The organism is Streptomyces sp. SAI-170, from assembly GCF_049739565.1.
Lineage (GTDB): Bacteria > Actinomycetota > Actinomycetes > Streptomycetales > Streptomycetaceae > Streptomyces.
On record NZ_JBMGQD010000001.1, the window covers coordinates 8,504,419 to 8,619,761 of the forward strand.

The window sequence follows — 115,343 nt, forward strand, 5'->3', positions numbered from 1 at the left end:
GCGGGTCCGTGTCGGCTACGCTCCGACCGTGTCCAGCTCACCTGTGGTGACGAACTGTCCGGTCCGGCGCCGGAGACCCGGATGCGGCCGGGAGAGCGGGTTGACCGACAGCCTGCGTGGTGGCCCGGCTTGTCCAAGTCGTCGGCTGGGCCTGCCAGTCGGTGACTGTGATCCCCTCGTGCTGGAAGTGCACCCGGCGATCCGGTTACCCGGCACCGATCCGGCGGCCCTGCTGCCCGCGTAACCGATGCCGACAGGCTGCGACGCTTCGGTCTGGTCGAGACCCGCCCGACCGACACCAGCGGACCGGGTAACACCTGGATCGCCGCGCCCTTGGATTTCGCGTCGTACGGAGGACGAGTCGCCGACGCCTACTTCGAGGGCGTGCGGGTTCGTTCTGCCATTGCTCTCCAGAACCGCCGCAGTTCGCGGTTGCTCATGCCTTGCCAGCCTGCCCTCTTGCGCCGAAGCGCTCCCCGTGCCACAAGTGCCAGCTGCTGCCTGCAGAAGGGCTCACGCAGCTCACCAGCTGGTTGTTCTCCCTTTGCAGGGTAGGGACACAGTTCGAACTTACAGCCGCGCAGACAGCACGTGCCGGGCTCGGCCGTACGCGGCATGCCGACCGTTCGCTCGGGATGGAGAACTGTCCGATCCGACTTGAGGCAGGGCGGCAGTTCGGTCCGGTTGGTCCGCTGCAGCCGCTCATCGATCAGAAGTCCGTCCCGTTCTGTCAGGTTGAGCAGGAGCAGAACGTCTGCGAGGAGCTGCTGGGCCCGCGGGTGCAGCGTGCTCCACCCCACTGACGGTGGGATCCAGAGGTTGTGTTTGCGATAGACCGTCGGATCTGCGGGACTCGAGCCGATTTTCAGAGTGGCCCCCGTCTCGTCGATCCAGATGAATCGCTCGGGATGCCCGGTCTGCAGCGCCAGCGCCGCGAGGTCCCCGGCCTCGGCGACGAAGGGGTGCAGGCGTTTTCCTCCCCTCACCGTCAGTTCGTCCGCAGGCCGATCACCGGAAGCCTGCTCACTGCCGGCCATACTCAGCCAGCGCTCCACCGCCTGAAGCGGCTCGATGCCGACTCGGCCTCCGCCTTCCGCGCCATCCGGTTCGTCGCCGCTGTCCGGCAGTTCCCACAGACACAACGCGTGGATCAGCGTGAGCTGCGAGTACCAGTAGCGCGCGTGCGCGAGCATGCGTTCCGCCTGCTCGATCAGAAACTCGCGGGTCTCGTTGGAGGTTGCAGGGTGCCGCCTTCGGCGGTTCGCAGCGCCCTTGAATCCCTGGGCGAGCGCAATCTCCAGAGATATGGGGAGGTCGGCACTTCCTGTCCCGGCATTGGGGGCCAAATGCTGCAGCCAGAGGTCCAATCGTTCCCTGGCCACACTCCTCCGGTCGGCGTCCACCGAACCCACCACCATGGGAACCAGCCATCCCCTTGAGACGAACTGGCGCCAGATCTCGACTCTGTCGGTCGGCTTCTCCGTCTGCTGCGGTGCTGGAGGGCTGAGCTTCTTCTCGCGTTCCAAGCCCTCCTCGTACTTCTGGTCGGCCATGGCCTTCTTGTACTGCTCCCACGGATCGTAATTGTCAGAGTCCGAGTCCTCCTTCTTGGCCGGCCACGGAAACAGCTGACGCAGCGCGTCGAACGCGTTGTCCCCTCCAGCACCAATTTCCTGGGCGATGGCGAGCCTGACGGGGTAGCCGGCCTCTTTCCAGCTGATTCTCATCAAATCGGCATAAGCCGGTTTCTCCCACGTTTCGGCATCCGGCCGCTTGCTTGCTTCGTCCAGTCGGCGGGCGGCCTCGCCGAAGCGCTGCACGAGCCTCAGTTTCGCTTCGTTGAGCGTCTTCGTGTCGCCATCCTTGAGTTCGGGCCAGCGTTCCCGAAGCCTTCTGGCGATGTCTCTGTGCCGCGAGTCGTTTTTCTTACCGGTATCTATCTCCAATGCTGCGGCATAGAGATCGAATGCCTTGTCGTCTTGGCGAGTTTCAGCAGCATTGACGAGCAGGTCGACCGTGGATCGCTGAGGAGGTATTTCCCCATTGCGCTGCGAGCCCCCATTGCGCCGCGAGCGCATGATCAAGGAGATGAGGAGTTCACGTCCCGGGTCGGTCAGAGAATCTTTGAGGGCGGATTCAGAATCTTGCTGGACGATGTCGAGGAAACTGGAGCCGAGGTAAGCCTGGAGAATGCTGTGCGGAAACCTGACCTTATAGCTGTACGCCTCGACCAGGCCAAGTTGCTCCCCTTCCGCCGCAAACCGCGACAGGGTAGTTCGCCAGCAGGACTCTGAAGCCTCACGCTCCGGCAGTTGACTGACTCGTCTTCTCAATTCCTCGAGAATCCATGGATAGCGGACCTCTGGGTACCATGCCCCCTTCTTCTTGCCGCTCCAGTTGATCACTTCATCGAAGTCGACTTCCTGCCGATCCTTGAGCAGGCCGATACAGGCCATGGCCGAAATGACCTCTACTGTTGTCCGGCGCCGTTCCAGCGGGATGTCGAAGCGGTGGCGTAGATGCCCGTCGACCAACGCTTTCACCCATGACTCCATGAGTCTCACTCGAATTCCCGCACGGTCACCTTTCCTCGTATCTATCTGTTCCCGATCGTTGGCGCCTTCATGATGCTCAAGCAGTTGGTGCTGTCGAAGCTGACGTGTGACCTGCAGATACAGAGGCGACTCGGCGACCGCGGCCGTCTCCACGATCCAGTCGAGGCGCCGCTCCTCCGCACCACAGTCTTGCTGTCCCAGGTAAGCGAGCGCGGCCTCATCACTGAGGGGCTCGAGATCGATCACTGCTGCCCGTGTGCCTTCGACCGCGGCGTGCGGGCGTGAGGCGATCACCAGCGGGATTCCCTGTTGCTCCGCTCGTTCGATGGCGCGGCGGATCAAGCCGTCCCGGTCCGCCTGCCGCTCGTCGTCGCTGAATGCCTCCTCGAGTCCGTCTGCGATGATCACGGCCTTGTCGTCCATGCAGAGTTGTCGCCAGACACGTTCAGCCTGTTGTCTGGAAATAACCCCTGGGTCGATCAGATCACAGAAACGCTTTTTAGCCAGTTCGCTAAAATTCAGATCTCCGCTGTCGAGGTCGGTTCTCCGAAGATGGATGGGAACGGGGAGCGCTCCTTTTTCCGCCAGTACCTGTGTCAGTTGCACGAGCACGGCTGTCTTTCCGCTGCCCACGCCGCCGACTATCACGTACGGCCGACGCCAGCGACGGTTGCGAAGGGCCTGTGCTATCACCGAGCAAAGCTCTTCCCGGCCGACAACCTCACCGGTTATCGTCCCCGCTGTGGGTACCAGATCCCGAGGACTCTTCTTGGCGATCCGACGCACCCGCCTGATCGTCTTGAAGTGTCGCAGAGTGAGAAATGTCGCGGCGCTCAGGGCGAAGGCGAGGAAAGGTGTGGTGAAACTGATGACGGCACTGCACGACGGTGCCTTCTTGTCGCAGGTGCGTTCAATGATTCCAGGCTCGTCGTTGACGATGACGTAGATGGCCAGTGCTATCCAGGCCAAGAATATGAAAGCGCCAATGAATGCAAAGGCCCGGAAATAGGTCGCCGGTGTTCTCCGTAGAGGCCACCATCGGGCAAGGGGGACCCTGCGTTTCGCTTCCCGCTGAATTCGAGACATCGTCGATCTCTGGAGCCAGTAGGTTTTCGCCTTGGACCAGAGCCGTTTGCCGCGCCTCGGGAGCGACTCGTTCGGCGGCCGATACTTCCCTTCAGGGTGCCGGATGACCTGACTCATCTTGGCCTTCCCTTGCTGACCCGAATGGGCTGGTGCCAGGATCTACGCTACGCGGGCGGAGGCTGGGACGCACACCGTGGCTACGGTCTCGTTGATACCGAAACAATTGCTCGCGGCAACGTGCTCCTGGGTATCCGTAGACACATATCTCTGTCTTTTCTTTGATGATTACTGAGCAGACTCCGGCACGGCGACTGTGGCAGCCTGCTCCACTGCGCCTTGCCTGACGATGCCTGGTCTGTGGAACTGAGCGAGGCTCGGGCGGCGTCGGCAGGAGAGGCCGAGACCACGACCGGGTTCCGCCGGCCTGTCCACGTCGGGCCGCACGACACCAGGCGCGCTTCCGCGGCCTGCCCGTGGAGCCGACCCGCTGCACGAAGGCACGCCCCGGTGCGAAATACTCTCCCGATGGGTTCACGTACTTCCCCGGTCAGCCAGCCGATCACGATTCGGAGGGCCGTTGCGCGGGATGCCAAACGGCTCACGCGGCTCGTGCGTGGCTCGGGTGCCTACGAGGGGAAGTACGCAGCCGCAGTCGCGGGCTACCGGGTCGGTCCTGATTACATCGAGGCCCACCGCGTCTTCGTGGCCGTCGGTGCCGACGAGCATGGGGGCCGGGTCCTCGGGTTCTACTCGCTCGTCCTCGCCCCACCGGAGCTCGACCTGCTGTTCGTCGCCGACGAAGCGCAAGGACGGGGTATTGGACGACTGCTCGTGGCGCACATGCAGTCCGAGGCCCGTGCCGCCGGGCTCGACCGTGTCAGGGTGGTGTCGCATCTCCCTGCCAAAGACTTCTACCACCGCGTCGGCGCAGTGCGGACAGGGATCGCGCTCGCGAACCCGCCCGCCGTGCCGTGGGACCGTCCTGAATTCGAGTTTCGCATTCCCTCGGAATGACGCGGTGTGCCGGCTCCCGAGTCGCAGCCCGTTCCTGGGTGCGCCGGTCCCGGTGAGAAGGCATCTCTTGGGCTCAAGAAGAGGCTGCGCGGAAACTGCAGTCGAGGGGGAGCGTGCTCGGCCACCGCTGCCCTCATGCTTCGTGGGCGGAGCGCAGGAGGTGGTCGCGCACCAGTGTGACGTGCGGGTTCGTCGACGAGCCGGGGCGCTGGACGAGGAAGCCCGTGTTGATCGGTGGGTCGTCCGGATCGTTGAGGAGCACAAGAGCGCCCACGGCCAGTTCGTCGGCACACAGGTAGCGGGGCAGCACGCTGAATCCGGCACCGGCTGTGACGGCTGCCTTGACCGCTCTCAGGTCCGGAACGACGACGGCCGGAGTGCAGGTCAAGCGCTTGCCGAACACATGACGCCAGTAGCGGCGGACGATCGGCAGATCGTCGGCGTACGAGATGAGCGGCACACCGTGCAGCGCTGCCGGGCCCTCGGTCGCAAGGCGCGGCCCGACCCGTTCGGCCCATGCGGGTGCGGCGACCAGGACGAACTCCTCGTCCGACATCGGTACGGAGGCGAGCGCGCGGCCGCGGGGGCGCAGGGTTGCCACCACCAGGTCGTGCCGGCCCGCACGCAGTGCGTCCAGCAAGTCGTCCGTGAGGCCGAACGCGATGTGCAGGCGGACCCCCTTGTCGATCAGAGGGGCCAGCGTCGGCATCACACAGTGGGTGAGGTACTCGGCGGGCCCGGCGAGATGGACGGGCTCCGCGTCGCTCTCGCCGAAGAGGGTGCCGGCACCGCTGACGGGGCCGAGGGCGTCCAGTGGCTCCATCACGCGTGCGGCCAGCTCGTCCGCGAAAGGGGTCGGGGAGACACCGCGCGACAGTCGCTCGAACAGCTCCCGGCCCAGCCGGCTCTCCAGGGAGCGGATCTGCGTGGTCACCGTCGGCTGTGACAGACCCAGCATGCGGGCGCCCGCGGTGAAGGCGCCGGCGCGGTACACCGCGAGGAACGTGCGCAGCAGGTTCAGGTCGAGGAGGCCGCTGCCGTGGGGCGGCGGTATTCCCGGCTGTCCATCGGGATCCCTATCTCTCATATGTATGAGCCTATTGGATTTCGATGGGTGAGGGGTTCTACCTTCGACGACATCGCCGCACTGACGTACTGAGTGCGAAGTGTCAGAGCTTCGGAAGCTCAGAGGCGGCGACGTACCGCCCCCGATCCTGTACGGCCTGTACGGGACCCGCACCCTCGGAGAACCCCTCATGTCGAAGATCCTCTTCGTCGTCACCGGCACCGACCACTGGACGCTGGCCGACGGCACGAAGCACCCCACCGGCTTCTGGGCCGAGGAGGCAGTCGCCCCGTACCAGGCGTTCAAGGCAGCCGGCCACGAGATCGTCGTCGCCACCCCCGGCGGCGTCGTCCCCACGGTCGACAAGGGCAGCCTGGCGCCCGCGGTGAACGGCGGAGAGGAAGGCGCCGCCGAGATCGCGGCCGCCCTCGCCTCGTTCACCGAGCTGCAGAGCCCGATCCGCCTGGAGGACGTGAACCTCGACGACTACGCAGCCGTCTTCTACCCCGGCGGCCACGGCCCGATGGAGGACCTGGCCGTCGACGCCACCTCCGGCAAGGTGCTGAGCCTGGCGCTGGAGTCCGGCAAGCCACTCGGTGTCGTCTGCCACGGCCCGGCCGCGCTGCTCGCCGCCACGAAGGCCGACGGCACGAACTCCTTCCGGGGCTACGACGTGGCCGCGTTCACCAACGAGGAGGAGACCCAGGGCGGCTTCGCCGACAAGGCGAAGTGGCTGCTCCAGGACCGCCTCACCGAGGCCGGCGTGAACGTGAAGGCCGGCGAGCCGTGGGCGCCGAACGTGGTTGTCGACCGCAACCTGGTCACCGGCCAGAACCCTGCGTCCTCCGCCCCGCTCGCCGCCGAGCTGCTCAAGAAGCTGGCCTGAGCGACATGGGCACCGACCGGCTCGACGAGGTCCTCGCCGCGACGTACGACTGCCTGACCAGGTACGGCGTGCGGCGCACCACGATGGACGACATCGCCACCACCATGGGCGTGTCCCGGTCCGCGGTCTACCAGTACGTCCGCAGCAAGGACGACGCCTTCCGGCGGCTCGCCGGGCGCCTGCACGAGCAAGCGCTCGCGCGGGCCCGCCGGGCAGCGGACGACACCACCATCCCGTACGCCGACCGGATCCAGGGCGTCCTCGCGGCCAAGCTCGGACTCGTCCTCGAACTGCAGGGGGACTCCCCGCACACGGCCGAACTTCTCGACGAGAAGGCACGCCTCTTCGGCGGGATCTGCTCCGACTTCACCGCCGAGCTGCGCCGCCTGCTCATCGGCCTCTTCGCCGAGGCGGGCACCGCCGAAGGGGTCGAAGCGGTCCAGGCCGCAGACGTCTGCATCGCTCTCGTGGTCGGCCTGGAGGGTGCGACGGACCCGCAGTGCTTGCTGCCGCTGGCGTCCGACGCCCTTGCGGCCGGGCTCTGTGGCGTACCTGTCTCCACCGTCACCGCGGGCAGCTGACTTCCCCCTCTCCTTCCCACACCGCACCCTTCCCCAGGATCGTCATGTCCTTTTCCAGCCGTGAATGGCACCTCGTCACCCGCCCCGTCGGCGAGCCGAGGGCCTCGGACGTCGCGCTCGAGACGGCCACCGTGCCCGACCCGGGTCCCGGCCAGGTCGTCGTCCGCAACGACTACATCTCCGTCGACCCCTACATGCGCGGGCGCATGAACGAAGGCGAGTCGTACATTCCGCAGTTCGAACTGGGCGAGGCCATGACCGGCTCCGCCGTCGGCACCGTCGTCGCCTCGCAGGTCCCCGAGGTTCCGGTGGGCTCGAGCGTCACCCACTTTCTCGGCTGGCGCGAGTACGCCCTGCTGGGCGCCACCGACGTCCAGATCGTCGACACCGAACTCGCCGCCGCACAGGCATACCTGGGTGTCCTCGGCACCACCGGCCTCACCGCCTGGGCCAGCCTCAAGGAGGTCGCCCCGGTCAAAGAGGGCGATGTCGTCTTCATCTCCGGCGCCGCGGGCGCGGTCGGCTCCGTCGCCGGACAGTTCGCCCGCAGGCTCGGTGCCTCGCTCGTCATCGGATCGGCCGGTGGCCCGGTCAAGGCCAAGCGGCTGACCGTGGACTTCGGTTACGACGTCGGTCTGGACTACCGCGCGGGGGACATCGCCGGGCAGCTCGCCGAAGCCGCCCCCGACGGCGTGGACGTCTACCTCGACAACGTCGGCGGGGACCACCTCGACGCCGCCCTGCGGACCATGAACCTGCGTGGCCGGGTCGCCTTGGTGGGCGCGATCTCGATGTACAACGCCACTGAGCTGCCTGCGGGCCCGCCGCACCTGCCGCTCGCCATCGGCAAGCGCATCAACCTGCGCGGCATGAACGTCAGCGACCACTTCCACCTCGTGCCGGACTTCGCCCAGCAGGTGGGCGGCTGGCTCGCGGACGGCTCTCTCGTCGCCGACGAGACGGTTGTTGACGACATCGAGAACGCCTTCGAGGCCTTCCAGGCCATGATGCGGGGTGCCAACACAGGCAAGATGCTCGTCCGCCTCCCGCAGAGCTGACCCCGCCAGGCCCCCTGAACACCGGCCGGTGGGCCCACCCCCAGCCCACCGGCCGGCCCCCACTCCGAAGGACCCCTCTGGAAAACCGCACTCCACTTCCGTGAAGACCGCCTTCACCACGGCCGACTCCTTCACAGCCGCCGACGCCTACCGCTGCTGTGATCGCGGTGCCACATGAAGGACGAGGGCCCAGCTGCCTCCTTGAGAGATGGGCAGCAGGGGCAGGACGGGAGTTGCGGTGAGCGTGGCGGCGCCGAGCCGGTCCGTGGGTCCGCCCGTCGTCTCTCGGGACGGCGGCCACGACCATCGCGACCGCGACGAGCACCAGGACGAAGAAGGCTGCGGCGAGTCAGCCATGACGGTCAGGCCTACTGGCCGGTTGCACCGAGTACTTCGCAAACGCTGAACGGATCGGGCTGTACTTGACCTTGCTGCGCGGCATGTTCTTCGAGAAGGAGAACATCCGGTGGGGCGAGCGCGCGCTTCAGGTACTCGAGCGACGCGCGACAGCGGCCTGCGGCCACGAGCACGTCACACCCAGACGTGACCCTCCGGCAGTCGGCTCCCCCGTGGCGACTCGCCGAGCAGAAGCGCCCGGCGTGCAGATACTTCTCGCGGTACGTGGCCCTCTGTGACGGCCTGACCGAAGGCGTTCTGGAGGTGAGGTTCGCCGCGCTCGCCGTCCAGTGGTCCGCGTTGCCGCGTTCACCTGCCCCGACGTCGCTCGCATCAGCGCCCCGCCGGCGCCGAGCGTCCGCCACCGTGTGACCGCCCCGCCTGACGACAGCGCGTCAGCCAGTGGGGAGGTGGGCCGCACGACGGCCCGGGTCCATACAGACATCACGCTCCGCGACGCGGACCGGGAGCGCGTGACGCTGCCTGCCGGGCTGGTGGTGCGGGAGTCGTCCTGAGGGCGGAGGGCCTGCGGCGATGAGTTTCGCCGTGGTCGGTGGTCTGTATCCACAAGCAGGTGTTCCGCCGCCCCTGAGGAGAGCATCATGACCGTCACCTACACCTTCGACGTCTTCTCCAGCCTCGACGGCTTCGGCGCAGCCGGCGGAAACTGGACCGGCTACTGGGGCAAGCAGGGACCTGAGCTCCTCGACCGCCGCCTGGCGCTGTACGGCGAGGAGCAGCGGATGATCTTCGGAGCCCACACGTACCGGGCGTTCGCGCAGATGCTGGCCGCGAGCACCGAGGACTCCGAGGTCCGTGATCCGTGGGTCACGCGGATGAGGAACCTGCCCGCGACGGTGGTGTCGACCACCCTGGAGGGCCCCCTCGACTGGCCGGACGCGAACGTCGCCAAGGGCGACGCCGTCGACGTCGTCGCCCGGCTCAAGGAGGAGTCCCCGGTACCACTGCGCTCGCACGGCAGCCTGTCGATGAACCGGGCCCTGATGGCCGCCGGTCTGGTGGACCGCGTTCAGGTGACGCTCTTCCCTGTGATCACCGGCCGGACCGGCCTGGACCCGATCTTCCAGGGCGCGGAGGACTTCGACCTGGAGCTGATCGAGAGCCGCACGCTCGACGGCCGCACCCAAGAGCTCATCTACCGTCCGGCCTTGCATGTGTGAACCCCGGCGCGCTCCCGGTCGAACGGGCCCAGCGGGCGGCGCGAGCGGGCAACATTTGTCGACGGTTTCGGACAGCACTTGGTGATCAGGCAGCTCGAAGATGTAGACGACAACTGACAACGCCAGCGCTCGATTTGGAGGGACAGCGTCGAGCGCTCGTACGGGTCCGTGCGAAGATCGCGACGTGAACGATCTGCACTTCCGCCTTGCCGGCGACGCCGACCTCGCCACTCTCGTTCGTCTGCGCGACGACGCTGCCCGCTGGATGCTCGCCCAGGGAATCACCGACCAGTGGCAGCCCGGCCAGCTGGACGAGGACCACTTCCGCAAGATCATGGCGAACGGTGAGGTCTGGCTCGCCGAGGCCGACGGCCGCGTGGCTGGAGCCTGGGAACTGTGGTGGGAGGACGAGGACGCTTGGGGACCGCAGCCGCCGGTGGCCGGCTATGTGCATCGGCTGATGGTGGACCGCAGCAGCGCCAAGCCGGGGACGGGGCGTTCTCTGCTGCGTGCTGCGGAGAGCCGCGTTGCTGCGGCAGGGCGGGCGTTCGTGCGTCTGGACTGCCTGGCTGGCAACGCGCGCCTCAACGCCTACTACCTGGACGCCGGTTACCGGGTCGTCGGCCACAAGGCAGGTAAGCCGCAGCCGGGCGGTGCACCCAAGTCGTTCACCCTCCTCGAGAAGACCTGCGGGCCGACAGCGGGCGGCTGAGCGACTGTGGCCAGGGGGCACGCTCGCTGAGGAGAACGATGGTGGCCGACGTCAGTCTGCGGCGGCGTCCTGGGCTTGGGCGGCCCGGGTGCTGGCGAGCAGGTAGGACTCCGTGCCGGTCTCAACGATGTTCCCGCCGAAGGTGAGCCGGTCGACGACCGCCACACCGAGCCGCGGATCGGTGAACGTCCTGGTCCACCCTCCGAACGACTCGTTGGAGGCGATGGCGGCGCGGTTCTTCTCCTCGCGTGCTGTCAGAACCGGGAATAGCAGCTCGGCGCCCGTGTGGTCCAGCTCCATGTGTTGGGTCGGGGACGGGACGCCGTGCACCGTTTCCGATGCCGGTTTTCCCGTCCCCGCCCGCCGAACCGGACGTGCCCGTTGGCCGAGCATCCGGCTCTCCACGCGATCCGATGTGTCAGGCGAGGTATTCGCTGACCTGGCCGACGAAGGCCACATCGTCGTGGCTGGTCCGGCGAAAGCGAGCCTTCTCCGGATCGACCTCGTCGATGTTGTATGGCGTGCTGATCTGCGCTCCGCGGAAGCGGTAACGCTCGACCTTCATCTTCGCCGGGTTGTAGAGGACGAGACCGCCCTCACTGATGCGATCCGCACCGAAGTAGCGGCGCCGCAATTGCTTCCAGGTCATGTGGGGGCGCTTGTAGCGAATCCAGCGGAGCACTCGCCACCACGCATACCAGCCGAGGTAGGCGAACGTCCTCTTTGATACGCCGTAGCGGAAGTAGGCAGCCCAGCCCCGCAGAACCGGGTTGACCGTCCGCAGCACCTCCTCCAACGAGAGCGACGTCGTACTTCGCCCCGTCAGTTTCTTGATCTTGTGCATCACCGATGCCAAGGCTTGCTTGGACGGAATGGTGAGCACGACGCGCCGGTCGCCCCAAGACCTCCGCTGGATGTGAAAGCCCAGGAAGACAAAGCCGTCGTCAATGTGGGTGATGTGGGTCTTCTCGTCCGAGAGGGTCATCTTCAGCTTGCGGGCCAGCAGCTCACCGATCTCCGCCTTGAGTGCTTCGGCCTCGGACTTCGTGCCGTGCACGAGCACCACGAAGTCGTCGGCGTACCGCACCAGCCGGAAGTTCGGCCGACCCATTCGGCGTCGATATTGCCGACGCCAGGGCGGGGTCATCTCCGTTTCTCAGATCCGCGCGAAATGCCGGTCCAGTACGGAGAGATAGATGTTGGCCAGCAGCGGAGAGACGATCCCTCCTTGCGGAGTCCCGGTCAGGGTCTCCGCGAACCCACCCTGCAGCTCGACAACACCGGCCCGCAGAAAGCTGCTGACCAGCCGCAGGACCTTGCGGTCCTTGACGCGCTCGGCCACCAGGTCCATGAGGACATGATGGTCGACGTTGTCGAAGCAAGCCTTGATGTCGCCCTCGATGACCCACTCGTAGGTCGACGGCTTGCGGGTGAAGTGGTGGATCTCGGCGATGGCATCCTGAGCCCGACGTCCGGGCCGATACCCGTAGCTGGACGGGTAGAAATCGACCTCGAAGATCGGCTCCAGGACCAGTTTGAGCGCCATCTGCGCGACGCGATCTCGCAGGGTCGGGATGCCCAGGTAACGGACCTTGCCGTTCTTCTTGGGGATCACCGCCTGCTTGACCGGCAGTGCAGTGAAGGACCCGTCCTTGAGCGAGGAACGAAGTTCCTCCAGGAACGGAATCACACCTTGACGCTCTTCGACGTAGTAGCGGGTGACCGCATCCACGCCTGCTGTCCTGGCACCCCGGTTGCCGGACACCCGCTCCCAGGCCACCAGCAAAGTAGCCCGGTCGCAGACCAAGTTGAACACATCGTCGAACCGGCGATCCGGCTCGCTCCTTGCCCATCGGTGCAGCTTGCGCTGGTGATCGAGTACCCGCCGCTCGGCCGTCATACTGCCCGGCCAAGTTGTTGGCGGCGCGTCGTTATTCAACAACGGTCCTCCCCGAATGCAGCACTGCTGCCATCACGCTGTCGCCCTTCCCCATGCGGACGGCTTTCCCGTCCTCGGAGTACTACGGCGACTCCGCCACGATCTGGCGTCATCAGCGGGCGTCGCGCCTGCCCGCCGTCCGGCCGGCTGCCGGACGGGAAGGGCGATGCCAGATCGCTTCCCACGTTCACTGAGGATCTCTGTGACGGCTTCGGTGCCCAGGTATATCCCGGCGGCATCGCCACGGACCGCGGATCGCAGTATTGGTCCGGGCCTCCCGGCGTCCATGGGCTCAGGACGACGAGAGAGGAGAGTACATCGGCTATGGCCCTCTCCAGCACCACAGAGCGGCCCATCCACCAGAGTTGGCAGGCCGCTGACGACTCACGGGACGTCAACCACTGGTTCAGTTTCCTTGCACCCATTCCGTCTTCGCTTGCGGGCACGAACCGTCTGGTGGTGTCGGTCCGCCCCTACGTTGTCGAGGCTGCTTTCCGGCCTCACCCCCAACCCGGGGTTCAGCCTGCCTCCAGCTTCAACCGGTCCCTGCGAGGACCGGCGGCGGGCCTCTCATCCCGCGAGATCCATCAGCGCCTCGTGGCGCACAGCCCAGCTCGTCGATGCATAGACGATCGACGCGCCCGTAGCAGGCGATGGTCTTTCGCCGCCGTGGCGGTGGGAGTCCTGGCGGCCGTCGTGACGGGCACGGCGACCGGAAACAGGCAGGGGCCGCCGTGGTCCAGGTGGTACGCGAGCAGCTTGGAGCCTCGGAGCGCGGGCGGACGGCGCTGACCCGGCTGGAGGCCGACGAGACTACGCCGCAGGCGCGTGCGGAGGCCGCCGCGGTCCTCGACGAGGAGCTGCGGGCCGACCCGCCCTGAGACACATGCTGTCGTTCCATCTGAACGCACCGGTCACGCACGCGACGGGCAGCGTGGTCATCAATGGGAGCAGGGTCCGCGGCAGCCAGATCACGGTGGGGCCGTTGGCGGAGCCCGACACGGAGCGGGAATCCCCGGTGATGATGCCGACGTTCGGCGACGAGAGCACGGCGATCACCTACGCCGACCAGGACGCCGAGACGCCGGAATACTCCCCTTTCCGGGAGCATGTCGTCGCCAGGGCACGGGTGGGGACAGTGGCCATCGAGATGGACCACGGGCCCGTTCCCGAGGCGTCCGACCACCTGGACCGCGCGGTGGAGCTGATGCGAATGGCGTGCGACCGCGCGCGTGCGGCCCAGGCAAGCTCCCAGAGCACGCCCTCCAGCATCAGCAGGTGCCGCTACCGGTCCAGGCCGGCCGCATGACCGGGCAAGGCGCCGTCCGCGCCGATCGCCCGGTGACAGGGGCGCGGCACGAGCAGCGGATCGGCGCCGATCGCGGTGCCGACGCGTCCGGAACGGCGCTGCGGAGGCCGCGCTCGGAGCCAGGCCCCGGGCGCCGCCTGGGTGGTTCCGCCTGCGGCCGGGTCTTCTTCGGACGGTCCGTGGCGGCTTCCGTCCCCCACCCGGGTTGGCCTACCGGGTCCGCTGCACTCCGTGGCGGGGTTTCATGCCTCCCGGTATTGGCGCCGGTACTGGTCGGTTGTGATGCCGGCGACGCCCCAGTCTTCGAGTTCGACTTCGTCGATGAGGACGAAGGTGGTGGCGGGGTCCTTGTCGAGGATGCGGACGAGGAGGTCGGTGACGCCGGCGATGATTTCGGCCTTCTGGGCCGAGGTGGCGCCTTCTCGGGTGATCTTGACATTGACGTACGGCATGGTGGTGGGCCTTTCGGAAGAAGGGAGGACGGGGTCAGGGGCGGCCGGTGACATGGCCGCCGTCCACGCGCAGGGCGTGGCCCGTGACGAACTCGGCGTCGATGAGATACCGGACCGCGTCCGCGATCTCCGTCACCTCGCCGACGCGGTTCAGGAGGTGGACGCCGCCGAAGGAGTCGACGTCGGCGCCCGCGTGCAGCGGGGTGCGGATGACGCCGGGGGCGACGAGGTTGACACGGATGCCGTCGGCGGCGAGTTCGGCGGCCAGGCTGGTGGTCAGGGCGTGTACGCCCGCCTTGCTCACGACCGGGGCGGAGGCGGGGAAGGCGGCCAGGGCGTGGTCCACGAGGACGGTGCCGATGTTGACGATGCTGCCGCCGTGGCCCCGGGCGCGAAGTGCCCGCACGAAGGCCTGAGTGGTGAGATAGGTGCCCTTGAGGTTGCCCGTGAGGAAGCCGTCCAGCTCGTCCTCGGTGACATCGGTGAAGGGGCGGGAGGCGAAGGTTCCGGCGTTGTTGACGAGGGCGTCGAGACTGCCGAAGTGGTCGAGGGCGGTGCGGACCAGCGCCTCGCCGGTCGCCGGGTCGGCGATGGTGCCGGCGACCTGGGCCGTGCGCTCGGGGTGGCCGAGGTCGGCGACGGCCTTGGTGAGGCGCTCGGTGTCACGGCCACCGAGGACGACGTTGGCCCCGTCCTCCAGCAATGCCCGGGCGATGCCGAGGCCGATGCCGCTGGAGGCTCCGGTGACGATGACGGTACGGACGTTCATGGTGTGCCCTTTCGTGCTGCGGCAGGGGCGGTGTGCCGATGCCTGTAGCAACGTAAGAGCCACCCAACCCATAACACCACGACGGAGGTTGAAGCCTGCGATAATCCATGCTTATGGAAATGGACGTGGACCTGCGTGACCTGGAACTCCTCGAAGCCACCGCCGACGCCGGTTCGCTGACCGCCGCCGCCGAAAAGCTCTACGTCAGCCAGCCGGCCCTCAGCCAGCGGCTGACCCGCCTGGAGAGCCGGCTGGGCATGCGGCTGTTCGACAGGCGAGGCCGGCACATGGTGCCCACACCGGCCGGGAGGCGGATGCTCGTCGCGGCACAACAGATTCTCGGGGAACTCGAATCCGCGACCCGGGACCTGCGGGAGATGCGCGTCGGCCGCGACCGGCGGATCCGCTTCACCGCACAGTGCAGCACCACCCTGCAGTGGCTGCCGCCGGTGCTGCGGGCCTTCCGCGAGCGCGTCCCCGACGCGGACGTACGGATCGAGACGGTGGCCGACGACGCTCCGATCCCCGCGCTGCTGGCGGACCGGGTCGATGTGGCGCTGGTGACGAAGCCGGACAGGCAGATGGACCGGGTGGAGCTCACTCGGCTGTTCGACGACGAGATGGTGGCCGTCGTCCCGGCCGACCACTCGTGGGCGACCCGGCCGCACCTGACCGCGCGGGACTTCGACGGAGCCGACCTGGTCCTCTACGACGTCTACGACCAAAGCCGCATCCCGTCCGTCCCGCTCCCGCTGCCCCCGCAGGCCCGCCCTGCCCGGATCACCACCATGCCGGTGGTGACGGACCTGGTGATCGAAATGGTGGCGGGCGGCCAGGGCGTGACGGTTCTGCCGAACTGGGTCGCCGCCCCCTACGTCTCCTCCCACGGCCTCGCCCTGGTCCGCATCGGCGCGCGCCCCCTCACCCGCACCTGGTTCTGCGCCACCCGCCAGGGGCCGCACGCACCCCACCTGACCGCCTTCGTCGAGGAGCTCACATCCCGTCTGACGGCGTGAAGCTCAGCGCTTGGAGCGAGCAGGTGATCGGCATGGCATCGGCACCTCCGTCTTTCACCGGCGGCCGTTCGCTTCAACGCGCCGCCCGCTGCCGGGCAGACAGTTCCGGTGCGGACCAGGTGCGCGGCGTAACTCCCTCTCGTGCGCCAGGGAGGCGGGACATGCGTTCATGGGGGCGCTCCGGCCATGGGCGGTGGCGAGGGCGACGGTCTCGCTCTGCAGGGAATCGGTCACGGCGGGCAGGCTGAGCTGCAGGTCGTCCCACATCGAGGAGCGCGCGCGTGCGGGGCACGCCGGCGCTGCCCCTCGACTCCACGTTTCTCGTGAGCGCCGTCGTTGTCGGGCCGACGCGGGCGTAGCAGGCGCGCGAACAACGTGCTTGCCCGAGATCGCCGTAGCCACCGGGCCGGCCCGCGCCTCGGTGACGGCGATGGTCACGCCGGCTCGGTGCAGAACTGCCGTACGCCGTGGAGCGTGGTGCGTAGCTTCCGCAACTCATGAGATTGCTGGCAGTGTCCGGACTGCTGTGGGCGAACCGGTTTCCGGGCCTGTTGTCGAGGCCTCAGCGCTCGACGGTGATGCGCACGCCCGGGTTGAAACACACGCCGCCGGACGCCACCCCACGATGGTCCTCCGCGTCACGGTGGTGCGGGCCTTGGCCCGACCGGCGCTGTGCTGCCCCCGGCGGTCGGCCGCCGCTCGGCGAGGACCTGTCTGCGGCATGCCGCAGCGCAGGGACGGGCCAGGTGTCGAGCCGGGTCGGGCTCAGTGCCGGACGGACGGGCCGGCGCGGCGCAGCCGGTCAGCGCGGGGCGTCCGGGCGGTGGACGCTGAGGCTGCCGTAGGCCGACAGGGCGCCGGCCAGGTCGCCGGGCGTGTGGCGCAGGGTGGTGTCCAGGAAGGCGAGCGTGGTCGCGGCGACGACGCGGGTGCTCCCGGTTCGGCCCAGGGAGCCGACGATCGAGGGAACCGGCGGCAGGTACAGGGGGCCGTCCATGAAGGTGAGGTGGGCGGCGCCGGGGACGGTGAGGCGGTAGCTCGTCGCGGTGTTGGACGCGAGGGCCTCGGTGAGGCGGGGCAGGTAGCGCGGGTCCGTGCTCGGGGTGATGGCCTGAGTGAGCGCTAGCGCGGGCTGGTGGAGGGGCGGGGAGAGAGGGCCGTGCGGGTAGCCGTCCAGGTCGATGACGGCGGCGAACCGGGGGTCCTGCCGGGCGGCCTGCAGGGCGGCGGCACCGCCCATGGAGTGGCCGGCCACCGCGGCCCGGCCGGTGTCCAGGCGCCCGGCCAGCGGGTCGCGCCCAGCCAGGGGACCGAGTCCGGTCAACGGGTCTGCGGGCGTGCCCCGGTCCAGGCTCTCCAGCTGGGTGAGGACGAAGCCGAGGTCGGAGGCCCTCACGGCCGTCCAGCCGACCGCGAGCTCCTCGTCCTCCTCCCGGTCGCCGGTGGAGGCGGTCGCGGCGCGGATCGTCCGGCCGTCGGCCAGGACGACCGCGGCAGAGTCGTACGGGTGGTCGAGGGCGGCCACCACATAGCCGTGGCTGGCCAGTTCCTCCGCCCAGGCGGTGTTCTGGGTGCGCACCCCGCCTGCCCCGGGAGAGAACAGCACGAGCGGGAACCGTTCGTCCCCACCGGCCACCGGGGCATCGAAGACCGCGCGGGTACGGGCCCGCGGCACGCCGTCGACCAGGAAGCCGGGCAGGCCGACGGCACCGGCGAGGGCGTCGGAGACGGTGCGCGCCTCCTGCTCCGTGCGACCGAGGTACTGGGCGCGCTGCACGCCCGCGGGGCTCTGCTGAGCGGGGTACCAGAGCTGGACCACGACCGTGCGCCGGTCGTCCAGGTCGGCGGTGAAGGTCTCGGGGCGGCGGGGGTCGGTCCACTGCACCACCCGGGTGCCGACGGCGAAGGAGCCCGAAGGCGCGGGGAACACGGGCACGGGAAACGCCCACGCGGCCACCGGCCCTGTGGCGATCAGGCCGAGGCAGACCGCAGTCCCCGGCAACGCCAGCCACCACCGCGCCCGCCACGCCGGCCTGCCAGGACGGCGCCGAAGCGGCCGCAGCACGGGGGAGAGGGCGAGCGGCAGCGCGACGGCACCGCCCGCCAGCACCGGCAGGAACTGCCAGCGGATCCCCACCGCACCCAGCACGATCGCGAACAGCGTGAAAACCGCCGCCGCCGCGATCGTGACGCTTGGACGGGCAGCAGGGGGAAGCCAGCGCGCCACCACCAGCGCGACGGCGCCCAGCACGGCGAGGAACTCCGGGAGGGACATGGGCAGGCCCGCGGTTGTCTCAGTCACCCCGCCATCCTCGAAGCGGCGCACTCGGTGGCACATCGGCCCGCGGTCTCCTGTGCATGCCACGCCAGTCGCCATCGGACACCTCGCCAGGGCGGCCGCTGTGCGACCGCAGGAGGTATCCGGGCTCCTCCTTCGGTCGTACGCCGGCACGACGCCCCTCAGACGCCGGACGCATGTGCGCCGCCGCCCCGCCACCTACCGTGGCAGGACGGACCACCGCAGCGCGGGGACGCGGGCGGCCGTGGCCGGCACCTGTCCCTCGGCCCACCTCCGGCCGTACGCGGCGACAGCCCCGATCCGGGGGGTGCGGGGGCCGCCACGACGCAGCAACGACAAGGGACATCGAGAGGGACGTGGTGATGGCAGACGCGGCGACAGGGCCCGGCAGGGCCCACCCGGTACGTCACCGGGGCCGCGCCCCGCGAACGAGGCTGGCTGGACTGCCGCCGCCGGACACCGGCCGCGCCACCGCCGTCACCGCCACCGGGCAGGCGACGCGACGGCCGGAACCGGCACGATCCGCCCGGCGCCACGGCCTGCGGCCGCCGCCGGCCGTGCGGCGCGCGCTGTCGCCCGCGCCGGTCCTGCCGGCACTCCTGCTCCTGCTCCTACTCCTGCTCCATGTCGCGGCCACCCGCGCGCCCCACGAGCTCCCGCAGGCCGCGGCCCTGACCGCCGCCCTTACGCTGCCTCTGCTGTGGCGGCACGGGGCCCCGCGCACGATGTTCGGCGCCGTCGCCGCCGCAGCCTTCGTCCAGTGGCTTGCTGACGTCCAACTGCCGGCGGACATCGCACTGTTGGTGGCCCTGCATGCGGTGGCCGCGCACTCGGGTCGGCGCGCGGCGCTCGTCGCCGGCGCCGTCGTGGAGGGCGGAGCCCTGTTGGCGTGCCTGCGCTGGGCGACGGGCGGCGCGTTCCTGGCCCCCTTCGTCGCACTGACCGCGACCGTAGTCGCCACCGTCGCCTTGGGCACGAACGCACGGACCACGCGCGCCTACCTCGCCGCACTGGAGGAACGGGCCGCACTCCTGGAACGACAGCAGGACCAGCAGGCACGACTGGCCGTCGCCGAGGAACGGACCCGCATCGCCCGCGAGATGCACGACATCGTCACCCACAACCTGTCCGTCATGGTCGCGCTCACCGACGCCGCCGTCCAGACCCAGCACCGGTCACCCGACAGGACCACCACCGCGATGCTCCAGGTCTCCGAGACCGGCCGGCAGGCCCTGACCGACATGCGGCGCTCGCTCGGCATCCTGCGGGCCGACGAACCCGACGCACAGCGCCACCCCCTGCCCGGCATCACCCAGCTCCATGCCCTCGCCGACCGGATGCGCACCGCCGGGCTGCCGACCCGCCTCAACGTCCTGGGCAGCCACACCCACGTGCCGGCCACCGCCCAACTGACTGTCTACCGGCTGGTGCAGGAAGCGTTGACCAACACCCTCAAACACACCCCCGCCGGCACCCACGCCGATGTCCGGATACGGTGCTCCGCCGCAACCGTCACCGTGGACATCACCGACAACGGCGCCCGCCCGCGCCTTCCCGATCCCGGCCCTCACCCTCCCGGCGACGCCCCGCCCGGCGCGTCAGGCCAGGGCATCCCCGGCATGCGCGAGCGCTCGGCCGCCTACGGCGGGACACTGCGGGCCGGACCGCTCCCGGGCGGCGGCTGGAAGGTCCACACCCGCCTCCACCTCGACAGCCACGGAGCAGCACCCGCATGACGATCCGCATCCTGATCGCCGACGACGAAGCGCTGCTCCGGATGGCCTTCAGCGCGATCCTGGACGCCCAGCCCGACATGACACCGGTCGGCGAAGCCGCGGACGGCTCCGAGGCCGTCCGCCTCACCCGGGAACTGCGCCCCGACGTCGTCCTCATGGACGTCCGGATGCCTGGGACGGACGGAATCGAGGCGACCCAGCGGCTCACCCGTGTCTCCCCCAGGAGCAAGGTACTGATCCTCACCACCTTCGACCTCGACGAGTACGCCTTCGCCTCACTCGCCGCCGGAGCCTCCGGCTTCCTGCTGAAGAACACCAGGCCCGAGGAACTCCTCGCAGCAATCCGCAACGTGGCCGCAGGCGACGCCGTCCTCTCTCCACGGATCACCCGCCGCCTGCTCGACAACGTCCGCCACCACCTGCCCCACGGCGCCAGCACCGACCACCACCTCGAACGGCTCGGCCGGCTCAGCACCCGCGAACGCGACGTCCTCGTCAAAGTGGGCAAAGGCCTGTCGAACGCCGAGATCGCAGCGGCGCTGCACCTTGCCGAAGCAACCGTGAAGGCCCACCTCGGGCGGATCCTCCAGAAACTCGGACTCCGCGACCGGATCCAAGCCGTCGTCTTCGCGTACGACAGCCGCCTCGTCCACCCGGCGTGACATCACCTTACGTCCGCCTCAGGAACCGCCACGCTCGCGGGGGATCTTCTGGCCGGCCTCGATCGCCACCGGCAGCCGGTTCTCGGCCGGGGGCAGCGGGCAGGTTGCCAGGTCCGTGTAGGCGCACGGCAGGTTCGCGGCGCGGTTGAAGTCCAGGACGACCGTGCCGTCGGCGGCGGGCGGATCCAGGGACAGGGCCCGGTTGGCGGCGTACGTGGTGACCCCGGAGGTCGCGTCGGTGAACAGCACCATCAGCCGGCCGGCACCAGGGCCGGGAAACGCGGTCAGCGACAGCGGGCGCCCTTCCAGCTCGAACTCGACCCGGCCCGGAGCGTCGTACACATGCTCGAGGCCCTCGACCGCGGCGCCCACGGTGGTCGGGCGCGGAGTGTCGAAGGGGACGTAGCGGCCCGTCACGGCCCAGCGCGGGTCGGGGGCGTAGGCGGGCGTTCCGGTGAAAGCGGTGCGCAGCGGCGCGTCCGGGTGCCGGGGACGCACGATGTCCTGGCCGCCGCGCTTGGCGACCTCGATGACGGCGTCGTTCCAGACGGCGTCTACGCCGCCGCGCTCGGGAAGCACGCCGAAGCGGTGCTCGCCGCGCACCGGCGTTCCGTCGACGACCAGTTCCTCGCCCTCGTCGAGGTCTACGACGACGCCTTCGGGACCGGTGCGCCACGCGCCGGGCGCGTCGGGGAAGCGCTGGGGTCGGTCGTCGAGCCAGTGCAGGCCGGTGATCGCCAGGAACCCGTGCGGGGCGGCGAGCCGGGCCTCCTGGGCGCGGTACCACTCCAGCCAGGTCTCGGTGAAGGCATGGAGGTCCGTGGTGGTGGCCTCGGTGGTCATGGGGAATCTCCTTCGTGCCGGGGGTGTCTTCGGGCAGGGTGCTGGTGAGCCGACGGGTGTACTCAGCCGGCCAGTTCGCCGAGGAGTCGCCAGGTGCGTCGGCGGTCTGCTTCTCCCGCGATCTCGGTGGCCGAGAACACGACCTCGGTGGCGCCGGCGTCGCGGTAACGGCGTACCTCGGCCTCGACTGTCTTCTCGTCGCCGATCACGGCCAGGTCGGCGGCCCGTCGAGCGCCGGAGAGTTCGATGACCCGTGCGTAGGACGGGATCTGTTCGTAGAAGGCGAGGTCTTCGGTGGCCTTGGCCCGCACAGCATCGACGTCGTCCGTGACCACGCCGGGCACCAGGGCCACGATCCTGGGCGCTGGGCGGCCTGCGGCCTCGGCCGCGGCCGTCAGGGCGGGCACGATGTGGTCCGCCAGGGCGCGCGGTCCCGCCAGGTAGGGCAGGATCCCGTCGGCCAGCTCGCCGCTGGCCCGTAGAGCCTGTGGCCCCATCGCGGCGACGAGCAGGGGGACACCGCTCTCAGCACCCGGTACCCGCGCCGGGATCGGGGTGGTGGCGGTGAGCAGTTCGCCGTGGAAGTCGGCCGTGCCGGTCTCGGTCAACTGCCGCAGGGCGGTGAGGAATTCGCGCAGCCGGGCGATGGGCCGATCGAAGGGCAGGCCGAAGCCCGCCTCGGTCAGCAGTTTCGTGCCCAGAGCCAGACCGAGGTGATAGCGGCCGTGGGTCGCGGCCTGGGCGGTCTGGGCCTGGCTGGAGACCAGCAGGGGGTGGCGGCCGAAGACGGGTATCGCGGAGGTGCCGACCTGCAGTCCGGGGACCGCCCGCCCGACGATCGCCGCGAGCTGGGGTGAGTCCGCGCCGAAAGTCTGCCCGAACCAGGCCGACCTGAGACCGAACTCCGCGGCGTCCTGGGCCAGTTGGACGGTGGCGTCGACCTGGTTCGGTGCGTCGGACGCGTTGAGCGCTACTCCAACAGTCATGTCAGTTCAGAACGGGCTTGGGCCGAACCCGCATTCCGGTCCGTGTGTGACAGCTTCTTGTCAGTCATGTGTACTCAGTCATGAGCGAGAGGCCGGCCCGGAGGCTCAGCCCGTCTGTCGTTGCTCCGGTGCGGACCGGTGGGTGAGGGGTGCGCGCAGGCCGAGGTTCTCGCGCAGGGTGTGGCACCGGTGAGCATCAACGCCTCCGCCTGTCAGCGACTTTCTGTGAATGTCAAGGTCGACCATGGGCGCATGGTCGTCTCACCCGCTGCGACCCATGGTGGACGCATCTTTCAGGGTGTGCTTTGATCCGGCCATGGAGACCACGGGCACGGCGCACACGGTGCTGCTCGACCCGTTCTGGGTGGGCCGCCGCGCCGACCAGTTCGACCAGGTCTGTTGCTGATCGCCGTTCGACGGCACGCGTTCCCGCTCTTCTCTTTCTGCCGGCAGCTTCTCTCGCCCTCAACCGGCCGCTCTTGCCGTCCCGCCCGTCGGCCCCGCGTCGGCGCACCACGCCGACGCGGTTCCCCGCTCCAAGGATCGACCTGATCCCACGTGACGCGGGTGCCACACCTCGCCCTCTTCCTGCCTCAGCGGCCTTTTCACCTCTACCGAAACCGAAGGAGATTCCGTGAGTTCGACCAGAATGCGGCCCGCCCTCGTAGTCCTGGGTGCGGCGGCGCTGTTGACCGCGTCCGTCGCCGTTCCACAGGCCTCGGCGGCCGGTCGTACGTCCACGTCCCTCGCCTGGTACGACGCCACCGCCGAGACCATCGCGGCGGCCGGGGCACCCACCCAGATCACCAACAGCCGTACGTGGGCCATCAGTTGGCTCGCAGCCGCCAGGGCCACGCGGAGTGTGCCCCCGGGAGTCGAGCGCGGTGCGTATCAGGAGGCGGCGCTCGCCGGGGCCGTACACCGTGCGCTGGTGACGCTGGCCCCGAGCCGTGCGGAGCAGCTCGACGCGACGTACAAGGAGACCCTCGATGCGATCCCCGATGGCCCGGCTGAGGAGCGGGGCGTCGCGGCGGGGGAGAAGCAGGCCGATCTTGTCCTGAAGTCGAGGGAGGGCGACGGCCTGGACCCTGCCTCGGTCAACGCGCCCTATCCCGTGCAGCCCGCGGCGCCGGGGGTATGGCAGCCGACGCCACCCGGCCACGCACCGGCGGCGCAGTACGGCAATCGTCTCGCCAAGCCGTTCCTGCTGACGTCGCAGAACCAGTTCCGGCTCGCCCCGCCGCCCGCCCTCGACTCCCGGCGCTACGCCGCCGACCTCGCGGAGGTGCGGGCGTACGGCGCCGTGGACAGCGCGGTGCGCAGCGCGCGCCAGACCAAGACGGCCACCTTCTGGCTCGGCTCCTCCCTCACCCTCTACACGGAGCCGCTGCGGGTGGCGCTCTCGCGCACGGGCCAGGGGATCGCCGGGCAGGCGCGGCTGGTCGCGCTCTTCCACGTGGCGCTGGTGGACACACAGATCGCCACCTCCGACAGCAAGTACGCCTACGAACGCTGGCGTCCCGTCACCGCGATCCGCACCGGCACCATCGACCCCGATCCGGGCTGGACGCCGCTGCACACCACCCCGGCGCATCCGGACTACCCCAGCGGGCACAACACCTACGCGGGTGCCGCGCAGACCGTGCTGTCGGCGCTGGTCGGGCCGCGGACCTCCCCGTTCGACCTGACCAGCCCCACCGCGCCCGGGGTGACCAGGACGTACACCGCCTGGAAGCAGCTCTCGGACGAGAACGTGGACGCCCGGGTCTTCTCCGGTATCCATACCCGGTCGGCCGACGAGGCGGGGATCACGCTCGGCACGAACGTGGCACGGTACGTCCTGCAGAACGCGGGACGGCTCCTCGCCCCACGCTGACCTTCCGAGCGCTCACCGGCAGCGCGACGCCCACTGCGTGGTGCCCACGCAACGCAGGCCATGCCCGTACCGGGGCCCCGCCGTCGCACGGGGCCTCGGCGGGCCGGGCTCATGCGAACGCCGCCGCGTCGCGCAGTGCCTGGTCTGCGGCTGCCGGTGAGTCCGGCCCGGGGGGATCGAGCCGCGAGCAAGCCTCGTACGGCGGCTCAGGCCTGTCCCGTCTGCCGTGCAAGGCGGGTGCGCAGGCCGGTCAGGCGGTCGATCTCGGCGTCGATGGCCGCCAGCCGGCGTGCGACCACGCCGGAGCCGCGGGCGGCGGGGTCGTTGTCGGCACAGCGCCGTTGCGGATCCTCGACCAGGAGCTGGATGCGGTCGGCGATGCCGCGCAGGTCCTCGACGGTCAGACCGAGGGCGAGCAGTTCACGAATGACGCGGACGCGGGCCACGTCGTCCGGCCCGTAGCGGCGTTGGCCCGTGGCCGTGCGCGGCGGCGGGGTCAGCAGGCCGCGCTCCTCGTAGAACCGCAGGGCCCGCGGGGTGGTTCCGGCTGCCGCCGCCGCATCTCCGATCCGCATCCCGACCTCGTCTCACTCCGTGCCCGCCCGCTCGCCTCTGACACACGGCGCCGGTGCTTCAGTGTGACGGCAGCTCCACCACGACGGTGCCGAAGTGCCGCCCCTCGAACAGTTCCTGCAACGCTCGCGGGGCCCGTTCGATGCCCGGGATCCGCACGTGCGGAAAGGAGATCGCACCGGAACGCAGCCAGTCGCCGAACCGTTCGGCCCATTCCTCCGCCACTCCCGGATGGTCCGTGCCGCTGTAGCCGCGCAGCGTGATCCCCTGGGTGATGACGCGGAAGGTGTCGATCTCCACCGGCGCGCTGTCACCGTCCAGGTGCGGTGACAGCTGGCCGGCCAGTGCGCCGACGAGAGCGAAGCGGGCCCCGCGGCGGGCCACCCTGAGCGCAGCGGTCAGTTGCTCGCCGCCCACGGTGTCCACCAGGAGGTCGATGCCGTCGGGTGCCGCCGCGCTCAACTGCCGGGTGAGCGTGGGGAGTCCGCCGTCGGGCACGACCACCGCGTCGTAGCCCAGCTCGGTGCGCAGCCGGTCGGCCTTGGCCGGGGAACGGGTAGTGCCGATGACCCTTCCGGCGCCCAGCAGCCTGGCGACCGGACCGGCCAGGGTCCCCACCGCGCCGGCCGCCCCGGTGACGAGGACCGTGTCGCCGGGGCGGATGTCGGCAAGCCGCGTGAGCGCACCGTAGGCGGCCACCCCGGACGACAGGTGGGCGACCGGGTCCGGCAGAACATCACCGACAGGTGTGCAGTCGGCTGCGGCCAGCAGCGCGTGCTCGCGCCACCCGAGCAGGTGCGTGACGGCGTCTCCCGGTTGCAGTGGGCTGCCCGCGCCCGCGGCGACGACCTCACCGACGGCAGGGCCGAAGAGCACGTCATCGGCGCGGATCGGCGGAAGCGGTGCGGCCCCGGGTTCCGCTCCGATCAGGGTGCGCAGCCCGGGGAAGACAAGGAAGTACCGGCCCCGGACGAGGACTTGTCCCGGGCCGGGCGCGGTCAGCGGCCGTTCGACGACGGCGAAATGCTCAGGGCCGGGCAGCCCCTCAGGGACGGTGACGAGGCGGACCTCACGGGTGGTGGCGGGCAGGAAAGCGGCCATGGAAGGCTCCTGATCGAGGGAAGCGGGCCCAGCGCGGACGACCGGCCGGTGCGGGCGCGCAGACGCTAGCCCTTGACGCGCACGTGAGGGGCAAGTGCGGCGGCCTGTGCGATCTCCACGAAGAGGCGGAGGCGTTCTCCGTGTCCGCGATGCAAGACCTGTCCGGAAAGTTGTTGACCGACGTGGCGGACCTCTGCTGAACTCCGGTCTTATGAACCCGCGCGTGGACCTCACTCGGCGGCGCCACATCGATCTGGCGCACGTCTCCAGCGCGTTTTGTTGTCGCTGACGCGGCAAGGGATCGTCGGATCCGTCTCCTGAGGGCTCCCCTCTCCTCTCATCTCCTTCTCGTATGAGCCGGGAGCCTGTTCGCGCACGCCGACGCGGTCACTGAGAACGCGGCTGTAGCAGTCCTGCGACCAGGCGTCTTCTCTCCGGCCGGCCCAGTCCGGTGTTCCGTGTGGTCGACCACTCCTGCGCCGCACCCACCCCTTTCACTCGACTCCCCGTTCCCCAGCACCCCTTGGCGTGCCCATCTGCCCGGGAGGGATCCCCTCATGCCTCCGTCCATCCGTAAGCTCAGCGGCCGCATCGGCGCGGTCGTCGAGGGCGTCGACCTCGCGGCGCCACCCGACCTCTCGACAGTCACGACGCTCCGAGACGCCCTCAACGAGCACAAGGCCATCGTGTTCGACGACGTGCAGCTCGACAACGCCGGTCAGGAGCGTGTGGCCGGGTGGTTCGGCGACCTCACCACCGCCCACCCGAACGTGCCGGCCGCCGACGGCACGACGAACGTCCTCGCCGTCGACAGCGCGACGTCCAAGGCCAACGAGTGGCACACGGACGTCACCTTCGTGGTCAACCCGCCGCAGCTCACCACGCTCCGGTCCATCGTGACCACGCCTTACGGGGGTCAGACGCTCATTGCCAATGCCGCCGCGGCCTACCGCGATCTGCCCGAAGCGCTGCGCTCCCTCGCGGACACGTTGCGCGTCGTGCACACCAACCAGTACGACTACGCCCGGCCTTCGGCCACGACGGTGCAGCGACAGGAGTACGACCGGGTCTTCGTCTCGACGCCCTACGAGGCCGAGCACCCGGTCGTGCGAGTCCATCCGCTCACCGGCGAACGCGGGCTGTTCATCGGCGGGTTCGCCAAGCGGATCGTCGGCCTGTCGAGCAGCGACTCGGCCGATCTGCTGCGCCTCCTCCAGTCGTACGTGACCCGTCCGGAGAACATCCTCAGCTGGACATGGTCTCCGAACCAGCTGCTGATATTCGACAACCGGATCACCCAGCACTACGCGGTGGACAACTACGACGACCACCCGCGCCGCCTGAACCGGGTGACGGTCGCAGGAGAGGTACCGACCGGTGTCGACGGCCGCCGCAGCGAGCAGCTCGTCGGCGACGCCTCGCACTACAGCAGCGTGCTGGCGGTGGCGGCATGACCGAGGTCGGCCTCGAGGCGCCGGCCGTCACCAAGGGCCCGGACGCCGAGACGACGAGCGTGCGGGAACGTGAGGTGTTCCTGCCGCGCGACGCCCGCGGCCGGACGCCGCTCAGCGCACTCCGCGACCGCCTGCGCTGGCCGCTGGGCATCTACACCACCCCGGTCGCGATCCTCCTCGCCTGGGAGATCCTCGCCCGGGCCGGAGCGGTGTCGAAGACGTACGCCCCCGCGCCGACGGCGATCGTGAAATCTGCCGCCGATCTGTGGCAACAGGGCGTCCTCGGGCCGGACTTGGCCATCTCGCTGCAGCGGGCCGGCATCGGTCTCGCGATCGGTCTGACGGTGGGCATCGTCACCGGGGTGCTCGGCGGGCTGTTGCGCAGCGGTGAGTACCTGTTCAACGGCCTCGTGCAGGCGCTCAACACGATCCCCCTCCTCGCGGTGCTGCCGCTGATGATCGTGTGGTTCGGCATCGACGAGCTCACGAAGGTGCTGCTGATCTCCTTCGGTGCCGGTGTCCCGATGTATCTCAACCTGTTCGCCGCGATCCGGGGCGTCGATCAGCGGCTGATCGAGATGGCGCGCACGACGGGCGCGGGAACGTGGCGTCTGGTGACGCGCGTGCTGGTGCCCGGAGCCCTGCCGGGGTTCCTCGTCGGCCTCCGGTTCTCCCTCGCCTACAGCGTCCTGGGCCTGGTCGCCGCCGAAACGGTGAACGCGGACAAGGGACTTGGCTTCCTCATCACTCAGGGGCAGACGTATCTCCAGACCAACCAGGTCTTCGTGGGGCTGGTGATCTACTCGCTCCTCGGTCTGATCGCCGACCAGTTCGTCCGGGCTCTCGAGCGGGTGCTGCTGCGGTGGCGCCCCGGTTATGAGGCGTCATGAGCAGCACGATCGCGACGGAGCCCCGTCGGCAGACCGGGGTCGTCGGTGAGCAGGTGGTCCGTCAGTTCGGTGACCGGGTGGTGCTCGACCACCTCGACCTCACCATCGCCGACGACGAGTTGGTGATCCTGCTCGGTCCCTCGGGCTGCGGCAAGAGCACCCTGCTGCGGCTGCTCGCCGGACTGGACCGGCCCGACGGCGGGCGCGTGGAGGTCCCGGCACGCAGAGCGATCGTCTTCCAGGCCGACCGGCTGCTGCCATGGCAGCGGGTGCTGCGCAACGTCACGCTCGGCCTGCACGGGGCCGACGCTGAGCAGCGGGCCCGCGACGTGCTCGCCGAGGTCGGCCTCGCGGGCCGTGAGAAGGCGTGGCCCAAGGAGCTCTCCGGCGGAGAGGCCCAGCGGGTGTCGCTGGCGCGGGCGCTGGTCTCCGAGCCCGAACTCGTCCTGCTCGACGAGCCGTTCGCCGCCCTTGACGCGATCACACGGCTGCGCATGCACGACCTCGTACGCGCACTGCGGACCAAGCATCAGGCGGCCATGCTGCTCGTCACCCACGACGTCGACGAAGCGATCGCGCTTGCGGACCGCATCGTCGTCATGAGCAATGGCCGCATCGGCACCTCGCACGAGGTGCACCTCACCGCCGCGGACCGCGAAGCGAGCGTCACGCGCGAGGAACTGCGCACACGGCTCCTGGAAGACCTCGGCCTGGCCGGCCGGCACTGACCGTCCGAACACCTTCACCCAGCACAGAAAGCACGACAACCCATGCGAAAGAGAACCGCGAGACTCATCAGCGCCGTCGGCTCGCTCGCCCTGGCGAGCACCCTCGCAGCCTGCGGATCCTCGTCGGACACCCCCGGGCCGCTGAGCAACGCCGCCGACGCGAGCGACGCGGGGCACCCCGAGTGGAGCAAGTACACCTTCACCATCGGCGACAACGGCGGTGACGGCAGCCAGGAACTGGCGAAGATCACCGGCGTGTTCGACAACGCGCCCTACAAGGTGAAGTTCGCCCGGTTCACCTACGGCCCGCCGCTGGTGCAGGCAGCGGCCTCAGGCGACATCGACCTCGGCAGCGTCGGCGACGTACCGCCGATCACCGGTGCCGCGAAGGAGTACGGCTTCAAGATCGTCGCCGTCAACCGCTCGCTCACACCCGAACAGGCGCTGGAGAACATCATCGTGCCGAAGGGCTCGAAGCTGAAGACGGCCGCCGACCTCAAGGGCAAGAGGATCGCTGTCCCGCAGGGAAGTTCGGCCCACGGACTGGCCCTGAACGCGCTGAAGAGCGTCGGTCTCAAGCCCAAGGACGTGAAGCTGGTCTTCCTCGACCCGGCGGCCGGCGCGACGGCGTTCAACACCGGCAAGGTGGACGCCTGGTCGATCTGGAACCCGCAGTCGGCGATCGCGGTCAAGAACGGCGCCCGGGTCCTGGTGAAGGGTCTCCCGCCGATCGACCAGACGAGCAGCTACTACGTCGCGACCGACAAGTCGCTGAAGGACAAGACCAAGCGTGCGGCTCTCACAGACGTCCTGAAGAGGCTGTCGCGGGAGTTCGCCTGGGCCGTGAAGAACCCGGACACATACGCGCAGGCGCTCTCGAAGGAGCAGGGCATCCCGCTGGCCGACGCCAAGGCGTCCCTGGCCGCCTACTCGAACCGGGTGACTCCGGTGGAGAAGGCGGACATCGAACTGGAGCAGAAGCTCGCCGACGCCTTCCTGGAGGCCGGTCAGATCACCAAGAAGGTCGACGTCCCGTCGATCGTCGACAACCTCCTCCCGGCCGGTTACGACAGCTCGAAACGGAAGGTCACCTCATGAGCGAGAGACGGCGGCTGCACCTCAACGCCTTCCTCATGGAAGCGGGTCACCACGAGGCGGCGTGGCGGCTCCCGCACAGCAATCCCAGGGCGGACTTCGACCTACGGCACTGGATCGAACTGGCCCAGCTGGCGGAGAGCGCCAAGTTCGACTCGCTGTTCCTCGCGGACGGCCCGGCTCTCATCGGTACCGGCGAGTTCCGGCCCCCGGGCCAGCTCGAACCGCTGACCCTGCTGACCGCGCTGTCCCAGGCGACCAGCAGGATCGGCCTCATCGCGACCGTGTCGTCGACGTACAACGAGCCCTACAACCTCGCGCGCCGGCTCGCCTCGGTCGACCACGTCAGCGCAGGTCGCGCCGGCTGGAACATCGTCACCTCGGCCGGCGCGGACGAGGCGGCCAACTTCGGCCTCGACAACCGCCCCGACCACGCCGAGCGCTACGCCCGGGCCGACGAGTTCCTGAAGGTCGCCAAGGCGCTGTGGGACAGCTGGGAGTCCGAGGCCGTCGTCGCGGACCGGGACACCGGGCGTTACGCCGACCCTGCGCTGCTGCACCGGCTCGGCCACCGGGGCAGGTACTTCAAGGTGGCCGGCCCGCTCAACGTCGAGCGTCCGCCGCAGGGTCACCCGCTGCTCGTCCAGGCCGGGTCCTCCGAGGACGGCAAGGACTTCGCGGCCCGCCACGCCGAGGCGATCTTCACCGCCCACACGACGTACGAGCGCGCAGCCGCCTTCTACGCAGACATCAAGGCACGAACCAGGGCCGCGGGGCGCGACCCGGACGGCGTCATCGTCCTGCCGGGCATCGTCCCGTACATCGGGTCGACCGAGGAAGAGGCCCGGGCGCTTGCTCGGCAGTTCGACGAGCTGCGCGTCCCGGAGTACGGGCTGCGCCAGCTGGCCGCGGTGTTCGAGACCGAGCCGTCCGTCTTCGAACTCGATCAGCCACTACCGGAGTTCATCCTGGCGCGGCCGAAGCTGGAGGGCTCGCAGAGTCGTTCCGACCTGATCATCGATCTCGCGGTGCGCGAGCGGCTGACGGTTCGGGAGATCATCTCCCGACTCGGGGGCGGCCGCGGTCACTTCGAGTTCATCGGCACACCCGAGCAGGTGGCGGACACGATCATCGCCTGGTTCGAGGGCGGTGCCGCGGACGGCTTCAACATCATGGCCCCCGCGCTGCCGTCGGGCCTGGCGGCCTTCGTCGAACACGTCCTGCCGATCCTGCGCGGCAAGGGGCTGTTCCGCGAGGAGTACGAAGGCACGACACTCCGTGAGCACTACGGGCTCTCCGTGCCTGCGAACCAGTTCCATGACTGACCCGCTTGCCGGGCTCTGATCCGCTTCCCACGACCGGCCCGCTTCCTATGGCTCACCCGCTCGCGAATCCCGCCGCTTCCACTTCCCGAAGCGGCGGGAGTCCGCCCGCGCTGCGGGTCGGGCCTGGGCAAGAGGTACGAGGACGGCTTCACTGCGGTGGCCGGGCTCGGCCGGGAGATACCGGATGGCGCGATCTTCGGGTACGACCACCGCAGCCGTCAGGCCCGCCCCGCGGCGCGAGCACCCCGAGAAGGCGAAGACGGAGCCGGCCACCGAGGCGCAGGTGAAGTACCTGACCACGCTCGCGGAGACGCTCGGCAAGGAGCGGCTCGACGCCGAGTTCGCCAAGGTGATCAAGGGCAGCGCGACATCGCCCCGCGCTCCCTGGCAACTGCGCGACGGCCGCGAAGCGGCTGACCAAAGCCAGGGCCGCAAGCTCATCACCGCCCTGGCCGGCCACGACTGGTCCGCCTAGCCGCCGGCGTCGTCCTCGTCCAGCTCCGGCGCGTCCGGGTCGCGCAGCGGGCGCGGGGGCCGGGCCCTCGGTGGAGGAGTGGCGCGCTCCCGGACGAGCATCCGCGAACGCTCCACTCGCGGTGCGCCCGTCTGCGATCATCGACCCGTCTCTGAGCGAGCGACACGAACTGAGGTAGCACCATGGCGTGGGCCTATGCGGAACTGGCCAAGGAAGCAGCCAAGCGCGGCGGCCCCGTCGCGCTGCGGTACTTCTACCGAGCCCAAGGCGCCCTTATCGGCGGTGCCCTCACCGGCGGCGCCATCGCCGGGACCGTGGCCTATGACAAGTGGAGCAAGCGCCGTGCCGCCGCCGCTGCTGAGCCCGTGGCCGAGAGCACCACAGAGGCTCCGGCCCGCGGCGACGCCTAGGAGACCAGGCACAGCTGAACCCGCCCCGGTGAGGCCGTTCTTACTGGCCCGGGGATCCCCGGGCCCCTGGGTCGTTTCCGCAGGTCGGCATACGACGGTCGGGGCGTCACGGTCGATTGGCCCTGGCTACCGGCCGGTTAGTTGTTACCTGGTGTCCTAACTGGGATTCCGGGGCCGGCACGGGCGAGTCAGCTGCCGTCGGCGGCCGTGTCGATGACCAGTCTTTCGGCGACCCGCGTTCGCCGTGATGGAAGAGGTACTCACCTCCGTGGCAGGGAAAGGGGGTGCTCAGCGACGGCGGGGTGGGCGATGCCGCGCCCGCGCGAGCCGTCCTCGCCGTAGGCATCGCCGTCGTCAGCCCAGATGATGACCAGTCTCTTGCCGAACTGGCCGCCTTACTTCACGGGGTGGGCCTCGGGGCCGTTGTGGCCCGCGCGATGCGGTCTTCCGCCTTTCCGAAGCGCCGAACACGGCGAACGATCGAGCGGATCAGCTCGCGCTATCCGCGGCACGGGCGGACGGGTTGTCCTTGCGAAAACCATTGGTGCCCGGCTTGCTCCCCTGATGGACTGACGTCCCGCCGTGAGTCTGCTGTGTGACGGAGGTAGCGGTTGTGACGGAATATGACGTGCTTGCCGAGGTGTACGAATGGCTCATCTCGGATGCAAAGTTGCCTCCCGCCGAGTTCGCTGCGTCGTTCGATGACGTCCTCAGTCTCCTGCCGTCGAACGCTCACGTCCTCGACTGTTCGTGTGGAACGGGACAGTTGGCGGTTGGCCTCGCCGGTCGTGGCATGCAGGTTGTCGCAACTGACGCCAGCGAAGCGATGGTTCGCCGGACTGCAGAGCTGTCTGAGGAGTTCGGGACTTCCGTCCGGGCCGTGCGGGCGAACTGGGAAGAGCTGCCCGATCATTTCGAGGACGACACGTTCGACATGGTGTTCTGTGTTGGCAACTCGCTTCACCATGCCGCGGGCGCGACAGGCAGGGGTGCTGCTCTGGAGTCGATGTCACGGCTTCTGCGCCCTGGCGGGCGCTTGGTGCTCACATCCCGCACTTGGGAACTCGTGAGGGCCAGAGGTTCCCGGCTGGACATCAGGGATCGACTCGTCCGACGAAACGGTCGCGATGCCGTCGTGGTCTACCGCTGGGAGATTGCGCCGCAGTGGGAGGATGAGCACCACATCGAGATTGCGATCGCCCAAGTTGATGCGACTGGGCTGGTTCTTGTCCGCTCGGAACTGCTGTCCTGCTGGCCCTACCGGTACGAGGAACTCGAAGTCGAGCTGAACCGGGTCGGACTCCGGACGGAAGTGAGCACGTTCGATCTTGAGGCCGAGAACTACATGGTGGTCGCGAGCAAGGTATAGACACCGGACTCTGAGTCCCTGGCAGGACCGCGCGGTTGCTCGCAGGACGCTTGCGCCCTCTCACCGGTGCGGGTTCAGGCGCTCAACGCTACGCCTCGGACGAGGAGTGATTTGGTGGCTGTACCCGAGGGCATCGGCAACGAGCGACGGAGGGCGTTCGAGGACGAGTTCGCCAATGGCCTTCGCACCGGCGCCGGAACGACATCCCCTGGATGTTCCCCAGCACCCTCGCCGGCCGCCACCTACACCCCAACACCGTCATGGGCCGACTCCGTGATCTCGGCGTCAACCTCCTTGGCGCGCTCCGGCTCCGGCACCGGCTCCACGATGCCCGATGGCCGCCGTCCCCCGTCTGTCGCCTCGGTCCACTGCCCGACACCACCTCGGCCGACTTTGTCGGCCAGGATCATGACCGGCGTGGTCCTGGGCCGGCTGAGTGGCCGAGGTACCCGTAGGCGGGCCATGACCTCGGGGAATGCAGGTGCGTCACCGGCCTGCCCGGTGTGACGAGGAACGCAAGCGGGCGGCAGCTGCTGTCCGCAGCGAGGTGGATCTTGGTGGTCAGCCCGCCGCGGGACCGGCCGAGGGCATGGTCGATCGGCTCGCCGGTTGGTGCCCCTTTTGACGAGCCCCAGCGGCGTGCTGGTGGGCTCGGACTAAGGTGGAGTCGACCGCGACGACCCAGTCGAGATCACCTTCGGTGTCGGCCTGAGCGAGCAGAGCGGTGAAGACCTTCTCCCACCGCCCACCCCGCTTCGGCGTCCTGTCCGGCAGCAACGGCTCAATGCGTGCCCACTGGGCGTCAGTCAACGACACAGCTCAACCAACGATCAGATGATCCGAAGGAAACGGCCTAGCGGCCGCTACTGCAGTCCGGCAGTGGCGGTGCAGTCGCTGATGGGTAAATGGCTTACTGGATCAGCTCGATGTGCGGATGGTCCGGAGATACCGGGCAGACGTGCAGCTGTAGATCGTAGCCTCGGGCGAGGTCGAGCATGGTCGGGTTCGACGGATCGGGATCGGTGGTGGACGGCGTGGAGCGCGCTTGGTCCTGGTCGGGAATCCAGTCGGGAATGTGCGCGTTCCATTCGGCCGAGGCGATGGTCAGCAGCGGATCCATCTTGGTGCCGCATGAGGAACAGAGCCGGGGCTCGGGATCGGTGAGGCCCCAGCGGGTCCATCCACCGACCTTCCAGCCGGGAGCGGTGGACAGCCTGTCCGTGTACAACTCGGCGTAATAGGCCTTCGAGTAGGGCGTGTCAGCTGTGTCCAGCGGGGTGCCGGCCGCCTGCCACCTGCGCCAGTCTTCCAGCTGCCGTTGGAGTTCCTTGCTCAGTTCCATGAAGTGGGGGTATTCGGTGATCTGCTCCGGCGCGAGCAGGCACGGCTCCGGCAGGTAGCCGGGGAACTGGATCGAGGGCGGTCCGGGAGGTGTCTCGAGGATGTCGGTGACAGCGGCGGCGGACCGCCAGAACAGCGCGGTCTCGGGCTGCGCGGGATGGTCGAAGGGGCACCACAGCACCTGGAGAAGGTCCGCTCCGGTCTGTCCTGGCGGGCGCAGCAAGGGTACGTCGCGTACGTACAACTGGGCCACGGGCAGCATGGCGATCGGGCCGTCAGGCCATGGGCGGCCGACCTCGATCCGTTCCTCGATCGCCAGCTCCTCGGGTGTGTACCGGGTCACCGAGGGATCGCCGCCGGGCCGGTTCGCCGCTGCTGCCCGGATGCGTCGCCGCTGCCGCACGTCGTCCGGCGAGAGGATCTGGTTCACTCCGTCCCACTCGTGCGGTTTCTCGCAGTACGGCCACGGCTCGTCGGCGGGCCACAGCAGTGGCCCGCCGACGGAGCTGTCGTGCGGCGTGGGCGAACCGGGGCGGGGATGCAGCCGGGTCGCCGTGCGTGCCAGCGAGGCCAGTTGGGGGACGACCGCGGTGACGTCGACCAGCCGCGGTGGGGTGGTACGGATGCGGAGCGCAGCGTCGATGCTCCCTACCCGCTCGGCACACACCGACCGGATCTCCTCCAGCAGCTCGGGGTAGTGCTCGCCGTACGTGTGCAGCGCATGTGACACCGCGTCCAGTGCCGCTGTGAGCGGGGCGGGTCCGGCGGCGGCAAGCACGGCGGGAAGAGCGAAGTGCGGCTGTGAGATCAGTCCCGGGGTGCGCGGTGTGACGGCCGGGTGCATCACCACGACCTCGCTTTTTGTGCCCGCGGATGTCGGTGGGACGTACGGAGACCGCTCGGGAGGTATCGCTTCGAGCACTGACGTGTCCGGCACGCGAGGGTCGGAGCGCAGGGTCTCCCGCATCCGCTCCGTGTCGTCGAACGGCGGCGGGAGGGGGCGTCCTTCTGTCAACGCGGAGAGCGCCTGGGCGACCCACGGCACCTCGGTCAGGCCCGCAGCCTCGCAGGCCCGCCTCGCGGCCACCGACGCCACCGCACGCTGGACCTCGGGGCCCACAGCATCGAGGGCGTGCACCAGGTCGCTGTCGAAGCGGAGGAGATCGAGGACATTGCTCTCACGGGCGCCGTGCAGTCTCTCGCTCGGCAGCCGTCCGCCCCACTCCCACTCTTCGTAGTGCAGCCGACGCTCCTCGGCGGCCCGTTCCGCCCGTTCCTCGGCGGCTCGTTGGAACACCTGGCGAGTCAGTCGTTCGGCCTCGGCAAGCTGCTCGGGTGTACGCGCCGTCGCGCGCGCGTAGCCGTGCAGTTGCTCGGCCAGCCGCGAGGTGTGGCGGATCACGACGTCCGGGCCAGGCGGGGCAGGCCAGAACTGCAGGAGGTAGCTGTCCAGCTGGGGCTCCCCGGCCGCTCTGGTGGGAACTTCCCTTCCCTCGTCCATCCCCCGGGCGCAGTACCGGACCCGGTAGTCGGCCGAGGTGAGACCCAGCTCCCACGCTGCCTCGCCGTCCCCCTGCACCAAACGTGTGCGTTCCGACTCGGGGCGGAAGGACACCTCCATCACGTCCTCCCAGGCCGGGTCCAGCACAGGGGCTTCGTCGTGGACTTCCACGACGAAGCCGACGCCGCCCGTGTACAGCCCAGTGAGCAGGAGGATCACACCCGGAACCGCAGCCCCGCACAACCCCCCGTTCTGGCCTGCGAAAGCCTTGGAGAGGTCCGGTCTGGCACGTTCCATATCGCTCTCGACGTATATCTGACCGCTCTCAACATGCACCTCGCCTGCGACCAACCTACGCACAGCGCCCCCTCCTCAGGGACGGCCTTGGGGCGCCCTTGTCGGGCCGGCCGTCACGTGATCCGATCATGCCGCAGGCCACTGACAACCGGGCCTTACGGTGCCGTCGGACCGGCGGTGGTATCGGTGATGGGGCCACCTGCGTTGCGATGCCGACCTCCGCGTGACCGCCCGCCTGCGCCCTGATTCGGCCTGCGCCAGGCGCGCACGGGCGGACCATGAGCGGCCGACGAAAGTGGTCGTGATCACTGGGCGCCGGTGAAGCGCCACGCCTCGATGTCGCGGTAGCGGATCGGCCCTGGGCCGCGACTGTAGTTGCTGCCGACCAGGTGCAGGCGCTCGGCATGCCAGCGCCGGCCGGTGAAGGCGGCGAGTTCGGTGGCGACCTGCGGCACGCTGAAGGGGTCGTCGCGGCGAGCGCGGGCAAGTGTCAGGTGAGGCCGCAGAGGGCGTTCCTCCCACGCCACCCCGCACTCCGTGACCAGGTCGCGGATCTCGGTGGCCAGCGTGTGCAGCCTGGCCAGGTCTCCGTCGATCCCGGTCCACAGCACCCGTGCGTCGAAATGGCCGCTGCCGCGCAGCGCCAGCGCCACGGGGGCGCGCCGCGCCGCGAGGTCCACGAGCGGCTGACGCAGCAGCGGCACGACCCTCACCGGGAGTTCGCCGAGAAACGCCAGGGTGATGTGCCAGTCCTCGACGCGGTTCCATCGCATCTGAGGGTACGTCTGGTACGCGGGCCGCAGCTCTCGCTCCAGCTCCTCCTTGGCGTCGTCAGGCGGCGCGAGCGCTATGAACACGCGGACGGTGGAGGCATCGGACTGTTCGTTCACACAGGACTTCGTACACCACCGCCCAAGCCCGAACCGAATTCGAGGGCAGCGCTCACACAGGACACTGCCGCTCACCACCGGCCGACAGGTAGACCCCATTTCTGCTGTGGGGGGATGTCGACGCGGCCTGACGGCTCGGCAGGCCAGTGCGGCGGCCTATGGCTGGGAGAGCAGGATGCGCTGCTCCTCGCTCACCCGGTGTCGCCTCGGACGGTGCCTGAGTCAACGCGGCGTTGGGCCCGGTGACGTTCGCCTCGCTGCCGACCGGCTGAGGGTCCGGACGCCTCGCCAGGCGCGAATTACCCCAGGGGGGTAACGTGCCCGACATCGACGAACCGCAAGTGTGACCAGGTGGAGATGATGGTGGCAGGGGCAGCTCCCAGCGGCGGCTCGGCCGTGCGCTGGACGTACGGGGCTTTCCTCACCCTGTGCCTCGCGCTGGCCGTGCTGGTCCACCACGAGACGGCGGCGATGGGCGCCTCCCGCATGACAGGTGCGTCGCCCGTGCTGAGGGGTGCTGCCCATGCCGGCCACGTCGCGCCGGGCGAGGCGGTGCCGACCGCCTGGGAGCCGTTCTTTTCGCACGGCGTCGACTCCGGTGGTTGCGATGCCCCCGACATGCGGCATTGCAGCATGGCCGGCATCAGCTCTCCGCAACTCGTCGAGCCGACCGAGGACAGGCTTCCACCACTCTCGGACCTTCCCGAGGGCGTGGCGGCCTCGGTGCCCTCCAGCAGCGTCGAACGAGCCCCGCCGGACCTCTCCGTCCTCTCCCGACTGCGCATATAGGCGCAGCCGGGCGGCACGCGACGTGTCGTCCCTCCGCGACCACCTCGGCCGTTGAGACAACAGAGGACACAACCCTATGAACAGCAGCACCGACCGTCGTTCCGTCCTGCTCGGGGGGCTGGCAGTCGCGGGCGGGGGCGCGCTTGCCGCCTGCAGCGGCGGGAGCGGCTCCGGTGGCGGAAGCGCCCTCGTCGACCCCTCAGGCTCCGCCGTCGCCGCGATGGAGAACAAGCGCAGGAGCACCGGACGCCGGCAGGAGGTCACGCTGACCGCGGCGCCCGCCAGGATCGACCTCGGTGGCGGCGTCATGCCCAGGACGTGGGCCTTCGACGGCCGGACGCCGGGCAAGGAGGTCCGGCTCTCCGTCGGCGACACATTGGTCGCCGAGCTGTCCAACCAGCTCCCGGGCAGGACCGCCACATCGATCCACTGGCACGGCATCGCGCTGCGCAATGACATGGACGGTGTGCCGCCCCTCACCCAGACCCCCGTTCGGGCGGGCTCCACATTTACCTACAGCTTCGTCGCCAACGCCCCGGGTACGTACTTCTTCCACCCGCACGTCGGCGTCCAGCTCGACCGCGGCCTGTACGCCCCGCTGATCGTGGAGGACCCCAAGGAGACCCTCACGTACGACGACGAGTGGATCGTCGTCCTCGACGACTGGCTCGACGGCGTCACCGGCACCCCCGACGAGGTCTTCGCCGAGCTCAGGCAGGGTATGGGCGGGATGGAGACGGGGGACAGCAGCAGCCCCGGCTCCAGGGTTATGGAGGGCCCACGACATGGGGGACATGGACGGGATGGACATGGGGGACTCGGCGTCCCCCTCCGCCTCGTCCGGCGGCACGTCGACGAGGTTCATGCTCATGGGCGCCGAGAGCGACCTGCTCGGCGGAGACGCGGGCGACGTGAAGTACCCGCACCACCTGATCAACGGCCGCGTCGCCACCGAGCCGGACGTCCACCGGGGCAAGCCCGGCCAGAAGGTCCGGCTGCGGATCATCAACGCGGGTGGGGACACTGCCTACCGCGTCGCCCTCGGCGGCCACAAGCTGACCATCACCCACACCGACGGCTTCCCCGTCCTGCACCAGGATGTGGATGCCCTGTTGGTCGGCATGGGTGAGCGCTACGACGTCCTCGTCACCCTTGGCGACGGCGTCTTCCCCCTCGTCGCCCTGGCCGAGGGCAAGAACGCGAACGGCCTCGCGCTGGTGCGTACGGGGTCGGGAAGCGCGCCGAAGCCGACCGTCCGCCCGAAGGAACTCGGCGGCACGATCATGACGGCGTCCCAGCTGCGCGCCGCCGACGAAGCGCGCCTCACGTCCGCCAGGACCGACGTCATCCACCGGATCAAGCTGACCGGCGACATGCACGCATACAACTGGGCCATCAACGGCAAGCCGTTCGACATGGAGAACCCCGAGGCGAACCCCATCCTTGTCGAGGAAGGCCGGCGCGTACGACTCGACTTCGTCAACGCCACCACCATGTGGCACCCGATGCACCTGCACGGCCACACCTACCAGATCGGCGACTCGGGGCCGCGCAAGGACACCGCGATCGTGCTGCCCAAGAGGAAACTGTCCGTCTACTTCGACGCGGACAACCCGGGCCAATGGATGCTCCATTGTCACAACGCCTACCACAGCGAGGCAGGAATGATGGCGAACTTGGCGTACCGAGCCTGATCACCCGTACGTCGGGGTCGTCGGCGAGGAGCCGCCGACGGCCCCGACGCGGCGGGGGTGCGGTGCGCCGCCGCCGCTCTCAGCCTGTATGTGGTTCCGGGACATGCGTCGACACCGCAGGTATCCCGTGGCGAGAGGAGTTGACCGATGACGGGCCGTCAGCCCTCTGTCGGCGGTCGGTGTCGTGGTGGTCGCAACCCTTGCTGTCGGCAGTATCGGCCTTGAGGCAGCCGAACGTCACGTGAGGCGGGTCGCGGCCGGCGCAGTCGGTGACAGGCGCCCCTGCCGGACCCCGGGTAACGTGGGTGACAGGGGCCGTAGCGTGTGCACGCGCGCATTGTCAGTCGAGAATTCAGGAAATATCCCCGACGACAGGGGAGGGCTGATGGGTCTTCTGTGCTTCACGCCAGGCGACGTCACTTCTAATCCGGCGACCCGGTCCATGATCGGCGAGGCCGCCGAGGTCCTCATCAAGCATCACTACTGCTCCACCAAGGGTGGATGCCATGAGTTCCTGAGGTTCCCCGGCGGGCCGCAGACCGATTTCTTCGACGTGAGTATGGGATTCCACAGGTGTCGCCACCTCGCCAGTTATCTGAAGATTCACAATCCGCATATCGACGCGGTCGCACTGGCGTCCGAGTGTGAATCGAAGAAGGAAGGCCTGTTCTCGTTCCCGATCCCGGACATCATCACCCACGAGGTGGGGCGTTTCGAATTCTACGAGGTCAAGCCCAACTCCCGGTCGGGCGAGCGGGAGGCCGACAAGAAGGTCGACTGGTTCATCGTCATCTCCGACCCGAACGTCTTCAACCTGCCGTACAAGCCGGGCCAGAAGTACAGCCCGGACGAGCGCGTTCTGCTCTGGGACGGAACCTGGTTCTCCGCCCCTGCCAAAGTTCACTTCCACTGGAAACGCACCAAGCCGGGAGTGATCCTCTACGAGTTCTGCATCGAGGCCAGTCTCGACATCCTGGTCGAAACGCTGTGGAAGATGCTCGTCAAAGCAGTGGTGCTCGCGGTGATCGTGATCATCCTGCGGCAGCCGAAACAGGAACCCGTTCCGACGCCCGAACTGCCCGCACCGCTCCCGCGCATACCGGTGCCGATTCCGGCGCCCGTTCCCGTCCCCGTGCCGGTCCCTTCGTTCTTCGTCGACCCGGTGCACACGATGAACTCGCCGATGCGGGAATCCGTGGGCAGCGGTGGCGTGAACGACCCCGAAGACGTCCGTTACGCGCAGCTCATGCTCAACCAGTGGATTCCGCGCGCGACGGGGCTCGCGGCCCTGGACGTCGACGGCCTGGTCGGACCGCTCACGATCGAAGCCATCCACACGTTCCAGGAGATCATGACAGGAGTGGTCGACGACCGGCTCGACGCCGGCGGCACAGGAATCCGCACCCTGGAGGCCGATCACTGGGTGTCGCTCGTGGCAAGCGTCCCGATGGGCTTCGACAACCCGCTCGAAGGAGACTTCACCACCGAGGAAGCCGGCGAGGAGGGCCCGTTGCTCGGTATCGACCCGGAGGCCGTCCTGGCCGAGGCGATGCAGGACTACTTCGACACCGCCTACACATCGGCCGGCAGCCTGGAGGGCTGAAGGGCGGCTACGGACCCCCTGGGGGCAGCAGTTCGGGGCGTCCGGCCGGGCCGAACCGGCCTGCGATCAGATCGTCCATGGGCAGGGTGGTCAGCCTGATCCGCTCGTCGCTGCCGATGTCGTCCCAGCGCTGGTACATCCCGTCCGGGAAGGTGATCCAACGCCAGCGGTCCTCGGTGTTGAGAATGTCCCCGGTCGGCACCTCCTGGATGAAGGCGCGATGGTACGGATGGATGTTGTTGGTGAACGGCGTGGGCAGCCCGGAGAACAGGAACGTACGCAGCACCTCGTAGTGCGGCGAGATGATCGACTTCTGCTCGTTCTCCAGTAGATCGCGGTTGCCCTCGGCGATCAGCCCTGTGGTGATCTTGTTCCAGGCGGCGCCGTAGGATCGCGTGGGGAACCCGGGAGCGAAGGCCGGCAGTCCGCTGGCGTAGGTCGTGTACTCGTTGAACCGGTCGTGCAGATGGCCGAGCTTGATGGCCTCGGTCGGATGGTCGAGGAACGCCTCGTGCAGCCAGGCGAGGTCGAAGAAGATGTCCCGGCCGATGCGCACCATGATGGACTGCTCGATGAAGGCGGGGTCGCTGTCCAGCCCGCCCACCACCGCGCCCCCGGCCATGCGCCCGAGACCGGCCCACAGGAACTCCGTCGGCGCTGTGAGGTACAGGTCGCGGTAGTAGCCGTAGAGGTCGATGACCCGCGCCCGGTTCGCGGCCCACCCCGCCTCCGGCAGCCACTCGGCGTGCTCGGCATTGCGGGCCTTCTCCAGTGCGCGGTTGCTGTAGAACGAGCGCCGGTCCGAGTAGTGCAGCTGGAGGTCGTCGAGGCTCGGCAGGGCCTCTGTGTCGAGGAGGTTCATCGTCTGCGGGCCGACCTTGCCGTCGGTCGAGATACCGCGGGCCGACTGGTATGCGTCGACGGCCGCGGCCGTTTCGCCACCGAAGTCGCCGTCCGCACCGAACATCGGCAGATCGAAGTGCAGGTCCAGCAGCGCCCATTGGACGCGCCGCACCGCCATCCCCTCGTCCCCCGGCCCCATGACCTGGGAGCCGGCCGCGCACGCCTCCAGCGCAGGGTCGCCGGTGAACCGCGGATTGCCCAGGCTCATCGTTCCGACTCTCCTCACGGTCGTACTCCGGCTCCAGTGTCGGCGGCCGGCCGGCCGTTCGCATTCCTGGGGGTCCGGGCGAGTGGCCCTGCGGGAGCCGGGGCGGTCCGCTCCTCCGGCTTATCACTCACACGGGTCTGGTTCTCACTGCCGCACAGGCCAGGGGGGACCCCTCCATTTGCGAACTGGCCCTCCGTTTTCAGCCGCACGAGGCAGGCGACCCCGGTGACGCCGCCTCCGGGAGGTATTCCTCCACCGACCGCATTCCGGGCGCCTCGCGGATCGGAAGCGAGGGCTCCGCAGAAGTGGAAGCGGAGCCTTCGCAGGGGCCCTGACCTGCCGGAGCGTGTGCGGTGAAGGCGCGTGCACAAGGAACCCACTATTCCTTCCAACTTCCGTTGTGGCCACACATGTTCGGCTGTAGAGTCCCCGTTCGTCGGGCACGGACAGGCGCTTTCAAGCTTTTTTGGGGCGAACAAGTCGATGCAGTGCGAGACCCTCGGAAACACCCCGGACCTCGTCCAGGCCTTCACGCAAGCCGCTCTCCGCGACCCGGAGCGCGCGGCCCTCGTGCACGAGGGCCGGGTCGTGTCGTACGGCCGGCTGTACGAGCTCGTGTACGCCCTCGCGGAGCGGCTCGGGCCCCGGCCCGGAGCGGTGGCCGTGCCGGCGACGCACAGCCCGGAAACCGTGGTGGCGATGCTCGGCGTGCTGGCGGCCGGTGGCGCCTACTGTCCCGTCGACCCGGTCTTTCCGCCGGCGCGTCAGCAGGACATGGTGTCCGCGGCCGAATGCCGCGCTGCCGTCGCCACCGACACGGCACCGGATCTCCGGCTCGGGCTGCCGACCACGCACTTCAGCTGGGAAGAGGGAGAGGCGAGCAGCGCTGGCTCCGGGCCCGGCAGGGGCCAGGACCCCGAAGCCGCCGCGTACACCCTCTTCACATCGGGCTCCACCGGCCGGCCGAAGCCGGTCGTGACCCCCCGCCGGGCGATCTCGGCGTCCGTGTGCTCGCTCCGCGGACTCTTCGGCCTCACCGAAGAGGACAGGGTGCTGCAGTTCGCCTCGCTCAACTGGGACACCTCGTTGGAGGAGATCCTTCCGACCCTGACCTCGGGAGCCACCCTCGTCTTCGACCGAGAGGCACACTCGGGGTCCTTCCCGCGGTTCCTGCGGATGGTCGAGCGCGAGCATGTCAGCGTTCTCGACCTGCCCACGGCTTTCTGGCATGAGCTTGTCCTCCACCTCACGGAGGAAGGGACAGGCCTTCCGGACTGCGTCCGGCTGATGGTCATCGGCGGGGAGGCGGTCAGCCCTGCCCGGCTGGCCGACTGGAGCCGTCTCGACACCGGCCGGATCCGCCTGGTCAACACCTACGGATGCACCGAGACCACCCTGATCACCCACGCCGTCGATCTCCACGGCCCTCGCGCCCCCGTCCCGGGCTGGGACTGGGACGCCGGCACGAGGGCGCCGATCGGCCGGGCCCTGGCCCATGTCGTCGAGGACATCGGCGAGGACGACGAGCTGCTGATCGGCGGCCTGGCCGTGGCCCTCGGCTACCTCGGGATGCCGCAGGCCACCGAGAGGGCGTACGTGGTGGTGGACGGCGAGCGCCGGTTCCGTACCGGCGACCGGGTCAGCAGGACACCGGACGGCCTCCTCACCCACGAGGGCCGGCTGAACGACGAGATCAAGATCCGGGGCATCCGTGTCGATCCGGCCGAGGTGGAGGCGCACCTCGCCGGCCACCCCGCGGTGAACACGGTGGCCGTCACCGGTGTGACCGCCGCCGGCCGCACCGCGCTGGTCGCCTACGTGGTGCCCCGGCCACACACCGGGACCCGGGAACTCGACGTCGACCTGCGGTCCTATCTGCGCGAGCGAGTGCCCGCCCATCTCGTGCCGAGCCGGATCACCGTCGTCCCGCAGCTCGTGCTGACCACGAGCGGCAAGGTCGACAGAAGAGCCTCACACCAGCGATACGCCACCGTGAACAGGTCGAAGGAGACCGTTGATGAGCGTTGACACCACTGCCTCAGGCGCCGGGAGAGCGCCTGCCCCTGCCGACACCGAAGGCGTGGTGGCGATGTTCCGGCGCGTACTGGAGGCCGACGACGTCTCCACCGACTCCGATTTCTTCCTCCTCGGTGGCGACTCGCTGGTCGCGACCCGCGTGCTCAGCGCCGTCGCCCGCTCCTACGGGGTGGAGCTGACCTTCGAGGACTTCCTCGACGCGCCCACCCCCGAGCGGCTCGCGGCGAAGATCGCGGCCGCCCGGTGACCGGCCTGGACACGCCTCTCGACGCGGCCGCCCCGGGGCTTTCCGGTGGTGTCACCAGCGCGGTGGTGGTCGGAGCCGGGTACGCCGGGCTGACAGCCGCGACCGAACTGGCCGCGCGCGGGGTCGACGTGACCGTCCTCGAGGCGCGCGACCGGGTCGGCGGCCGGGCCCATGGACTCAAGGTCTCAGCAGAGGGCTGGGTGGACGCCGGCGCCGCGTACCTCGGGGACCGGCACACCCAACTGCACGCCCTCATGTCCGAGCTGGATCTCAAGGCGACGCCCACCACCATGTACGGAGCCAGCCGCTTCGCGCTCGGGAGCGAGGAGACCACGCGGGACGGCCGGTTCCCTCCGCTCAACGCCGTGGCGCTCGGCGACCTCTTCGAGCAGCTCGACGACCTCACGGCCACCGTGCGGTGCGACGCGCCGTGGCTCACCCCGGGCGCCGAGGAGCTGGACGTCCTGACCGCCGGGGAATGGGCCGAGCAACACCTCACGCATCCGGACGCCCGGCTCTTCTTCCCGCTCTTCCTGGGCGAGATGATGGCGGCCGACCCGGCGCGGGTGTCCATGCTGCACGTCGCCTTCTACCTGCGGTCGGGTGGAGGCCTGCGCTATCTGAACGCCTTCGAGGGCGGCGCCCAGCAGGACCGGATCGACGGAGGCGCCCACCAGGTGTGCGAGCGGCTCGCCGCCCGGCTGGCCTCCAGGGTGCGGCTCGGTGAGCCGGTGCTCGCCGTACACCAGGACGACCAGGGCGTCACGGTGCGCAGTGCGCGAGGGGAGTACCGCGCCGATGTCGCGGTGATGGCGCTGCCGCCGCTGCTCGCCGACGCCGTCGACTACCGGCCCGGGCTGCCGGTGCGCCGGGCGAGCGACCGCACGGCGCGGGGCTGCGCGGTCAAGGTGCACCTGGTGTATCCGGCGCCGTTGTGGCGGGACCACGGCCTGTCGGGATGGTCGGTGAACGCCGAAGGGCCGCTGCTCTCCACCGTCGACGACTCGCCGGCCGGAGCCGGGGTCGGCGTGCTCACCGGATTCGTCACGGGCGGCGAGGCCCACCGCTACGCGGCGCTCGATCCGCGGGAGCAGCGCTCGACGGCCGTCGAGCAGGCGGCCCGGCTGTTCCCGATGCTGCCCGAACCCGTGGGTTTCCATGTGACGGACTGGGTCAACGACCCCTTCAGCAAGGGTTGTTACGCGTCGCTCTTCGGGCCGGGGGACTGGCTGCGGCACGGTCCGACGCTGACGGCACCGCACCTGCGGGTGCACTGGGCCGGCACGGAGACCAGCACCGAGTTCTTCGGTCTGCTGGAGGGGGCGATCCGCTCCGGCCGCCGGGTGGCGGCGGAGGTCCTCGCCCGCCCGTAGCGCCGCGGCCCGCTCAGCAACCGGGCGGGGCCGTCGTACGCCGCTGCCCCGGCCCTTCATGCTCTCCCAGCGTCCCGGGCGGGCGCCGCCGTCCACCCTCCCCTCCTTCCCTTACGCCCCGACGGGGGCGCCACTGAGCCGGTCGTACGCCGGGCCGGACGCCCCACGCCGTACGCCGCACGGCACCGCAGCAAGGCACAGCAGCACGGCAGTCGAACCACCGTTCCGCCGAGTACAGCAAGCCTTCGATCAGTCGCCGGGCCCGGCCCCACCAGGGCCACCTCCCGGCGACACCGAAACGGGAGACCGTCATGAGCGACCAGACCTCCATCGCCCCTCTCGCGGCCAGACAGCAGCTGATGGCCGAGCCCACGCTCGGAGCCGGCAACTTCCTCGACCACGCCATCGCCGTCAACCCCAACCGCGCGGTCCCCTACGCCTACACCCACCGCGTCGACCACCGGGGCGCCGTCGAACTGCGCGGCCACAGCCTGCTCGACCTGGCCGCCCTGCGCGACCAGTACGCGAAGTGGTACTGGTCCAACGGCGTCCGGCCCGGTGACCCGGTCGCCGTGGTGGTCGGCGAAGGCCTGGAACCCGTCCTCCACTTCCTCGCGCTGTCCGCGCTCGGAGCCGTACCGGCCCTCGTCAACGACGCCATGCGGCACGAGGTGATGGTGCGCTACCTCAACCACGTGGGTGTCGTGGGAGTGGTCGCGGACGACCCCACGCGGCTGGCCGCGGCGTACCGCGAGACGCCGCACCGCCGTCCCCGCTTCATCGCCATGGCCGCCGAACTCCACGCCTTCGACGCGGAGGCGGCGGAGCTTCCCGAGGTGTACCCGTACCGGCACGCCGCCGACGACGTGGTCGCGCTCATCCACTCCTCCGGCACCACCGGCACACCGAAGTCCACCAAGCTGGCGCACCGTCAGTTCTGGGAGGGCAAGCAGCCGCGTATGGTGCGCTTCCCCGCCGAGCCGTACGACCGGCTGATGTCGCTCATGCCGCACACCCACGCGGGCGGCCTCAGCTACTTCCTCGCCGCCACCCTGCTCGGCTTGCCGACCGTCGTCATGTCCGACTGGCGGCGTGCCGTCGTCGAGCCGGTCATGGAGGCCTTCCAGCCCACCATGGTGGCCTCCTTCCCGCGCACCTTCGTGGAACTGGCCACCGGCGAACTCCCGGTCAAGGGCGCCGCGAAGGTGCACTCCTGGTTCAACACCGGCGACAGCGCCCACTACGGACACATCCGGCGGCTGGTGCAGCTCGGCGAGCGGCCGGCGGGTCTGATCAGGCCCTGGCTGCTGCCCCGCGAGAGGGAGGAGCAGCCCGCTCTGCCCGGCTCGCAGTTCGTCGACGGACTGGGCTCCTCAGAGATGGGCATGGCCCTGTTCGGGCAGCTGACCACACCGGAGAGCGAGCGCGACGACCGCTGCGTCGGCAAGCCCCTGGAGGTGGTCGAGAAGGCGGCGGTGGTCGACGAGAACGGCGAGGAGGTACCCGACGGCACGGTCGGGATGCTCGGCGTCGTCACGCCGTCCCGGACCCCCGGATACTGGAACGACGACCGGCTCACCCGCACGTTCGAGCTCAACGGCTACTGGCTCACCGGCGACGTGGCCCGCCGTGACGCCGAGGGACGCTTCTACCACCTCGACCGTACGGTCGACGTCATCGACACCGCGGACGGGCCGGCGTACAGCCTGCCGATCGAGGAGGTGCTGATCGCCGACTGCGCCGCCCTGGTGCAGGACTGCTCGGTGATCGGCGTCCCCGCCGGACCGGGCCGTGGCCAACTGCCCGTCGCCGTCGTCCGGTTGCAGGCGCAGGCCGATGGGAGCACGGCGGAGGAGGTCCAGGAGGCGGCCAACAAGGCCCTGACCGCCGCCGGGCTGACCCCGCTCGCCGCGGTGAGCGTCGCGCGCACGCCGGAGGACTTCCCGCTCGGCCCCACCGGGAAGGTGCTCAAGCGGGAGCTGCGGACCCGCTTCGCCACCCTCCTGACCGGCCGCTAGGCCGGGGGCGTCAGATGATCCGGCAGCCGTACCAGTACGCGCGGAGCCCGCTGACCGAGCCGGACTGGCGACGGCTGCCGGGCTGGCGCCGTGTCACGGAACGCGACTGGCGGGACGCCCAGTGGCAGAGGGCCCACTGCGTGAAGAACGCGCGTCAGCTCAGGGCCGTCGTCGGCGACCTGCTCACCGACCGCTTCTACGACGATCTCGCCGCCGACCGGGCGGAGTTCGCCACCATGGCGATGCTCCTCACCCCGCAGATGCTCAACACCATGGCAGCCGGGGCCGATCCGGTGCCCGCATCGTTCACCGAGGCGTTCCTCGCCGATCCGGTCCGCCGGTACATGCTGCCGGTGCGCTCGGACCGTCACCCCCGGTGGCCGAGCCATCCGAAGGCGGGGCGGGACTCGCTGCACGAGGCGGAGATGTGGGTGGTGGAGGGCCTCACCCACCGGTATCCGACCAAGGTCCTGGCGGAACTGGTCGCCACCTGCCCGCAGTACTGCGGGCACTGCACCCGGATGGATCTGGTCGGCACCTCCACGCCCCAGGTCACCAAGGCCAGGCTCGTGCTCCGGCCGCGGGACCGGCAGGAGCAGATGCTCGACTACCTCAAGCGCACGCCGACCGTGCGCGACGTGGTGGTGTCCGGCGGAGACGTCGCCAATGTGCCCTGGCCGCAGCTGGAGACCTTCCTCATGCGGCTGCTGGACCTGGGTTCGGTACGTGACATCCGGCTGGCGAGCAAGGCCGTGGTGGGCCTGCCGCAGCACTGGCTCCAGCCGGAGGTCGCCGAGGGCCTGGGGCGGGTCGCGGCGGTCGCGGCGCGCCGTGCGGTCAACCTCGCGGTGCACACCCATGCCAACCACGCGCAGTCCGTGACCCCTCTGGTCGCCGAGGCCGCCCGGGCCCTCCTCGACGCGGGCGTGAGGGACGTCCGCAACCAGGGCGTGCTGATGCGCGGGGTCAACGCCACCCCCGAGGACCTGCTCGACCTCTGCTTCGCACTGCAGGGCGAGGCGAACATCCTCCCGTACTACTTCTACCTCTGCGACTTGATACCCCACGCCGAGCACTGGCGGACCTCGCTCCATCAGGCCCAGTGGCTCCAGGAGGCGATCATGGGATACCTCCCCGGCTACGCCACCCCGCGGATCGTGTGCGACGTACCGCACGTCGGCAAGCGCTGGGTGCACCAGGCCGTCGCCTACGACCGTGAGCGCGGCATCTCGTACTGGACCAAGAACTACCGCACCGAGCTGGAGATCCGGCAGTCGCCCGACGCGGACCCCGAGGCCACGCTGGCCCGACGCCACCCGTACTACGACCCGCTGGACACGCTCCCCGAGTCCGGCCGCCGCTGGTGGGCGGAGCACGCCCAGGACCAGGACGGCCGGACCGGCACCGCCCTGGAGACCCTGCCCGGTGACGGCCGGACCGGCACCGCCCCGGAGGCCCGGCCCGGTGACGGCCGGACCGGCACCGCCCCGGAGGCCCGGCCCGGCGCACCTTCCGCCCCCACCGCACCCGAGGACAGCCCGTGAATCTCCCCCCGCCCCGCCCCGACGCCGGCCCGCTGCGCCGGATGTGCTGGATCTTCCCCGACCGGGAGTCGACCCGGACGACCGATGTCTGGCACGCCATGTTCTGGGACCTCTACGCGGAGGTCGCCGAGGACCTCGGCATGAGCTGGACCCGGCACTCGCCCGACGCGGTCTCGGTCGACTGCACGCAGCGGGGCCGGCCCCGCGTCTACGTGGACGACACACTCGTCACCCCCGAGGACACGCTCTTCATCACGGCGCTCTACTCGCTGCCGTACCAGCAGATGGACATTTTCAACCAGTACGCCCTCACCGCGGTGCTGCAGCAGGCCGGCTTCTACCTGCCCTTCCCGCCCGAGACCTCGCTGATCGGCAACGACAAGCTGGCCACCCTGCTCCACCTCGGCGACTCGCCCGTCCCGCCGATCCCGACCGTCCGCATCGGCACGGGGCGCGATGTGAGCCGCCACCTGTACGAGGTGGCGCTCGGGAACATGACCTATCCGGCGATCGTCAAGCCGGCCGGCTGGTGCGGTGGTGGGGGCATCAACCTGGCGCGCAGCGCGGGCGACATACGCGGCCTGGCCAGCCTCGCGCAGGGCGGGGACACCACACTCGTCGTGCAGCCGTACCTCGGCGACGGCACGGTCGACCACCGGGTGTACGTGATCGGCGGCCGGGCCCACACGGTCCTGAAGCGGACTCCGCAACCCGGCTCGGCGGTGGCCAACGCGAGCCACGGCGGCATCCTGGAGTTCGCCCCGGTTCCCGACGAACTGGCCGCGGCCACCGCCTACTTCGCCGAGCGGCTGCCCATCCCCTTCTTCTGCGTCGACTTCCTCCACGACGGGCAGCGGTTCTGGTTCTCCGAGCTGGAGCCCGACGGCGTCATCCCCGACGTCCCCGGGGATCCGGACCGCACGGTCCAACGCGACGTGGTGCGCGCCCGGTTCACGGCCTACCGGGACGCCCACGCGAAGCACCTCGCCGATGCCGCCGGCGGGACGCCCCTGTTCACCTCACCGACGGAACGGAGCTGACCGCCATGTTCTCGCTGACCCCGGAGGCGGCCGAGCCGCGGCTGCCGGTCGCGCGCCGGACGCTCCAGCGGCTGCGTCAGGTGCCGGAACTGGCGCCCCGCTACGACGGGCACGCGGACGTACGCACCCTCGACGACGTCGCCGCGCTGCCGCCGCTGCTCAAGGACGACCTCAACATCGCCCTGGCCCACTTGCGGCCCCGCGCCGAGCACGGCGCCACCTGGCTCTTCCAGAGCGGCGGCAGCACCGGCGCACCCAAACTGGGCCACGCGCCCACCGGTTTCTACATGGCCGGGGTGCACGCCCACTGGCAGCCGCTGGACCGTGAGGACGTCTTCGTCAACGCCTGGGGCGCCGGCCGTATGTGGGGCGCGCACTTCCTGGTGGCGGCCCTGGCCGACCTGTCGCAGTGCCAGGTGATCGCACTGGGCTCGGTCGCCAAGGACGAGTACGCCGAGTGGCTGGCGTTCTTCGCGGCGCGCGAGGTGACGGCCATCGGCGGCACGCCCAGCGTGCTGCGGCTCTGGTTCGCCCACGCCCGGGCCGCCGGTCTTCAGCTGCCGCACCTGCGCAAGGTGCTGTGGCTCGGCGAGGCCTGGCAGCCGCAGGTGGAGGAGGACATGGCGGTGGTCGCACCGGCGGCCCGGCGCTGGGGCATGTTCGGCAGCACCGAGACCTGGGTGGTGGGGACGAACACGCCCGAGTGCCCGGCGGACAGCTTCCACACCCTGCCCGACCAGCTGGTACACGTGGGCGAGGACCAGCTGCTGGACTTCACCACCCTCAACCCGGAGATGCTCAACCCGGTGCTGCGCTACCGAACCGGGGACGCGGGACGACTTCAGGCCTGTCCGTGCGGACGGCCCGGCCGGGCCATGCGCGTGCTCGGCCGCCGCGACAGCGTGGTGCAGGTCCGGGGCCTGGGTCTGCACGTGGACGAGCTGGTCGCACGGGTGGAGCGGGAGCCGGGTGTCTCGCGCGCCCAAGTGGTTCTCTCGGAGACCGGCGGCCGCGCCGGCGCCGTGGAGGTGCTGCTGCTGACCCGTCCGGGCGCGGCGGTGGACGCCGAGCGGCTGCGCAAGGAACTGCTGGCCGAGACGTTCACGCTGAGCACCGCCTTCCTGCACGATCCGGAGAACTTCCGGGTACGTCCCGTCACCGACCTGATCAGCAACGAGCGGACCGGCAAGACCGCCGGGCTCGAGGTGCGGGAGGAGGAGTGAAGCCACGGCGGCCGGTCTCCCTCGGCTCTGAGTTCAACCGCTTCTGGATCGGCCAGTCGGTGAGCACGGTCGGGGACCGCATCACGATCTTCGTGGTGCCGACCGTGATGATCTTCGCCCTGGACGCCTCCGCCTTCCAGGTGGGCATCGTGGCCATGGCCCAGTACCTGGGCATTCCGCTCCTCGGCCCGCTCGCCGGCGTACTGGTCGACCGGTGGGACAACCGCCGTACCCTGCTCGCCTGCGACCTCGCCCGGCTGGTGGCGGTGGCCGTCATCCCCGTCGCGTACTGGCAGGGCTGGCTCTCCACGCCGCTGCTGTTCGCCTGCGTGGCAGTGATCAGCGGCGCGACGATCTTCTTCACCGTCGGGTACCTGGTCGCCGTGCCCGCCGTGGTGCCCAAGGACCATCTGGTGCGCGCCTATTCCCGGCTCGAAGGCACCCGCTCGGTGTCCGAGGTCTCCGGCCCCTCCCTGGCGGCCGGCCTCTATGGCGCACTGGGCGTGGCCGCGCTGCTCGTCGACGCCGCCAGCTATCTGGTCTCCGCGCTGTGCATCCGGTCCATGCGGCCCTGGGGCGAGCGGACCGTCGCCGAGGGATCGGTGTGGGAGCGGCTGACGGCGGGCTTCCGGCTGAACTGGTCGGACCCGGTGCTGCGCCGGGTGGTGGTGGCAGCCGTGACGCTGAACTGCGGCGGCCCTGTCTTCGTCACCGTGCTCCCGATCCTCGCCTATCAGGGACTGGGCGTCTCCGTGGGCGTGTTCGGCGCCGCCATGTCCGTGGCGGCGGTGGGCGCCCTGGCCGGTGCGGCCGTGGCGCCGAAGCTCGGTGAAAGGCTGGGGACCGGGCGGATGCTGGCCTGGGCGCTGCTGCTGCACTGTCTGGTGGGCCTCGGGGTACTGGCCGCGCCCGCACTGCCGGCCGGTGCGGTGATCGCCGTGACGATGGGCTGCTACGGCTTTTTCATGTCCTGCATCAACGTCTCCAGCGCGCCCATCCGGCAGTCCCGGATGACCGCGACCCACCAGGGCGTGATGCACGCGGCCTTCCGGACCGCCACCTGGGGCGTGATCCCGCTGGCCGCGCTGGCCGGAGGTGCGGCCGTCAGCCTGCTCACCGGACCGCTCGGCGTGCTGGACGCGGCCCGGGTCACCATGGCCGGCGGCACCCTGCTCGCTGCCTGTTCCTTCCTGCCCGCGCTGCGGGTCCAGCCGCTCCTGGACGCGGCCGAGCGGCAGAAGGCGGCGGAAGCGCTGCAGGCGGACGGCGGGGGAGCCGAACCGGCACGCGCGGAGGGCGCCTCATGACCGCGACGGGCGGGGAGTCCCCGGTCGTGCTGATCACCGGCACCTCCTCGGGCATCGGGCTGGCCACCGCGGTCGCCGCCGCCCGGGCCGGTTTCACCACGGTCGCCACCCTGCGCGAGCCCGCCCGCGCCGGGGCGCTCCGGGAGGAGGCGGACCGGACCGGAGTACGGCTGGACATCCGCCCGCTGGACGTGACCGACATCGGGTCCATCACCCGCTGCGTCGACGGCGTGCGCGAGACGTACGGACGCCTGGACGCCGTGGTCAACAACGCCGGCGTCTCCAACTTCGACCCGACCCTGGAGATGTCCACCGCAGAGGCGCTGCGGGCCAACCTGGACGTGAACTTCTTCGGCGTCGTCGAGGTCAGCCGGGCCGCGATGCCGCTGCTCCGCGCCGCCGGGGGGCGTCTGCTCACCATCGGCAGCGTCCACGGGATCGTCGGACAGCCCTTCAACGAGGCCTACTGCGCGGCGAAGTTCGCCGTCGAGGGCTTCATGGAGAGCCTGGCCCCGGTGGCCGAGGCGCACGGGGTGAAGGTGTCCGTGGTGGTGCCCGGATTCGTCCGGGACACCTCGTTCGGGATCTTCCCTGACATCAACCGCAGGACCATCGAGAGCGCCTCCGGCCCGTACGCGTCCACTTTCGCCGACTACATCCAGTGGGTCACCACCCAGGGCTGGGAGGGTGCCGGGCAGTCCGCGGCCGAGGTGGCGGACGTCGTCGTGCGGACGCTGCTGGCCGAGCGGCCGGCCTTCCGCGTCCCCACGAACCCCTGGGCGGCCGCCTACGTGGAGAACAAACTGGCCGACCGCGACGGCTCCGTCGTGCGGGAACTCGCCCGCACATGGATCGGGCGCGGCCCGGAACCCGACGCCGACACAGAGCAGGAGAGCTAGTGCCCGCCAAATCCCTTCAGGAACTGGTCGACTTCGTCCGCACCCACTCGCCGTTCTACGCCGAGGTGTACCGGGACGTCCCGGAGACGATCTCGCACCTCTCCCAGCTCCCCGTCATCGACCACACGGCGTTCTGGGCGGCGAATACCTGGCCCGACAACCGGGTGCTGACCGGGCCGCTGACCGACGCCGGGGTCTACAAGACCGGCGGCACCACCGGCGTGCCCAAGCTGTCGGTGTGGTCGCGGGAGGAACACGCCGACTCCGTCACCGCGTTCGGGGCCGGCATCGTGCAGGCCGGGCTCAGGCCGGGCCACCGGGTGGCCAACCTCTTCTGGGCGGGCGAGCTGTACGGCGGCATGCTCTACATCGAACACGCCCTGCACGCGGCCCCCGTGGAGAACGTCCGCCTGCCCGTCGGCGCCGGCGCCCCCAACGAGTTCATCGCCGACCTCATCGGCGACTTCGGGGTGAACGTCCTCGCCGGGGTCCCGATGAAGCTGGCCGCCGTCGCGGAACTCCTCGTCCGCCGCGGCCAGACCGCCGACTCGGTCGAACTGCTCCTCTTCGGCGGCGACCTGCTCTTCACCGATCTGCGGCCGATCCTGCTGCGGGCCTTCCCCAAGGCCGCCATCGCCTCGGTCGGTTACGCCTCCATCGACGCGGGCCTCGTCGGACGGCCCGTACCCGGCGAGGACGTACGGGTGCACGAGGCGTTCCCGCACCGCACGGTCGTGGAGATCGTGGACGACGTCACGAGCGAGCCGATCACCACTCCCGGGGTGCCGGGCCGGCTCCTCGTCACCAACCTGTTCCGCACGCTGATGCCGGTCATCCGCTTCCCGGCCGGCGACCGCGCCGAGTGGGTCGACGCGCAGTGCACACGGTTCCGGCTCCTCGGCCGGTCCATGGAGGGCGGCCGCGTCGGCACGGTGTCGATGCCGATCGAGGACGTCCGCGCGGTGCTCGTGGAGGCGGACCCGGACCGGTACATCGCCGGCATGCAGATGGTGCAGCGCCGCTGGGACGGCAAGGACGGCCTGATCCTGCGGCTGGGGTACATCGAGGAGCCTCCGGCGGACCTCTCGGCCCGGCTCGTCGAGGCGGTCTACGCGGCCCGGCCCCTCTTCCCGGCGGAGGTCGCGGACGGCGCCATCCACGAGCTGGGCATCGAATGGGTGCCGCGGTCCGAGCTGCTCACCAACCCGCGCACGGGCAAGCTCCAGCAGGTGGTGGACGAGCGCCCGGCGAACTGACCGACGGCGTGACGCCCGCCGTCCGCCCGCCGCTCGGGTGGCGGGCGGAACGGACCTCGGACGCGTGGGTCGGACGGACGGCTCGTACCGCTCACTCGGGCGGGGCCTGCACCCTTCCGGAGAGCATCACACTCTGTCCGCGGAACTCCGCCACCACGATGCCGTCCGTACGACGGACCGACACGTCGTAGATCCCGTTGCGTCCCGAACGCGTCCGTTCCACGGCCTCGGCGAGCAGCTCGTCGTCGACCGCGGCCGGCCGCAGAAAACTGACCTGCGCGGACTGCGCGACGGTGACCGGCCCGTAGCCGTTGCAGGCGTAGGCGAACGCCGCGTCGGCGAAGAGGAAGAGGAACCCGCCGTGGGCCATGCCGTGGCCGTTCACCATGTCCTCGCGCACCCGCATGCGCATCAGCGCCCGGCCCGGGGTGACCTCCTCCAGGGCGATGCCCAGGCTCTCGCACGCGCGGTCCCGCTCATACATCTGCGCGATCCCGGCCGGTGCGTCGTCCGGTACGGCGCTGCGCTGGCCCACGGCCTCGCCCCTTCCTCCCTGGTGACCGGACCGAAGGGGGCCCGGGTGCTCCGCGTGCGCATTAGATCCACCGGCGCGGAAGCCTGTCAACGGACGGCGGTTCTTGGACTGCTCGGCGATGGTGTGGTCGCGGGTGGGAACGAGGGAGCCGTCCACGATCGATGCGGTCGTCCAGCCCAGATGCAGTCTCTACAGTCACCGCATGGCCACCGAAGACGAGCCCCCATGGCACCCCGACATCACCGCGATGCTCACCGATCAGACGAGCGCGTGCAGGCCGGCACGCGAGGCCATAGCCGCCGGCGCCGAGGTGAAGGTCTGGGACAGCGAGGTGCCCCAGTGGATGGTCGCCGGCATAGCCGCAACGAGGTTGAGACGGTCGCTGAAGCGCGGCCTGCAAGAGACCATCGGCCTCGACGAGACCGTTGAGATCCTCGCACGGCACCGCGGCGAGCAACTGCGTACCGGGACCATCCTCACAGCAGACCGGCTCTGGTTCTTCAACCTGTACTTCGACGCCACCGGGACTGAACTCTTGGCGTGCAGCGGCGTCAAACGCGCTCCGACGCCCAGCACAATGGTGGCTGACCAGGCGAAAGGGCCGCGGTGATCTACGGCTGAGCGGCGGGATCAATCGCTCTCACCACGTGACCACCCGTGGTCCCGCCCGCGCATGTCCAGACCGCGGTCTCATGGAAGTAACCCACATGCAGACCGCGGTCGTGCTCGCCGCAGACGGGCCAGGTCACGCGATGGTGGCTCATGACGAATTCCTGCACTCCTTCCGCCACAGCACCCAGAACCTCTGCCGAATCGGGCGTGGAGACCTCCGCCGACTTGATGTGGACCACGCCGACCGGTCCCAGGTCCGGGTCGCGCACGTAGTCGATGTAGCAGAAGTCGTCGCCGGTGACCGCTTTCCCGGTGTCCTGCTCCGCCGACCTGGTGACCGTCTCGAAGGCCGATCTGGCCAGAGAGAAGGTTCGCGCGGTCCAGGATTCACAGAACTCCGATTCCGTGAGTTCTCCACGCTCGCCGTACAGCTCGGCCATCCACGTCAGCACCTCCTCGGGGAGCTGCTCCCCGTGCCGCCAGACCGCTCGCAGCATCCGGTCCCGCCAGTCCGAGAAATTCGACATCATCGCTGCCTTCCGATGGCAAGGAAAGCCGGGGGAGAAGCGGCTGCCCGCTTCTCCCCCGGCGGTGATCAACCCGAGGGGTCTCAGGTGAAGAGGGCGTACACGTTCAGGGTGGGGTTCCTGACGCAGATGTTCATGACGGTGAACTTCCCGCTGAACTCGACGTTGTCCGTCCAGTCGAACCAGAAGGTCATGCCCATGGCCCTGTACTTCCCGCGGTCCGACTCCGGTCTTCCTCTCCCGTTCGGGACACCCCAGGCGCCGTGGAAGAGGTAGTCGCCCGCCTCCAGGTGGCCGTAGCTCTGATTCTTCGCGGCGTAGTAGAACGGAAGGACGATGCTGTACACGAACTTCAGAGCGCCGTACTTCTTCCAGATGCTCTTCAGCTTCACGTACCAGCTCAGGCTGCACTTGGAGTGCCCGGTGCAGTTTCTTCTGATGCCGACGGTGTAGTTCTTCGTCTTCTTCGTCTGATACCGGTAGTTCAGCTCACCGCTGGTGTCCGACTGACCGATCGGGTCGGCGGGGTAGATGTAGGAGCTCGTGTTGCCGCCGTAGACCGGGTCGCTCTGGAGGAAGCGGCCGGTGGTCGGATCGTAGACGCGGACGCCCATGAGGGTGTATCCGGCCAGGCCGTCGGTGGCTTTCTGGTAGGCGCCCAGGGACCCGTACTTCGCCGCGGCGGCCGTGGCGTCCAGCGGGTTGCCGTACTCGTCGTAGCGCTGGACCGCGGCCGCGGACGTCGCCAGGTCCAGCCGGACGGAGATGTCACCGTGCAGGTTGGCCAGTTGGAGGACCGCGCCGCCGGTGGCTCCGGTGGTGACGGCCAGGCCGCCGGAGAGGTCGGGGACATTCCGGCTGACGGTGGAGGTGGAACCGGCCGTGGTGACCGTCCAGGACGGAGTGTCGCAGCCACAGTTGTAGTGGTTCACCGTGGTGCTCGTGGTCGACCAGGTGGCGCCGCTGTCGCTGGTGGTCGCGGTGGCCGAGGAGGCCAGGCGGCCGGCACCGTCCAGGCCCCAGGTGGTACGGGTTGAGCCCACGGTCTCACTGGCCACCAGGTCGTTGGTGTAGTAGGCCAGGGTCTTGCCCGCCAGCTGGGTGGTGCGCCCGAGGGCGTCGTAGGTGTAGCCCCCGGCGATGAGGCGACCCGCGGTGTCGTACGCGTACGCCGTGCTGGAGGTGGTGGGGGTGGCGCCCGCGGCCGTGACCGTGGTGGTCAGCGAGGTGCGGTTGTCGTCCGTGTCGAAGGCGTAGGCGCGCGAGGTCGTCGTCGTGCCGTCGTCGTCGGTGGCCAGGGCCAGGCGCCCGGAGGCGTCGTAGCCGTAGGCGGTGGACAGGGTTCCGCCGTCGGTCTGGGTGTGACCGGTCTGCTTGCCGTGGATGGTGTAGGTCGCGGAGTCGGAGAGCACGGTGGTGCCTGAGGAGTCCGCGTAGGTCACCGACGTCTGGTTGCCCGTCGGGTCATAGGTCGTGGCCAGGGTGTAGCCACCGGGGAGGGTCTCCCTGGTGAGAGCGCCGTCGGCGTCGTGGGCACCGGCCGTGAACGTGCCGGCGACCGAGTCGGTGACGGACCGGGCCTGGCCGGTGGTGGCGTCGTAGGTGTAGGTGGTGGTGGACGGCACCGAGTCGGACGCCGTCACCGGGCGGTCGAGGATGTCGTAGGTGAAGGAGCTGGTGCTGCCCGACCCGTCGCTGTAGGTGAGTGTCCGGCCCAGGGCGTCGTACGTCGAGGTGGACGTCTTGCCGTTGGCGGTGGTACTGGCGACCTGGCCGGTGGCCCCGTCGTAGGTGATGGTGGTGGCCGGAGTGGGTGTTCCGGTGCCGCCGGTGACGGTCGTGCCGGTCGGACGGCCCGCCGCGTCGGGCGCGGTGGTGGTCGTACGGGTCACGCCGTTGGCGGTCTCGGCCTTGGTGACGACCTGGCCCCACCGTCCGTAGGTGTAGACGGTGGTGACGGCCTGGGCGGGGTTGGTCCCGCCACCGGAGATGGCGGCGGCCGGGGCGGTCCTGCAGAGCAGGCCGTCCCACTCGGTCGAGGCGCAGGCGCCGGTGGCGTGCGCGTCGTAGTAGGTGTACACCAGCGTGCCCGCGTCCGAGCCGGACGACTTCGGGGTGCGGGTGGTGGCCACACGGCCCGCGCTGTCGTAGCTGGTCACCTGGCCCGCGGACTCGCCGCCGCCGGTGGTGGCCAGTGCGGAGCCCGTGGACCAGTCGTAGGTGGTGGTCGTGGTCTTGGCCTCCGCGTCGGTGGCGTAGCCGGCTATGGCCGCGCCCGTGGTGGAGGAGGTGACCAGGTCGGAGACTGCCGCGTCTGCCGGGGCTCCCTCGTCGTAGGCGTAGGAGGTGTGGGCACGGGCCGGGATCACCGTGCCGGCGGCCAGGGTGGACTCGGGAGTGGTGCCGGTGAGTTCCGCGGCCAGGGTGATCTGGTGCAGCGGACCGTACTCGTCCGTCACACGGGTGCCGTCGGCGGAGTACTCCAGCACGGTGGACAGCTGCTGGGCGCGCTCGGCGGTGGACAGATCGGTCAGGCCCAGGGCGGCCAGTTCCGTTGCCGCGTTGGCGGAGGTGCCCAGGGCGAGTTCCCGGTTGCCGGCGGTCAGGTCGGAGGACTCGTTGCCGAGCAGGTCGTACTCGGTGGTGGTGATCGCAACACCCGGGCTCACGGTGTTGGTCTCCGCGCCGTTCGCGTTGATGTAGCTGATCGTGGCCCGGGCGTAGGCGCCGGCGGTCAGGTCGCCGCCGGTGCTGGAGGCCGGAACGCTGTCGGCGGGGAAGAACGCGGTGGCGTCGGTGGGCGCCTCGTCCTGTCCCCAGGTGGCGACCGTCGCGGTGTCCATCTGGTACGGGGCGGCGGCGCCGGAGACCGGGACGTCGTAGACGACGGTGGTGGCCGCCGTGCCGGACGTGGTGCTCGCGGAGCCCGCGGCGAGCGCGGCACGCGAAACCTTGAGGAGCATGCCGGACCCCGAGGTCAGGGCCGAGCCGGCCGTGCCGTAGGTGAAGGTCCAGGGCAGCTCGCCCGGCTTGGTGTACGTGGCTACGCGGCCGTCGGTGCCGTAGGTGTACTCCGTCTTCAGCGAGGGGCTGATGCGCGGGTCCCACACCTGGCGCAGCTGGCCGGAGGCGTTGTAGGCGTACGAGGCGAGCGTCTCGGAGGTCGAGGTGGAGGCACCGGGGGTGGTGGCCCACAGCTTGACGGCCGAGACCTGGTTCACAAAGTCGCCCAGTGTGCTGGAAGTGGCCGTGGTGGCCGGCGCGTAGACGTACTCCAGTACCCGGCAGCCCTTCGTGGACGGCGTCGTCTGGCAGGTCGTCGCAGTCGCCGCGCTCGTCGGCGAGACCACGTACCTCGGACGAGCCAGCTTCTTGCCGCCCACGTCCACCGTCGTCGAGAAGACCGTGACCGTCGAGTCGTCGACCGCCGAGGCCGACGAGAACACCGTCCACGTCGTCGAGGCCGGGTCCGCCTTCGCGAACACGACCGTGTTGGCGTCGGTGTCGGTCAGCGTGAACATGTTCGTGGTGGTCGAGTAGGTCAGCGTCAGGGACTCGGCACCGATCTCCGGCTGCCAGCCGCCGCTGCTCGTCTCGGTGAACGCGATCGCGCTGCCGTCGCCGGCCAGTACCTCGACAGAGGAGCCGGAGGTCTCGCGGATCTGCGTGTAGTCGCTCGACTCGGCGGAGACGGCCGACGTCCAGCCGGGGCCGAAGATCTGCGCCTGGCCCTCGGTGTCGGTGCTGTTGGTACGCGAGGAGAACGTACGGTCCACGCTCGCGGCGAACGCGGAGGCGTCGGTGGCCGACAGGGTGAAGTCACCGGTGAGTTCGTTGACCTGGCCCGGGCCGATCTGATTGGTGAGGGCGGCGCCCGCGTCCCGGTCGAGGGTGATCTCGGTGGTCTGCGAGTAGCCGGTGGTGGTGCCGTCGGTGAACGCGGCCCGCAGCTGGATCACGCCGTCCTCGGCGAGGGTGGAGACGGTGTTCCACACCAGCTTGGTCGCGGTGCCGCCGCTGACGGCGACGGGCCAGGCGGAGACGGCGGAGCCGGAGGCGGTCACGTCACCGACGGGCATGGTGTGCCAGATGTCGGTCTCGCCGCGCCGGTACTGCCAGGTCACGCCGGTGTAGGTGGTGAGGCCCTTGGCCGCCAGGGTGACCCGGCGGGCAGTGGTGTCGCCGTCCTGCGGGGAGAGGATCGCCGCGCCGTCGGCGCCGACGCCGAAGCTGTAGGCGGTGCTGGCGGTGGAGAGGTTGCCGCCGGAGTCGATGGTGCGCGCGTACAGCGTGTGCCATCCGCCCGCCGGGTTGATGCTGATGGTCTGCGGGTCGCCGCCGGTGCCGTTGGTGGTGTCCAGCTTCGTGTTCAGCAGGGACGCGTCGTCCAGGCCCCACTGGTAGCCGGCACCGTCCGTGGAGGAGGTGTCGAGGGTGCAGTTCACGGCGGCGGAGGCCTTGGGGGTCCAGCCGTTCTGGGTGTACGTGTCACAGGTGACGGTCGGTGCGACCGGCTTGGCCGTGTTCAGCACGAACGTCGTGTAGCCCGACCACGCCCCGAAGTCCGTACCGTCGTACGCCCGCGCACGGTAGCGAAGGTGGCTGCCGGAGGGGAAGGCGGAGGCGGAGGGGATGGCCAGGGTCGAGGTGGAGCCGGAGGCCACGGTCTTGCCGTACGCCGTGAGGGAGTACGTGGTGTCCGCGTACGCCGGGTCGGCGGTGATCTCGTACTGCGCCTGGACGTTGGCCCCGTCCGGGTCGGTCACCTTCGACGACAGGGTCGGGGTGAGCGAGGTGACGTAGCGCTTGCCGTTGTAGGCGTTGACCTGCGAGGGCGCGATCGCCGTCGAACTGGGCACCGCCGGGTAGGAGTTGTACGTCACGGTCAGGTGCGGCTCGGTGGAGCCGTCGCCGGAGACGTAGTTGGCGGAGCGGTAGCGGCGCCAGGTGGTGGAGTCGGTCTCCGAGGCACCCGCGATACGGACACCGTAGTTGGCGGAGCCGTCGGCCCAGGCCTGCACGATGGCGTCGATGTCGAAGTTGACGGTGCCGGCCGGGCAGGAGTCGTTGTAGCCCTTGGCCGCCGTGCTGGTCACCGCGCCGGTCGTGGTGGTGGCGGGCTGGTCGGCCCAGGTGATGTCCGGATTGGACCAGGCCCCGGTGATCCGCCGCACCTGCGTGCCCGCGCCGGTGGTGGCACAGGTCGAGGAGTAGTACGAGTACAGGGCGAGGTTGGTGTCGGTGATGTGCTTGCCCGTGAACGCCGACACGTCGAACTTCAGGTAGGCGCGGGCCTTGGTGGTCCCCGCGTCGTACGTACCCGACTTCAGCTCCTCCGAGGAGACCTGGGAGTCGGGGTAGTTGGTGGCGACCCAGGTGTCCGCGGAGGCGGCGAGCGTGCTGGTGGGGTCGACGGTGACCGGGTAGGTCAGCTTGTTGTCGGTGAAGTAGCTCGCGTCCGGAGTGAGGACCAGGGTCTGCGACCCGTCCTCGGCCGTCTCCACCTTCGTGGCGACGCGGGCCTGGTGCTTCGACTCGCCGGACCTGCGGTCCTTGGAGGAGTCCCACATCATCGGTGCGGGCGCCTCGGCGACCAGCTTGCCTGCGCCGTCCTTCAGCAGCAGGTGACCGGATTCGGCCATCGACAGCTCAAGTCCCTTGAGCCGCATGGGTATCCGGTACTCCAGCGGACCCTCGGGCGCCTTGTCCAGGACGACGTTCTGGCTGAACCCCTGCGACAGCGCGGTGACCGTCAGGGTCTCGCCGTCACCGAGATCGTAGGAGGCGGTGTCTTCCTTCACCGAGGGCGTCGGAAGCTTCGATTCCCAGCCCATCCCGAACGACTTCGCGCCCTTGGCGACCGAGGCGAGCGCGGTGTCCCCGCCGTCGGAGACCGAGATGTCGGCGGCGGCCACCTCCGGCTCCAGCGCACTGCCCTCGTCGGCCAGAGCGGTGTCGATGTCGCGCCAGACGCCGTCGACCTTCTGCCGGATGGGCGCCGCGTAGGTGGATGTCTGCAGCTGCCCGTTGGGCAGTGCGTACGTCGTCGAGCTGGCGGAACGTTTCGCCAGCACCTCGATCCTGCGGCCCTGCAACCGGGCCATCAGCAACGCGGCGGCCGTCGAATCGGCCGAAGCCGCCGGCTTGGCGGACTTGCCCGCGGCTGTCGCCCGCGTGGTGGCGGAGTCCGTGGCGGCGAAGGCCTGCCCGCTCCCCAGCGACACCAACGCCGCCTCGGCGACCAGTACGGCGGCGACGGCGAGCGCGGTGCGTCTTGGCGATATGCCCGCGATTCGCGCCCTTCCGCGTTGTCTGAATCTCAACACGACTCCTGTGATCACGCCATGGCGCCTGATGCGCCATGGGCTGCGTGATCCTAAATGGAGGGAAGCGGTGAAGATCACCAATGATGGGTCACTCCGGGCGGAGCCCCCGAAATCGTTACGTCATCTTGGCTGTCACTCGCTTGACCTGCACAGGTATGGGTCACATAAGCGCCGGGACGGCCGGCGGAGTTCACGCGATGGCCGCGCTGCCCGCGTGCGCATGTGGGGCGATTTTCTGGCAAAGCGTCGACGGTCGTGGGTGTAGGACTGGACCGCGAGCTGCCGGGTGCGTCGGTATGGAAACGTGATACTGACGTCCGGGCGGGGACTCATGGGACATGGCCCGGCACCCGGCTCAGGTTGCGGGGAGGATACGGCGCGTTTCGTAGGCCCACATCGCGATCTCGACCCGGTTGCGGGCGCCGAGTTTCGCCATCAGGCTGGCCAGATGCGTCTTCACCGTGCTGAGGCTGATGTGCAGTGCATCGGCGATCTCGGTGTTGGTCAGCCCGCGAGCGACGGCGAGGAGCACCTGCTCCTCGCGGGCGGTGACGGGGGAGACCGGCTGGGCCACGGGCCGGCCGCGCGGGCAGGTCCGCGAACGCCTGGAGCAGACGGACGGTGACGCTGGGCGCGATGAGCGCCTCACCGTCGGACGCCGACCGTACGGCCTGCGCCAGAAGGTCCGCTCCCGTGTCCTTGAGGAGGAATCCGCGGGCGCCGGCACGCAGTGAGCCGTAGACGTACTCGTCGAGGTCGAACGTGGTGATGACGACCACGGCCAGCGGGTCGGCGACGCCCGGGCCGGCGACCAGCCGGGTGGCCTCGAGCCCGTCGAGTACGGGCATGCGGATGTCGAACAGGCAGACGTCGGGGCGTAGTTCGCGGGCCAGACGTACCGCTTCCCGCCCGTCGGCGGCCTCGCCGACCACCTCGATGCCGGGCTGGGCGTTGAGCATGATCCGCAACCCGGTGCGGATGATCGCCTGGTCGTCAGCGACGAGGACCCGAATGGACACCGCTCTCGCTCCTCGCTCTCGGCAGTTCGGCTTCGACGTGCCAGCCCCGGTCGGTACCCGGGCCGGCTCGTAGTGTGCCTCCGAGCAGGGTCGCGCGCTCGCGCAGTCCGGTAAGTCCGTATCCGTCGCGACCCCGGCCGGTGCGCCGGCCGTTGTCGCGCACGCTCACCCGTACCGTGTGCCGTTCCGCGGCGACCCGTACGACGAGCTCGGTCGCGTCGACCGCATGGCGCAGGGCGTTGGTCACCGACTCCTGCACGATCCGGTAGACGGCCGCGTCCACGGCCGGGGGCAGCGCGTCCAGTTCGCCGTCGAGCCCCAGGTCGACCCTGAGGCGACCACCCGGGGTGCGCACCAGGCGCTCCAGATCCGCGACTCCGGCAGGAGGCGCCAGCTCGGCGCCGACCCCGCGGTCGCGCAGCGCGGCGACCATGGCGCGCATTTCCTCCAGCGTGCGCGCCCCTTCCTCCTCGACCCCCTCCAGCGCCTCGACGGCGGCGGACGGGTCGGCGCCCGCGAGCACCCGGCCCGCCTGGGCGATGATCACCATGGCCGACACGTGGTGGGCCACCGTGTCGTGCAGTTCCCGGGCGAGCTGCTCGCGCTCGCGGGAGCGCACCTGCTCCAACTGCCGCTCGCGAGCGGTCACCCGGAACCGCACGGCGGCCCCGATCACGCCGGGCAGCAGCAGGAAGGCGAGACCCACGACGTTCTCGAAGACCGGGGTCTCGTCCGTGACGGAACAAAGCGCGCCGGCCGCGAGGATCACCGCGCCGCCCAGCACGGTCTCGCGTCCCGATCCCCACCGGGGCAGCGCGTACACCAGCACGAGCACGACCGCGCCGGTGTACAGGCCGACGGGCTCGCGCGGTGCGCCGACGAGCGAGGCCACCGGAAGCAGGATCACCGAGCCGAACGCCAGCGTCACCATCGCCAGCGGGCGGGTCCGGCGCCACAGGGGCAGCAGGCACAGCCATAGGGCGAGCACCACCGCCACCGGCCGCCACACGACGTCCTCGCGCAGGGTGGCCTCCAGCGCCACACCGGCAAGGCCCGCGGCGAGCAGCGCCCAGTCCCGCCACACCCGGGCGGGCGCGTCGGGCGGCCGGGGTTCGGTCCACAGGGTTCGCAGGTCGTCTCGGAGCACGGTTCTCAGCTTAGGGACCGCGGCGTCCCGCGCATCGGCCGAAAGGACGGGTCGTCACTCCTCCCCGGGGCCGACGGATTCGCGGCCCGCGGGCCGATGCCGCGGAGCGCCGTGGCGACGAGCCTCGGCATCGTCGGCCGTACAAGGACGGCCGACGAGGTGGTTGGAGGACCCGATGCTCTCGAAAGCCCTGTTGCGCCTGGGCGCAAGCGCCGCTCGCCATCCCTGGCGGGTGATCGCGGCATGGCTGATCGCCGCCACGCTCGCCGTCCTCGCCGCCGTCGCCTTCGGCGGGCGTACCGCGGACTCGATGACCGCTCCGGGACTGGACTCCCAGCGGGCCGCGGAACTGATCGAGCGGGCAGGCACCGGCCAGGAGGGGATGACCGCCCAAGTGGTGGTCACCCCCCTCGGCGACGGTGCGACGTTCTTCGACGACGACGGCGCGCGCACCGCTCTCACGCGGCTGCGGGCCGAGGTGAAGCGGCTGCCGCACGTGCTCGGCACGAGCGACCCGGCGGGGGCGCTCGACACGGGCGGGGACACCGCCGTGCGCGGCGGACTCGTTTCGGCCGACGGGCGGATCGCGGTCGTCCGGGTGCAGTACCCCGACCAGAGCCGGCTGTCGGCCGAAGACCTCGACGCCCTCGTCGACCTCGGCGACCGGCTGCGCGCCGAACTGCCGCTGCGCATCGAGATGGGCGGGAGCCTCTTCTACGCCTTCTCCGACCCCGACGGCGGCGCGAGCGAGTTGATCGGCCTCCTCGCCGCGGCCGCGATCCTGTTCCTGGCGTTCGGTTCGCTCGTCGCCGCCGCGCTGCCGATCGGCATGGCGGTCTTCGGACTGACCGTCGGGGTCGCCACGATGACGGTACTGGCGGGGGTCACAGAGGTCCCCACCTTCGCACCGGTCCTGGGCAGCATGGTCGGACTCGGAGTGGGCATCGACTACGCGCTGTTCGTGCTCGCCAGGCACCGGGAGTACCTCGCGCGCGGGCTCGATCTGCAGGCGGCGGCCGGACGGGCGGTGGCAACGGCGGGGCGGCCGGTGGTCTTCGCCGGCGGCACCGTCGTCGTGTCGATCCTCGGCATGGCGGTCGCGAACGTGCCATTCATGACGGTCGGCGGGCTCGCCGTCTCGATCGTCGTCCTGACCATGGTGCTCGCGTCGGTGACGCTGCTGCCGGCTTTCCTCGGCGCGGCGGGCCCTCGCCTGGCCCGGGCCGGCCGGATCGGCCGGGCTCTGCAGGGCCGACTCGCACCGCGGCGGTATTCGGCGGCAGGCGCTGCCCACGCCGCCGGGTGGCGTCGCTGGATCGGGCACGTCAGCCGGCACCCGGTGCCGTACGCGGTCGGCGCGGCGGGCCTGCTGCTGACTGCGACGCTGCCCGTGCTCGGCCTGCGCGTCGGCCTGCCCGACGACGGCTCACTGCCGCAGAGCCGTACCGAGCGCCGGTCGTACGACCTCGTCGCCGAGGGGTTCGGCCCGGGCACCAACGGTCCCCTCGTCATCGCCGCGGACCCCTCCGGAGATCGGGGAGTGGTGGACCGACTCGTCGGGGCGGTCGCGGCGGATCCTGGCATCGCATCCGTCGCGCCGACGCACATCGATCGGGCCAGCGGCATCGCGACCCTCGTGGTGTTCCCGACCACCAGCCCTCAGGACAAGGCCACGGCCGACACCATCGCCCGGCTGCGCACTGAGGTGCTGCCCACGGCGATCGGGCAGGGCCCGGCCAGGGCCCACGTCGGCGGCGCCGCCGCGAGCCTGTCCGATGTGGGTCGACGCACCAGCCAACGCCTGCCGGTGTTCGTCGCCGCCGTGCTGGCGATGTCGTTCCTGCTGCTGATGCTGGTCTTCCGCTCGATACTCGTACCGCTCAAGGCGGTACTGCTGAATCTGCTGAGCATCGGCGCGTCCTACGGCATCATGGTCGCGGTCTTCCAGTGGGGCTGGGGAGGCGCACTCATCGGGCTGGAAGCGACGGTTCCGATCGTGTCGTTCATCCCGATGTTCCTCTTCGCCATCCTGTTCGGCCTGTCGATGGACTACGAGGTGTTCCTCCTCTCCCGCGTACGCGAGGAGTACCTGCGCACCGGCGACAACGGCACGGCGATCGTCGAGGGCGTCTCGCGCACCGCCCGGATCATCACCTCGGCCGCCCTCATCATGGTGGCGGTCTTCCTGTCCTTCGCCGTCGCTGACGACCCCTCCACCAAAATGTTCGGGCTCGGCCTGGCCACCGCGATCTTCATCGACGCCACGGTCGTACGCATGGTGCTGGTACCGGCGACCATGACACTCCTCGGCCGGACCAACTGGTGGCTGCCGAAGTGGCTGGACCGGATGCTTCCCCGCGGCCCGGTCGGCACCGACGACACCGACGCGGAATCCATGGGTGAAGCCCTGCGTCCACGGCTGGTTGACCGTTGACTCAACTCCTGCAATCGGCGTCGTGGCTGACGAGTCGGCCACGCCCGGAGCCCTTCTTCTTCCGGTTGGCGGCCTGCTCCCCTTTCTCCGGGATGACCGCCTTGATACGACGTTTGCGCAGGTGGCGGTACCCGCCGATCGGCAGGTACGGCTCGATGAACTCCCCATCCGAGTCGGTCAGTTGCACTCGAGTCAGGTCAGACCGTCCATCGGACCCTGCCACTAAGGCGCATCCCGCAAATTGATCACGACTCGATACGCGCCCTGGCCCACGGCCCGCGGGCGTCGGCGCGCGTGGTCGCGGTCACACTCCTGGCGGCCCGACCGCGCCGGGCCGCGTACTTGGCTACGCGTGGGCCACGACCTCACCGGCGGTGACCTGAGGGGGTTGGGGGAGCAGGGAGGCGAGGCTGCGCTGGACGAAGTCCTTTGCTCGCTCCGTCGACTCATCGGCGCCGGCCCGGTCCTGGAAGACGCTCGTCGACACCATCACTCCGTTGCCTGCATCGACCCAGTAGTAGGCCACGAAGCCTGTGACCTGGCGCAGCAGCGGCACGAACTCGGCCTCGACCCTGCGTCCCGCTTCGGCCGGGTCGGTGACGCCTTCATACCGCCGGATCACTGCGTACATGTCTGGTCTCCTCATGACTCGCGGAGCAGTGTCGTGTGCGGAGGCCTACCCGTCCCGGTCGGCGCGGTCGGCACGAGCCGGGTGTGCGTCACCGGGATGGCTCCCGGTGGTGGGGCCGAACGGAGGGGCGTACCAGGGCAGGTGGTCTCGGGCGAGCCGTCGAAGCCGCCGTAGCGGAGAATCCGTCCCTGGCCGGCTGCGCGGAGTCCGTGCACTGCGTGGGGAGGCAGACGAAGCCGCGGGCGTTGGGCCCGCGTTCTCCGCGCATCTCGGACTGGCCGCAGCTCTCGTCGGCGGGAGGGCTCGGGGCGGGAACCGGCCGGCACGATCGCCGAGGCCGGCGCGCTGCTCGACGGCGACACCCCCGCCGGGCTGCCGGTGCTCGGCCCCCCCCGGGACGCCGACCTCGAGCTCACCGATCGCCGCGAAGTGGTCCGCACCCGGCCTCGGGTGCGGTGACGGTACGCCCCTCAGTACGTCGATCAGGTGCGGGTTTTGAGTCGGCAGCGGGCGGGTCCGAGGGCTTGGAGGGTGATGGCGGAGCCCAGTGGGACGTGGGTGTCGACGGCCTCCAGTCGGTAGGACTGCAGGATCATCGCGAGGGCGATGGCTGATTCCAGCATGGAAAAGTGCTGGCCGATGCAGGCGCGGGGGCCGCCGCCGAAGGGGAACCAGGCGTAGCGGGGGCGCGCGGCCTCAGCTTGGGGGGTGAAGCGGTCGGGGTCGAAGCGCTCGGGGTCGTCCCAGTAGGCGGGGTGGCGGTGGGTCACCCAGGGGGAGACGATGACGTCGGCGCCGGCGGGGATGGTGCGGCCGCCGATCTCGGTGGCGGTGACGGCCCGGCGGCCGATGGCCGGGGCGGCCGGGAAGAGCCGCATGGCCTCTTTGAGGACCCGGGTGAGGTGGGGCAGCGCGTCGAGGTCGGTGGCGTCGGGCGTGCGGCCCGCCAGGACCCGGTCGAGCTCTTCGTGCACGCGCCTTTGCTCCTCGGGGTGGCGGGCGAGGAGGTGCAGCGCGAAGGCCATCGAGGTGGCGGTCGTCTCGTGGCCGGCGAGGAGGAACACCAGGACCTGCTCGCGCAGTTCGGCCGCGTCGAAGCCGCCGTCCTCGTCGCTGCCGGCCGCGACCAGCAGGGTCAGCAGGTCCCGCCCCGCACCAGTCGTTCCGGCCGCCCGTCGCTCTCCGATGATCCGGTCACAGACGGCGTAGAGCTCCTCGTGGGCAACGGCGGCCCGCCGGTTGGCAGGCGTGGGCCAGCGGCGAGGAAGCTTGCGGGGCGCGAAGCCGCGGCTGGTCACGTACGCGCCGAGGACGGGGAAGCAGCGCTCGACGATGCCGACTGTCTCCTCGACGTCGGTACCGAACAGGATTCGGGCGACGGCCCGCAGCGCGAGCCCGGTCATCTCCTGGACGACGTCGACGCTCTCCTCGGCCCGTTCCCGCCAGCCGTCGGTGAGCCGGGTGACCTCGGCGGCGACGGCACTGGCGTACGTGTCCACGCTGCGGCGGGTGAAGAGCGGCTGGACGAGCCGTCGTTGACGCAGATAGTCGCTGTCCTGGCTGGTGAGCAGCCCGTTGCCGAAGGACTCGCGGATCTCCTGGTAAAAGGCGTTGTCCTTGCGGAAGTTGGCGGCGTCGGAGGCCAGGACCTGCTGGGCGCCTTCGGCGGAGAACACGCAGTGTACGGTCGCCCGCATGCCGGGCGGCCCCGCGCTGATCCGCACGACGTCCCCGTGCTCGCGCTGGGCTCTGAGGAAGGTGCCCAGGGAGTCGTTCTTGAGGTCGAACAGCGAGCCTAGCAGTGGCAGGCCCGTGAGCTCGGGTATCGCCATCGTGGTTCCCCCCTAGGAAAGTGCGGCCTGGCGATTCTGCCGGAGGAGACGACCCGCCGACAGTCGGCGCGTCGAGGCCGGGGCCGGGTGCCTTTCAGGGCTCCCCGCGAGTTCGGTGAATTATGGGGCGGACGTGCTGAGGGGACTGCCGAACCCATGCCCGCGTCGGCCCCGCGCCCGTCATGCGGTATGTCGACGATCAACACGACGGCCTCCGCCTGGCTGCCACCACCCGACGCCTGCCTGCCGTCCTCGCCACCCTGCGCCTGGACTGGTCCGCCGACCGCGCCGCCCTGCTCGGCATGCTCGCCGCGCAGGCCGCCGCCCTCTTGGCCGTGCTCGCCTGACGGCCACCACTGCGCTGATCGCCCAAGTCCTCGACGCAGCCGCTGCTACGGCCGCGGCCAACCCGTCGCCCCGCTCCTGCGTGATGCGTTCGCCTCGGCCATGTGGATGGCGACCGCGGTCACCGACGCGGCCCTCACCGCCGAACCGCATGACGTCAATCGCCAAGGCCGTCCGCACCCTGGGGCGGCAACGCTGAAGAAGCTCACTGAGCCAGCCCGCCGCCCCCACCGCCGAGGGCGGGCGACCCGGTCACCGGCGGCATCCGCATCGTGTGGAACCAACCCGCGGTCTCCGCCCGCCAGGCGGACCTGCTGTACCGGGCGGCCGCCCACGCCTATCTCTCGAACGTCGACAACAACCCCTTCCGCGCCTGCTGGGACGCGACGCCCGGCCCAAGCTGCACCCGGACCTCGACGGCCTGGACGCATGAGCAGGTTCCTGCGGAGCAGCGTTCTCCGTTCCCAGAGCCCGGCCCCGACAGGCAGCTTGCGCGACCCCGCAGGCCCGCTCGGTGCAACCGTCCCGCTCTGTTCGCCCACAAGGAGCGGAATGGGGCATTCTGCTGGCGAGGGGTGGGCGACCGGCAGCATGCTGGGCCGGGAGCCCGGCGCGAGGCGCAGCCGCCCTGTCGTGCACGGGAACCCGGAGGGAAAGGGGGGCCCGCCCGTGGCGGACGAGCCCGACAGCGGCGCGTCTTCGCAGGCAGAAGCCGGGAACACGACGGACCCCGCGACCGCCCCGCCACCTGACCGGAACCAAGGCGTGGCTCCGGCCGAGTCGGCGCTGCCGCCAAAGGCCGCCGGGCCCGGTGACACCGCACCTGCCCCCGGCGGTGACGTGTCACCGACCGAACTGCCCGAGCCGGCGCCTCCACGCCGCACGCCGCCCCAACTGCTCGGCGCACAGACGACGGCGGCCGGCGGTTCAGTGGCCGTGGAGGGTGACCTCACAGGATCGCAGGTGGGCATCGGCGGCAAGGTGGTGCAGATCCAGGCGAACGGTCTCGCGACCGTGTTGTTCGTCGACGGCGCCGAGGCGGCCGGCCCGGAGCGGCGCACGCTGCCCCGTACCGTGCGCACCCGCAGGGCGCTCACCGCCCTCGGCCGTGAGCGCGAACTCGCCCGCCTCGCCGACGCCGTAGAGGCCGGCGAACCCGTCCAGGTGTACGGACCGTCCGGCATCGGCAAGACCACACTGCTGCTGCACGCCACCGGACGGGGCACGCTCGGCACGGCGGCCGCCACCGTCGACGGCACCGTCCTGCTCTCCGCGCGCGGCCTCCCGCCGGAGGAGGTGCTGCAGGAGGTCTTCCTCGCCACCTACCAGGTCTCCGGCCTCCACCTTCCCGCGCAATCCGAGCGCCGCCGTCTCCTCGCCGCCCTGCGCATCCTCGTCGTCCTGGACGATCTCGACTGCTCGCCCGCGGAACTGGCCGACCTGGTGCAGACGTTGCCCCACTGTGTGGTCCTTGCCGCTTCGGAGCGAATGAACCTCACCGGTGGCTGCACGGTCGGCCTGCGCGGCCTGCCGCTGCCCGCAGCGCTCACCCTCTTCGAGGACGCCCTCGGCCGACCGCTCACCGCCGAGGAATCCGCGCAGGCGGAGCGGGCATGGGAGTCGACGGACGGCCACCCCGGACGCCTCGGACTGGTCGCGGCGTATCTGCGGGAGGCAGCCGAGCATGGCATCCCGCCGGAGGTACCGCCGGCGGACGGCCTGCCGCTCCTCGTCCCCAAGCTGGTCGCCTGGCTCGGCACCACAGCGGCAGCGCTCATGCGGGATCTCGCTGTGGCCGGTGACGCCGAATGGGGCACCTCCCTGGTCGAGGCGTTACCGGGCGCCGCCCCCGCGGACGTGGAGGAACTGGTGCGCGCCAGCCTGCTGGTCCGCACCGACACACGGCTGCGCCTGGCCGACGGAGTCGCCGCGGCACTGGCGCAGACACCTGGGGAGTCCCGCCTGCCCGCAGTGGCGGGAGCCGTCGCCGACTGGCTGGCCCGAGCCGCGCCGGGCGACGCCGCCGCCGAGGTCGAGGTGGTGACATCTCTGGTCCAGCGGGCCGCCGACGCGGGCCTGGACACCTTGGTCACCCGCCTCGCCCGGGCAGGAGCCCCACGACTCATGCTCGGACTGCGCTGGCGGGCCTGGGGCCGCCTGCTCGACTCCGGCCTGCAGGCGGCCAGACGCTCCCGACTGCGCGACGACGAGGCGTACTTCACCCACGAGTCGGGCATCCGCGCCCTCTGCCTGGGAGACGTGGCCAAAGCCGCCACCCTGCTCTCGGCCGCCGCCGCCCTCGGCGTGCGCGGAGGAGACCTGCTGCGTGAACTCCTGAACGACCCCGCCGTACCCGACCCGGTCACGGGGACGGCCCACAACGCCTCCGCGCACCCCTCCCCGTCCCCGGCACCATCAGGGCCCTGGCACCACGGCCTGCTCACCGGCAAGGCCCTGCTGGCGGCAGCGGCAGCCGTCGCCGCGGGGGCGTTCGGCCTGACCGCCTTCGGCGGAGAGGACACACCGACCACGAGACCCCCGTCCTCCGCCGAATGGCCGGTGACGCAGGGGCACACGCAGCCGACCCGCACGGCCGGATCCAGCGACGCGGGGACGGGCGACGCCGGCTCCGCCGGTGCCTCCGCGGGACAGGACGGCGGGGGAGGAGGACACGGCTCCTCTCCCGAGCAGAACATCCCGTCCCCGGAAGAGACCGATCCGTGGAAGAACTTCCCCTTCGGCGGGCGCCACATCGGCACGACCGCCTACGCGGACGGCTTCCGCTACGACATCGTGGGCGCCCTCGTCGACCGCGACAGTAGCGGCCGGCCGCGCCTGCAGATCACCTCCTCGGTGCGCAACGAACTCACCGGACCGCCGACCCGACGCCTGGAGTACACCCCCGTCCTGTGGCAGGGCGGCAGGCGCACGCCGTCCCTCACCAACACCACCTCGGCCGGGGCGGCGTGGAGCCGGGCGACGTTCACCTTCCCGCTCTACGAGGGCTTCCGCTGGGAGGACGCCCGGCTGGAGTTCCCCGCCTACGCGGAGGAGGTCACCACGGTGCCGCTCGTCCCCGGCGCACGCGGCGGCCCCCTCGTCGCACACGCTCCGTACGAGGTGGTCGGCGGCGGAGTCCTGCGCAACGACTGGATGGAACTGAACGTGCTCGGCGGCCAGTACCGCACCGATGTCGCTCTCGACGCCCCAGGCAATATGGCGCCGAAGCTGCGTGCGGGCCGGGGGAGCCTTCTGCTCACCTTCACCGTGACCATCCTCGACGCCCCGCCCGGAGGTGTCGGCCTCGGACCGCGGGACCTCGATGTGCGCCAGCCGGACGGGACACGTCTCCCCTTCGAGGTCGGAACGGCCTTCGGCGGCTACGTGAAGGGCAACACCCCACCGCAGCAGTACATCGCCGTCCAGGTGACACCCCAGCCCGGCACCTACACCCTCTTCCTCACCTACGCCGACCAGCCCGCACCAGGCGGCCCGGAAGACTCCCTCACCTTCACAGTCAGGAACTGGTCATGACACAGCCACCGCCCGGGGGCGACCACATCAGCATCAGCATCGGCGGCGCGGTCACCGGCTCCCAGGTCGCCGCCGGCCGCTCCGTCGACCAGCGCCAGGAACACCACACCACCCACGAGACGGCCGCCCTCCGCGACGCCCTCGCCGACCTCCGGCGCGAGATCGCCGCCCTCGCCGGACCCGAGCGGCGCGCCGAGGCGGACGCCCTCCTCGACGAACTCGAGACCGAGGCCGACGCCGGTCGGCCCGTCCAGAGTGTCGGCGCCCGCCTGCGCCAGTGGATCGCCACGCACACCCCCGGCCTCCTGCAGACGGTGACCACCGCTGTCGTTCCCCTGGCCGTGCAGGCCGCCGCGGCGGCGGCCGGGGGCCCGGTCGGTGACGCCCTCCCACCGGGGACCTGACACAACCGCCCGGTGGTCCGGCCCGCGCAGGTCACCGGAAGTAGCGATCTGAACCGATATCGGGAATCAGGCCGCGAGTTCCTGCTCGCGGTTTTCCGTCTTGATCTTGGGCTTCTTGTTCGGCAGTGAGAGTCGGATGACCTTGCGCCAGGCGGAGAACACCTGCTTGGGCAGCGGCCCGGTGACGTACTCGAGCTCGTACTTCTCGAACAGCGCGCGCACCTTCACCGCGACCTCGGCGTACCGGTTGCTCGGCAGGTCCGGGAACAGGTGGTGCTCGATCTGGTGCGAGAGGTTGCCGGTCATGAAGTGCATGGCCTTGCTTCCGCTGATGTTCGCCGAGCCCATCATCTGGCGCAGGTACCACTGGCCGCGCGTCTCGCCCTTGATCGACCGGCGCTCGAAGACCTGCACGCCCTCGGGGAAGTGGCCGCACATGATCACCGAGTGGGACCAGATGTTGCGGACCAGGTTCGCGGTGAACGTGGCGGCGAGCGTGGGGAGGAACGACGGGCCCGACAGCAGCGGGTGGACCACGTAGTCCTTGAGCACCTGCTTGCGGATCTTGCGGCCCACGGCCTTGGCCCGGGCGCGGAACTCCGGGTTCTTGCGGCGGCGCTTGCTCAGGTTTTTGCCCAGTTCCAGGTCGTACGCTGCGATGCCGTACTCGAAGAAGCAGGCGTTGATGAAGTTCCACAGTGGCTGGCCGAGGTGGAACGGGTGCCACCTCTGGTCCTCGTCGACGCGCATGATGCCGTAGCCGAGGTCGTTGTCCTTGCCGATCACGTTGGTGTACTTGTGGTGCAGCTCGTTGTGCGAGTGCTTCCACTGGTCGGACGGCGAGACGTGATCCCATTCCCAGGTGGTGGAGTGGATCTTCGGGTCCCGCATCCAGTCCCACTGGCCGTGCAGGATGTTGTGACCGATCTCCATGTTGTCCATGATCTTGGCCACGGACAGCCCGGCGGTGCCGATCAGCCAGGCGGGCGGGAAGAACGAGAACAGCAGCACGCCCCTGCTGGCCAGCTCGAGCTTGCGCTGCGCCGAGATGACCTTGCGGATGTAGGCGGCGTCTTTCTCGCCACGGCTGGCGATCACCTCGTCGCGGATCGCGTCCAGCTCGCGGCCGAGCTCCTCGATCTGCTCCGCGGTCAGGTGGGCGGTGGGGTCGATGGCGGTCAAGCTGCTCCTACCGTTCGATGTCGCAGGGGCCCGCGGCGGCGGACACGCAGGTCTGGATGAGGACGCCCGGTTCGGCCTCGGTGATCTCGCCGGTGCGCAGATCGCGGACGGCACCCGCCTTGAGCGGCGAGGTGCAGCCGAAGCAGATGCCCATGCGGCACCCGGACGGCATGAGCACGCCGGCCTCTTCGCCGACGTCCAGCAACGGCGTGGCGCCGTCCGCGTCGACGGTCTTGCCGGTGGCGCTGAACGTGACCTCGCCGCCGTCGCCGGCGACGACGACGCTGGGGCGGAAGCGTTCGGTGTGCAGGCGTTCCTGGACGCCGTGCTCGGTCCAGTGCTCTTCGGCTGCGTCGAGCAGGCCCGCGGGCCCGCAGGCCCAGGTCTCGCGCTCGGCCCAGTCGGGCACGAGCTCGTCGAGCCGGGCGATGTCGAGCATGCCGTCTGTGTCGGTGTGCACCTCGGTGAGCCGCAGCTTGTTGTCCGCGACCAGCTCGTGCAGCTCCTTGCGGAAGATCACGTCGTGCGGCTGTGGCGCGCAGTGGACCATGACGACGTCGTCGAATTCGGTGTCACGCAGCATGCCCATGACGGGCGTGATGCCGCTGCCGGCCGTCAGGTAGAGCACTTTGGCGGGTTTGGCCTGCGGGAGTACGAAGTCACCGGTCGCCTGGTCGAGCTGGATCAGCGTGCCCGGTGTCGTCCTGCGGACCAGATGGTTGCTGACTTTGCCGTCCGGGATCGCCTTCACGGTGATCGTGACGCGGCCGTCCTGGCGGTTGGGCGGTGAGGTGAGCGAGTAGGCACGCCACAGGCGCACCCCGTCGACGTCGACTCCGATCCGCACGTACTGACCGGCTGTGTGGCCGCGCCAGCCCCGTCCTGGTCTGATCACGATGGTCGCGGCGTCGCTCGTCTCGGGGTGCACGGCCTCGATGCGCCCCCGCAGGTCAGCGCCCGCACGCAGCGGGCTGAACAGGTCGAGGTAGTCGGACGGCAGCAGCGGCGTCGTGACCGTCTCCAGTAGTTTCCACGCCCTGCTGCGGAGGGCTGTACTCGTCATCGCTCCAGCTTGCTGCGCCTCAGGGTGTAAAGTCCTGACCGCAGAACGTAAATCTATTCGGCTTAATTGTTCGCTGGGAATAAAATGTGAGCCATGTGATGCGGAGGGCCAGTGAACTGGCCCTGGACGAGACGACGGTCACGGCACTTCGGGCCGCGCTGAAGACCACCGCCGACGAGGTCGTCCAGGCGATCATCGACGAGGTCCCTCCCTACGCCAACGCTCTCTCGGGCCACATGGGCGCCACCATCCGCCGAGCCGTCCGCACCGCCCTGGGGCACTACCTGGACCTCGCGAGCGGGAACGCCACGGGCGGCGACGGCGGTGACGCCGCCTACGAGCTGGGACGCGGCGAGGTCCGCGACGGCCGTTCGATGGACGCCCTGCTCAGCGCCTACCGCGTCGGTGCCCGCGTGGCCTGGCGATGCCTGGCAGCGGGGGCCGTACCCGCAGGGTTGCCCGCCGCCGAGGTCGCCAAGTTCGCCGAGCTGACCTTCGCCTACATCGACGAGCTCTCCGCCGCGAGCGCCGCGGGCCACGCCGACGAACTGGCTGCCCGCGGCAGAGAACACGAGCGCCATCTCGAGCACCTGGCCCGCGACCTCCTCGCCGGCGCGAGCCCGGACGTGCTGCTGGTCTCCGCTCAACGGGCCGGATGGCAGCCTCCCGGTTCGCTCACCGCGGTCCTGCTGCCGGCTGCCCAGGCCCGGCCCGCCTACCGCACACTCGACCCGAGCACCCTTGTCCTCGATGATCTGCCGGACGCCACAGGGGTGCTGCTCGTTCCCGACGCCGACCGACCACATCTCCTGCGGCAGCTGACCGACCGCACCGCCGTGGTCGGCCCGGCCCGGCCATGGACGCGCGCGTCCGCCTCGTACGCACGAGCCGCACGCGCGCGCTCCCTCTCCTCCGATATTCGCGACACCGAGGACCACCTGCCCCAGCTGGTGCTGAGCGCCGACGCGGACGCGCTCGCAGACCTGCGTGCCCGAGCCCTCGCACCCTTGCGGACCTTGCCTGCCGCGACCGCACGGCGGCTGGAGGAGACGTTGCGGGCGTGGCTGCTGCACCAGGGCAGGCGGGAAGAGGTGGCGGCCGAGTTGTTCGTCCATCCCCAGACGGTCCGGTACCGGATGTCGCAGCTGCGGGAGCTGTTTCCGGATCTCGCATCGCCGGACCGGGTCCTTGAACTGACGCTGGCGGTGGGTCTCCGGGGCAGCTGAGGCGAATGTCGACCGTCCACGACCGCGTCCGCGAGCGGTCCAGGAATCGTGCCTTGTTCTCCGTGCCATCGCTGGTTGATGCGGCCCCGGAGAAGAACAGGCATGCCCTTCCGACATGCCAGCCGTACGACCGACCGGGTCGGCTTGGCGCACCGCGCAAGGGATGATGGGGGGCGGAATGACGGAACGTGATGTCAGGAGCTTCATGGCGAAGCGGGTTCACCGGCCCCGTGAGGACGCGGAGTTCGATTTCATCCTCGGGATGAGCGGAGTTCCGGTCCTCGCCTACTTCATCGGGACATGGCCCAAGGCGATCGAGCCCTGCCGGATGATGGACCTCGTAGTGGGCGGCATCGCCGACGAGTACACGGGCCGCCTGACGGTGCTCCGCGCCGACATCACACGTTGTCCAGCCGCAACCGAGCGTTACGGGATCACCGGCGCCCCGTCCTGCGTTCTGCTGAAGGACGGAGAGGTGGTGGCGCACGGCACGGGGCCTATGAGCATCGCCGAGATGGGGAGCTTCCTGGACGGCCACCTGTGAGCGGCCGGTGCGGCACGTGGTCGCGACGCCCGTCGCGTCTGGGCCGTACAGATCGGCCTCACCGATCGGGGCGGCACCATGCTGGTCGACGAAGTCATCAATCCACTCGGAAACTCAGCGAGCCGCATAGCACCGAGTCGCGGGTGACCTCGCAAAGCGCCGGGTCATCGCGACGGTGACCATAACCGGGCCGTCCGCCACCACCGCACCGGTCACGGTGCTTCCGCTCGGACCCGCCCGTCCCGCCCCCCCCCGCGAGATGTGAGTTGACCAGCACAGCCCACCCCGGGATGCTCCTGCGGGGCCCCGCGCTGGACCTGTCAGGCGGTCGGCGCGTCGGCGACGACGTGTTGACGACCCTCCACCACGAACCAGCCGACCTGAAAGCGCTGGTCAGCCCTGCAACCTCGGCATGGCCCTACGATCACTAACGAGTGACAGATCGTTCCCTACACCCCTCGTCGGCGTTCACACAGTGACGCACAGATGCACAGATAGCGGGCAGGACAGGGGGAGGTGCGGGCGTGGTTGGCGCTATGGCGGAAGTCGTGCTGCGGGAACTGGAGCCATCGGTCGAGCGGCTGCTGGAGTGGCACCTTGCGGCTGCGCGTGACTGGCTGCCGCACCAGTTCGTGCCGTGGAGCGCAGCGCGGGACTTCGACGGGCCGCTGAAGGGTTCGGCCTGGGAATCGGCGCAGTCGACGCTGTCGCAGCCCGTGCAGGACGCGCTGATCATCAACCTCCTCACCGAGGACAACCTGCCCAGTTACCACTTCGAGATCGCGACCCGCTTCGGGCGGGACGGTGCCTGGGGCACCTGGATCCACCGATGGACGGCTGAGGAGGCCCGACACGCTGACGTCATGCGGGCCTATGTCCACGCCCGCCGGGCCGTCGACCCGGTGGCCCTGGAGGAGCTGCGGATGCGGCACGTCAGCACCGGGTACCGCAGTGACCTGCCGACCGTCCTGCACGCGCTGGCGTACGTCACCGTGCAGGAACTGGCGACCCACCGGGCCCACCGCAACGTCGGCGCGTCGTGCGGTGACCGGGTGGGCGAGCAGCTGATGGCCCGGATCGCGGCGGACGAGAACCTGCACATGCTGTTCTACCGGGGCCTGTACGCCGACGCGCTGCAGGGCTTCCCGGACGAGGCCCTGATGGCCCTGGCCGACGTGGTGTGTGACTTTCGGATGCCCGGGGCCGGGATCCCGGGGTTCGGGGCGCGGGCGGCGCGGGTCGCGGCGGCCGGCATCTTCAACCTCGACGTCCACCGCGAGTACGTGGTGGGGCCGCTGTTGCGTGCGCTTGGCGTGATGTCGACGACCGGGCTGGGTGCGGCCGGGAGACAGGCGCAGGATCGGCTCGGTCAGCACATGGTGTGGCTTGAGACGCAGGCCTCGCGCGCGCGTGACCTCTACGAACGGATGAACGCGGGCAGCGCCGCAGGGCCTCTCGCAGCGAGGAAACAGGAGACCCAGGCATGAGGCAAACGGCGGAAGGCGCGGCGGAGTCGGCCCTTCCCGAGGAGCTGTTGGCCCTGCTGACCGGCCATCTCAACGTAAAGGCGAATGCCGGTGAGCTCTCCGGCAGGACGACGTTCGAGAGTCTCGGCATGGACTCGCTGTCGCTGATGGAGTTGGTGGTGGCGGCGGAGGAGGAGTACGGGATCGTCCTGCCCGAGAACGCCCTGGACCTGAGCCCGTCGTCGACCCTGGGCGAGGCGGCTCGGGCGTTCGAGCATGGGCGCTGAGGTCGCGGTCACCGGGCTGGGGCTGGTGACTCCGGCCGGGCATACGGCGGCGGCGAACTGGGCGGCTCTGTGCCGGGGGCGCTCGCTGGCCGCGACGGATCCCGGCCTGGCGGGTCTGCCGGTCGACTTCTCCTGCCGGGTGACAGACTTCGACGCCGAGACGGAACTCGGCCGGGCGTCGGCGCGGCGGGTGGACCGCTTCATCCAGTTCGCCCTCGTCGCCGCCCGGCGGGCCGTCGCGGATGCACGCCTCGATCGCCGTTCCTGGGAGGCAGAGCGAGTCGGTGTCGTGCTGGGCGTGGGATCGAACAGTTTAAGTACGTACGTCACTGAGTTCGGCCACCTCGGCGCCGGGCGGCCGGAGCGGGTCTCGCCGCTCGCGCTCCCGCGCAGCGTTCCGAGCATGGCCGCGGGCGAGATCGCCATCGACCTGGGTGCGCGCGGACCCAACTTCACCACGGCCAGCGCCTGTGCGTCGGGCGCCACCGCGATCGGAGTGGCCCGGGACCTGCTGCGGTCCGGTACCTGCGACATCGTGCTGGCGGGCGGCAGCGAGTCGGCTCGCTCGCGCATGACGGCCACGTGCTTCACGCGGATGCGGGCGCTGTCCGGGCGCGGGGCGGAACCGGCCCTGGCCAGCCGGCCGTTCGATGCGCAACGTGACGGCTTCGTCCTGGGCGAGGGCGCTGCCATCCTCGTCCTGGAACGCGCCTGCGCGGCTCGGGCCCGCCGGGCTCCCGTGCTGGCGCTGCTGCGGGGTTACGGTGCGGGCGCCGACGCGCACCATCCCCTCGCCCCGCACCCGCGGGGCGACGGCGCGGTCCGCGCCATCCACACCGCTCTCGCCGACGCCGGGTGCGGGCCGGGGAACGTGGGCCACGTCAACGCGCACGGCACCTCCACGCCGCTGAACGACGCGGCCGAGGCGCGAGCTCTCGTCCGCGTCTTCGGTGACGATGGGCCGCCGGTCACCGCGTCCAAAGGTGTGATCGGGCACGCGCTGGGGGCGGCCGGGGCGATCCAGGCGGCGTACACGGTTCTCGCGCTGCGCCATGCGGCCGTCCCGCCGGTGGCGAACTTCGAAGGCCAGGACGGGGACTGCAAGCTGGACATCGTCGCCGGACGTCCCCGTCCCACGCGCGGCGACGCGGGGATCAGTTGCTCCTTCGGCTTCGGCGGCCAGAACGCCGTTCTGCTGTTCACGGCTTCCTAGTGGGGGCCAGACGAAGTGTCCGGGTCGGATGCGGGACGGAGACACACGGACGGATGCGGTGCAGGGCCTGGCTGGTGGTGGTGAGCGCGCTGCTGGCGGCGGTGTGTGCGGGGCTGCTGGCCCCGGTTGCCCTCTCGGCGCTCAGCACGGGCGGCGCGGTCGCGACGGACACGGAGGCGACGCGCGCCAGACGGCAGGCCGAGCGGCTCGGCGTGCCCTCGCCCGATCTGCTTTTGGCCGTTTCACAGCGCACCGGCGTTTCACAGCGCACCCGCGGTGAACGCGAGGCCGCCGTCCGGGACGGCACCACAGCGATGATGGAGATGCTGGCCGGGCAGCGCGACGTCAAGGCCGTGTGGTCGGCCCAGAGCACCGGTGACACGTGGCTGCGCTCCAAGGACGGACGGACCCTGCTGGTGGCCGTACGGCTCAAGGGGACGGACAAGGAACGCAAGCAGGTGGCGCCCGGTGTGGTGGCGGCGGCCCGCTCGGCCGTCCCAGGGACGCGGGTGGAGCCCAGCGGCGAGGTGTGGGCCAACCGGGAGATCGACGAGACCGTCGAGCGCGATCTGATCCGGGCCGAACTGCTGGCCGCGCCGGTACTCTTCGTCGTCCTGGTCTTCGCCTACGGGTCGGTGGTGTCCGCGCTGCTGCCCGTGGTCGTGGCCGCGCTGGCAATCGGCTGCACCATCCCGGTCCTGGGCCTGCTGGCACAGGTGACCGACGTGTCACGGGTCGCGGTGAACGCCGCCTCGGCGATCGGTTTCGGCCTGGCCGTCGATTACAGCCTCTTCCTGCTGGCCCGCGTACGGGAGGAGACCTCGCGGGGCGCGGACCTCCACACGGCGCTGGCGGCCGCTCGGCGCTCCAGCGGCCGGTCGGTCGCGTTCTCTGCCGCCGCCGTCACCGTATGTCTCGCCACCGCCCTTATGGTGCCAGTGCCGATGCTGCGCGCACTGTCCCTGGCGGGCATGATCGTCACCGTGCTTGCGGCGCTGGTCGCCCTGAGCGTGCTGCCCGCCTGTCTGCGGCTGCTCGGCCCCCGGGCCCAGGCATGGGATCCACTGGCGCGGTGGCGACGTGCCCGTACCGGGGACGGGAGTCGCTTCTGGCATCGCACGACGTCCGCGGTCACCGCACGACCCCTGCTGGCGGGCGGGCTGGCGGTGCTGCTACTGGCCCTGCTGGCCCTGCCCTTCACCCACGCACGGCTCGGCGTGGTGGACGAACGCACGCTGCGTTCGTCGGCTCCGGCCGCCGCCGCGGCCGAGCGTGTGCGCGCCGAGTTCACCGCGCCACCGGAGCGGCTTCTCACCGTGGTTGTCACCGGACCGGCAGCGACGGACGGTGCACCGGCGTACGGCGACCGACTCGCCCGTGTCCCGGGCATCACTGGTGTCCGTGTGGTGCGCGGGGCTCCGTCCGGTGAGGCGGTCGTGCTGCTGGCGGCCACGTCCGCCGCCCCCGGCACGCCGCAGGCGGACACCGTGGTGCGCAAGGTACGGCGGACTCCCGCGCCGGGAAGCGTGGCGGTGGGCGGACGAGCCGCGGAGGTCGTCGACACGGCGGACGCAGTCGTCGGCGCCCTCCCGTTGTGCCTGCTTCTTCTGGCCGCGGGGCTCCTGGTCCTCCTCAGCGTCTTCACCCGCACCCTGATTGCCCCCCTGAAAGCTCTGATCGTGGCCGCCGCCAGCCTCGCGGCGAGCCTCGGCGCGCTCGTCGTCCTCTTCCAGGACGGCCAGGGCAGCGCAGTACTCGGCCACTTCACGTCGACGGGAACGCTGGATGCCTCGACGCTGCTGTTCGTCCTGTTCATCGCGCTCGCCCTGTCGGTGGACTACGAGGTCTTCCTGCTCGGCCGCATCCGGGAGGAGTACGACCGCTGTGGCGACAACCGCGCCTCGATCATTGAGGGCGTCGCCCGCACCGGTCGGCTGATGACGTCCGCCGCGGCAGCTGTGGCGATCTCGACCGCGGCCATGGCCACCTCCCATGTCGCCCTGCTCAAGTTCATCGGCATCGGCGTCGCGCTCGGCGCGCTCGTGGACGCCGTTCTGGTGCGGGGAGTTCTGGTGCCCGCCGTCATGGCGGCCCTTGGTCCGGCCAACTGGTGGGCCCCGGCCTGTATCAAGTCCCCTTTGTTGATCACTACACCTGTGAAGAAGGGCGGAAGCTGATGTTGATGCGTCAGGCGACACATGACCGCACACGGCAGCCGGCGGCCGCCGCACCCCAGGTGGTGGCCGTCCACACGGTCTTCCCGCCACACCGATACCGGCAGGAAGAGATCTTGGCCGCCCTGGCCCGCACGACGCTGCTGGAGTCCGAGATGGGCCCTGTGGTGCTCCGCAAGATCCAGGCCAACTCGGGTGTGGAGACCCGCTCGCTGTCCCTGCCCTTGGAGAAGCTTGTCGATCTCGCCCGGCGGGAGGACTTCACCGAGCAGAACCGCGTCTGGCTCGACGCCGCCATGGACTTGGGGGAACGGGCGCTGATCGGCGCGCTGCGCACCTCAGGCATCCAGCCGGAGGAGGTCGACGCCGTGATCAGCACCACCGTCACCGGGCTGGCCGTGCCGTCGTTGGAGGCTCGGCTCGCCCACCGGGTCGGGCTGCGGCCGGACGTCAAACGTATTCCGCTGTTCGGCAGCGGCTGCGCCGGAGGCGCCGCAGGTCTGGCCCGGCTCCATGACTACCTACGGGCCCACCCCGACCAAGTGGCCGTCCTGCTCGCCGTGGAACTGTGCACACTGGCGTACCAGCTCAAGGACGGCTCCGTGGCGAACATCGTCGCCGGCAGCCTCTTCGGGGACGGCGCGGCCGCCGTCGTGACCGTCGGAGCCCACCGGGACGGCGGTCCGGCCGGACCTGAGCTCGTGGACACCCACAGCCTGCTGGTCCCCGGCACCGAGGACGTCCTTGGCTGGGACGTCGGCTCCCACGGCTTCCGCATCCTGCTGTCGCCCGAGATTCCGACGCTCACGGAAAAACACCTGCCCACGGCCGTCCAAAGCCTCCTCGCGCGACATGCGCTGACGCCGCATCAGGTCGCGAGCTGGATCATCCACGGCGGCGGACCGAAGGTCTTCACCGCTGTACAGCACGCCCTGGACCTCCCGCCGGGCGCCCTGGAGCTCACCCGGCGTTCCGTGGCCGAGCGGGGCAACCTCTCGTCCGTCTCCGTACTGGACATCCTGCACGCGGCCATGGAGACACCGCCGCCCGCGAACGCACCCGGCGTGGTCGCCGCCATGGGACCGGGGTTCGCCATCGAACTGGTCCTCCTGCGCTGGTAGGGGGCCGCCCGCCGCCACCGAAACCCGCCGACCGCATGACTAGAAGGGTGTCACGGACCGTGCCCGCCATCCCCGCAGACGTACGCATCCTGATCGACCTCGAACCGGTCGTCTCCGACGCCCTCGACACGCATTACCGGACTACCGTCGACTGGTACCCGCACCAGTACGTCCCGTGGAGCCAGGGCCGTGACTACGACGGGCTCCTCGAAGGAGAGCCATGGGACCCCTCCCAGCAGAAACTGAACGCGGCCGCTCGGGACGGGCTCCTCTACAGTCTGCTCGCCGAAGAGAACCTGCCCAGTTACCACCGGGTGATCGGGGAAATGCTGTCGCTCGACGGCCCTTGGGGCGTCTGGGTCAATCGATGGACCGTGGAGGAGGCCAGGCACGGAACCGCTATCCGCGACTACCTCGTGGTCACACGCAGTGCCGATCCGGTGCTTTTGGAGGACGCCCGCGCCGCGCATGTGCAGCACGGCTACCAGATCGACTACCGCGGCGACCTCATCGCCTCTCTGGTCTACGTCACCATCCAGGAACTCGGCACCCGCGTCAGCTACCAGGGAATCCGTCGGCTGTGCGACGAACCGGCGTGCGAGGCGCTCATGCGGCGCATCGCCCATGACGAGAACCGGCACATGCTCTTCTACCGGACCATCCTCCAGGCGTGTATGCGTATGCACCCCGACCGGACACTTCAGGCCGTGGCCAGAGTCCTCAAGACATTCCGTCCCCCCGCCCACGCCGCACCAGGCTCCGGGCGACTGATCAGCTCCATGGCCAGGTCGGGCATCCTCTCACCGGAGAACTACTACAAGGACATCGCCCTTCCCTTCGTCCGCATGCTCGGCGCGCTCGACACCACAGGACTTGCACCGGTCGGACAGCAGGCCCAGGAAAGGATCGCCGCCCACATGGAGGAATCAGCGGACCGCGCCGGCAGATACCGCGCCCTGGCCGAACGCCTCAACCGACTCGCGACCGCTTAAGACGAGGATTCCGCCGTCCGAGAGTGAGAAGGACGATCCGACATGTCCCTGGGCTGGGTAACGATCCCCTTGAGTCTGTTCGCTCTCATGACCGCCGTGGCCGTCGTGCGTCTGGTCGAACTGGCAAACGCCCGCCGCAACGCGCGCTGGGCCATAGACCGCGGCGGCCTCGAGTACGGGCAACGCCATTACCCCGTCATGATCACCCTTCATGTCGGCCTGCTCGTCGGGACCGTTGCAGAGGTGGCCCTCACCGACCGCGCCTTCGTCCCTCTGATCGGCTGGCCGGCGCTGGCCGTCCTCATCCTCGTGCAGGCAGGTCGCGCCTGGTGCATGAGGGCGCTCGGCCCCCGATGGAACACCCGTGTCATCGTCGTGCCCGGGCTACCGCTGGTCACCACCGGGCCCTACCGCTGGATGCGGCACCCCAACTACCTCATCGTCCTGTTCGAGGGCATCGCCCTGCCCCTCGTCCACACCGCATGGATTACCGCCATGCTCTTCACCATCGCCAACACACCTTGGCTCGTCGTCCGCGTCCGCACGGAGAACGCGGTGCTATGGCCTGCGGTGTGACCAGCGACGCGGGGCAGTTCGTGGAGCTGTTCGCCGACTTCGTCGCCGGACCCCTGCTGTTCGCGCTGCGCGTCTCCTACCCGCACATCGCCGTGAGCGTCGACCCGCGAGGCCCCCGCGCGTGTACCTGCGGGATGCGTGTCGGCCGCTGCGCGCAGGCCGAATGGACGGGGCGCAAGTCGGCGTGGCGGAAGCCCAGGCCGCCCGAGCCCACGGCATCCGCACGCTCCTCACCCCGGCCCCCGCCCAGCCGCTGCCCGTCGAACTCCTCCCGACGACCGAAGGGTTTTCCACCTGCGGAGTGCGCGTGGCCGAGGACACAGCGGTCGAGCTGGTCCACCTTGCCGACCATGAGAACAGCACCGTCATCAGTGTTCCCGCCTCCGCAGCTCCTCAGATTTTCGGCGGCGGCCTGTCGGCCAGGGCGGCAGGCCGCGGTCGTGGGGACCGCGGCCTGCCAGAGCTGTGCGGGCTGAGTTCGGTTGAACTAGTAGGTGGGGCCGGTGCGCGGCTGCTCCGCGGCCCGGCGTGCCTGCTCCTCCGCCAGCCGCGCCTGGAACTCGGCCTCCCTGCGGGCCATGAACTCCGCGTGCTCACGCTCCTGGCGCTGGCGCATCTCCTCGTGGATGCGGATCTCGTCGTCGCTGAGCGGCATGATGCTGCCCTTCTCTTCGTCAGCCGTGTCGATGGATTCGGTGAACTCGGTGGTGTGGGTGGTGCGGACGCACCGGGCGTGCGGACGGGCTGTCACGAGTACCAGTAGTGGTCCCGCCACGTGCCGCACGGCCATTGGATGACCTTCGCCCCGGCGGCCGTGCTGCCGCCGGCGACGGCCAGGCACTGGCCGCTGTTGTAGTTGACCAGCTGGCTGCCGGCCGAGGTGTTGCGGACGCCCCAGTAGTGGTCCCGCCAGGTGCCGCACGGCCACTGGATGACCTGTGTGCCGGCCGTGGTGCTACCGCCGGGGACAGCCAGGCACTGGTGGCTGTTGAGGTTCTCCAGGCGGTAGTAGTTCACGCCGCCGCTGGAGAAGGCGTACTGGAAGGACCAGTAGTGGTCGTTCCAGCTGCCGCACGGCCACTGGGCCAGCCCCGTTCCGGCGGTCGTGCTGCCGCCGGGGACGGACAGGCACTGGTTGCTGTTGACGTTGATGACGTGGGTGTACGTGGCGGCTGCCGCCAGCTGACGGGTGTTCCGGGAGACCCCGGTGGAGTCGGCACCTGCTGCCGTCTCCTGTCGGGCGGCCTGTGCCGGCGCGGCCGGGAGGGCCTGCGCGGTGCCGGATGTGAACAGCAGAGCGGCCGAGCAGGCGAGGGCCGCGGCGGTGCGAGTGAGTAGCGAAACCATGCACGCTCCTTGCGTGAGTCGTCGGTGGAGTGGAGGCGGTAGGGGGGCCGTACCGACCCGTCGCCGGGCCGGTCGGCGGGCCCGAACGCCCCGCCGCAACCAGGTTTTCGCTGGTGGGAGTTGTTGCGCAGCCCCGCTCCGGGACGTGAATCAATCCGTCGGCCGAGGTCGGGTACGGCGGGAAATCGCCTTATCGTCCCCGGCGGGGCCCGATTGGGTGGGTGATCGCAGTGGTTCGAGTGGGTGGGAGAGGTCGGGCGTGGGACGTCAGGAGAAGCCGTTGGACGCGGCGGCGGGTCCGGTTCCGGCGTTCGCCGCGGAGCTGCGCGAGCTGCGCCGAGCGGCGGGCACGCCGACCTACGGCGCGATGGCGCGCCGCACCCGCTACTCGGCGGCCACGCTGTCGCGGGCCGCGGCCGGTGAGCAACTGCCCTCTCTGGCGGTGCTGCTGGAGTACGTGCGGCTGTGCGGCGGCGACCCCGGCCAGTGGGAGAAGCGCTGGCACCGCGCCCACGAGGAGGTGTCCGGCCGGCCACAGGAGATGGACGCCTCCGACAGCCCGTATCGGGGGCTGGCCCGATTCGAGCCAGGTGACCAGGAGCTGTTCTTCGGGCGGGAGCGCCTGCTTGACCAACTCACGACGCTGGTGCACGCCCACCGTCTGGTCGTCGTCCTCGGCCCGTCGGGCAGCGGCAAGTCCTCCCTGCTGCGTGCCGGTCTCGTCCCCCGGCTGCGTACGCCCGACCCGGACGGTCACGCCCGGCCCGCTGCCGTACGGATCCTGACCCCTGGTGAGCACCCGTTGCAGCGTCACAGCCAGGCGCTGAAGGCGGCGTCGGGAGACGGCGACACCTGGCTGATCGTCGACCAGGCGGAGGAGGTCTTCACGCTCTGCCATGACCGCGACGAGCGAGACGGCTTTCTCGCCGCGCTCCTGGAAGCCGGATCACCTACAGGCCGGCTCCGGATCGTGCTGGGCGTGCGGGCCGACTTCTACGGCCACTGCCTGCGCCACCCCGGGCTCGCAGCGGCCATCGGTGAAGCCTGCCTACCGGTGGGCCCCCTGAGCCCCGACGAACTGCGCCGCGTGATCACCGCGCCGGCCGCCACCCGCGGGCACGTGGTCGAACGGGCCCTGACCGCCCGCCTGCTGGAGGACGCCGCGGCTGAGGAGGTCGCACTTCCGCTCGTCTCGCACGCGCTGCTGGAGACATGGCGGCGACGGCGCGGCCGTACGCTCACGCTCGACGCCTACACCGGCACCGGGGGCCTCAAGGGCGCCATTGCCCGCACCGCCGAGGCCGCCTATCACGAGCTGGACGCCCGGCAGGCGGACGTCGCCAGATCGCTGCTGCTGCGTCTGGTCGCCCCGGGGCTCGGCACCGCCGACACCCGGCGCCCCGCCGCCCGCGACGAGCTGGAGGCGGTCCGTCCGAAGGAGGCGGCCGCCGTCCTCGAACGGCTTGCCAAGGCCCGTCTGATCACCTTCGGCGACGGCACCGTCGAACTCGCCCACGAGGCGCTGATCACCGCCTGGCCCCGGCTGCACGGATGGATCGAGGAGAGCCGGGAACAGCTGCGTACCCACCGCAGGCTCACCAGCGACGCCTGCTCCTGGAACGAGCTGGGGCGCGACCCAGGCGCGCTGGCCCCCGCCGCGGTGCTGGCGGCCTTCCGCGCCCTGGCCGACGCGGACGTGGGCACCCATCTCACCCCGGTGGAGCGGGAGTTCGTCGAAGCAGGCGTCGCCGCTCAGCGCCGGACCCGGCGCCGGCGGCGCGTCCTCACCGCCGGTGTGGCCGTACTCGCCGTCCTGGCCGTCGTGGCGGGCACTCTGGCCTGGCAGCAGAACCGGGAGGGAGAACGCAGGCGCGCCCTGTCGGCCGCCCTGCGCACGGTGGCGCTCGCCGAGAACATGCGCGGAATCGACCCCGTCACCGCCGCCCGGCTGAGCATCGCCGCCTGGCGGCTGGCCCCCACCAAGGAGACGCGGGCGGCGGTGCTGGCCGCCGCGACGCAAGCGTGGGAGCCGGAGTTCTCCCCTGTACGCGGCGACGCCCGCGACCAGCGGGCCGAACTCAGTCCCGACGGCAGCACCCTGATCCTGCAGAAAGGCGACCGCATCGAACGGTGGGACCTGCGCACCCACCGTCGTACGGCCGCCCACGTCCTGCCCGGCGCCCCCGAGCCGCTGCCGCCGTCCGATGCCCCGCTGGGCGATGGCAGCCTCGACCCACGGCGGCTGCGGCTCAGCCCGGACGGGCGCAGCGCCGTGGCCGTGCACCCCCGTACTCCCACCCGCCGCGAGCAGGACGCGGGCATGAGACCTGACGGCTCCTTGCTCCTGGGCTGGGAACGGCTGGACGTCTGGAGCCTGCCCTCGGGCGAGCGGCGCGTCCTGCGCCGAGCCGGCCCGGACGTCCTCGGCGTGCACTGGAGCGCGGACGGCCGCCACCTCGCAGTCGATGCCGGGCCCCGCGCCGAACTCTGGGACACGCGCGCCGGCAGGCGGAAGCTGTCGGTACCCGGACTGGTCTACGGCAACGCCGCCGCCGTGAGTCCCGACGGCCGCTGGCTCGCTCTGTGCGCGCCCGACGGGCAGGCCGTCGTCTGGGACGTCAACCGGCGCGCACCGCACTTCAGCCGCCCCTCCGAGCGCCGGTCGCTCGCGGAGCCCGACAGCGCCCGCTGCCGCCCCGGCACCTTCCGCTTCGGCCCGGACAACGACACCCTGCTGATTCGGTCGGACACAGGCATCGAGCAGCGCCGACTGTCCCGCAGGGAGTTCCAGACCATCGACGAACCGGGCGCCGAGGACCTCGCCTTCAGCGCGGACGGCAAGTTCGTGGCCGTTCTGAAGAAGGACAGCGTCGCCCTGTGGCGAGTGGCCGAGCACGAGTGGCGCCTGCTGCAGCGGGTGTCTTTGACGGAGGAGGCGCCCACCGACGTCCGCGTGGACGTCGAGGGCGGCAGTCTGCGCTTCCTCGGCGCCGGCGGGTTGACCGTGCGCACCCTCGCGCTCGGCCAGGCCGTGCGCGCCGACTGGCGTGAACGTCCGGGCGACGCCGTCTACCTCAGCCCAGACGGGGAGCACCTGGTCACCCACCGGGCGCGAGGCGTCCGGCACACTTTCCAGCTGCGTGGCCTGAGCGACGGCAGGCTGCTGGCAGAACTGCCCTCCCTGACCCTGCCGCGCCCCGCCCGGGACGAGGGCGGCGCGCATGTGACCGGATCCTTCAGCGCGGACGGGCGGCTGTTCGCATACGGAGCCGTTCTGGACGAGCGGGCGGCGACCCGGGTGAAGGTGTGGGACGTACGCCGGCACCGTGCGGCCGCCGATGTGGTGCAGCCGACGGACGGGCCGCGGCCACTTGTCTACCAGCCCGCGCTCGTTGACGATCGGCCGGTCGTCTACGCGCTGACGGCCGCCGCCCTGTGGGACCTCACCCGCTCCCGACGCGTGCAGGGGCCGTCCGTCGTCCCTGAGAGCGTCATCTCGGAGTACCCGTTCCTCCCACCGCTGGCCGTCCACCCGGACGGCACACTGCTCACCGTCGGGGACGGCACCGTCATCGGCCTTCCGGACGGCCGGGTGCTACGCCGGCCGGACGCCCGGACAGGCGGCCAGGCCATGGCCTTCAGCGCGGACGGCCGGCTGTACGCCCGAGCCGACCACACCGGGCGCATCTCGCTGTTCGACGGCCGTGCGGACATCCGGCTGGGCGTCCTCACCGACGACGCTTCCCCCGGGCAGCCGCCCGGGCAGGCCGCGCACATCACCGCGCTCGCCTTCTCCGCCGACGGCACCACTTTGGCCACCGGTGACGACCGAGGCGACGTCCGCCTGTGGGACACCGGATCGCTCCAGGCCCTGGGTGACTCCCTGCCCACGCCCGGCGACGCCGTCACCGCGCTGACTTTCGCGCACAACGGCACCACACTGCACAGTAAGGGGGAGCACACCCCCGCCCGGACCCACCCGCTCACGCCCGAGGCCCTGCTGCCCGAACTTTGTGACCGGTTCGGCGGAGGCCTGTCGCCGCGCGAGTGGCGCGCCCGGATCCCCGACGTGCCGTACCGGGCGACTTGCTGAGCGGATGCCTCCTGGGGCGCTGGAGGCATCCGCGAGCGCGGGGAGCTCCGGTCGCCCCGATGGAGTCGGCCCAGGTCATAGGGTCACCTGCGGGGGCACAGGGAGCACAGTCGTGATTACCAGCGTGCGGCAATCGTCACGGGTCCATCCCCGCGGGCGCGGGGAACAAAAGGTGCGGCGGCCGTTGTCGATCTCTTGGAGCCTTTCGGGCAGTGGCAAGCCCGTGTTTCGTACCGTCTCCGACATGACAGCACGGAACACGGGTGGCGCCCGTCGTACGCGCAAGATTCCTACGGCTTCGATCAGTGCAAATCCGGGGCCCAGTGCGCCCCTCTTACGGAGCGCAGCTGTCGTTGGCGATCCGCGGCCAACAGCCGTCACGAACGCGGCCTCGGCGGCAGCTGAGTAGGGCGCCGACAGGCAGGCCGGTCGGGCTCGAAGCCCGGCGATCAGAGGGGAAGAGTGCGCCAGCCCCGAGTGATCTCCTCGCGGACGGCGTCCAGATGTGTCGGCTCGTGATGCGGGCTTCCCTGGGACGTGAGCAGGTCCACCAGAGCCGCGCCGTCCGCCGGGCGGCCCGCCGGGTCGGTGGTCAGCGCCCTTTCGACGGCGCGCGCGAGCTCCGGGGCGAGGGCGTGCACCGCCGTCAGCGCGGTCGGCTCGGGGCCAGTGTCCACGATCCGGCGGATCACCGCGGCCGGACCGGTCGCGGCGAACGGGCTGGTGCCGTGTGCAGCGCAGACCACGCAGCAGGCCCATGCCCACACGTCGGCGGCCGGACCGACGCGTTCCTCACCGAACTGTTCCGGCGCCATGTAGGTCAGGGTTCCCGGTCCGGCGCCGGTGCGGGTGAGCCTGGTGCCGTCGACCAGGTCCGCGATGCCGAAGTCGAGCAGGCGCGGGCCGGCTGTGGTCAGCATGATGTTGGCGGGCTTGAGGTCGCGGTGGACCAGGCCGAGCCGGTGCACTCCGGACAGGGCCACGGCCAGTGCGAGCGCCAGCGCACGTAGCGCGTCGGGGGTGCGGATCGGCCCCTGCTCCCCCAGGTGTGCGTCGAGGGGGCGTCCGTCCAGCAGCTCCATGGCCAGGTACGGCCGTCCGGCGTCGACGCCGGAGTCGAGGACGCGGGCCGTGTAGGCGCCGGAGACCATGGACAGCACCTCGGACTCGCGCTGGAATCGGCGCAACAGATCGGCGTTGTCGAGGAGTTCGGGGTGGATGGTCTTCAGCGCGACCTGTGTCACCGCTCCCTCCCGCCGGGCGAGGTAGACCGTGCCCATTCCGCCGGCGCCGATGCGGCCGAGCAGCTGGTAGCCGCCGATCGTGCGCGGCTCGCCCGGGCGGAGTTGCTGGTGGGCGATGGGTGACGCGGCGCCGGCGATCGCGTCGGGCCGCGTCGGCACGTACGAGGCGGGCCGAGCCGGCTGTGGAGGCTGGGCGAACTGCCCGACGTGCGGGGCGGGAGTCGCGGACCCGGGCCCCACCGTCGGCGTGTCGGCGACGGCCTGCCCCGCGGGGGCCGGAGCGCCACCCGCTGGAACCCCCGCCCCGGTCGGGTACTTGCGGCTCGCCACGTACGCGACGACCTGGCACGCGGCGGCCGCCAGCACCAGCCCCGTCGGCAGGAACAGTCCCATTGCGACCCGGAGGGCCACCAGGCCACCCAGCCGGAACCGCCCCTTGGGTGACGAGATCCACGACGTCACGGGCACACCGGTGGTCAGCAGGGCGCGCTGCGTCCGGAACCACAGGAGCGGCCAGACCACCGTTGCCAGGACGACGGTGACGACGTACAGGGTCCACGACATCGCCAGGGAGAGGCCGTAGTACTCCGACAGGAAGGTCCCGTCGAGCTGGACGACCGGGAGCAGCAGGAAGTAGTTCCGGGGGAAGAAGTCCAGCCTCATCAGGATCCACAGGCCGATACCGCCTGCCGCTCCCAGTGCCAGCTCTCCCGCCGCCGCTCCCGGGACAGTCCGGGGCGGCGTGGACGGGTCCGCCGATACCTGTCTCCGTATGGCCCGCTGAGCACGCGTCAGCAGGGGTAGGGTCGCCGCTCGCAGCGCCAGCGCGGGCCCGACCACGGCCAGGACGTCCATCGTCAGCGATGTATCCGCAGCTTCCGCCATGCTTCCCCCGTGTCTCCAGGCCGGTCCCGCCGGTAGAGCACAGGGAGTATAGAGCGGCGGGGTGAATCCCCCTACCAGCGCCCGGAGTTGCGTTGGGTCCGATGCCACTCCTTGTTCATCGCCGCGAACGATGTCAGCAGCGACCCGCCCTCGCCCGCCGCAATCCGGAGGACGTCAGCAGCCTTATGAAGGCGACGTTCCGATCCTCCGGCCGCCCCACCCGGCCTCGCTGCGGCACGCCGCTCGTGTGCCCGCGCAAGCCGACATCGACCACGCCCACCGCGTCTTCGCGAGCCGGCCGCGTTCGACCTCGGGCGGTACCCAGTACACACGCCAACTCGCCTTGAGCGCAGCGCACCCCTCTTGATCGGCTTCAACACGCCGATTCAATAGGGAACTGCGCGAAACCGGCCTCGTCCTCGGCCTGCTGCCGGCCACCGTGGACCGGATCGCGAAGTCGTTCCCTCACTTCCGCGCCAGCGACATCCAGCACTCGCTGAACTGGCCGAGCTGAAGAAGCTGGCCGCGTAGCCGACGAGTACGGGGCCGCTCAGCTCGCCGAAGGCTTGTGGGCAAGCTACCGCGCGAGATCGCGACGCTGTATTCGCAGCCTTGAGCGTCGTCACTGCATGGATCGCACTATGGATCGCCGTCCTTGCCAATCGCTTCGGGCCCCGATGAGGCACAGGTGCGTCCCGCCCCCGGGCCCCGCTGGCGCCATCACGCGCGACTTGTCGTGGAGGAACATCAGCCCGCCAATAACGAAGCCGTTGATGACGGCCCTCAAGAACACCACGGCGGCGTGCACCGACAGCAGCGGGGCGTCCGACATCATCTTGCACGCCCAGGCACGGCAGTCGCGGTGTGACCCGGCGCGAGCCGACGGGCCTACCGGTGAGCTCATCGACCACCCGGCCTGACGGCCCGCCTGGCGGGCAACAGGCAGTCGATCGCCGGTAGTCTACGGCGGTGCGTACGGTCGAGCTCTTGCTGGATGAGGCGGCGGATCTTGCGGTCCGGGAGGCCTGGCGACGGCTCGCGGACGCGGGGTTGCCCAGTGAGGCGCGCCACCGCTCCCCGACCAACAGTCCGCACCTCACCCTGGCCGCCTGCCCGGAGTTGACCGCTCCCATCCGCTGGGAGCTCGCCGAGGTCGCGGCCGTCCTGCCGCTGCCGGTACAGTTCACCGGCGTGATCCGCTTCGAGCGGCCCACCTCGGTGCTGGCCTGGGCGCTGCACGTGGACTCCGCGCTGGCCGGCTTGCACCGCCGGGTGTGGGAGGCGCTGGCCTCGGACAGCCCGCCCGAAGCTCTCAACCCTTTCCACGAGCCCGGCCAGTGGAGACCGCATGTCACCCTCGGCCGGACTCGGCGTGCCGGTGCCTTCGCGGACAGAAGGGTTCCTGAACTGCTCCCGGCACCGCCGCAAACGGCCCAGCTCGTCACCCTGCGCAGCTACGACACCCAGACCGGTGCCCTGGAAGTACTGGGTCCCCGCCCGTGAGGCAGCCACCGTGGTGCCGCGCCGAAGTAGAGCTGGCCGCGGACCCGGTGGCTTCGGGGGAGTAGGCCAACCCTGTTCCCGCAGCACTGACTGACTCAGGCTTGGCCGGAGGCCATCACTTACCAGGTCACCTGCCCTGAGAGGCCCCGTGGGGGCCGGTGATCAGGCAGGTCGTAAGGTGCGCGAAGAACATAGTGGAGGGGAGTGTTCCGTAATCGTGGAACGAGGTCGGGATCGGGACAGGGACGGGGTGTCGTTGGGCAAGCCGGGCGACGTGGCCTCGGCGGCCCCGATGGCGCAGCAAGCCGCGCCGGGTGCGGTGAGTTGGTGGCGGCGGCCGGGTTTCGTCGTGTTCTGTCTGGTGCTCATGCCGCCGGCCGGGATCATCCTCGCCTGGCGCACCCGGTGGGGCGTGGGCAGGAAGGCGCTGGCCTCGGTGCTGTCGGCCGTCTGGTTCGTGGCGGTGGGAACGAGCGATCCGCCGGCCGAGAAGCCGGCGACGGCGCAAGCGGGGGCACGCTCGCGGGCGACGCCGACCGCCTTCGCACCCAGCGCGCCCTCTACCAGCCCGGCCGCCCGCCCGGTCGTGGTTCCCGACTACCGGGGCCAGAACCTGGAAGAGGCGTCGACGGCGGCGTACGAGGCGGGCTTCTGGGCCCGGTCGCACGACGCGACCGAGGACGACAGGAGTCAGTTCGTCGACTCGAACTGGACGGTGTGCTTTCAGGAGCCGGCCGCCGGGACGACGGTGACCCGGGGCGAGCGGAGGGCACGGATCGAGTTCGCCGTTGTCGACGGCGGCAATCTCTGTCCGCCGTCGGACGGGGCGCCGATCGTCTTCGAGCGGATGCCGGACGTCGTGGGCAGGACCTTCCAGGCAGGCGCCGCAGCGGTCCGCGCGGCCGGCCCGGACCGCGTGGAGGCCGCGAGCGCCTACACGGACGTCGACCTGGCCGTCGACCACGCCGACTGGCGGATCTGCTTTCAGGACCCGGAGGCGGGGGAGACGCTGGAGAATCCCGCGTACATCACCGTCCGCCTTTCCCTGGTCCGTCCCGGACTGTCCTGCCCGGCCGAGGAGTTCGCGCGGCTTCACCCGGACCCCGACCCGGACTATGAGCGTGGCGGCTCGGGCGACGACTCCGGCACGAGCGGCTCTGGTGGGTTCGTCTACTACAAGAACTGTGACGCGGTCCGCGCTGCCGGCAAGGCGCCCATCTACCGAGGCCAGCCCGGCTACCGCTCGGACCTCGACCGCGACGGCGACGGCAAGGCCTGCGACTGGTCCTGACCCGCCACCCCGGCCGACCCGCTGACGGGGGAGGAGCACGGCCGGGGTGCGACGGGGCAATGGGGCCAGGGCCTGAGGCGGTGCGGACGAGCCGTTCCCTTCGACGAACGTAATGCCGCCGCAGGCTCCTCAAGAGCCCGGTGGACGCATCGTTGACCTGCCCGCTGCTCGGTCAAGTCGGGGTGTGCACAGTCGTAAAGGCCGGTGCTGCCGGGGGACGGGTCAGTACACCCGCACGGTGATGGGGAGTGGTTCGCCGGGTGCATCTGTCCGGTAGGTGACGCGGCGGACGAGGTGGGCGGGGATAATGTGCACCGGGTTGGTTTCCTGGCCCGGGTAGTTCGCGCCGTTGTGGGGGTTGATCTGGAGGAAGCCGCCCTCGACGGCGACGCGGACATCGGTGTGCGGGGGTGGTTCCCGTGAGCCCGCGTACGCCTTGACGCTTGACCTCAGACTTTTGACAGCACTGAGTGTCGTCGACGCGGGACACCCCTGCCCGCCAGCGCGTACGGATGCGGGCCGGGGCCCACTGGGTGAGAGTGGTTCACACGACAGAACGGGACGCTACGACCAGAAGGCGTCGAACGCCCTCTGGTCAGCCCACAGCTCCCAGCCCTCGGTGATCCTTCCGTCGCTGATGTGGAACACGATGGCGTAGTTCATGTCGAGCTGCCTACCCTCACGGGACGCCGTGGCGTGCAGCAGGGCGACGGTGTGCGCGTCATTGCCGAGCACATCGTGGAGTTGCGGGCGGTAAGTACCGCCGGACAGCCGGAAGTCGAGTTCGAATGCGGCGAAGGTGGCATCACGGCCCTGGAAGTCGCCCGCGAGCGGGGATTGGCCGGCGATGTGCCACTGCACGTCGGGGTGAAACACCTCCGCCAGAGCGTCCATGTCGCCTGTCGAGAAGGCGTCCATGGCGCGTCTGAACACAGCGATGTTGGGATGTTCGGTCATGGAAGCCTCCTTGAGCCCACAAGAATGCCCGGCAAAGAACTTGGAGGGCAGCGGCCACGCCCGGTCACCATTCCCGGCCACCCGGTTGGGTGCGGTCGTTCGGACTTGGTTGCCCCATGGATGGCCATGACTCGCAGCACGGTGACCGGCTGACCTGGGGGCCCTCCACGAGGAGCTTCCCGATGCTTCTCCAGGCGAGTAGCCCAGGGCCGTCAAGGGTTCTGACGCCGATTCTGGGCAGCAGCCGGGGACGCCAATTGACGCAGGATCATCTTGCCGAGGTCTCGTAGCAGGTGGAGTGCGAAGCCTGTGAGGCCCGGTAGCTGGCTGGTGTCGACTGCGTCGATCCAGGTGGGGAGTGTGGGCCGAGGCGGTCGGTGAGTATCTCGCCGAAGTCACGGACGTGGCCGGCCGCCTTGTCCAGTTCGGGGCAGCGGCCAGGACCTCCTTCAGGCCAGCCCGGTCCTCTTCGGTCAGGGGGCGTGGGGTGACGGGTGAGCCAGCCGGTCACCTGCCGCACCGTCGGCGGCCGGGGCGCCGCCGCGGCGGGAACCCGGCGCAAGGTCGCGATGTGTGCGCGGATCATGCCGTAGGTGACCGGGGCGTGCTCGGCAACCAGCTCGCCGTGCAGTCGGGTGACGCTGGTGTATCCGTCGGCGAAGCGTCGTTCAGGTAGGGCTTGTAGGGGTCCAGTCTGCTGGAGCGGGGCCGCTTCTCGCGGAAAGCGACCTGCCAGAGTGTGGCGTTTGCGTAACGGAGCAAGGTGTTGAGACCCCAGCCCAGGTGCGGGGCAAACGCCCGGCGCGATTGGCCTTGAGCGAGGAGCTCGTGGACCAGGGTATGTGCTGCCTTCTTCCGCTCGGCCCGTCGGCTGACGGGCTCAGCGTCGTTCTGCGGCCGACCGGAAGCCAGCCGGGTGGCGCCGGGCAGCATGCCGCTGGGCGACGGGTTGCGCAGGCGGTCGCGGTGGGCGGCGACGCAAGTCTCCACGGCCCGGCCGAGGCTCTGCCACAGATGGAACCGGTCGGCGACCTGCATGAGCGTCTGGCACCGCGGCGGGCACCCTCGGAGGAAGGCGCCGGCCCGGTCCGGGCAGGTGATCTCCACTACGGGGCGGCGGATCAGCCTGAAGGTGGTGCATCCCGAGCGCGCGCACGACCCTGAGTTCCGGCGGCGCTTCGCCCGGGAGGTCCGGCTCGTCGCGCGGGTCCAGGGTCCCGGCGTTGCCTCGGTGACCGGTGCCGACCCGGATGCCGAAACGCGGTGGCTGGCCGCGGATTTCGTTCCGGGTCCCACGCTGAGCGAAGCGATATCCCAGCGAGCGATTGCCGGTGACTGTCGGTGAGTCAGGGCCGCGAGGCGTTGAGCGGCAGGTCTCGGTGGAAGACGGTCATAGCCTGGCCGGGGCCGTTGTAGTCGTCGACGATCTTCACGTCGAAGCCGAGGCTGCGATGGAAGGCGATCGAGCTGGTGTTCTCGACCGACGTGAGCGCCTTCAGTTTGCGTGCACCGTGAAGTTCGGCTGCTTCGGCGAACGCTGTGTACAGGCGACGCCCGAGACCGGTGCCACGGGCATCATCCCGCGTGGCACTCAGATGCACGTACCCGGTGCCGGCCGGGGTGACGAACCCGACGTGCCCGCGGATTCGGTCCTCGGCCCGGGCGACCAGGCAGGTGGAACCGAACTCCTGCACCAGGGCCGGCAGGTGCAACGACCGAAGGTCGCGGTCGCCTCCAAGAACGGGAGGCTTCCTCGAAATATTCGGTCGCAATTACGAATGTGTAGCCGGACCATACGGGCGACCTGAGCCGGCGTCAACGGTTCGCGCAGTGCTCGCCACGGTCGACTCCGGACAGGCAGCCACACCCTGTCCGCCCCCGACGGAGGAGGGCCGGCGCGGCGGAGGGTAGAGGTGTGTTCGATCGGTCGGACAAAGGCGCGGGGTGAGCGGCGGGTGGTCGGCGGCATGACCTACGGTTTCCGGAAGTGCCCGGAGATTTTTCCGGGCGGACAGCCAGGGAGGTGGGGATGGTGGCCGGGGAAGGCGCTCAGCGCAAGACAGGCACGCGGGGCCCGGAGGAGGCGCCGAAGGTGACGATCACGGAGATCGCGCGGGAGGCCGGGGTGTCCGTGCCGACGGTGTCACGGGTCGTCAACGGGCGCTCGGACGTTTCGCCCGCCACCCGTGCCCGGGTCGAGGACCTGCTGCACCGGCACGGCTACCGTCGCCGCCCGGCCGCGTCCGGTACCAGGGCGGTCCTCCTCGACCTGGTCTTCAACGATCTGGACAGTCCCTGGGCCGTCGAGATCATCCGGGGCGTCGAGGAGGTCGCGCACGAGGCCGGTGTGGGCACGGTGGTTTCCGCCATCCACGACCGGGCGGGGTCGGCGCGGCAGTGGATGACCAATCTGCGGGCGCGCCCGTCCGACGGCGTGATCCTTGTGACGTCGGTGCTCGAACCGGGGATCCACGACGAACTGCGCCGCCTGGGTGTGCCGTTGGTGGTGATCGACCCGGCCGGCTCGCCGGCCACCGAGGCGCCGACCGTGGGCGCCACCAACTGGACGGGCGGGATGGCCGCGACCGAGCATCTGCTCCAGCTCGGACACCGCAGGATCGGGTTCATCGAGGGACCGTCCAGGCTGCTGTGCTCGCGCGCCCGGCTCGACGGCTACCGGGCGGCGCTCGACGTGGCGGGGGTTGCGGTCGACAACGCCCTGACCGTGCCCGGCGACTTCTACCACGAGTCCGGATTCACCGGCGCGGGACGGCTGTTGGACCTCGACGAACCGCCGACCGCGATCTTCGCGGCGAGCGACCAGATGGCGCTCGGAGCGATCGAGGCGCTGCGGCGGCGGGGGCTTCGGGTGCCGGAGGACATGAGCATCGTCGGCTTCGACGACCTGCCCGAGGTGCGCTGGTGCGCGCCTCCGCTGACGACGGTTCGCCAACCCCTGTCCGACATGGGCAAGTTGGCCGCCAGGATGCTCCTCGACCTCGCGCGGGGCGTCGAGCCGGCCTCGCCGCGCGTGGAACTGGCGACCGAGCTGGTGGTCCGCGCGAGCACCGCACCGCCACGCCGCGTCTAACGGAAGGTAACGCTCCGGGGGTGTCAACGGCCTTTTTTGTCAAGGCCGTTGACACCCCTCTTGCGTGCCCGTAACTTCCATGGCCATCTCCGCACAGTTATCGGAAATTTTCCGGAAGGTAGGCCATGTCAGCCTCCGCTCGCCGAGCCGTCACGCCCGTATCCGGCGCCTCGTCCTCCTCCTTCTCCCGCCGCCGGTTCCTGGGGACCGCGTCAGCGGTGGGCCTGGGGGCGGCCGGCCTGTCCGCCTGTTCGGACTCGGGGTCCACCACCACCGACAGCCAGGGCCGGACCGTCGTGGAATGGTGGAACATCCAGACCACGGAACCCTCCAAGAGCGTCTGGCCCGAGCGGGCCAAGGCCTTCGAGGCCAAGCACCCCGATGTGCGCATCAAGCTCGTCACGATGGAGAACGACGCCTACAAGTCGAAGATGACGGCGCTGACCAGTTCCGGAAAACTGCCGGACATCTACCACACCTGGGGCGGCGGCGTTCTCAAGCAGCAGATCGACGCGGGCCTGGTCGAGGACCTCACGCCCTCCATCAGCTCCCTGACCGACACCCTCGTGCCGGCGTCGGTCAAGGCGTACCAGTTCGACGGCAAGACGTACGCCGTGCCCTTCGACATCGGCGCCGTCGGGTTCTGGTACAACAAGGCACTGTTCGCCCGGGCCGGTATCCAGGCGCCGCCCGCCACCTGGGCCGACTACCTCGACGCGATCGAGAAGCTGAAGAGCGCCGGGATCACCCCCATCGCCCTCGCGGGCAAGGAGAAGTGGCCCGGTATGTACTACTGGGCTTACCTGGCCATGCGGATCGCCGGCATCGACGGCATGCAGGCGGCCGCCGACGCCAAGGACTTCACCGGCGACGCCTTCGTCAAGGCGGGTGAGCACCTCGAGGAACTCGTCGCGCTCGAGCCGTTCCAGAAGGGCTTCCTCGGCGCCGCGTACTCCACGCCCACCGGCGAGGCGGCGGCGATGGGCAACGGCAAGGCGGCGATGGAGCTGATGGGCCAGTGGGCGCCCGTCGTGCAGGCCGACGCGGGCAAGGGCATCGGCAAGGACCTCGGATTCTTCCCGTTCCCCGCAGTCGCCGGCGGCAAGGGCGCACAGACCGACGTGTTCGGCGGAGGCGGTGGCTACGCGGTGCGCAAGGGTGCGCCCAAGGCTGCCGTGGACTTCCTGAACTTCTTCATGTCGGCCGAGTCCGACCGCCTCCTTGTCTCGAAGGCCTCGATGATGCCCGTCGTCGAGGACGCCACGAGCGCCCTGACCGACCCCAACCTCAAGTTCGTCTCCGAAGCCCTCGGCAAGGCGACCGGCTTCCAGCTCTACCTCGACCAGGCGTACCCGCCCGCCGTCGGACAGGAGATCAACGACTCGGTGGCCGCCCTGATCGCCGGATCCAAGTCGCCCGAGCAGGTGGCCCGTTCGGTCACCCAGGTCGCGAAGAGCCAGTGACCGCGATGGCTTCCACGTACGTGAAGGACCCCGCGACCGCCCCCGCCGCGCCGAAGCAGCCGGACACCGGGGCGGGCCGGTCGCGGGCCCGCCGGACCATCGACTGGCTCAGCGCCTTCAGCTTCACCCTGCCCGCCCTGGTGCTGTTCGGCGTGCTCGTGCTCGCCCCGATTCTGTACGCCCTGTACGTCAGCCTGTTCAACTGGGGCGGCTTCGGCGCCCCTTCGGACTATGTCGGGCTCGACAACTACAGCCGGCTCCTGCGTGACCCGGTCTTCCTGGGCGACCTGTGGCGCGGCCTGCTGCTCGTGCTGTTCTCTGTGTGCGTGCAGCTGCCGTTCGCGCTCAGCATGGCCGTGCTCCTCAACCAGAAGCTACGCGGCCGGGCCCTGTACCGGACCCTGTTCTTCGCCCCGTACGTCCTGTCCGAGGTCATCACCGGCGTCCTGTTCTCCATGATCTTCGCCCCGGACGACGGGCTCGCCGACAACGTGCTCGGCTCGATCGGCCTCGACGGCCTCGGCGGACTGTGGTTCGCCGACCAGGACCACGTACTGCCGACCCTGTTCCTCGTCATGACGTGGAAGTACTTCGGCTTCCACATGATGCTGTACCTGGCCGGACTGCAGGGCATCCCCGCCGAACTGCACGAAGCGGCCCGCATCGACGGCGCGGGCCCCTGGCAGCGCTTCCGCCACATCACCCTGCCACTGCTCGGACCGACGATCCGCATCAGCGTGTTCCTCTCCGTCATCGGCGCCATCCAGCTCTTCGACCTGGTCTGGGTGGTCACCCAGGGCGGCCCCGACCACCAGTCCGAGACCATGGCCGTGACCATGTTCCAGTTCGGCTTCAAGCGCTTCGAGATCGGCTACGCCAGCGCGATCAGCATCGGCATGTTCCTCATCAGCCTCGTCTTCGCCCTCATCTACCAGCGCTCCGTGCTGCGTCGCGACACCGAAGGAGCCCTCACCACCATGCGAGCCTCACGATGAGCGCGGGCACGCGCAGAAGGCTGCGCTCCGCACCGCTGTACGTGATCGTCTGGCTGGTCGGCGTCGTCATGGTCACGCCGCTGCTGTACGCGTTCGTGTCCGGGTTCAAGTCCACCGATCAGCTCTCCAGCAACACCTTCGGACTGCCCTCGCCCTGGGTGGCGTCCAACTACACCGATGTGCTCGCCTCCGGCTCGTTCTGGCGCATGCTGGGTTCGTCCACACTGATCGCGGTCGCAACGGCCGTACTGACCGTGGGCACCGCGGCCCTCGCCGCCTTCGCGCTGGCCCGATTCGCCTTCCGCGGGCGGGAGTTGCTCTTCACCCTGTTCACCGCGGGGCTGATGTTCCCGTTCGCCGTGGCGATCCTGCCGCTGTTCGTCCTGCTGCGCACCTTCGGGCTGCTCGACAACCCATGGGGGGTGATCCTGCCGCAGGCGGCCTTCGGTCTGCCCATGACCATCGTCATCCTGCGCGGCTTCTTCCGGGAGATCCCCGGCGAGCTGGAGGAGGCGGCCACCCTCGACGGCTGCTCGGCGTTCGGCTTCTTCTGGCGGATCCTGCTGCCCATGGCGCGGCCCGCCCTCGGCACCGTGTCGATCCTCGCCATCGTCGGAAGCTGGAACAACTTCCTCCTCCCGCTGCTGGTGTTCAGCGAACAGACCTGGTGGACCATCCCCATCGGCGTGCAGCAGTTCCAGGGCCAGTACGCCACCGACATCGCCCGCGTCTTCGCCTATCTCGTCCTGGCCATGGTGCCGGCCCTCGCCTTCTACGCCGTCGCCGAACGGCAGTTGATCGGCGGCATCACGATGGGCGCCACCAAGGGCTGAGATCCGCCCAGGCCAGACCCCTTCACCAGCGACGTACTTGAGGAGTTCCATGGTCGAGCCATGGCAGGACACCACCCTGCCCGCCCACGTCCGGGCGGCGGACCTGCTCGCCCGGATGACCACCGAGGAGAAGACCGCCCAGCTGTCCAGCGTCTGGATTGGCGCAGACACCGAGGGGGCCGACGTCGCGCCCGGCCAGCACACCTACGCGGCCCGCAGCGCCGCCCTCGACGCGCTCCTTCCCTACGGCCTGGGCCAGCTCACCCGCCCCTTCGGCACCGTTCCCGTCGACCCCGCCGAGGGCGCGGCCCGCCTCGCCGGACTGCAACGCGTGATCCGCGACGGCAACCGGTTCGGGCTGCCCGCGATCGCCCACGACGAGTGCCTGACCGGGTTCACCGCCTGGCAGGCCACCGTCTTCCCCACCCCGCTCGCCTGGGGCGCCACCTTCGACCCCGAACTGATCACCGAGATGGCCCGGGCCATCGGTACCTCGATGCGCGCGGTCGGCGTCCACCAGGGCCTCGCCCCGGTCCTGGACGTCGTACGGGATCCGCGGTGGGGCCGCACCGAGGAGAGCATCGGCGAGGATCCGTACCTCGTCGGCACGATCGGCACCGCCTATGTGCGAGGTCTCGAGACCGCCGGGATCGTCGCCACGCTCAAGCACTTCGCCGGGTACTCGGCCTCGCGCGCCGCCCGCAACCACGCGCCCGCCTCGCTCGGCCCGCGCGAACTCGCCGACGTGATCCTGCCGCCGTTCGAGATGGCGTTGCGCGACGGCGGCGCCCGGTCCGTGATGCCCGCCTACAACGACATCGACGGCCTTCCCGCCCACGCCCACACCCAACTGCTCACCGGACTCCTGCGTGAGCAGTGGGGGTTCACCGGCACCGTGGTCTCGGACTACTACGGCGTCTCGCTACTGGAGGAGGCGCACCGGGTCGCCGACGGGGAGCAGCAGTGCGCACGGCTCGCCCTCACGGCCGGGGTCGACGTGGAACTGCCGGCGGCCCGCTGCTTCAGCCCCGCGGACCCGCTCCCCGAGGACCTGCTCGACCGGGCCGTGCTGCGCGTCCTCACCCAGAAGTGCGAACTGGGCCTGCTCGATGCCGACTGGGAGCCCGTCACGGGCGAGGAGCCCGTCGACCTCAACCCCCCGCACATGCGGGACCTGGCACGCAAGGTAGCCGAGGAGTCGGTCGTCCTGCTGGCCAACGACTCGGGCGTGCTGCCGCTGCGCGACGGCCTGCGCATCGCGCTGCTCGGCCCGCTGGCTGACGAGCAGGCCGCGATGCTGGGCTGCTACACGTTTCCCCGGCATGTGGGCGTGCACCATCCCGAACTGCCGGCCGGGATCGAGGTGCCGACCCTGGCCGAGGCGCTGCGTGCCGAGCTGCCAGGCGCCGTGTTCGTCGAGGAGCCGGCGGCGGCCGAAGTCTGCCTGGCCGTGGTGGGGGACCGGTCGGGTCTGTTCGGGCGCGGCTCGTCGGGCGAGGGATGCGACGCAGAGGACCTGCAACTTCCCTATGGCCAGGCGGAGTTGCTCGACGAGGCGCTGGCATCCGGCGTGCCGGTCGTCATCGTCGTACTCAGCGGAAGACCCTACGCGCTCGGCCGCTGGGCCGACCGGGCCGCCGCCGTGGTCCAGGCGTTCTTCCCCGGGCAGGAAGGCGGCGGCGCCGTCGCGGGCGTCCTGTCCGGGCGCGTGGAGCCGTCCGGGCGGCTGCCGGTCGGCGTGCCGCGCACCCCCGGCGGCCAGCCCGCGCCCTACCTCGCCCCGCCGCTCGGCCGGCACGGCTTCCCCAGCACCGTGGACCCGACGCCTCTCTACCCCTTCGGGCACGGCCTGTCCTACACGACGTTCGCCTGGGACACGCCCCAGTGCGACGCCCCCGAACTGCCCACCGACGGCGAGACCACGCTGCGTCTTGCCGTCCGCAACACCGGCGAGCGGCCCGGCACCGAGGTCGTCCAGCTCTACCTCCACGACCCCGTCGGCACCGTCGCCCGCCCCGAGGTCCGGCTCGTCGGCTACGTCCGCGTCACGCTCGACGCCGGCGCGTCGGCCGAGGTCCACGCCACGTTCCCGGCCGACCTCGCCGCGTACACCGGCGCCGACGGCCGCCGCGTCGTCGAACCGGGCGCCCTCGAACTGCGCGTCGCCGCATCCAGCGAGCACGTCCACCACGCCGTGCCGCTCACCCTGACCGGCCCGGTACGCGAGGTCGGGCACGAGCGGCGGATGCGCTGCGAGCTCCGGGTGAAGTGATCCCACCGACCAGCCCCCCGCCCAGCAATGTTCCCCAGTTGAGGAGATGCACCATGCGCACACCCGCACGCCGTGTCCGCGTCGGATCGGCCGCGCTCGCCGCGTCCGCGGCCCTGCTGCTCGGCCTCGCCGTGGCGCCCGCCGCCCAGGCCGGCACCGACGGCGCCAAGCACCCGAAGACGCTGCACGAACTGGCCCGTCAGTCAGGCCGTTACTTCGGCGCCGCCGTCGACAACCCGGAGCTCGCCGACACCGCGTTCGCCGACGTGCTCGGCACCGAGTTCGGCCAGACCACCCCCGGCAACGGCATGAAGTGGTACGCCACCGAACCGCAGCGGGGCGTCTTCGACTTCACCGCGGGCGACGAGATCGTGAACTATGCCCGCGCCAACGGCCTGAAGGTGCGCGGGCACACCCTGCTGTGGCACTCCCAGCTCCCGGACTGGCTCACCTCCGGCACCTGGACCGCCGACGAACTGCGCTCCATCCTGAAGAACCACATCACGCACGTGGTGAAGCACTACAGGGGCAAGGTCTTCGCGTGGGACGTCGCCAACGAGATCATGAACGAGGACGGCACCTACCGCGAGAACATCTTCTACAAGACCCTCGGACCCGGCTATATCGCCGACGCCCTGCGCTGGGCCCGCGCCGCCGACCCCAAGGTCAAGCTCTACCTCAACGACTACAACGTCGAGGCCCTCGGCCCGAAGTCGGACGCGTACTACACCCTCATCAAGCAGCTCAAGAAGGACCGGGTCCCGATCGACGGGTTCGGACTGCAGGGCCATCTCGCCCTCCAGTACGGCTTCCCCGGCGGCCTGAAGGAGAACCTCCAGCGCTTCGCCGACCTCGGCGTCGACGTCGCCGTCACCGAACTCGACATCCGCATGATCCTGCCCTCCGACGAGACCAAGCTGGCCGAACAGGCCGACTGGTACGGACAGGTGACCGACGCCTGCCTGGCCGTACGGCGCTGTGTGGGCATCACCCTGTGGGGCTACACGGACCGCCACTCGTGGATCCCCGCGGTCTTCCCCGGTGAGGGAGCGGCCCTGCCGTGGGACGAGAACCTGAATCACAAGCCCGCCTACGACGCGATCCGTAACGCGCTGAAGGCGGCCCGGTCGTAACCCCGGCCGCCCCCCGGCCGGCCTTGAGGCCTGTCAGGTGCCTGGGCCGGCCCGGGGGGCGACCCTTGTCCCTGCGCGGACCTGAGGGGGGAGCGGGGTACCTTTCGCTGTGAAGTACAGGCGGCCCGTCCGCCGCCGCGCGGAAGGAACAGATCCTGAACACCCAGCTCGCGGAGACACTGTCCGCGGCCCTGCTCGTCCTGGTGCTGGCCTGCGCCATCGTCCGCCCCTTCGGCTGGCCCGAGGCGGTGGTGGCCGTCCCGGCGGCGGCCCTGGTGATCGTCACAGGGGCGATCTCACCGGACGCCGCCCTGGACGAGGTCGAACGGCTCGCCCCAGTGGTCGGTTTCCTTGCGGCCGTCCTCGTACTGGCTCAGCTCTGTGACGACGACGGGCTGTTCCGCGCATGCGGGGCGTGGATGGCGCGCACCGCCGCCGGCCGGCCGCGCCGGCTGCTGGCCCAGGTGTTCGTGGCCGCGTCGGCCATCACGGCGGTGCTCAGCCTGGACGCCACGGTGGTGCTGCTGACACCGGTGGTGTTCGCCACCGCCGCCCGGCTCGGCGCACGCCCCAAACCGCATGTCTACGCCTGCACCCACCTGTCGAACACGGCCTCACTGCTGCTGCCCGTCTCGAACCTGACCAACCTTTTGGCGTTCACCGCCAGCGGGCTGAGCTTCACCCGGTTCGCCGCGCTCATGGCACTGCCCTGGGTGGCCGCGATCGCCGTCGAGTACCTGGTCTTCCGCCGCTTCTTCGCCACCGACCTGGACGCCGGGGCCCAGACGGCAACCACCGGCGCGCCCCCGCCGCTGCCGATGTTCGCCCTGGTGACCGTGGCGTGCACACTGGCCGGGTTCGTGCTGACCTCGGCCATCGGGGTCGACCCGGCCTGGGCGGCCCTGGCGGGAGCACTGGCCCTCGCCGTCAGGGCCCTGCTGCGGCGCCGTACCACTCCTCGGGCGCTGGTGAGCGCTGTCTCCGTGCCCTTCCTCGCCTTCGTACTGGCGCTGGGAGTCGTCGTCCGGGCGGTCGTGGACAACGGGCTCGACGAGGCTCTCGGGCACCTGATCCCCGGTGGCACCGGTCTGCCCGAGCTGCTCGCCGTCGCCGCGCTGGCCGCCGTACTCGCGAACGTGATCAACAATCTGCCCGCGGTCCTGGTGCTGCTGCCGCTGACCGTCCCGTCGGGGCCCGGCGCGGTCCTGGCGGTCCTGCTCGGGGTGAACATCGGCCCCAACCTGACCTACGCGGGCTCGCTGGCCACCTTGCTGTGGCGGCGTATCGTCCATGCCCACGAGGGCGAGGTCGAGTTGCGGGAGTTCACCCGGCTCGGCGTGTACGCGGTACCCGCGAGCCTGGGAGCCGCGGTGCCGGCACTGTGGGTCTCGCTCACCGTGATCGGAGGAGGCTGACCCCATGGCTGTGGTCGTCTGGATCGTCGAGGGCACCTGGCCCGCCTGCGTGGACGCCGCCCGGGCCCATACCCCGGCGGACACCGACGTCGTGCTGCTGCACGTCACCCCGGCCGATGTCCCCGGCGCGGCCCACGGCGCCTTCGCCGGGCTGCTCGGCCGCGGGCACCCGGAGCGCGATCCCGGTACGCGGCTGGAACAACTCGCCGCCGCCTCAGCGCAGGAACTGCTCCAGGCCGCTGCCGACCGGCTGGGGCGCGCCTGTACGCGCATCGAGCACACCGGTCGCGTGGAGCGCGAGGTCGTCACCGCGGCCGAGGGCGCTGACCTGCTGATCCTGGCGCGTGACGGCGACCGTACCCACCTCGGCCCGCACAGTCTGGGCCCGGCCGGCCGCTTCGTCGTCGACCACGCGGCCTGTCCTGTGCTGCTGGTCTGGCCGGAACCACCGACGGGCCTGCCCAGCCTGCCGCCACCGCCGCCCCATCCCTGACAGGTGAGGCGGAGACGGTCGCCGCCGACGTCAGCTGGCGGAACCGGCGGCGCGTACGTCGCGCGGGCTCGCGCCGAGTTCGCGGCGGCAGGCCTTGTTGAACGCCTGGAGGTCGGCGATGCCCACGGCCGCGGCGACGGCGGTGATGGAGAGGGTCGAGGACAACAGCAGGTGGCGGGCGCGTTGCAGACGCCGGTGCCGGATGTACGACACGACCGTGCGGCCGGTCTCGGCGCGGAACAGGCGCGTCAGATGGCTGTGGGAGACGCCGACGGCGCGAGCGACGTCCGGCACGGACAGCGGGCCGGCCAGGTGCTCCTCGACATGGGCCTGCGCGGCGGCCACGAAGGGGTGGCGGCCCCGGGCCCCGTCGTCCCCCGGCAGCTCGGCGATACGCCAGAGCGCGGCCCAGACCTCGGCGGTGGCTCGCGGGGGAGAGGTCGCCATGGCCGCCACCGCGTGCCGGAGCAGCTCGGCGAGACGGGTGCTCTCGGCAGCGGCGTCCTGCATCACCGGGACCACGCGCGCGGTCCCGATGTCGTACAGCCGTAGGTGGACGTAGAAGTGCTCCGACCTGCCCCGGTAGTGAAAGTGCACCTCTGTGTCCGGCGGCACGAGGCTCACATGGCCGGGGCGTATCGGGTGGACCGACTGACCGAGGGACAGCGCACCCTCGTAGTGGTAGAGGTGCAACTGCCACAGGTCGGGCAGCCGGAAGACGTCGTGTGTGGTGGAGACACCGTGGACCCCGATGCCGGCGGCGACCACTGTGGGCGGCTCGTCGAGCCGTAGCGTTGCGAGCTTCACGAGGCCGAAAAATTACCAGCAGTGGATGATTTCAGCCCACGACCGAGCCCGGTGGGGCCCGTACGTTCGTCGCATGCCAACCAGCAGACACCTCCTGACATCGGTTCAGGCGGCGCGCTTCGTCGCGCAGGGATTCCTGCGCCTGGACGCGGTGGTGCCGCAGGAGATCAACGAACGGGCCGTCGCGACCCTGACCGAGGGCCTGCCGGCCGTGGCCTACGGCACTCCCCTCGGGCAGGCGTTCCCGCGCGACACCTTCATCCACGACCTGCTCGCCCTCCCGGTCGTCGCCGGCGCGGTGGAGAGCCTGGTCGGGCCTGACCCGACCGTCGACCACCATGCCGTGCATGTGCGCGAGCCGCACGAGGGACAGGCCCAGCCGCTGCACGCGGACGCCATCATCGACGTACGGCCGGACGCGTTCGACCTCCAGCTCATGTACTACCCGCACGAGGTGACGGCCGGGATGGGCGGCACGCTCAGTGTGCCCGGGAGCCATCTGCGCAGAGTCAACGAGACGGACATCGGCCGCGTGCAGAACCTCCGGGGCCAGACACGGCTGACCTGCCCGGCCGGCACGGTCGTCCTGGTGCACCACGGCATCTGGCACGGCGGCCGGCGCAACGACACCGGCCGCCGTCGGCACATGTACAAACTGCGCCTCAACCCCACCGTGCCGCAGGTGCGCCTGTGGGACACCTCCGACCTGCACGACCCGGCCGTGACCGCGGAACTCGGCACCTGGTTCCCCTGGTACGAGCAGGCCACCGGCCGGCTGGAGATCTACCACCGGGTCCTGCTGTGGCGGGCCCTGACCGGCGACGACTCGTTCGACGTCGACCACTGGGTCACGCGCGTCAGCAACCGGCCAGCCCTGAGGAGTCACGCATGAGGCAGCAGATCCTGGTCCTCTACCTCTCGACGTCGGCGCTCGACTCCCACGTCGTGGGCTGGTCCCGCTACGACGGGACCGGCCGGACCCGGCCGACGACCGGCGACAGCGACGAACCGCCCTACGCCACAGGACTGGCCGCACTGCGAGACGGGTGGCGCCTCTTCCAGGCCTCCCAGCTTCTGCCGCCTCAACCGGGTCACGAGTACGACGTCTCCTTCCTCAAGCACGAGTTCCTCTTCGAGAAGCTGGAGGAGAGCAGCAGGTCTTGAGCAGAGCTCAGCGGCCGAACGTGAGACGCGGTGCCGCGTTGCGGGCCAGGGTGTGGGCCTGGTCGGGCCACCAGGTGCCGGCGGGCGGGTCGACGATGCCGTACTCGGGGTCGATCGCGCCGCCGGTGTTGCGCGTGCAGCTGCCGTCGGACTCACCGGGGATCTTGATCCACAGGTAGGCGTCGACGAGGGAGACACCTGTGTCGGCGGTGGGGCGCGGGCCGAGGCCACGGCCGGGCGCGTTGCACCAGATCTCCGGGTCGCCCGTGTACTTGCCCGGCTCCGGGGTCCAGGCGCCCAGACCGTTGCGGCTGGTGTCGATGACGAAGTGGCGCAGTTCGTCGGTCGGCGGGGTGCCCACGTGCTGGTCGAACCAGGCGTCGGTCCACCGCCAGGTGATGGGGTCGGTGGAGGAGACGGCGTTGCCGGGGACGCCGTCGTTGGGGGCGGCGGACGAGTAGTACTGGCCGGCGCACGAGCCGGCGTCACCACGTGCCTCGGTGGCGAACCACATGCACTTCGCGATCCAGGCCCCGTACCTGGCGTTGTCGTCGGTGGGGTGGGTGTTGGACACGTTCAGGGCGAAGCCGTCGCTGTACCGGACCCCGGCGTCCAGCAGCCGCTGCGCCATCTCGCCGACGGGGCGCCACTGGACGTTCCCCGCGTCCAGGTACACCGCGGTGCGGGCCTTGGCCTTCAGGGTCCTGACGGCGTAGGCGAGGTCGGCGATCCGGGCGGTCGTGCGTTCGCCGGTCGGGTCCACGGTGGGTCCGCAGTCCCTGGGAAGGAGGGCCGTGCCGTCGGGTTCGACGACGACCACCGCCTTGCTGTCGCCGATCCCGGCGGCGAAGGCGTCGATCCACTGCCGGTAGGCGGCGGACGACGCGGCTCCGCCGCTGGAGTACTGCGTGCAGTCCCGGCCCGGGACGTTGTAGGCGACCAGGACGGGAGTGCGGCCCACGGCCCGTGCCCGACGGACGAGCCGGCTCACCTTGGAGCGCACCTCGTCGGGCGTGCCCTCGGTGAACCACTCGGCCTGCGGCCAGCTCGCCAGCTTGGACATGTTCACGGCGTTCTCGATGTCGCCGTTCGCGAAGTCCGCGAGCGCCTGCTTCGCGGCCTTGCTGTGCGGATCCACGTAGAACTTCGTGGCCGGGGTGATCACGTCCTGCGCGGGTGTGGCCTGCGCCCGCACCTGCTCCTGCGCCTGCGTCTGTGTCGCGGGGAGAGCGGTGAAGGCGGTGAAGGCGGTGAGGGCCGCGACGACGGCGGCCGTGCGACGCCGTGGGCTGCGTGGTTCCATGGTTGCTTCCTGGTCGATGAGGTGGTGGCGGCAGACGCCCGCCGCCCCGGTGGACTGCCGGTCGCCTGTACGGGATCAGGCGGCGCGAAGCGCCGGCGGCGGGAGTCCTGGATCAGTAGCCGTAGATCATCTTGTAGGCGACCTCGGGGAGGAACTGCCCGGCCGTGGAGCCCGTTCCCACGCCGCAGTTGCCGTCCGACTCACCCGGGGTCTTGATCCACAGGAGCATCTCGGCGCCTCCGCCCGTCCGGGTGGGCGTGCCGATGCGGCGGCCGGAGGGGTTGCACCACTGTCCGTTGGAGCCGTTGCCGTTGCGGCTGGTGTCCACGACGAACGGCTTGGTGTAGCCGTAGCGGGCGCTGAGTTCGCTGTTGACCGCGTTGCCGTAGGCGGTGTTCTCGGCGGTGGTGAAGTAGTTGGAGACGTTGAGCGAGAAGCCGTGAGCCTGACGGAGGCCGGCCTCGTGGAGGCGCCGGGCCATGGTCGCCGCGTCGGCCCAGCGGGGGTTGCCGGCGTCCATGTAGACCCAGGTGTTGGGGGCCTGGCGGCTGAACTCGGCGAGGGCGCCGGAGAGCATGGCCTCGCGTTCGTCGATCTGGCCTTGCGTCATGCAGCCGTAGTCCCCGAGGGAGTCGGGTTCGAGGATGACGACGGCCGGACGGCTCGCGATCCCGCCGGCGAACTGGGCGATCCAACTGGCGTAGGCGGACGGCGAGGCGGCACCGCCCGCTGAGTGCCCGCCGCAGTAGTCGCGGTTGTAGATGTTGTAGGCGACGAGGATGGGCAGCTTGTCCCGGTAGTCCGCCGCTCCGACATAGGCACCCGTGGCGGTGCCGATGGTGCCGCTCCAGGAGCCGAACCAGCGGGCCATCGGGGTGTTGGCGATCGAGGCGTTGATCGCGGCGGCCCGCCCGTCGCCGGGGTTGGCGGCCACCCACCGCTTCGCGCTGGAGTCGGGGTCCACGTAGAACCCACTGGTCATGGTGGTCGGGTCGGCCGCGTGGGCGGACGGTGCGACGGCGAACGCCAGCGGCAGAGCACAGAGCGCTGCCACCGTGGCGCGGAGTCTGAGGCGCATGACAGTACCTCGGTTTCCTGACGGGGATCGGGGATACAGAGAGACGTTGCTTGGGAGCGCTCCCACTGGAAGCGGTCCCAATCGTGTGGCTGGATGGTTGAGCTGTCAATGGTTGGCGCATGCTGAGCTTCCATCCGGACGCCACATGCGGAGGTCCGCTCCGATGAGCCATGGAGTTGGAAGCGGTTCCAGAACTGTCCTCGAGGGCTCCCGCCTGTGGCAGACTCCCGGTTCATGCAAGAAGATGCGCCGCGTCGGCATCCGACGCTCGACGAGGTGGCCGAACGCGCCGGTGTCTCCCGCTCTGTGGCCTCCCGCGCCCTCAACAACGCTCCGCACGTCAGCCGTGCCAAGCGCGAGGCGGTCGAACGGGCTGTGCGCCAGCTCGGGTACGTACCAAATCCGACCGCCCGCGCGCTGGCCACCCGTCAGACGGGTGCGGCTGCCCTGGTCGTCTCGGGAGAGGATCCGTCGATCTTCGCCGACCCGTTCTTCGCCCAGGTGATCGTGGGGGCGTCGGCCGCGCTGGAGGAGGCTGACCTGCATCTGATGCTCTGCCTGGCCGCTTCCGACCGGGGCCGCAAGCGGGTGGCGGAACTCCTTCGGTCCAGGGGCGCCGACGGTGTCATGCTGATGGCGCTGCGCGAGGACGATCCGCTGACGCGGATGGCCGAGGAGGCGCAGATGCCCGTCGTGTTCGGCGGACGCCCGGTCGGCGCGACTCCCCGGTGGTACGTCGACGTCGACAACGTCGGCGGAGCGCGCGAGGCGACC

The 115,343-nt window shown here is 70.3% G+C and carries 92 protein-coding genes and 6 pseudogenes (1 of these 98 running past the window's edge); 63 read left to right on the forward strand and 35 right to left on the reverse strand.

The features are described 5' to 3' along the window. Positions 1-371: 371 nt before the first annotated feature. Entirely contained in the window at positions 372-3,758 is a 3,387-nt protein-coding gene (locus RKD23_RS38150; protein ID WP_424857930.1) for an NACHT domain-containing protein, read from the reverse strand. A gap of 408 nt (positions 3,759-4,166) precedes the next feature. On the opposite strand from RKD23_RS38150, the gene RKD23_RS38155 reads away from it, so the two are divergent. Then, entirely contained in the window at positions 4,167-4,655 is a 489-nt protein-coding gene (locus RKD23_RS38155) for a GNAT family N-acetyltransferase (protein ID WP_424857931.1), read from the forward strand. A 133-nt stretch (positions 4,656-4,788) separates the two neighbouring features. Here RKD23_RS38155 and RKD23_RS38160 read toward each other — a convergent pair whose 3' ends face one another. Further along, a complete protein-coding gene (locus RKD23_RS38160; RefSeq protein WP_424857932.1) occupies positions 4,789-5,742 on the reverse strand; it encodes a LysR family transcriptional regulator in 954 nt (317 codons plus the stop codon). A gap of 169 nt (positions 5,743-5,911) precedes the next feature. On the opposite strand from RKD23_RS38160, the gene RKD23_RS38165 reads away from it, so the two are divergent. From RKD23_RS38165 to RKD23_RS38190, 6 genes are all read left to right on the forward strand, one after another. After that, positions 5,912-6,607 (forward strand): type 1 glutamine amidotransferase domain-containing protein, encoded by a 696-nt coding sequence (locus RKD23_RS38165; protein WP_424858431.1) that lies wholly within the window; start codon positions 5,912-5,914, stop codon positions 6,605-6,607. 5 nt (positions 6,608-6,612) lie between these two features. Beyond that, entirely contained in the window at positions 6,613-7,188 is a 576-nt protein-coding gene (locus tag RKD23_RS38170; RefSeq protein ID WP_424857933.1) for a TetR/AcrR family transcriptional regulator, read from the forward strand. Between the two features lie 44 nt (positions 7,189-7,232). Further along, on the forward strand, positions 7,233-8,246 hold the full coding sequence (locus tag RKD23_RS38175; RefSeq protein ID WP_424857934.1) for an NADP-dependent oxidoreductase: 1,014 nt from the start codon (positions 7,233-7,235) through the stop codon (positions 8,244-8,246). Between the two features lie 440 nt (positions 8,247-8,686). Beyond that, entirely contained in the window at positions 8,687-8,881 is a 195-nt protein-coding gene (locus RKD23_RS38180; protein ID WP_424857935.1) for a hypothetical protein, read from the forward strand. A 363-nt stretch (positions 8,882-9,244) separates the two neighbouring features. Then, positions 9,245-9,823, forward strand: a complete 579-nt coding sequence (locus tag RKD23_RS38185) for a dihydrofolate reductase family protein (protein WP_424857936.1) — start codon at positions 9,245-9,247, stop codon at positions 9,821-9,823. Positions 9,824-10,007: 184 nt separating this feature from the next. Continuing rightward, complete coding sequence (locus RKD23_RS38190) at positions 10,008-10,535, forward strand: GNAT family N-acetyltransferase (protein WP_424857937.1); 528 nt, start codon at positions 10,008-10,010, stop codon at positions 10,533-10,535. A 51-nt stretch (positions 10,536-10,586) separates the two neighbouring features. Here the strand turns inward: RKD23_RS38190 and RKD23_RS38195 are convergent. From RKD23_RS38195 to RKD23_RS38205, 3 genes and pseudogenes are all read right to left on the reverse strand, one after another. Next, a pseudogene (locus tag RKD23_RS38195) lies at positions 10,587-10,838 on the reverse strand (ATP-binding protein); the annotation flags it as partial. A gap of 115 nt (positions 10,839-10,953) precedes the next feature. Then, on the reverse strand, positions 10,954-11,520 hold the full coding sequence (locus tag RKD23_RS38200) for a group II intron maturase-specific domain-containing protein (RefSeq protein ID WP_424858432.1): 567 nt from the start codon (positions 11,518-11,520) through the stop codon (positions 10,954-10,956). Then, positions 11,509-12,435: pseudogene (locus RKD23_RS38205) on the reverse strand (reverse transcriptase domain-containing protein); the annotation flags it as partial. The pseudogene RKD23_RS38205 and the gene RKD23_RS38200, both read right to left, overlap by 12 nt. 773 nt (positions 12,436-13,208) lie before the next feature. Between RKD23_RS38205 and RKD23_RS38210 the strand changes: the two are divergent. Both RKD23_RS38210 and RKD23_RS38215 read left to right on the forward strand, forming a co-directional pair. After that, on the forward strand, positions 13,209-13,355 hold the full coding sequence (locus RKD23_RS38210) for a hypothetical protein (protein WP_424857938.1): 147 nt from the start codon (positions 13,209-13,211) through the stop codon (positions 13,353-13,355). Positions 13,356-13,360: 5 nt separating this feature from the next. Continuing rightward, positions 13,361-13,783: a hypothetical protein gene (locus RKD23_RS38215; protein WP_424857939.1), complete on the forward strand. Its 423-nt coding sequence runs from the start codon at positions 13,361-13,363 to the stop codon at positions 13,781-13,783. Here the strand turns inward: RKD23_RS38215 and RKD23_RS38220 are convergent. From RKD23_RS38220 to RKD23_RS38230, 3 genes and pseudogenes are all read right to left on the reverse strand, one after another. Then, positions 13,759-13,917: pseudogene (locus RKD23_RS38220) on the reverse strand (MGMT family protein); the annotation flags it as partial. The gene RKD23_RS38215 and the pseudogene RKD23_RS38220 sit on opposite strands and share 25 nt — an antisense overlap. A 108-nt stretch (positions 13,918-14,025) precedes the next feature. Then, a complete protein-coding gene (locus RKD23_RS38225; protein WP_424857940.1) occupies positions 14,026-14,235 on the reverse strand; it encodes a tautomerase family protein in 210 nt (69 codons plus the stop codon). A gap of 34 nt (positions 14,236-14,269) precedes the next feature. Continuing rightward, entirely contained in the window at positions 14,270-15,004 is a 735-nt protein-coding gene (locus tag RKD23_RS38230) for an SDR family NAD(P)-dependent oxidoreductase (RefSeq protein WP_424857941.1), read from the reverse strand. Positions 15,005-15,123: 119 nt separating this feature from the next. Between RKD23_RS38230 and RKD23_RS38235 the strand changes: the two genes are divergently transcribed. Next, a complete protein-coding gene (locus RKD23_RS38235) occupies positions 15,124-16,020 on the forward strand; it encodes a LysR family transcriptional regulator (protein WP_424857942.1) in 897 nt (298 codons plus the stop codon). 802 nt (positions 16,021-16,822) lie between these two features. Here RKD23_RS38235 and RKD23_RS38240 read toward each other — a convergent pair. Further along, the gene (locus RKD23_RS38240) at positions 16,823-18,358 is read right to left on the reverse strand and encodes an alpha/beta hydrolase family protein (protein WP_424857943.1); all 1,536 of its coding nucleotides are present in this window, start codon (positions 18,356-18,358) and stop codon (positions 16,823-16,825) included. A 323-nt stretch (positions 18,359-18,681) separates the two neighbouring features. On the opposite strand from RKD23_RS38240, the gene RKD23_RS38245 reads away from it, so the two are divergent. Next, entirely contained in the window at positions 18,682-20,055 is a 1,374-nt protein-coding gene (locus tag RKD23_RS38245; RefSeq protein WP_424857944.1) for a sensor histidine kinase, read from the forward strand. After that, the gene (locus RKD23_RS38250) at positions 20,052-20,717 is read left to right on the forward strand and encodes a response regulator transcription factor (protein ID WP_424857945.1); all 666 of its coding nucleotides are present in this window, start codon (positions 20,052-20,054) and stop codon (positions 20,715-20,717) included. Before RKD23_RS38245 ends, RKD23_RS38250 begins: the two co-directional genes overlap by 4 nt. An 18-nt stretch (positions 20,718-20,735) precedes the next feature. On the opposite strand, the gene RKD23_RS38255 is transcribed toward RKD23_RS38250, so the two are convergent. Then, entirely contained in the window at positions 20,736-21,560 is an 825-nt protein-coding gene (locus RKD23_RS38255) for a DUF1684 domain-containing protein (RefSeq protein WP_424857946.1), read from the reverse strand. A 62-nt stretch (positions 21,561-21,622) separates the two neighbouring features. Continuing rightward, positions 21,623-22,546 (reverse strand): LLM class F420-dependent oxidoreductase, encoded by a 924-nt coding sequence (locus RKD23_RS38260; RefSeq protein ID WP_424857947.1) that lies wholly within the window; start codon positions 22,544-22,546, stop codon positions 21,623-21,625. 634 nt (positions 22,547-23,180) lie between these two features. Here RKD23_RS38260 and RKD23_RS38265 point away from each other — a divergent pair. Then, positions 23,181-24,422, forward strand: coding sequence for a vanadium-dependent haloperoxidase (locus tag RKD23_RS38265; protein WP_424857948.1), 1,242 nt, complete (start codon positions 23,181-23,183; stop codon positions 24,420-24,422). Between the two features lie 206 nt (positions 24,423-24,628). Here RKD23_RS38265 and RKD23_RS38270 read toward each other — a convergent pair whose 3' ends face one another. Next, the gene (locus tag RKD23_RS38270) at positions 24,629-24,997 is read right to left on the reverse strand and encodes a MerR family transcriptional regulator (RefSeq protein WP_424857949.1); all 369 of its coding nucleotides are present in this window, start codon (positions 24,995-24,997) and stop codon (positions 24,629-24,631) included. Between the two features lie 58 nt (positions 24,998-25,055). Next, a complete protein-coding gene (locus tag RKD23_RS38275) occupies positions 25,056-26,096 on the reverse strand; it encodes an MDR family NADP-dependent oxidoreductase (protein ID WP_424857950.1) in 1,041 nt (346 codons plus the stop codon). A gap of 557 nt (positions 26,097-26,653) precedes the next feature. Between RKD23_RS38275 and RKD23_RS38280 the strand changes: the two genes are divergently transcribed. From RKD23_RS38280 to RKD23_RS38315, 8 genes are all read left to right on the forward strand, one after another. Continuing rightward, positions 26,654-27,550 carry a TauD/TfdA dioxygenase family protein gene (locus RKD23_RS38280; protein ID WP_424857951.1) on the forward strand — a complete coding sequence of 299 codons (897 nt, stop codon included), beginning with the start codon at positions 26,654-26,656 and terminating at the stop codon, positions 27,548-27,550. Next, positions 27,547-28,440 carry an ABC transporter permease gene (locus tag RKD23_RS38285; protein WP_424857952.1) on the forward strand — a complete coding sequence of 298 codons (894 nt, stop codon included), beginning with the start codon at positions 27,547-27,549 and terminating at the stop codon, positions 28,438-28,440. Before RKD23_RS38280 ends, RKD23_RS38285 begins: the two co-directional genes overlap by 4 nt. Beyond that, on the forward strand, positions 28,437-29,168 hold the full coding sequence (locus tag RKD23_RS38290) for an ABC transporter ATP-binding protein (RefSeq protein WP_424857953.1): 732 nt from the start codon (positions 28,437-28,439) through the stop codon (positions 29,166-29,168). Before RKD23_RS38285 ends, RKD23_RS38290 begins: the two co-directional genes overlap by 4 nt. A gap of 42 nt (positions 29,169-29,210) precedes the next feature. Continuing rightward, positions 29,211-30,266: an aliphatic sulfonate ABC transporter substrate-binding protein gene (locus RKD23_RS38295; RefSeq protein ID WP_424857954.1), complete on the forward strand. Its 1,056-nt coding sequence runs from the start codon at positions 29,211-29,213 to the stop codon at positions 30,264-30,266. Further along, positions 30,263-31,588: an LLM class flavin-dependent oxidoreductase gene (locus RKD23_RS38300; protein WP_424857955.1), complete on the forward strand. Its 1,326-nt coding sequence runs from the start codon at positions 30,263-30,265 to the stop codon at positions 31,586-31,588. Before RKD23_RS38295 ends, RKD23_RS38300 begins: the two co-directional genes overlap by 4 nt. Before the next feature lie 184 nt (positions 31,589-31,772). Further along, positions 31,773-32,063 (forward strand): hypothetical protein, encoded by a 291-nt coding sequence (locus RKD23_RS38305; protein WP_424857956.1) that lies wholly within the window; start codon positions 31,773-31,775, stop codon positions 32,061-32,063. A gap of 182 nt (positions 32,064-32,245) precedes the next feature. After that, positions 32,246-32,473, forward strand: coding sequence for a hypothetical protein (locus tag RKD23_RS38310; RefSeq protein WP_424857957.1), 228 nt, complete (start codon positions 32,246-32,248; stop codon positions 32,471-32,473). A gap of 613 nt (positions 32,474-33,086) precedes the next feature. Beyond that, positions 33,087-33,842: a class I SAM-dependent methyltransferase gene (locus RKD23_RS38315; protein WP_424857958.1), complete on the forward strand. Its 756-nt coding sequence runs from the start codon at positions 33,087-33,089 to the stop codon at positions 33,840-33,842. Between the two features lie 392 nt (positions 33,843-34,234). On the opposite strand, the pseudogene RKD23_RS38320 reads toward RKD23_RS38315, so the two are convergent. From RKD23_RS38320 to thpR, 3 genes and pseudogenes are all read right to left on the reverse strand, one after another. Further along, positions 34,235-34,658: pseudogene (locus RKD23_RS38320) on the reverse strand (transposase); the annotation flags it as partial. A gap of 94 nt (positions 34,659-34,752) precedes the next feature. Next, positions 34,753-35,808, reverse strand: a complete 1,056-nt coding sequence (locus tag RKD23_RS38325) for a hypothetical protein (RefSeq protein ID WP_424858433.1) — start codon at positions 35,806-35,808, stop codon at positions 34,753-34,755. Positions 35,809-37,286: 1,478 nt separating this feature from the next. Beyond that, on the reverse strand, positions 37,287-37,871 hold the full coding sequence (thpR, locus tag RKD23_RS38330; RefSeq protein ID WP_424857959.1) for an RNA 2',3'-cyclic phosphodiesterase: 585 nt from the start codon (positions 37,869-37,871) through the stop codon (positions 37,287-37,289). Between the two features lie 360 nt (positions 37,872-38,231). Between thpR and RKD23_RS38335 the strand changes: the two genes are divergently transcribed. From RKD23_RS38335 to RKD23_RS38345, 3 genes and pseudogenes are all read left to right on the forward strand, one after another. After that, on the forward strand, positions 38,232-38,660 hold the full coding sequence (locus RKD23_RS38335; protein ID WP_424857960.1) for a hypothetical protein: 429 nt from the start codon (positions 38,232-38,234) through the stop codon (positions 38,658-38,660). A gap of 76 nt (positions 38,661-38,736) precedes the next feature. Continuing rightward, a pseudogene (locus RKD23_RS38340) lies at positions 38,737-40,354 on the forward strand (multicopper oxidase family protein). Positions 40,355-40,739: 385 nt separating this feature from the next. Next, positions 40,740-41,957, forward strand: a complete 1,218-nt coding sequence (locus RKD23_RS38345; protein ID WP_424857961.1) for a peptidoglycan-binding domain-containing protein — start codon at positions 40,740-40,742, stop codon at positions 41,955-41,957. A 7-nt stretch (positions 41,958-41,964) separates the two neighbouring features. On the opposite strand, the gene RKD23_RS38350 is transcribed toward RKD23_RS38345, so the two are convergent. Further along, a complete protein-coding gene (locus RKD23_RS38350) occupies positions 41,965-43,068 on the reverse strand; it encodes a peptidoglycan-binding domain-containing protein (protein WP_424857962.1) in 1,104 nt (367 codons plus the stop codon). Between the two features lie 483 nt (positions 43,069-43,551). Here RKD23_RS38350 and RKD23_RS38355 point away from each other — a divergent pair, with 483 nt between their 5' ends. The 10 genes from RKD23_RS38355 (at position 43,552) to RKD23_RS38400 (ending at position 56,012) form a co-directional block, all read left to right on the forward strand. Then, entirely contained in the window at positions 43,552-45,096 is a 1,545-nt protein-coding gene (locus RKD23_RS38355; protein WP_424857963.1) for an amino acid adenylation domain-containing protein, read from the forward strand. Further along, positions 45,086-45,352, forward strand: coding sequence for a phosphopantetheine-binding protein (locus tag RKD23_RS38360; RefSeq protein WP_424857964.1), 267 nt, complete (start codon positions 45,086-45,088; stop codon positions 45,350-45,352). The genes RKD23_RS38355 and RKD23_RS38360 overlap by 11 nt, the downstream gene beginning before the upstream one ends. Continuing rightward, the gene (locus RKD23_RS38365) at positions 45,349-46,725 is read left to right on the forward strand and encodes a flavin monoamine oxidase family protein (RefSeq protein ID WP_424857965.1); all 1,377 of its coding nucleotides are present in this window, start codon (positions 45,349-45,351) and stop codon (positions 46,723-46,725) included. The genes RKD23_RS38360 and RKD23_RS38365 overlap by 4 nt, the downstream gene beginning before the upstream one ends. A 311-nt stretch (positions 46,726-47,036) precedes the next feature. After that, a complete protein-coding gene (locus tag RKD23_RS38370; RefSeq protein WP_424857966.1) occupies positions 47,037-48,743 on the forward strand; it encodes a class I adenylate-forming enzyme family protein in 1,707 nt (568 codons plus the stop codon). A gap of 14 nt (positions 48,744-48,757) precedes the next feature. Further along, the gene (locus tag RKD23_RS38375; protein WP_424857967.1) at positions 48,758-50,287 is read left to right on the forward strand and encodes a KamA family radical SAM protein; all 1,530 of its coding nucleotides are present in this window, start codon (positions 48,758-48,760) and stop codon (positions 50,285-50,287) included. Further along, positions 50,284-51,327 carry an ATP-grasp domain-containing protein gene (locus RKD23_RS38380; protein ID WP_424857968.1) on the forward strand — a complete coding sequence of 348 codons (1,044 nt, stop codon included), beginning with the start codon at positions 50,284-50,286 and terminating at the stop codon, positions 51,325-51,327. The genes RKD23_RS38375 and RKD23_RS38380 overlap by 4 nt, the downstream gene beginning before the upstream one ends. Positions 51,328-51,332: 5 nt before the next feature. Beyond that, complete coding sequence (locus tag RKD23_RS38385; protein WP_424857969.1) at positions 51,333-52,550, forward strand: phenylacetate--CoA ligase family protein; 1,218 nt, start codon at positions 51,333-51,335, stop codon at positions 52,548-52,550. Continuing rightward, positions 52,547-53,857 carry an MFS transporter gene (locus RKD23_RS38390; protein WP_424857970.1) on the forward strand — a complete coding sequence of 437 codons (1,311 nt, stop codon included), beginning with the start codon at positions 52,547-52,549 and terminating at the stop codon, positions 53,855-53,857. The genes RKD23_RS38385 and RKD23_RS38390 overlap by 4 nt, the downstream gene beginning before the upstream one ends. After that, positions 53,854-54,756, forward strand: coding sequence for an SDR family NAD(P)-dependent oxidoreductase (locus tag RKD23_RS38395; RefSeq protein ID WP_424857971.1), 903 nt, complete (start codon positions 53,854-53,856; stop codon positions 54,754-54,756). The genes RKD23_RS38390 and RKD23_RS38395 overlap by 4 nt, the downstream gene beginning before the upstream one ends. After that, a complete protein-coding gene (locus tag RKD23_RS38400; RefSeq protein ID WP_424857972.1) occupies positions 54,756-56,012 on the forward strand; it encodes a phenylacetate--CoA ligase family protein in 1,257 nt (418 codons plus the stop codon). The genes RKD23_RS38395 and RKD23_RS38400 overlap by 1 nt, the downstream gene beginning before the upstream one ends. A 91-nt stretch (positions 56,013-56,103) precedes the next feature. Here the strand turns inward: RKD23_RS38400 and paaI are convergent, their stop codons facing one another. Next, positions 56,104-56,496: a hydroxyphenylacetyl-CoA thioesterase PaaI gene (paaI, locus tag RKD23_RS38405; RefSeq protein ID WP_424858434.1), complete on the reverse strand. Its 393-nt coding sequence runs from the start codon at positions 56,494-56,496 to the stop codon at positions 56,104-56,106. Between the two features lie 253 nt (positions 56,497-56,749). On the opposite strand from paaI, the gene RKD23_RS38410 reads away from it, so the two are divergent. After that, entirely contained in the window at positions 56,750-57,157 is a 408-nt protein-coding gene (locus RKD23_RS38410; RefSeq protein WP_424857973.1) for a hypothetical protein, read from the forward strand. A gap of 1 nt (position 57,158) precedes the next feature. On the opposite strand, the gene RKD23_RS38415 is transcribed toward RKD23_RS38410, so the two are convergent. The 4 genes and pseudogenes from RKD23_RS38415 to RKD23_RS38430 all read right to left on the reverse strand — a co-directional run bounded on the left by RKD23_RS38415 (position 57,159) and on the right by RKD23_RS38430 (position 66,178). Next, a complete protein-coding gene (locus RKD23_RS38415) occupies positions 57,159-57,758 on the reverse strand; it encodes a hypothetical protein (protein ID WP_424857974.1) in 600 nt (199 codons plus the stop codon). Between the two features lie 11 nt (positions 57,759-57,769). Beyond that, positions 57,770-64,009 carry a DNRLRE domain-containing protein gene (locus tag RKD23_RS38420; RefSeq protein ID WP_424857975.1) on the reverse strand — a complete coding sequence of 2,080 codons (6,240 nt, stop codon included), beginning with the start codon at positions 64,007-64,009 and terminating at the stop codon, positions 57,770-57,772. Positions 64,010-64,367: 358 nt separating this feature from the next. Then, positions 64,368-65,031, reverse strand: a pseudogene (locus RKD23_RS38425) (response regulator). Beyond that, positions 65,006-66,178, reverse strand: a complete 1,173-nt coding sequence (locus RKD23_RS38430) for a sensor histidine kinase (protein WP_424857976.1) — start codon at positions 66,176-66,178, stop codon at positions 65,006-65,008. The pseudogene RKD23_RS38425 and the gene RKD23_RS38430 overlap by 26 nt, the downstream one beginning before the upstream one ends. Positions 66,179-66,353: 175 nt before the next feature. Between RKD23_RS38430 and RKD23_RS38435 the strand changes: the two genes are divergently transcribed. After that, a complete protein-coding gene (locus RKD23_RS38435; RefSeq protein WP_424857977.1) occupies positions 66,354-68,612 on the forward strand; it encodes an MMPL family transporter in 2,259 nt (752 codons plus the stop codon). Position 68,613: 1 nt separating this feature from the next. Here RKD23_RS38435 and RKD23_RS38440 read toward each other — a convergent pair whose 3' ends face one another. From RKD23_RS38440 to RKD23_RS38450, 3 genes are all read right to left on the reverse strand, one after another. Continuing rightward, positions 68,614-68,799 (reverse strand): hypothetical protein, encoded by a 186-nt coding sequence (locus RKD23_RS38440; RefSeq protein ID WP_424857978.1) that lies wholly within the window; start codon positions 68,797-68,799, stop codon positions 68,614-68,616. A gap of 159 nt (positions 68,800-68,958) precedes the next feature. Continuing rightward, positions 68,959-69,243 carry a hypothetical protein gene (locus RKD23_RS38445; RefSeq protein WP_424857979.1) on the reverse strand — a complete coding sequence of 95 codons (285 nt, stop codon included), beginning with the start codon at positions 69,241-69,243 and terminating at the stop codon, positions 68,959-68,961. 482 nt (positions 69,244-69,725) lie between these two features. Further along, positions 69,726-71,075 (reverse strand): cytochrome P450, encoded by a 1,350-nt coding sequence (locus tag RKD23_RS38450; protein WP_424857980.1) that lies wholly within the window; start codon positions 71,073-71,075, stop codon positions 69,726-69,728. Between the two features lie 182 nt (positions 71,076-71,257). Here RKD23_RS38450 and RKD23_RS38455 point away from each other — a divergent pair, with 182 nt between their 5' ends. From RKD23_RS38455 to RKD23_RS38465, 3 genes are all read left to right on the forward strand, one after another. Continuing rightward, a complete protein-coding gene (locus tag RKD23_RS38455) occupies positions 71,258-71,422 on the forward strand; it encodes a hypothetical protein (RefSeq protein ID WP_424857981.1) in 165 nt (54 codons plus the stop codon). A 763-nt stretch (positions 71,423-72,185) separates the two neighbouring features. Continuing rightward, positions 72,186-74,954 carry a hypothetical protein gene (locus RKD23_RS38460; protein WP_424857982.1) on the forward strand — a complete coding sequence of 923 codons (2,769 nt, stop codon included), beginning with the start codon at positions 72,186-72,188 and terminating at the stop codon, positions 74,952-74,954. Next, positions 74,951-75,358 carry a hypothetical protein gene (locus RKD23_RS38465; protein WP_424857983.1) on the forward strand — a complete coding sequence of 136 codons (408 nt, stop codon included), beginning with the start codon at positions 74,951-74,953 and terminating at the stop codon, positions 75,356-75,358. Before RKD23_RS38460 ends, RKD23_RS38465 begins: the two co-directional genes overlap by 4 nt. Positions 75,359-75,424: 66 nt before the next feature. On the opposite strand, the gene RKD23_RS38470 is transcribed toward RKD23_RS38465, so the two are convergent. Next, entirely contained in the window at positions 75,425-76,540 is a 1,116-nt protein-coding gene (locus RKD23_RS38470) for a fatty acid desaturase family protein (RefSeq protein WP_424857984.1), read from the reverse strand. Between the two features lie 7 nt (positions 76,541-76,547). Then, on the reverse strand, positions 76,548-77,603 hold the full coding sequence (locus RKD23_RS38475; RefSeq protein WP_424857985.1) for a ferredoxin reductase: 1,056 nt from the start codon (positions 77,601-77,603) through the stop codon (positions 76,548-76,550). 86 nt (positions 77,604-77,689) lie between these two features. On the opposite strand from RKD23_RS38475, the gene RKD23_RS38480 reads away from it, so the two are divergent. The 9 genes from RKD23_RS38480 (at position 77,690) to RKD23_RS38520 (ending at position 87,202) form a co-directional block, all read left to right on the forward strand. Further along, on the forward strand, positions 77,690-78,829 hold the full coding sequence (locus RKD23_RS38480; RefSeq protein WP_424857986.1) for a helix-turn-helix domain-containing protein: 1,140 nt from the start codon (positions 77,690-77,692) through the stop codon (positions 78,827-78,829). Between the two features lie 205 nt (positions 78,830-79,034). Beyond that, entirely contained in the window at positions 79,035-79,373 is a 339-nt protein-coding gene (locus RKD23_RS38485) for a thioredoxin family protein (protein ID WP_424857987.1), read from the forward strand. 536 nt (positions 79,374-79,909) lie between these two features. Then, positions 79,910-80,860, forward strand: a complete 951-nt coding sequence (locus RKD23_RS38490; protein WP_424857988.1) for an acyl-ACP desaturase — start codon at positions 79,910-79,912, stop codon at positions 80,858-80,860. After that, positions 80,857-81,126 carry an acyl carrier protein gene (locus RKD23_RS38495; protein ID WP_424857989.1) on the forward strand — a complete coding sequence of 90 codons (270 nt, stop codon included), beginning with the start codon at positions 80,857-80,859 and terminating at the stop codon, positions 81,124-81,126. Before RKD23_RS38490 ends, RKD23_RS38495 begins: the two co-directional genes overlap by 4 nt. Then, positions 81,116-82,339 carry a beta-ketoacyl-[acyl-carrier-protein] synthase family protein gene (locus RKD23_RS38500; RefSeq protein WP_424857990.1) on the forward strand — a complete coding sequence of 408 codons (1,224 nt, stop codon included), beginning with the start codon at positions 81,116-81,118 and terminating at the stop codon, positions 82,337-82,339. The genes RKD23_RS38495 and RKD23_RS38500 overlap by 11 nt, the downstream gene beginning before the upstream one ends. A 53-nt stretch (positions 82,340-82,392) precedes the next feature. Beyond that, a complete protein-coding gene (locus RKD23_RS38505; RefSeq protein WP_424857991.1) occupies positions 82,393-84,516 on the forward strand; it encodes an MMPL family transporter in 2,124 nt (707 codons plus the stop codon). Between the two features lie 5 nt (positions 84,517-84,521). Beyond that, positions 84,522-85,634: a type III polyketide synthase gene (locus tag RKD23_RS38510; protein WP_424857992.1), complete on the forward strand. Its 1,113-nt coding sequence runs from the start codon at positions 84,522-84,524 to the stop codon at positions 85,632-85,634. A 59-nt stretch (positions 85,635-85,693) separates the two neighbouring features. Then, positions 85,694-86,626, forward strand: coding sequence for an acyl-ACP desaturase (locus tag RKD23_RS38515; protein WP_424857993.1), 933 nt, complete (start codon positions 85,694-85,696; stop codon positions 86,624-86,626). A gap of 42 nt (positions 86,627-86,668) precedes the next feature. Next, positions 86,669-87,202 carry an isoprenylcysteine carboxyl methyltransferase family protein gene (locus tag RKD23_RS38520; protein WP_424857994.1) on the forward strand — a complete coding sequence of 178 codons (534 nt, stop codon included), beginning with the start codon at positions 86,669-86,671 and terminating at the stop codon, positions 87,200-87,202. Between the two features lie 487 nt (positions 87,203-87,689). Here the strand turns inward: RKD23_RS38520 and RKD23_RS38525 are convergent, their stop codons facing one another. Beyond that, positions 87,690-87,953, reverse strand: coding sequence for a hypothetical protein (locus RKD23_RS38525; protein ID WP_424857995.1), 264 nt, complete (start codon positions 87,951-87,953; stop codon positions 87,690-87,692). Beyond that, complete coding sequence (locus RKD23_RS38530; RefSeq protein ID WP_424857996.1) at positions 87,950-88,549, reverse strand: RICIN domain-containing protein; 600 nt, start codon at positions 88,547-88,549, stop codon at positions 87,950-87,952. Before RKD23_RS38530 ends, RKD23_RS38525 begins: the two co-directional genes overlap by 4 nt. Before the next feature lie 259 nt (positions 88,550-88,808). On the opposite strand from RKD23_RS38530, the gene RKD23_RS38535 reads away from it, so the two are divergent. Further along, positions 88,809-92,642, forward strand: coding sequence for a hypothetical protein (locus RKD23_RS38535; RefSeq protein ID WP_424857997.1), 3,834 nt, complete (start codon positions 88,809-88,811; stop codon positions 92,640-92,642). A 449-nt stretch (positions 92,643-93,091) separates the two neighbouring features. Here the strand turns inward: RKD23_RS38535 and RKD23_RS38540 are convergent, their stop codons facing one another. Then, complete coding sequence (locus tag RKD23_RS38540) at positions 93,092-94,549, reverse strand: serine/threonine-protein kinase (protein WP_424857998.1); 1,458 nt, start codon at positions 94,547-94,549, stop codon at positions 93,092-93,094. Positions 94,550-95,740: 1,191 nt separating this feature from the next. Between RKD23_RS38540 and RKD23_RS38545 the strand changes: the two genes are divergently transcribed. Continuing rightward, positions 95,741-96,274, forward strand: a complete 534-nt coding sequence (locus RKD23_RS38545) for a 2'-5' RNA ligase family protein (RefSeq protein ID WP_424857999.1) — start codon at positions 95,741-95,743, stop codon at positions 96,272-96,274. Positions 96,275-96,530: 256 nt separating this feature from the next. Beyond that, positions 96,531-97,565, forward strand: coding sequence for an excalibur calcium-binding domain-containing protein (locus RKD23_RS38550; protein WP_424858000.1), 1,035 nt, complete (start codon positions 96,531-96,533; stop codon positions 97,563-97,565). A 564-nt stretch (positions 97,566-98,129) separates the two neighbouring features. Here the strand turns inward: RKD23_RS38550 and RKD23_RS38555 are convergent. After that, positions 98,130-98,522 carry a nuclear transport factor 2 family protein gene (locus RKD23_RS38555; RefSeq protein WP_424858001.1) on the reverse strand — a complete coding sequence of 131 codons (393 nt, stop codon included), beginning with the start codon at positions 98,520-98,522 and terminating at the stop codon, positions 98,130-98,132. Positions 98,523-99,618: 1,096 nt separating this feature from the next. On the opposite strand from RKD23_RS38555, the gene RKD23_RS38560 reads away from it, so the two are divergent. Further along, entirely contained in the window at positions 99,619-99,867 is a 249-nt protein-coding gene (locus tag RKD23_RS38560; protein ID WP_424858002.1) for a hypothetical protein, read from the forward strand. A gap of 1 nt (position 99,868) precedes the next feature. Here RKD23_RS38560 and RKD23_RS38565 read toward each other — a convergent pair whose 3' ends face one another. Beyond that, the gene (locus RKD23_RS38565; RefSeq protein WP_424858003.1) at positions 99,869-100,294 is read right to left on the reverse strand and encodes an N-acetyltransferase family protein; all 426 of its coding nucleotides are present in this window, start codon (positions 100,292-100,294) and stop codon (positions 99,869-99,871) included. A 257-nt stretch (positions 100,295-100,551) separates the two neighbouring features. On the opposite strand from RKD23_RS38565, the gene RKD23_RS38570 reads away from it, so the two are divergent. From RKD23_RS38570 to RKD23_RS38605, 8 genes are all read left to right on the forward strand, one after another. Then, positions 100,552-101,613, forward strand: coding sequence for a LacI family DNA-binding transcriptional regulator (locus RKD23_RS38570; RefSeq protein WP_424858004.1), 1,062 nt, complete (start codon positions 100,552-100,554; stop codon positions 101,611-101,613). A gap of 125 nt (positions 101,614-101,738) precedes the next feature. Next, positions 101,739-103,076 carry an extracellular solute-binding protein gene (locus tag RKD23_RS38575; RefSeq protein ID WP_424858005.1) on the forward strand — a complete coding sequence of 446 codons (1,338 nt, stop codon included), beginning with the start codon at positions 101,739-101,741 and terminating at the stop codon, positions 103,074-103,076. 5 nt (positions 103,077-103,081) lie between these two features. Beyond that, positions 103,082-104,071 (forward strand): carbohydrate ABC transporter permease, encoded by a 990-nt coding sequence (locus tag RKD23_RS38580; protein ID WP_424858006.1) that lies wholly within the window; start codon positions 103,082-103,084, stop codon positions 104,069-104,071. Further along, positions 104,068-104,904, forward strand: coding sequence for a carbohydrate ABC transporter permease (locus tag RKD23_RS38585; RefSeq protein WP_424858007.1), 837 nt, complete (start codon positions 104,068-104,070; stop codon positions 104,902-104,904). The genes RKD23_RS38580 and RKD23_RS38585 overlap by 4 nt, the downstream gene beginning before the upstream one ends. A gap of 49 nt (positions 104,905-104,953) precedes the next feature. Beyond that, the gene (locus tag RKD23_RS38590; RefSeq protein WP_424858008.1) at positions 104,954-107,176 is read left to right on the forward strand and encodes a beta-glucosidase; all 2,223 of its coding nucleotides are present in this window, start codon (positions 104,954-104,956) and stop codon (positions 107,174-107,176) included. A gap of 53 nt (positions 107,177-107,229) precedes the next feature. Continuing rightward, positions 107,230-108,309, forward strand: a complete 1,080-nt coding sequence (locus tag RKD23_RS38595; protein ID WP_424858009.1) for an endo-1,4-beta-xylanase — start codon at positions 107,230-107,232, stop codon at positions 108,307-108,309. Between the two features lie 155 nt (positions 108,310-108,464). Continuing rightward, positions 108,465-109,724, forward strand: a complete 1,260-nt coding sequence (locus RKD23_RS38600) for an SLC13 family permease (protein WP_424858435.1) — start codon at positions 108,465-108,467, stop codon at positions 109,722-109,724. 4 nt (positions 109,725-109,728) lie between these two features. After that, positions 109,729-110,217 carry a universal stress protein gene (locus RKD23_RS38605; RefSeq protein ID WP_424858010.1) on the forward strand — a complete coding sequence of 163 codons (489 nt, stop codon included), beginning with the start codon at positions 109,729-109,731 and terminating at the stop codon, positions 110,215-110,217. Between the two features lie 30 nt (positions 110,218-110,247). On the opposite strand, the gene RKD23_RS38610 is transcribed toward RKD23_RS38605, so the two are convergent. Further along, positions 110,248-111,024 (reverse strand): helix-turn-helix domain-containing protein, encoded by a 777-nt coding sequence (locus tag RKD23_RS38610; RefSeq protein ID WP_424858011.1) that lies wholly within the window; start codon positions 111,022-111,024, stop codon positions 110,248-110,250. A 73-nt stretch (positions 111,025-111,097) separates the two neighbouring features. Between RKD23_RS38610 and RKD23_RS38615 the strand changes: the two genes are divergently transcribed. Together RKD23_RS38615 and RKD23_RS38620 are read left to right on the forward strand one after the other, a co-directional pair. After that, positions 111,098-111,916, forward strand: coding sequence for a phytanoyl-CoA dioxygenase family protein (locus RKD23_RS38615; protein ID WP_424858012.1), 819 nt, complete (start codon positions 111,098-111,100; stop codon positions 111,914-111,916). Beyond that, positions 111,913-112,188: a hypothetical protein gene (locus RKD23_RS38620; protein ID WP_424858013.1), complete on the forward strand. Its 276-nt coding sequence runs from the start codon at positions 111,913-111,915 to the stop codon at positions 112,186-112,188. Before RKD23_RS38615 ends, RKD23_RS38620 begins: the two co-directional genes overlap by 4 nt. A 7-nt stretch (positions 112,189-112,195) precedes the next feature. On the opposite strand, the gene RKD23_RS38625 is transcribed toward RKD23_RS38620, so the two are convergent. Then, positions 112,196-113,491, reverse strand: a complete 1,296-nt coding sequence (locus RKD23_RS38625; RefSeq protein WP_424858014.1) for a glycoside hydrolase family 6 protein — start codon at positions 113,489-113,491, stop codon at positions 112,196-112,198. Positions 113,492-113,603: 112 nt separating this feature from the next. Beyond that, positions 113,604-114,569, reverse strand: coding sequence for a glycoside hydrolase family 6 protein (locus RKD23_RS38630; protein WP_424858015.1), 966 nt, complete (start codon positions 114,567-114,569; stop codon positions 113,604-113,606). Positions 114,570-114,803: 234 nt separating this feature from the next. On the opposite strand from RKD23_RS38630, the gene RKD23_RS38635 reads away from it, so the two are divergent. Further along, positions 114,804-115,343: the 5' portion of a LacI family DNA-binding transcriptional regulator gene (locus RKD23_RS38635; protein WP_424858016.1), read on the forward strand. It continues 474 nt past the right edge of the window; the window shows 540 of its 1,014 coding nt (coding positions 1-540); its start codon is at positions 114,804-114,806; the stop codon falls past the right edge of the window.

Excerpts from the sequence above, each read along its gene's own strand:
- RKD23_RS38150 (WP_424857930.1), bottom strand. The coding sequence starts at position 3,758 with ATGAGTCAGGTCATCCGGCACCCTGAAGGGAAGTATCGGCCGCCGAAC.
- RKD23_RS38155 (WP_424857931.1), top strand. The coding sequence starts at position 4,167 with ATGGGTTCACGTACTTCCCCGGTCAGCCAGCCGATCACGATTCGGAGG.
- RKD23_RS38160 (WP_424857932.1), bottom strand. The coding sequence starts at position 5,742 with ATGAGAGATAGGGATCCCGATGGACAGCCGGGAATACCGCCGCCCCAC.
- RKD23_RS38165 (WP_424858431.1), top strand. The coding sequence starts at position 5,912 with ATGTCGAAGATCCTCTTCGTCGTCACCGGCACCGACCACTGGACGCTG.
- RKD23_RS38170 (WP_424857933.1), top strand. The coding sequence starts at position 6,613 with ATGGGCACCGACCGGCTCGACGAGGTCCTCGCCGCGACGTACGACTGC.
- RKD23_RS38175 (WP_424857934.1), top strand. The coding sequence starts at position 7,233 with ATGTCCTTTTCCAGCCGTGAATGGCACCTCGTCACCCGCCCCGTCGGC.
- RKD23_RS38180 (WP_424857935.1), top strand. The coding sequence starts at position 8,687 with ATGTTCTTCGAGAAGGAGAACATCCGGTGGGGCGAGCGCGCGCTTCAG.
- RKD23_RS38185 (WP_424857936.1), top strand. The coding sequence starts at position 9,245 with ATGACCGTCACCTACACCTTCGACGTCTTCTCCAGCCTCGACGGCTTC.
- RKD23_RS38200 (WP_424858432.1), bottom strand. The coding sequence starts at position 11,520 with ATGACCCTCTCGGACGAGAAGACCCACATCACCCACATTGACGACGGC.
- RKD23_RS38215 (WP_424857939.1), top strand. The coding sequence starts at position 13,361 with ATGCTGTCGTTCCATCTGAACGCACCGGTCACGCACGCGACGGGCAGC.
- RKD23_RS38225 (WP_424857940.1), bottom strand. The coding sequence starts at position 14,235 with ATGCCGTACGTCAATGTCAAGATCACCCGAGAAGGCGCCACCTCGGCC.
- RKD23_RS38230 (WP_424857941.1), bottom strand. The coding sequence starts at position 15,004 with ATGAACGTCCGTACCGTCATCGTCACCGGAGCCTCCAGCGGCATCGGC.
- RKD23_RS38235 (WP_424857942.1), top strand. The coding sequence starts at position 15,124 with ATGGACGTGGACCTGCGTGACCTGGAACTCCTCGAAGCCACCGCCGAC.
- RKD23_RS38240 (WP_424857943.1), bottom strand. The coding sequence starts at position 18,358 with ATGTGCCACCGAGTGCGCCGCTTCGAGGATGGCGGGGTGACTGAGACA.
- RKD23_RS38245 (WP_424857944.1), top strand. The coding sequence starts at position 18,682 with ATGGCAGACGCGGCGACAGGGCCCGGCAGGGCCCACCCGGTACGTCAC.
- RKD23_RS38250 (WP_424857945.1), top strand. The coding sequence starts at position 20,052 with ATGACGATCCGCATCCTGATCGCCGACGACGAAGCGCTGCTCCGGATG.
- RKD23_RS38255 (WP_424857946.1), bottom strand. The coding sequence starts at position 21,560 with ATGACCACCGAGGCCACCACCACGGACCTCCATGCCTTCACCGAGACC.
- RKD23_RS38260 (WP_424857947.1), bottom strand. The coding sequence starts at position 22,546 with ATGACTGTTGGAGTAGCGCTCAACGCGTCCGACGCACCGAACCAGGTC.
- RKD23_RS38270 (WP_424857949.1), bottom strand. The coding sequence starts at position 24,997 with ATGCGGATCGGAGATGCGGCGGCGGCAGCCGGAACCACCCCGCGGGCC.
- RKD23_RS38275 (WP_424857950.1), bottom strand. The coding sequence starts at position 26,096 with ATGGCCGCTTTCCTGCCCGCCACCACCCGTGAGGTCCGCCTCGTCACC.
- RKD23_RS38280 (WP_424857951.1), top strand. The coding sequence starts at position 26,654 with ATGCCTCCGTCCATCCGTAAGCTCAGCGGCCGCATCGGCGCGGTCGTC.
- RKD23_RS38285 (WP_424857952.1), top strand. The coding sequence starts at position 27,547 with ATGACCGAGGTCGGCCTCGAGGCGCCGGCCGTCACCAAGGGCCCGGAC.
- RKD23_RS38290 (WP_424857953.1), top strand. The coding sequence starts at position 28,437 with ATGAGCAGCACGATCGCGACGGAGCCCCGTCGGCAGACCGGGGTCGTC.
- RKD23_RS38295 (WP_424857954.1), top strand. The coding sequence starts at position 29,211 with ATGCGAAAGAGAACCGCGAGACTCATCAGCGCCGTCGGCTCGCTCGCC.
- RKD23_RS38300 (WP_424857955.1), top strand. The coding sequence starts at position 30,263 with ATGAGCGAGAGACGGCGGCTGCACCTCAACGCCTTCCTCATGGAAGCG.
- RKD23_RS38305 (WP_424857956.1), top strand. The coding sequence starts at position 31,773 with ATGGCGCGATCTTCGGGTACGACCACCGCAGCCGTCAGGCCCGCCCCG.
- RKD23_RS38310 (WP_424857957.1), top strand. The coding sequence starts at position 32,246 with ATGGCGTGGGCCTATGCGGAACTGGCCAAGGAAGCAGCCAAGCGCGGC.
- RKD23_RS38335 (WP_424857960.1), top strand. The coding sequence starts at position 38,232 with ATGGTGGCAGGGGCAGCTCCCAGCGGCGGCTCGGCCGTGCGCTGGACG.
- RKD23_RS38345 (WP_424857961.1), top strand. The coding sequence starts at position 40,740 with ATGGGTCTTCTGTGCTTCACGCCAGGCGACGTCACTTCTAATCCGGCG.
- RKD23_RS38350 (WP_424857962.1), bottom strand. The coding sequence starts at position 43,068 with ATGAGCCTGGGCAATCCGCGGTTCACCGGCGACCCTGCGCTGGAGGCG.
- RKD23_RS38355 (WP_424857963.1), top strand. The coding sequence starts at position 43,552 with ATGCAGTGCGAGACCCTCGGAAACACCCCGGACCTCGTCCAGGCCTTC.
- RKD23_RS38360 (WP_424857964.1), top strand. The coding sequence starts at position 45,086 with ATGAGCGTTGACACCACTGCCTCAGGCGCCGGGAGAGCGCCTGCCCCT.
- RKD23_RS38370 (WP_424857966.1), top strand. The coding sequence starts at position 47,037 with ATGAGCGACCAGACCTCCATCGCCCCTCTCGCGGCCAGACAGCAGCTG.
- RKD23_RS38375 (WP_424857967.1), top strand. The coding sequence starts at position 48,758 with ATGATCCGGCAGCCGTACCAGTACGCGCGGAGCCCGCTGACCGAGCCG.
- RKD23_RS38385 (WP_424857969.1), top strand. The coding sequence starts at position 51,333 with ATGTTCTCGCTGACCCCGGAGGCGGCCGAGCCGCGGCTGCCGGTCGCG.
- RKD23_RS38395 (WP_424857971.1), top strand. The coding sequence starts at position 53,854 with ATGACCGCGACGGGCGGGGAGTCCCCGGTCGTGCTGATCACCGGCACC.
- paaI (WP_424858434.1), bottom strand. The coding sequence starts at position 56,496 with ATGTATGAGCGGGACCGCGCGTGCGAGAGCCTGGGCATCGCCCTGGAG.
- RKD23_RS38410 (WP_424857973.1), top strand. The coding sequence starts at position 56,750 with ATGGCCACCGAAGACGAGCCCCCATGGCACCCCGACATCACCGCGATG.
- RKD23_RS38435 (WP_424857977.1), top strand. The coding sequence starts at position 66,354 with ATGCTCTCGAAAGCCCTGTTGCGCCTGGGCGCAAGCGCCGCTCGCCAT.
- RKD23_RS38445 (WP_424857979.1), bottom strand. The coding sequence starts at position 69,243 with ATGTACGCAGTGATCCGGCGGTATGAAGGCGTCACCGACCCGGCCGAA.
- RKD23_RS38450 (WP_424857980.1), bottom strand. The coding sequence starts at position 71,075 with ATGGCGATACCCGAGCTCACGGGCCTGCCACTGCTAGGCTCGCTGTTC.
- RKD23_RS38455 (WP_424857981.1), top strand. The coding sequence starts at position 71,258 with ATGCGGTATGTCGACGATCAACACGACGGCCTCCGCCTGGCTGCCACC.
- RKD23_RS38465 (WP_424857983.1), top strand. The coding sequence starts at position 74,951 with ATGACACAGCCACCGCCCGGGGGCGACCACATCAGCATCAGCATCGGC.
- RKD23_RS38475 (WP_424857985.1), bottom strand. The coding sequence starts at position 77,603 with ATGACGAGTACAGCCCTCCGCAGCAGGGCGTGGAAACTACTGGAGACG.
- RKD23_RS38485 (WP_424857987.1), top strand. The coding sequence starts at position 79,035 with ATGGCGAAGCGGGTTCACCGGCCCCGTGAGGACGCGGAGTTCGATTTC.
- RKD23_RS38490 (WP_424857988.1), top strand. The coding sequence starts at position 79,910 with ATGGCGGAAGTCGTGCTGCGGGAACTGGAGCCATCGGTCGAGCGGCTG.
- RKD23_RS38495 (WP_424857989.1), top strand. The coding sequence starts at position 80,857 with ATGAGGCAAACGGCGGAAGGCGCGGCGGAGTCGGCCCTTCCCGAGGAG.
- RKD23_RS38500 (WP_424857990.1), top strand. The coding sequence starts at position 81,116 with ATGGGCGCTGAGGTCGCGGTCACCGGGCTGGGGCTGGTGACTCCGGCC.
- RKD23_RS38505 (WP_424857991.1), top strand. The coding sequence starts at position 82,393 with ATGCGGTGCAGGGCCTGGCTGGTGGTGGTGAGCGCGCTGCTGGCGGCG.
- RKD23_RS38510 (WP_424857992.1), top strand. The coding sequence starts at position 84,522 with ATGCGTCAGGCGACACATGACCGCACACGGCAGCCGGCGGCCGCCGCA.
- RKD23_RS38520 (WP_424857994.1), top strand. The coding sequence starts at position 86,669 with ATGTCCCTGGGCTGGGTAACGATCCCCTTGAGTCTGTTCGCTCTCATG.
- RKD23_RS38530 (WP_424857996.1), bottom strand. The coding sequence starts at position 88,549 with ATGGTTTCGCTACTCACTCGCACCGCCGCGGCCCTCGCCTGCTCGGCC.
- RKD23_RS38540 (WP_424857998.1), bottom strand. The coding sequence starts at position 94,549 with ATGAGGCTGGACTTCTTCCCCCGGAACTACTTCCTGCTGCTCCCGGTC.
- RKD23_RS38555 (WP_424858001.1), bottom strand. The coding sequence starts at position 98,522 with ATGACCGAACATCCCAACATCGCTGTGTTCAGACGCGCCATGGACGCC.
- RKD23_RS38570 (WP_424858004.1), top strand. The coding sequence starts at position 100,552 with ATGGTGGCCGGGGAAGGCGCTCAGCGCAAGACAGGCACGCGGGGCCCG.
- RKD23_RS38575 (WP_424858005.1), top strand. The coding sequence starts at position 101,739 with ATGTCAGCCTCCGCTCGCCGAGCCGTCACGCCCGTATCCGGCGCCTCG.
- RKD23_RS38580 (WP_424858006.1), top strand. The coding sequence starts at position 103,082 with ATGGCTTCCACGTACGTGAAGGACCCCGCGACCGCCCCCGCCGCGCCG.
- RKD23_RS38585 (WP_424858007.1), top strand. The coding sequence starts at position 104,068 with ATGAGCGCGGGCACGCGCAGAAGGCTGCGCTCCGCACCGCTGTACGTG.
- RKD23_RS38590 (WP_424858008.1), top strand. The coding sequence starts at position 104,954 with ATGGTCGAGCCATGGCAGGACACCACCCTGCCCGCCCACGTCCGGGCG.
- RKD23_RS38595 (WP_424858009.1), top strand. The coding sequence starts at position 107,230 with ATGCGCACACCCGCACGCCGTGTCCGCGTCGGATCGGCCGCGCTCGCC.
- RKD23_RS38605 (WP_424858010.1), top strand. The coding sequence starts at position 109,729 with ATGGCTGTGGTCGTCTGGATCGTCGAGGGCACCTGGCCCGCCTGCGTG.
- RKD23_RS38615 (WP_424858012.1), top strand. The coding sequence starts at position 111,098 with ATGCCAACCAGCAGACACCTCCTGACATCGGTTCAGGCGGCGCGCTTC.
- RKD23_RS38620 (WP_424858013.1), top strand. The coding sequence starts at position 111,913 with ATGAGGCAGCAGATCCTGGTCCTCTACCTCTCGACGTCGGCGCTCGAC.
- RKD23_RS38625 (WP_424858014.1), bottom strand. The coding sequence starts at position 113,491 with ATGGAACCACGCAGCCCACGGCGTCGCACGGCCGCCGTCGTCGCGGCC.
- RKD23_RS38630 (WP_424858015.1), bottom strand. The coding sequence starts at position 114,569 with ATGCGCCTCAGACTCCGCGCCACGGTGGCAGCGCTCTGTGCTCTGCCG.